The sequence below is a fragment of the Tsukamurella pseudospumae genome (assembly GCF_001575205.1).
GTDB lineage: Bacteria > Actinomycetota > Actinomycetes > Mycobacteriales > Mycobacteriaceae > Tsukamurella > Tsukamurella pseudospumae.
Genome location: NZ_LSRE01000050.1, coordinates 1 through 114137, shown reverse-complemented (window position 1 = coordinate 114137; position 114137 = coordinate 1). Strand labels below are relative to the sequence as shown.

109 protein-coding genes, 1 tRNA gene, 1 rRNA gene and 1 pseudogene (1 of these 112 running past the window's edge) are annotated in these 114137 nt (G+C 69.8%); 74 read left to right on the top strand and 38 right to left on the bottom strand.

Annotated elements, in window-relative coordinates; all coding sequences use genetic code 11:
* A protein-coding gene (locus AXK61_RS21380) for a TIGR03943 family putative permease subunit (RefSeq protein WP_068575120.1) crosses the window boundary here: on the bottom strand, positions 1-741 show its 5' portion. The gene continues 27 nt to the left of window position 1, outside the view; only the first 741 of its 768 coding nucleotides appear in the window; its start codon is at positions 739-741; its stop codon lies beyond the left edge, outside the window.
* A 1-nt stretch (position 742) separates the two neighbouring features.
* Complete coding sequence (locus AXK61_RS21375; RefSeq protein WP_068746969.1) at positions 743-1741, bottom strand: permease; 999 nt, start codon at positions 1739-1741, stop codon at positions 743-745.
* A 48-nt stretch (positions 1742-1789) separates the two neighbouring features.
* Here AXK61_RS21375 and dapE point away from each other — a divergent pair, with 48 nt between their 5' ends.
* The 8 genes from dapE to AXK61_RS21335 all read left to right on the top strand — a co-directional run bounded on the left by dapE (position 1790) and on the right by AXK61_RS21335 (position 8734).
* Positions 1790-2866: a succinyl-diaminopimelate desuccinylase gene (dapE, locus tag AXK61_RS21370; protein ID WP_068575122.1), complete on the top strand. Its 1077-nt coding sequence runs from the start codon at positions 1790-1792 to the stop codon at positions 2864-2866.
* Between the two features lie 10 nt (positions 2867-2876).
* A complete protein-coding gene (locus tag AXK61_RS21365) occupies positions 2877-3662 on the top strand; it encodes an LOG family protein (protein WP_068575123.1) in 786 nt (261 codons plus the stop codon).
* On the top strand, positions 3659-4207 hold the full coding sequence (locus AXK61_RS21360; protein WP_068575124.1) for an LOG family protein: 549 nt from the start codon (positions 3659-3661) through the stop codon (positions 4205-4207). The genes AXK61_RS21365 and AXK61_RS21360 overlap by 4 nt, the downstream gene beginning before the upstream one ends.
* A 10-nt stretch (positions 4208-4217) precedes the next feature.
* Entirely contained in the window at positions 4218-6029 is a 1812-nt protein-coding gene (locus tag AXK61_RS21355; RefSeq protein ID WP_068746968.1) for a long-chain-acyl-CoA synthetase, read from the top strand.
* 1 nt (position 6030) lies between these two features.
* On the top strand, positions 6031-6957 hold the full coding sequence (gene folP, locus AXK61_RS21350; RefSeq protein WP_068575125.1) for a dihydropteroate synthase: 927 nt from the start codon (positions 6031-6033) through the stop codon (positions 6955-6957).
* Positions 6954-7886: a glucosyl-3-phosphoglycerate synthase gene (locus AXK61_RS21345; protein WP_068575126.1), complete on the top strand. Its 933-nt coding sequence runs from the start codon at positions 6954-6956 to the stop codon at positions 7884-7886. Before folP ends, AXK61_RS21345 begins: the two co-directional genes overlap by 4 nt.
* A 69-nt stretch (positions 7887-7955) precedes the next feature.
* Positions 7956-8429: a hypothetical protein gene (locus tag AXK61_RS21340; RefSeq protein ID WP_068575127.1), complete on the top strand. Its 474-nt coding sequence runs from the start codon at positions 7956-7958 to the stop codon at positions 8427-8429.
* Positions 8426-8734, top strand: coding sequence for a winged helix-turn-helix domain-containing protein (locus AXK61_RS21335; RefSeq protein ID WP_068575128.1), 309 nt, complete (start codon positions 8426-8428; stop codon positions 8732-8734). The genes AXK61_RS21340 and AXK61_RS21335 overlap by 4 nt, the downstream gene beginning before the upstream one ends.
* Positions 8735-8802: 68 nt before the next feature.
* On the opposite strand, the gene AXK61_RS21330 is transcribed toward AXK61_RS21335, so the two are convergent.
* Positions 8803-9498: a MerR family transcriptional regulator gene (locus AXK61_RS21330; protein ID WP_068746967.1), complete on the bottom strand. Its 696-nt coding sequence runs from the start codon at positions 9496-9498 to the stop codon at positions 8803-8805.
* Between the two features lie 64 nt (positions 9499-9562).
* Here AXK61_RS21330 and AXK61_RS21325 point away from each other — a divergent pair, with 64 nt between their 5' ends.
* The 4 genes from AXK61_RS21325 (at position 9563) to AXK61_RS21310 (ending at position 12268) form a co-directional block, all read left to right on the top strand.
* The gene (locus AXK61_RS21325) at positions 9563-10735 is read left to right on the top strand and encodes an erythromycin esterase family protein (protein ID WP_068746966.1); all 1173 of its coding nucleotides are present in this window, start codon (positions 9563-9565) and stop codon (positions 10733-10735) included.
* A gap of 7 nt (positions 10736-10742) precedes the next feature.
* Positions 10743-11063, top strand: coding sequence for a DivIVA domain-containing protein (locus tag AXK61_RS21320; protein ID WP_068575131.1), 321 nt, complete (start codon positions 10743-10745; stop codon positions 11061-11063).
* A 111-nt stretch (positions 11064-11174) separates the two neighbouring features.
* Complete coding sequence (locus AXK61_RS21315; protein ID WP_068532479.1) at positions 11175-11342, top strand: DUF3117 domain-containing protein; 168 nt, start codon at positions 11175-11177, stop codon at positions 11340-11342.
* A 77-nt stretch (positions 11343-11419) separates the two neighbouring features.
* Positions 11420-12268 (top strand): putative RNA methyltransferase, encoded by an 849-nt coding sequence (locus AXK61_RS21310; protein WP_231855634.1) that lies wholly within the window; start codon positions 11420-11422, stop codon positions 12266-12268.
* A 46-nt stretch (positions 12269-12314) separates the two neighbouring features.
* Here the strand turns inward: AXK61_RS21310 and glgA are convergent, their stop codons facing one another.
* On the bottom strand, positions 12315-13496 hold the full coding sequence (gene glgA, locus AXK61_RS21305) for a glycogen synthase (protein WP_068575350.1): 1182 nt from the start codon (positions 13494-13496) through the stop codon (positions 12315-12317).
* 167 nt (positions 13497-13663) lie between these two features.
* Here glgA and glgC point away from each other — a divergent pair, with 167 nt between their 5' ends.
* The gene (gene glgC / locus AXK61_RS21300) at positions 13664-14881 is read left to right on the top strand and encodes a glucose-1-phosphate adenylyltransferase (RefSeq protein WP_068575132.1); all 1218 of its coding nucleotides are present in this window, start codon (positions 13664-13666) and stop codon (positions 14879-14881) included.
* Positions 14882-15024: 143 nt separating this feature from the next.
* A complete protein-coding gene (locus AXK61_RS21295) occupies positions 15025-15888 on the top strand; it encodes an SDR family NAD(P)-dependent oxidoreductase (RefSeq protein ID WP_068575133.1) in 864 nt (287 codons plus the stop codon).
* Position 15889: 1 nt separating this feature from the next.
* Here AXK61_RS21295 and AXK61_RS21290 read toward each other — a convergent pair whose 3' ends face one another.
* Both AXK61_RS21290 and AXK61_RS21285 read right to left on the bottom strand, forming a co-directional pair.
* A complete protein-coding gene (locus tag AXK61_RS21290; RefSeq protein ID WP_068746965.1) occupies positions 15890-16327 on the bottom strand; it encodes a hypothetical protein in 438 nt (145 codons plus the stop codon).
* A gap of 71 nt (positions 16328-16398) precedes the next feature.
* A complete protein-coding gene (locus AXK61_RS21285; protein WP_068575135.1) occupies positions 16399-17208 on the bottom strand; it encodes an alpha/beta fold hydrolase in 810 nt (269 codons plus the stop codon).
* Between the two features lie 251 nt (positions 17209-17459).
* Here AXK61_RS21285 and AXK61_RS21280 point away from each other — a divergent pair, with 251 nt between their 5' ends.
* Complete coding sequence (locus AXK61_RS21280) at positions 17460-17819, top strand: hypothetical protein (protein ID WP_082789492.1); 360 nt, start codon at positions 17460-17462, stop codon at positions 17817-17819.
* Between the two features lie 30 nt (positions 17820-17849).
* Here AXK61_RS21280 and AXK61_RS21275 read toward each other — a convergent pair whose 3' ends face one another.
* Genes AXK61_RS21275 through cofD form a run of 4 tightly spaced genes read right to left on the bottom strand, consistent with a single transcriptional unit; the run spans position 17850 to position 21550 of the window.
* Positions 17850-18551: a hypothetical protein gene (locus tag AXK61_RS21275; protein ID WP_068746964.1), complete on the bottom strand. Its 702-nt coding sequence runs from the start codon at positions 18549-18551 to the stop codon at positions 17850-17852.
* A gap of 5 nt (positions 18552-18556) precedes the next feature.
* On the bottom strand, positions 18557-19114 hold the full coding sequence (locus tag AXK61_RS21270) for an NUDIX hydrolase (RefSeq protein ID WP_068746963.1): 558 nt from the start codon (positions 19112-19114) through the stop codon (positions 18557-18559).
* Positions 19115-19118: 4 nt separating this feature from the next.
* Positions 19119-20507, bottom strand: a complete 1389-nt coding sequence (locus tag AXK61_RS21265; protein WP_068575137.1) for a coenzyme F420-0:L-glutamate ligase — start codon at positions 20505-20507, stop codon at positions 19119-19121.
* Complete coding sequence (gene cofD, locus AXK61_RS21260; RefSeq protein WP_068746962.1) at positions 20504-21550, bottom strand: 2-phospho-L-lactate transferase; 1047 nt, start codon at positions 21548-21550, stop codon at positions 20504-20506. Before cofD ends, AXK61_RS21265 begins: the two co-directional genes overlap by 4 nt.
* Positions 21551-21927: 377 nt before the next feature.
* On the opposite strand from cofD, the gene AXK61_RS21255 reads away from it, so the two are divergent.
* Positions 21928-22254, top strand: a complete 327-nt coding sequence (locus tag AXK61_RS21255; protein WP_068575139.1) for a WhiB family transcriptional regulator — start codon at positions 21928-21930, stop codon at positions 22252-22254.
* Between the two features lie 10 nt (positions 22255-22264).
* On the opposite strand, the gene AXK61_RS21250 is transcribed toward AXK61_RS21255, so the two are convergent.
* Positions 22265-22765 carry a metallopeptidase family protein gene (locus AXK61_RS21250; protein ID WP_068746961.1) on the bottom strand — a complete coding sequence of 167 codons (501 nt, stop codon included), beginning with the start codon at positions 22763-22765 and terminating at the stop codon, positions 22265-22267.
* A 102-nt stretch (positions 22766-22867) separates the two neighbouring features.
* Between AXK61_RS21250 and AXK61_RS21245 the strand changes: the two genes are divergently transcribed.
* From AXK61_RS21245 to manA, 4 genes are all read left to right on the top strand, one after another.
* A complete protein-coding gene (locus AXK61_RS21245; RefSeq protein ID WP_082789491.1) occupies positions 22868-23353 on the top strand; it encodes a DUF3499 domain-containing protein in 486 nt (161 codons plus the stop codon).
* Positions 23354-23483: 130 nt separating this feature from the next.
* Entirely contained in the window at positions 23484-24854 is a 1371-nt protein-coding gene (locus tag AXK61_RS21240; RefSeq protein ID WP_068746959.1) for a phosphomannomutase/phosphoglucomutase, read from the top strand.
* Positions 24855-24890: 36 nt separating this feature from the next.
* Complete coding sequence (locus AXK61_RS21235) at positions 24891-26024, top strand: hypothetical protein (protein ID WP_082789490.1); 1134 nt, start codon at positions 24891-24893, stop codon at positions 26022-26024.
* Entirely contained in the window at positions 26024-27265 is a 1242-nt protein-coding gene (gene manA / locus AXK61_RS21230; RefSeq protein WP_068575144.1) for a mannose-6-phosphate isomerase, class I, read from the top strand. Before AXK61_RS21235 ends, manA begins: the two co-directional genes overlap by 1 nt.
* A 7-nt stretch (positions 27266-27272) precedes the next feature.
* Here manA and AXK61_RS21225 read toward each other — a convergent pair whose 3' ends face one another.
* The gene (locus AXK61_RS21225; RefSeq protein ID WP_068575145.1) at positions 27273-27476 is read right to left on the bottom strand and encodes a hypothetical protein; all 204 of its coding nucleotides are present in this window, start codon (positions 27474-27476) and stop codon (positions 27273-27275) included.
* Positions 27477-27680: 204 nt separating this feature from the next.
* Here AXK61_RS21225 and AXK61_RS25935 point away from each other — a divergent pair, with 204 nt between their 5' ends.
* The 5 genes from AXK61_RS25935 to ahcY all read left to right on the top strand — a co-directional run bounded on the left by AXK61_RS25935 (position 27681) and on the right by ahcY (position 33973).
* Positions 27681-27809: a hypothetical protein gene (locus AXK61_RS25935; RefSeq protein ID WP_269451183.1), complete on the top strand. Its 129-nt coding sequence runs from the start codon at positions 27681-27683 to the stop codon at positions 27807-27809.
* A gap of 13 nt (positions 27810-27822) precedes the next feature.
* Positions 27823-29514: an ABC transporter ATP-binding protein gene (locus AXK61_RS21220; protein ID WP_068746958.1), complete on the top strand. Its 1692-nt coding sequence runs from the start codon at positions 27823-27825 to the stop codon at positions 29512-29514.
* Between the two features lie 69 nt (positions 29515-29583).
* Positions 29584-31080: an amino acid permease gene (locus AXK61_RS21215; RefSeq protein ID WP_068746957.1), complete on the top strand. Its 1497-nt coding sequence runs from the start codon at positions 29584-29586 to the stop codon at positions 31078-31080.
* 186 nt (positions 31081-31266) lie between these two features.
* Entirely contained in the window at positions 31267-32430 is a 1164-nt protein-coding gene (locus tag AXK61_RS21210) for an SMI1/KNR4 family protein (RefSeq protein ID WP_068746956.1), read from the top strand.
* A 76-nt stretch (positions 32431-32506) separates the two neighbouring features.
* Positions 32507-33973 (top strand): adenosylhomocysteinase, encoded by a 1467-nt coding sequence (gene ahcY / locus AXK61_RS21205; protein WP_231855633.1) that lies wholly within the window; start codon positions 32507-32509, stop codon positions 33971-33973.
* 42 nt (positions 33974-34015) lie between these two features.
* Here ahcY and AXK61_RS25195 read toward each other — a convergent pair whose 3' ends face one another.
* The 3 genes from AXK61_RS25195 to AXK61_RS21185 are packed head-to-tail and all read right to left on the bottom strand — an operon-like array spanning position 34016 to position 36562.
* Complete coding sequence (locus AXK61_RS25195; protein WP_139058123.1) at positions 34016-34756, bottom strand: nuclear transport factor 2 family protein; 741 nt, start codon at positions 34754-34756, stop codon at positions 34016-34018.
* On the bottom strand, positions 34743-35279 hold the full coding sequence (locus tag AXK61_RS21190) for a DUF1003 domain-containing protein (protein ID WP_068575151.1): 537 nt from the start codon (positions 35277-35279) through the stop codon (positions 34743-34745). Before AXK61_RS21190 ends, AXK61_RS25195 begins: the two co-directional genes overlap by 14 nt.
* Positions 35276-36562: a magnesium transporter MgtE N-terminal domain-containing protein gene (locus AXK61_RS21185; RefSeq protein WP_068575152.1), complete on the bottom strand. Its 1287-nt coding sequence runs from the start codon at positions 36560-36562 to the stop codon at positions 35276-35278. The genes AXK61_RS21190 and AXK61_RS21185 overlap by 4 nt, the downstream gene beginning before the upstream one ends.
* A gap of 51 nt (positions 36563-36613) precedes the next feature.
* Here AXK61_RS21185 and AXK61_RS21180 point away from each other — a divergent pair, with 51 nt between their 5' ends.
* From AXK61_RS21180 to AXK61_RS21130, 11 genes are all read left to right on the top strand, one after another.
* Positions 36614-37144, top strand: coding sequence for a YflT domain-containing protein (locus AXK61_RS21180; RefSeq protein WP_068575153.1), 531 nt, complete (start codon positions 36614-36616; stop codon positions 37142-37144).
* Between the two features lie 413 nt (positions 37145-37557).
* Entirely contained in the window at positions 37558-37998 is a 441-nt protein-coding gene (locus AXK61_RS21175) for a hypothetical protein (protein WP_068575154.1), read from the top strand.
* Complete coding sequence (locus AXK61_RS21170) at positions 37995-38291, top strand: transcriptional regulator (RefSeq protein ID WP_197466894.1); 297 nt, start codon at positions 37995-37997, stop codon at positions 38289-38291. Before AXK61_RS21175 ends, AXK61_RS21170 begins: the two co-directional genes overlap by 4 nt.
* A gap of 331 nt (positions 38292-38622) precedes the next feature.
* Positions 38623-39624, top strand: a complete 1002-nt coding sequence (locus AXK61_RS21165) for an AurF N-oxygenase family protein (protein WP_068575156.1) — start codon at positions 38623-38625, stop codon at positions 39622-39624.
* A 35-nt stretch (positions 39625-39659) separates the two neighbouring features.
* A complete protein-coding gene (locus AXK61_RS21160; RefSeq protein ID WP_068575157.1) occupies positions 39660-40400 on the top strand; it encodes a TetR/AcrR family transcriptional regulator in 741 nt (246 codons plus the stop codon).
* Between the two features lie 199 nt (positions 40401-40599).
* Complete coding sequence (locus AXK61_RS21155; protein WP_068575158.1) at positions 40600-41961, top strand: extracellular solute-binding protein; 1362 nt, start codon at positions 40600-40602, stop codon at positions 41959-41961.
* Complete coding sequence (locus AXK61_RS21150) at positions 41958-42899, top strand: carbohydrate ABC transporter permease (RefSeq protein WP_068575159.1); 942 nt, start codon at positions 41958-41960, stop codon at positions 42897-42899. Before AXK61_RS21155 ends, AXK61_RS21150 begins: the two co-directional genes overlap by 4 nt.
* A 10-nt stretch (positions 42900-42909) precedes the next feature.
* Positions 42910-43743 (top strand): carbohydrate ABC transporter permease, encoded by an 834-nt coding sequence (locus AXK61_RS21145; protein ID WP_068575160.1) that lies wholly within the window; start codon positions 42910-42912, stop codon positions 43741-43743.
* A gap of 28 nt (positions 43744-43771) precedes the next feature.
* Positions 43772-44950 carry an ABC transporter ATP-binding protein gene (locus AXK61_RS21140; RefSeq protein WP_068575161.1) on the top strand — a complete coding sequence of 393 codons (1179 nt, stop codon included), beginning with the start codon at positions 43772-43774 and terminating at the stop codon, positions 44948-44950.
* A gap of 27 nt (positions 44951-44977) precedes the next feature.
* Positions 44978-45661 (top strand): metallophosphoesterase family protein, encoded by a 684-nt coding sequence (locus tag AXK61_RS21135; RefSeq protein WP_068575162.1) that lies wholly within the window; start codon positions 44978-44980, stop codon positions 45659-45661.
* On the top strand, positions 45651-46517 hold the full coding sequence (locus AXK61_RS21130; RefSeq protein ID WP_068575163.1) for a ParB N-terminal domain-containing protein: 867 nt from the start codon (positions 45651-45653) through the stop codon (positions 46515-46517). Before AXK61_RS21135 ends, AXK61_RS21130 begins: the two co-directional genes overlap by 11 nt.
* Positions 46518-46571: 54 nt before the next feature.
* On the opposite strand, the gene AXK61_RS21125 is transcribed toward AXK61_RS21130, so the two are convergent.
* Positions 46572-48221, bottom strand: coding sequence for a glycoside hydrolase family 13 protein (locus tag AXK61_RS21125; RefSeq protein ID WP_068575164.1), 1650 nt, complete (start codon positions 48219-48221; stop codon positions 46572-46574).
* A gap of 129 nt (positions 48222-48350) precedes the next feature.
* On the opposite strand from AXK61_RS21125, the gene AXK61_RS21120 reads away from it, so the two are divergent.
* Both AXK61_RS21120 and AXK61_RS21115 read left to right on the top strand, forming a co-directional pair.
* A complete protein-coding gene (locus AXK61_RS21120) occupies positions 48351-49364 on the top strand; it encodes a LacI family DNA-binding transcriptional regulator (protein WP_231855650.1) in 1014 nt (337 codons plus the stop codon).
* Positions 49365-49375: 11 nt separating this feature from the next.
* On the top strand, positions 49376-49972 hold the full coding sequence (locus tag AXK61_RS21115; protein WP_068575166.1) for a suppressor of fused domain protein: 597 nt from the start codon (positions 49376-49378) through the stop codon (positions 49970-49972).
* Positions 49973-49999: 27 nt separating this feature from the next.
* On the opposite strand, the gene corA is transcribed toward AXK61_RS21115, so the two are convergent.
* Entirely contained in the window at positions 50000-51079 is a 1080-nt protein-coding gene (gene corA / locus AXK61_RS21110) for a magnesium/cobalt transporter CorA (protein ID WP_068746954.1), read from the bottom strand.
* Positions 51080-51168: 89 nt separating this feature from the next.
* Here corA and AXK61_RS21105 point away from each other — a divergent pair, with 89 nt between their 5' ends.
* Entirely contained in the window at positions 51169-52071 is a 903-nt protein-coding gene (locus tag AXK61_RS21105; protein ID WP_082789488.1) for a glycine betaine ABC transporter substrate-binding protein, read from the top strand.
* Here AXK61_RS21105 and AXK61_RS21100 read toward each other — a convergent pair whose 3' ends face one another.
* The gene (locus AXK61_RS21100; RefSeq protein WP_068746952.1) at positions 52072-52899 is read right to left on the bottom strand and encodes an SDR family NAD(P)-dependent oxidoreductase; all 828 of its coding nucleotides are present in this window, start codon (positions 52897-52899) and stop codon (positions 52072-52074) included.
* A 120-nt stretch (positions 52900-53019) separates the two neighbouring features.
* Between AXK61_RS21100 and AXK61_RS21095 the strand changes: the two genes are divergently transcribed.
* On the top strand, positions 53020-53673 hold the full coding sequence (locus AXK61_RS21095) for a TetR/AcrR family transcriptional regulator (protein WP_082789487.1): 654 nt from the start codon (positions 53020-53022) through the stop codon (positions 53671-53673).
* Positions 53674-54073: 400 nt separating this feature from the next.
* Here the strand turns inward: AXK61_RS21095 and AXK61_RS21090 are convergent, their stop codons facing one another.
* On the bottom strand, positions 54074-57805 hold the full coding sequence (locus AXK61_RS21090; protein WP_082778240.1) for a multifunctional oxoglutarate decarboxylase/oxoglutarate dehydrogenase thiamine pyrophosphate-binding subunit/dihydrolipoyllysine-residue succinyltransferase subunit: 3732 nt from the start codon (positions 57803-57805) through the stop codon (positions 54074-54076).
* Positions 57806-57919: 114 nt separating this feature from the next.
* Positions 57920-58684 carry a hypothetical protein gene (locus AXK61_RS21085; RefSeq protein WP_068575172.1) on the bottom strand — a complete coding sequence of 255 codons (765 nt, stop codon included), beginning with the start codon at positions 58682-58684 and terminating at the stop codon, positions 57920-57922.
* A 122-nt stretch (positions 58685-58806) separates the two neighbouring features.
* Between AXK61_RS21085 and AXK61_RS21080 the strand changes: the two genes are divergently transcribed.
* From AXK61_RS21080 to AXK61_RS21045, 8 genes and pseudogenes are all read left to right on the top strand, one after another.
* A complete protein-coding gene (locus AXK61_RS21080; RefSeq protein WP_068575352.1) occupies positions 58807-59235 on the top strand; it encodes an acyl-CoA thioesterase in 429 nt (142 codons plus the stop codon).
* A 10-nt stretch (positions 59236-59245) separates the two neighbouring features.
* Positions 59246-59869 carry a GNAT family N-acetyltransferase gene (locus tag AXK61_RS21075; RefSeq protein ID WP_068575173.1) on the top strand — a complete coding sequence of 208 codons (624 nt, stop codon included), beginning with the start codon at positions 59246-59248 and terminating at the stop codon, positions 59867-59869.
* A 10-nt stretch (positions 59870-59879) separates the two neighbouring features.
* Complete coding sequence (locus AXK61_RS21070) at positions 59880-62765, top strand: DEAD/DEAH box helicase (protein WP_068575174.1); 2886 nt, start codon at positions 59880-59882, stop codon at positions 62763-62765.
* Positions 62766-62791: 26 nt separating this feature from the next.
* The gene (locus tag AXK61_RS21065; RefSeq protein WP_156485781.1) at positions 62792-63586 is read left to right on the top strand and encodes a hypothetical protein; all 795 of its coding nucleotides are present in this window, start codon (positions 62792-62794) and stop codon (positions 63584-63586) included.
* A 58-nt stretch (positions 63587-63644) separates the two neighbouring features.
* Positions 63645-63797 (top strand): annotated as a pseudogene (locus AXK61_RS21060) (type II toxin-antitoxin system VapB family antitoxin); the annotation flags it as partial.
* A gap of 65 nt (positions 63798-63862) precedes the next feature.
* The gene (locus AXK61_RS21055; RefSeq protein WP_068575177.1) at positions 63863-64282 is read left to right on the top strand and encodes a PIN domain-containing protein; all 420 of its coding nucleotides are present in this window, start codon (positions 63863-63865) and stop codon (positions 64280-64282) included.
* A gap of 83 nt (positions 64283-64365) precedes the next feature.
* Positions 64366-65502, top strand: coding sequence for a metallophosphoesterase family protein (locus AXK61_RS21050; protein WP_068575178.1), 1137 nt, complete (start codon positions 64366-64368; stop codon positions 65500-65502).
* Positions 65499-68138, top strand: a complete 2640-nt coding sequence (locus AXK61_RS21045) for an AAA family ATPase (protein WP_068575179.1) — start codon at positions 65499-65501, stop codon at positions 68136-68138. The genes AXK61_RS21050 and AXK61_RS21045 overlap by 4 nt, the downstream gene beginning before the upstream one ends.
* Positions 68139-68215: 77 nt before the next feature.
* Here the strand turns inward: AXK61_RS21045 and AXK61_RS21040 are convergent, their stop codons facing one another.
* Both AXK61_RS21040 and AXK61_RS21035 read right to left on the bottom strand, forming a co-directional pair.
* Entirely contained in the window at positions 68216-69739 is a 1524-nt protein-coding gene (locus AXK61_RS21040) for an acyl-CoA synthetase (RefSeq protein WP_068575180.1), read from the bottom strand.
* Positions 69740-69865: 126 nt separating this feature from the next.
* Entirely contained in the window at positions 69866-70345 is a 480-nt protein-coding gene (locus tag AXK61_RS21035; protein WP_231855632.1) for an SRPBCC family protein, read from the bottom strand.
* 94 nt (positions 70346-70439) lie between these two features.
* Here AXK61_RS21035 and AXK61_RS21030 point away from each other — a divergent pair, with 94 nt between their 5' ends.
* Complete coding sequence (locus AXK61_RS21030) at positions 70440-72896, top strand: HAD-IC family P-type ATPase (RefSeq protein WP_068575353.1); 2457 nt, start codon at positions 70440-70442, stop codon at positions 72894-72896.
* A 37-nt stretch (positions 72897-72933) separates the two neighbouring features.
* Here AXK61_RS21030 and AXK61_RS21025 read toward each other — a convergent pair whose 3' ends face one another.
* Entirely contained in the window at positions 72934-73386 is a 453-nt protein-coding gene (locus AXK61_RS21025; RefSeq protein ID WP_068575182.1) for a hypothetical protein, read from the bottom strand.
* Between the two features lie 149 nt (positions 73387-73535).
* Between AXK61_RS21025 and AXK61_RS21020 the strand changes: the two genes are divergently transcribed.
* Positions 73536-74249 carry an O-methyltransferase gene (locus tag AXK61_RS21020; RefSeq protein ID WP_068575183.1) on the top strand — a complete coding sequence of 238 codons (714 nt, stop codon included), beginning with the start codon at positions 73536-73538 and terminating at the stop codon, positions 74247-74249.
* Between the two features lie 120 nt (positions 74250-74369).
* Here AXK61_RS21020 and AXK61_RS21015 read toward each other — a convergent pair whose 3' ends face one another.
* Positions 74370-76007: an FUSC family protein gene (locus AXK61_RS21015; protein ID WP_068575184.1), complete on the bottom strand. Its 1638-nt coding sequence runs from the start codon at positions 76005-76007 to the stop codon at positions 74370-74372.
* Between the two features lie 371 nt (positions 76008-76378).
* Complete coding sequence (locus tag AXK61_RS21005; protein ID WP_139058125.1) at positions 76379-77077, bottom strand: hypothetical protein; 699 nt, start codon at positions 77075-77077, stop codon at positions 76379-76381.
* A 53-nt stretch (positions 77078-77130) separates the two neighbouring features.
* On the opposite strand from AXK61_RS21005, the gene AXK61_RS21000 reads away from it, so the two are divergent.
* Positions 77131-77322: a hypothetical protein gene (locus tag AXK61_RS21000; protein WP_068575187.1), complete on the top strand. Its 192-nt coding sequence runs from the start codon at positions 77131-77133 to the stop codon at positions 77320-77322.
* 19 nt (positions 77323-77341) lie between these two features.
* On the opposite strand, the gene AXK61_RS20995 is transcribed toward AXK61_RS21000, so the two are convergent.
* Positions 77342-77414, bottom strand: a tRNA-Arg gene (locus tag AXK61_RS20995).
* A 76-nt stretch (positions 77415-77490) separates the two neighbouring features.
* On the opposite strand from AXK61_RS20995, the gene argS reads away from it, so the two are divergent.
* From argS to rho, 6 genes are all read left to right on the top strand, one after another.
* A complete protein-coding gene (gene argS, locus AXK61_RS20990; protein ID WP_068575188.1) occupies positions 77491-79143 on the top strand; it encodes an arginine--tRNA ligase in 1653 nt (550 codons plus the stop codon).
* Positions 79055-80515: a diaminopimelate decarboxylase gene (lysA, locus tag AXK61_RS20985; RefSeq protein WP_414930017.1), complete on the top strand. Its 1461-nt coding sequence runs from the start codon at positions 79055-79057 to the stop codon at positions 80513-80515. Before argS ends, lysA begins: the two co-directional genes overlap by 89 nt.
* Positions 80515-81852, top strand: coding sequence for a homoserine dehydrogenase (locus AXK61_RS20980; protein WP_068575190.1), 1338 nt, complete (start codon positions 80515-80517; stop codon positions 81850-81852). Before lysA ends, AXK61_RS20980 begins: the two co-directional genes overlap by 1 nt.
* On the top strand, positions 81845-82936 hold the full coding sequence (thrC, locus tag AXK61_RS20975; RefSeq protein WP_068575191.1) for a threonine synthase: 1092 nt from the start codon (positions 81845-81847) through the stop codon (positions 82934-82936). Before AXK61_RS20980 ends, thrC begins: the two co-directional genes overlap by 8 nt.
* A gap of 8 nt (positions 82937-82944) precedes the next feature.
* The gene (gene thrB, locus AXK61_RS20970; protein WP_068575192.1) at positions 82945-83955 is read left to right on the top strand and encodes a homoserine kinase; all 1011 of its coding nucleotides are present in this window, start codon (positions 82945-82947) and stop codon (positions 83953-83955) included.
* A 334-nt stretch (positions 83956-84289) separates the two neighbouring features.
* Positions 84290-86296 (top strand): transcription termination factor Rho, encoded by a 2007-nt coding sequence (gene rho / locus AXK61_RS20965; protein ID WP_068746950.1) that lies wholly within the window; start codon positions 84290-84292, stop codon positions 86294-86296.
* Positions 86297-86566: 270 nt separating this feature from the next.
* Here the strand turns inward: rho and AXK61_RS20960 are convergent, their stop codons facing one another.
* Positions 86567-88243: a serine/threonine-protein kinase gene (locus AXK61_RS20960; protein WP_156485780.1), complete on the bottom strand. Its 1677-nt coding sequence runs from the start codon at positions 88241-88243 to the stop codon at positions 86567-86569.
* Between the two features lie 294 nt (positions 88244-88537).
* On the opposite strand from AXK61_RS20960, the gene rpmE reads away from it, so the two are divergent.
* The 4 genes from rpmE (at position 88538) to AXK61_RS20940 (ending at position 91444) form a co-directional block, all read left to right on the top strand.
* On the top strand, positions 88538-88777 hold the full coding sequence (gene rpmE, locus AXK61_RS20955) for a 50S ribosomal protein L31 (protein ID WP_068575195.1): 240 nt from the start codon (positions 88538-88540) through the stop codon (positions 88775-88777).
* Positions 88778-88861: 84 nt separating this feature from the next.
* Complete coding sequence (gene prfA / locus AXK61_RS20950) at positions 88862-89950, top strand: peptide chain release factor 1 (RefSeq protein WP_068746948.1); 1089 nt, start codon at positions 88862-88864, stop codon at positions 89948-89950.
* A 7-nt stretch (positions 89951-89957) separates the two neighbouring features.
* Positions 89958-90797 (top strand): peptide chain release factor N(5)-glutamine methyltransferase, encoded by an 840-nt coding sequence (gene prmC, locus AXK61_RS20945; protein WP_068746947.1) that lies wholly within the window; start codon positions 89958-89960, stop codon positions 90795-90797.
* Positions 90794-91444 (top strand): L-threonylcarbamoyladenylate synthase, encoded by a 651-nt coding sequence (locus AXK61_RS20940; RefSeq protein WP_068575198.1) that lies wholly within the window; start codon positions 90794-90796, stop codon positions 91442-91444. Before prmC ends, AXK61_RS20940 begins: the two co-directional genes overlap by 4 nt.
* Positions 91445-91464: 20 nt before the next feature.
* Here AXK61_RS20940 and AXK61_RS20935 read toward each other — a convergent pair whose 3' ends face one another.
* The 10 genes from AXK61_RS20935 to AXK61_RS20890 all read right to left on the bottom strand — a co-directional run bounded on the left by AXK61_RS20935 (position 91465) and on the right by AXK61_RS20890 (position 101192).
* The gene (locus AXK61_RS20935) at positions 91465-92091 is read right to left on the bottom strand and encodes a hypothetical protein (protein ID WP_156485779.1); all 627 of its coding nucleotides are present in this window, start codon (positions 92089-92091) and stop codon (positions 91465-91467) included.
* A gap of 101 nt (positions 92092-92192) precedes the next feature.
* A complete protein-coding gene (locus tag AXK61_RS20930) occupies positions 92193-93089 on the bottom strand; it encodes a hypothetical protein (RefSeq protein WP_068746945.1) in 897 nt (298 codons plus the stop codon).
* Between the two features lie 73 nt (positions 93090-93162).
* Positions 93163-94125 (bottom strand): MlaD family protein, encoded by a 963-nt coding sequence (locus AXK61_RS20925; RefSeq protein ID WP_068746944.1) that lies wholly within the window; start codon positions 94123-94125, stop codon positions 93163-93165.
* Positions 94122-95135 carry an MlaD family protein gene (locus tag AXK61_RS20920; protein ID WP_175400102.1) on the bottom strand — a complete coding sequence of 338 codons (1014 nt, stop codon included), beginning with the start codon at positions 95133-95135 and terminating at the stop codon, positions 94122-94124. Before AXK61_RS20920 ends, AXK61_RS20925 begins: the two co-directional genes overlap by 4 nt.
* Positions 95136-95167: 32 nt before the next feature.
* On the bottom strand, positions 95168-96271 hold the full coding sequence (locus AXK61_RS20915; protein ID WP_068575203.1) for an MlaD family protein: 1104 nt from the start codon (positions 96269-96271) through the stop codon (positions 95168-95170).
* Positions 96271-97278 carry an MlaD family protein gene (locus AXK61_RS20910; protein WP_197466893.1) on the bottom strand — a complete coding sequence of 336 codons (1008 nt, stop codon included), beginning with the start codon at positions 97276-97278 and terminating at the stop codon, positions 96271-96273. The genes AXK61_RS20915 and AXK61_RS20910 overlap by 1 nt, the downstream gene beginning before the upstream one ends.
* Positions 97275-98300 (bottom strand): MCE family protein, encoded by a 1026-nt coding sequence (locus AXK61_RS20905; protein WP_175400103.1) that lies wholly within the window; start codon positions 98298-98300, stop codon positions 97275-97277. The genes AXK61_RS20910 and AXK61_RS20905 overlap by 4 nt, the downstream gene beginning before the upstream one ends.
* 14 nt (positions 98301-98314) lie before the next feature.
* Complete coding sequence (locus AXK61_RS20900; RefSeq protein ID WP_231855631.1) at positions 98315-99391, bottom strand: MlaD family protein; 1077 nt, start codon at positions 99389-99391, stop codon at positions 98315-98317.
* Between the two features lie 72 nt (positions 99392-99463).
* The gene (locus AXK61_RS20895) at positions 99464-100327 is read right to left on the bottom strand and encodes an ABC transporter permease (RefSeq protein ID WP_068575207.1); all 864 of its coding nucleotides are present in this window, start codon (positions 100325-100327) and stop codon (positions 99464-99466) included.
* 7 nt (positions 100328-100334) lie between these two features.
* A complete protein-coding gene (locus AXK61_RS20890) occupies positions 100335-101192 on the bottom strand; it encodes an MlaE family ABC transporter permease (RefSeq protein WP_068746942.1) in 858 nt (285 codons plus the stop codon).
* Between the two features lie 325 nt (positions 101193-101517).
* On the opposite strand from AXK61_RS20890, the gene AXK61_RS20885 reads away from it, so the two are divergent.
* From AXK61_RS20885 to AXK61_RS20835, 11 genes are all read left to right on the top strand, one after another.
* Positions 101518-102675, top strand: a complete 1158-nt coding sequence (locus AXK61_RS20885; protein WP_082789518.1) for a glycosyltransferase family 4 protein — start codon at positions 101518-101520, stop codon at positions 102673-102675.
* A gap of 207 nt (positions 102676-102882) precedes the next feature.
* The gene (locus tag AXK61_RS20880) at positions 102883-103299 is read left to right on the top strand and encodes a hypothetical protein (RefSeq protein ID WP_068746940.1); all 417 of its coding nucleotides are present in this window, start codon (positions 102883-102885) and stop codon (positions 103297-103299) included.
* On the top strand, positions 103296-104042 hold the full coding sequence (atpB, locus tag AXK61_RS20875) for a F0F1 ATP synthase subunit A (protein ID WP_068746939.1): 747 nt from the start codon (positions 103296-103298) through the stop codon (positions 104040-104042). The genes AXK61_RS20880 and atpB overlap by 4 nt, the downstream gene beginning before the upstream one ends.
* A 79-nt stretch (positions 104043-104121) precedes the next feature.
* On the top strand, positions 104122-104376 hold the full coding sequence (locus AXK61_RS20870) for a F0F1 ATP synthase subunit C (protein ID WP_068575212.1): 255 nt from the start codon (positions 104122-104124) through the stop codon (positions 104374-104376).
* 37 nt (positions 104377-104413) lie between these two features.
* Positions 104414-104935 carry a F0F1 ATP synthase subunit B gene (locus AXK61_RS20865; RefSeq protein ID WP_068746938.1) on the top strand — a complete coding sequence of 174 codons (522 nt, stop codon included), beginning with the start codon at positions 104414-104416 and terminating at the stop codon, positions 104933-104935.
* Entirely contained in the window at positions 104936-106282 is a 1347-nt protein-coding gene (locus AXK61_RS20860) for a F0F1 ATP synthase subunit B/delta (protein WP_068746937.1), read from the top strand.
* A gap of 45 nt (positions 106283-106327) precedes the next feature.
* Entirely contained in the window at positions 106328-107962 is a 1635-nt protein-coding gene (atpA, locus tag AXK61_RS20855; protein WP_068746936.1) for a F0F1 ATP synthase subunit alpha, read from the top strand.
* The gene (locus AXK61_RS20850) at positions 107955-108872 is read left to right on the top strand and encodes a F0F1 ATP synthase subunit gamma (RefSeq protein ID WP_068746935.1); all 918 of its coding nucleotides are present in this window, start codon (positions 107955-107957) and stop codon (positions 108870-108872) included. The genes atpA and AXK61_RS20850 overlap by 8 nt, the downstream gene beginning before the upstream one ends.
* An 18-nt stretch (positions 108873-108890) precedes the next feature.
* The gene (gene atpD, locus AXK61_RS20845) at positions 108891-110336 is read left to right on the top strand and encodes a F0F1 ATP synthase subunit beta (protein WP_068746934.1); all 1446 of its coding nucleotides are present in this window, start codon (positions 108891-108893) and stop codon (positions 110334-110336) included.
* 6 nt (positions 110337-110342) lie between these two features.
* Positions 110343-110726: a F0F1 ATP synthase subunit epsilon gene (locus tag AXK61_RS20840; protein ID WP_068746933.1), complete on the top strand. Its 384-nt coding sequence runs from the start codon at positions 110343-110345 to the stop codon at positions 110724-110726.
* A 92-nt stretch (positions 110727-110818) separates the two neighbouring features.
* On the top strand, positions 110819-111241 hold the full coding sequence (locus AXK61_RS20835; protein WP_068746932.1) for a DUF2550 domain-containing protein: 423 nt from the start codon (positions 110819-110821) through the stop codon (positions 111239-111241).
* Here the strand turns inward: AXK61_RS20835 and AXK61_RS20830 are convergent.
* Positions 111238-111810 carry a cob(I)yrinic acid a,c-diamide adenosyltransferase gene (locus AXK61_RS20830; protein WP_068747176.1) on the bottom strand — a complete coding sequence of 191 codons (573 nt, stop codon included), beginning with the start codon at positions 111808-111810 and terminating at the stop codon, positions 111238-111240. The genes AXK61_RS20835 and AXK61_RS20830 overlap by 4 nt on opposite strands.
* Positions 111811-111858: 48 nt before the next feature.
* Between AXK61_RS20830 and murA the strand changes: the two genes are divergently transcribed.
* Both murA and AXK61_RS20820 read left to right on the top strand, forming a co-directional pair.
* Positions 111859-113112 carry a UDP-N-acetylglucosamine 1-carboxyvinyltransferase gene (gene murA / locus AXK61_RS20825; RefSeq protein ID WP_068746931.1) on the top strand — a complete coding sequence of 418 codons (1254 nt, stop codon included), beginning with the start codon at positions 111859-111861 and terminating at the stop codon, positions 113110-113112.
* An 822-nt stretch (positions 113113-113934) separates the two neighbouring features.
* Positions 113935-114137: ribosomal RNA gene (locus tag AXK61_RS20820) — 16S ribosomal RNA — on the top strand; the annotation flags it as partial.

The window sequence follows — 114137 nt, the reverse complement described above, 5'->3', positions numbered from 1 at the left end:
CGGCACCGGGTGGTCGCTCACTAGACGCACGATCGGCCGGTAGTGGCGGGCACGGGTCGCGGTTCCGGGAACGAGCCGGACCACCGCCGTCACCCAACCGCCGTCCGGCGGCAGCGCAGGGGTTCCTGCGACCTCGATGTCGATCGGACGCGCGTCCGCGACGCAGCACCAGATCATGACCCGCGCGAGGAAGGGGCGCCCGTCGATGTGGGTGACGTAGGCCGTCATCGACACGTCCCGGTCGAGGGTTCCCGCCGTGTCCGACACGGCGCGGTTCTGGAAGTCGTTGAGAGCGATGTGCGGGGCGACTCCCGGAGGCAGCGGCGGATAGGCGCGCCCGGACTCGTCGGTCGTCGCAGCCACGACGACGGTGCGCTGCGCGGCCCCGGGATCGAGGGCCGGCGGCGCGCAGAACAGCAGGAGCAGTACCGGCACGAGCAGGACCCATCCGACGCGGCCGGAACCGTGCGCGTGCCCGTGAGCGTCGTCGTGGGGACGGTGCGCGACGGGCGTGAGCGTGCCGGCGAACCCGATGTCGTCCTCGAAGTCCTCGTCCGCACGCGCCTCGCCGATGTCGGCCGCCATCCCGCTGACGGCGAGGACCACGATCACCACGGCCGAGGCCGCCAGGAACCAGAACATCACCGGTCGCACGTAGTTGAGATAGGTACCGGTCGCGGTAGCGATCGCGACGGCGCTGCCGAACAGCAGCAGGAGTAGGTTCCGGGCGGGTCGGTTCATCTCACCGCCACCCGACGAACAGCGCGCCCGCTGCGGTGCCGCACCCGACGGCGACGACGAGACACAGGGGCGCGAACCGGGCGACGAACCGCCGGCCGAAGACGCCGGTCTGCATCGCCATGAGCTTCAGATCGACGGCGGGCCCGACGACGAGGAAGACCAGGCGCGGGAGCAGCGGCAGCGCGTTGAGCGACGCCGCGACGAAGGCGTCGGCCTCGCTGCACAGCGCCATGATCACGGCCAGAGCCGCCATGACCCCGATCGTGAGCACCATGTTCCCGGAGAGGTGGTCGATCCACGACGCGGGCACCAGCACGTGCAGCGCCGCCGCGAGCGCCGCACCCGCCGCGAGGTAGGCGGCCGACTCCACGAGGTCGTGCCGGGCCGTCTCGCCCGCGAGGGCCAGTTTCCCGCGCACGCCCGCAGGAAGCGCCCCGGCCAACGCGGCGTCCGGGGGCCGCCGGATCCACTCCGGCCTGCCGACCAGGAGCCAGAACCAGCCCACGATCAGCGCGGTCGTCAGCGATCCGGCGAGCCGCGCGGCGGCCATGATCGGCGCCTGCGGGAAGGCGACCGCCGTGGCGATGATCACCACGGGGTTCACGGCCGGGGCGGCGAGCAGGAAGGTGAGGGCGACCCCGTCGGGCACTCCGCGGTCGCGCAGCCGCCCCGCGACCGGGACCGCGGAGCACTCGCACCCGGGCAGCGCCGCGCTCGAGACCCCGGCGACCACGACGGCTGCGGCGCGTCGCCGCGGCAGCACCCGCCGCAGGGCGTCGGCCGAGACGAAACCGGCGATGGCGCCGCTCACCAGCACGCCGAGGACGAGGAACGGCGTGGCCTGGACGAAGATCCCGACGAACACCGTCGCCGCTGTGCGCAGTTCGGGGCGGGCGTCGATCCCCGCCGCGAGCGGTCGGGCCGCCACGATCGTCGCGCACACGACCACGACGAGCACCGTCACCGCGGGGAACGAACGCTTCGCGAGGAGTTCGGGCACGCGTCCAGTGTGCCGCGCGGGCGCCCGACGTGCCGATAGCCTGGGGGTGTGACTCTGGACATCGCATCGGACCCGATCGACCTCACCGCCGCGCTGGTGGACATCCCCAGCGTGAGCCACGACGAGGAGCGCATCGCGAACGAGGTGGAGGCGGCGCTGCGCGACCTCGGCCGGTTCGAGGTGCTCCGGGTGGGCAACAACGTGCTCGCGCGGACGAATCGTGGACTGCCGCAACGCGTGATGCTCGCCGGCCACGTCGACACGGTGCCGATCGCCGACAACGTGCCCAGCCGCCGCGAGGGCGGGATCCTGCACGGGTGCGGCACCGTCGACATGAAGAGCGGCGACGCGGTCTTCCTGCACCTGGCCGCCACGATGGCCGAGCCCGCCTACGACCTGACCCTCATCTTCTACGAGTGCGAGGAGATCGCCTCGCAGTTCAACGGACTCGGCCGGATCGAGCGCGAGCTCCCGGACTGGCTGGCCGCCGACGTCGCGATCCTCGGGGAGCCCTCCGGCGGGCTCATCGAGGCGGGCTGCCAGGGGACGATCCGCGTGCGGATCACCGCGAGCGGCGTGCGCGCGCACAGCGCCCGGTCGTGGCTGGGCGACAACGCGATCCACAAGCTCGGCCCGGTGCTGACCGCGCTCCAGGCGTACGAGGCGCGCACCGTCGACATCGACGGCTGCGAGTACCGCGAGGGCCTCTCCGCGGTCAAGATCGAGGGCGGCGTGGCCGGGAACGTGGTGCCCGACGAGGCCTTCATGGACGTCAACTTCCGGTTCGCGCCGGACCGCACCGTCGACGATGCGGTCGCGCACGTCCGCGAGGTCCTCGCCGGCCCGCTGGCCGACGGTGCCCTCGCCTTCGAGGTGACCGACGCGGCGCCCGGCGCGCTCCCGGGCCTGGGGGCGCCCGCTGCGGCGAAGCTCGTGGAGGCCGCCGGTGGCCGGTTCCGCGCCAAGTACGGGTGGACCGACGTCTCGCGGTTCGCGGCCCTGGGTATCCCCGCGGTGAATTTCGGCCCCGGCGACCCGAATTACGCCCACAAGCGCGACGAACAGGTCGAGACGGCGCAGATCACCGAGGTGGCCGCCGTGCTGCGGGCCTTCCTCGCCGGATAGCGTGTGCGTCATGGCAGCGGATAAGAACCCTCAGGATCTCTACCTGCGCTACCGCGGGCCCGTGCGCGTGCAGGGCGCGGCGGCCGGGGAGTCGTCGACCACCGACCAGCGGCTGCTCGCGAACGCGGACGATGCGGACTGGCTGCACCGCGACCCGTGGCGCGTCATGCGGATCCAGGCGGAGTTCGTCGAGGGCTTCGGTGCCCTCGCCGAGCTGCCGCCGGCGGTCACCGTGTTCGGTTCCGCTCGGATCAAAGAGGATTCGCCCGAGTACGCCACCGGGCGCGAGCTCGGTGCGGGCCTCGTGCGTGCGGGCTACGCGGTGATCACGGGCGGTGGCCCGGGCGCGATGGAGGCCGCGAACCGCGGCGCGAAGGACGCCGACGGGCTGTCGGTGGGCCTCGGGATCGAGTTGCCCTTCGAGCAGGGCCTCAACGACTGGGTCGATCTCGGCATCAACTTCCGCTACTTCTTCGTGCGCAAGACGATGTTCGTCAAGTACGCGCAGGCCTTCGTCTGCCTACCCGGCGGTTTCGGCACGCTCGACGAGCTGTTCGAGGCGCTGACGCTGGTGCAGACGCGCAAGGTGACCCGCTTCCCGATCGTGCTGCTCGGCTCCGCGTACTGGGGCGGGCTGGTGGATTGGATCCGCGGCACGCTCACCGAACAGGGAATGGTCTCGCCCGGCGACGCCGACCTGATCACGGTCACCGACTCGGTGGACGACGCGATCAAGATCATCGCGGACGCCGATGCCGCTCGCGAGATCGATCCGAGCGCGGTGGACCCGTCGTGACGGCGATCGCGGTGTTCTGCGCGTCTCGGCCCGTGCCCGAGGAGTACATCGCTCTCGCCACCGAGGTGGGCAGGGGCATCGCGGCGGGCGGCGACACCCTCGTCTGGGGCGGCGGCCACGTCTCCATGATGGGTGCGGTCGCGCAGGCCGCTCGTGACGGCGGTGCCCACACCCTGGGCGTGATCCCGCGGGCACTGGTCGACCGCGAGGTCGCGGACCACGGCGCCGACGAGCTCCTCGTGGTGGACACCATGCGCGAGCGCAAGCAGCTCATGGACGACAACGCCGAGGCCTTCCTGGTGCTCCCGGGCGGCGTGGGCACCCTCGAGGAGTTCTTCGAGGCGTGGACCGCGGGCTACCTGTCCATGCACGACAAGCCGGTGGTGGTGCTGGACCACGACGGCTTCTACGCGCCGCTGCTGGACTGGATCGTCGGCCTCAAGGCGCGGGGGTTCGTCGGTGACGCGGCTCTCGGCCGGCTGCAGCGGGCGACCGACGTCACGGCCGCCCTCGACGCGTGCCGTGGTACGGCGGCCCCACGGTAGGCTCGCCGCTGTGAGCTCTACGCATAAGAACACCACCGTCGGCATCGCGGACCTGGCCAGGGGCGTCGGCAAGCTGCTGCCCGACCTGCCCCTCCTGATCAAGGAGGGCCCGTCGATCCTGCTGCGCACGCAGAACAGCAAGGAGACGATCGGCACGGTGTTCCAGAAGCGGGCCGCGCAGCACCCGTCGCGCGACTTCCTCCGCTTCCACGGCGAGGGCATCAGTTACGGCGAGGCCAACGCCACCGTCAACACCTACGCGCGCGTGCTGCTCCAGCGCGGCGTGAAGGTGGGCGACGTGGTCGGCGTCGTCATGCACAACCACCCGCAGATGGTCCTGGTGATGCTGGCGATCGTCAAGGTGGGCGCCACTGCGGGCCTGGTGAACTACAACCAGCGCGGTGCCGTCCTCGCACACAGTCTCGGCATCCTCGAGACCGGCACCATCGTCACGGACGAGGAGGATCTCGAGGCCTTCGACTCGCTCGACGCCGCGGACCGCCCCGCCGACGGGGTGCTGCTCACGATCGACGAGCTGGCGGCGCAGGCCCGCGAGGTGCGGGCGCAGGACCCCCGCGCCACCGACAACCTCCCGGTGACCGCCGCGCTGCCGTCGAGCACCCGGGCCTTCTACGTGTTCACCTCGGGCACGACGGGCATGCCGAAGGCGTCGATCATGACGCATTACCGGTGGCTCAAGGGCATGTCCGGGTTCGGTGCGACGGCCGTCCGGATGCGCGGCGACGACGTCATGTACTGCCCGCTTCCGCTGTACCACAACAACGCTGCGCTGGTGGCGCTCGGCTCCGTGCTGGTCTCCGGCGCCACACTGGCCGTGGGGCGCAAGTTCTCCGCGTCGAAGTTCTGGGACGAGGCGAACGAGAACTCGGCCACGATGTTCATCTACATCGGCGAGATCTGCCGGTACCTGCTCAATCAGCCGCCCAGGCCGAGTGACAGGTCCAACACGATCCGCGTGGCGGCGGGCAACGGCATGCGGCCGGAGATCTGGCGGGAGTTCCAGGAGCGCTTCGGAATCGACCGGATCATGGAGTTCTACGCGGCCAGCGAGACGAACATCGCCTTCGTCAACGTCTTCGACATCGAGGGCACCGTCGGACTGTGCCCCCTGCCGCACGCGGTCGTCGAGTACGACCTGGACACCGCCGGGCCCCTGCGGGACTCGCGCGGACGGATGAAACAGGTCAAGCGCGGGCAGAACGGTCTGCTGCTCACCAGGATCACGAAGGCCGCGCCCTTCGACGGCTACACGGACGGCAGGGCGGGCGACGCCAAGCTGATCCGCGACGGCTTCAAGGACGGCGACGTCTGGTTCAACACCGGTGACGTCGTGACCAAGCAGGGCTTCGACCACATCGCCTTCGTCGACCGGCTCGGCGACACCTTCCGCTGGAAGGGCGAGAACGTGGCCACCACCGAGGTCGAGGGCGCGCTCGACGAGGCGGACCAGGTGGAGGGCTCGATCGTGTACGGCGTCGCGATCCCCGGCGCGGACGGCAAGGCCGGCATGGCCGCTGTGAAGCTCGCCGAGGGCCGGGATTTCGACGGTGCCGCCCTCGCCACGGTGCTGCGGAACGAGCTGCCCGCGTACGCGATCCCGCTGTACGCGCGGGTCGTGCCCAGCCTCGAGGTCACCTCCACGTTCAAGAGCCTCAAGGGCGAGCTGCGCAAGCAGGGCTTCGCGGACACGGGCGCCGACCCGCTCTACGTCCTCGTCGGCGGTGCGGACGGCTACGTCCCGGCCTACGACGGATACGCAGCGGACGTCGCGGCCGCCAAGGTCCCGGACCTGCGTTCCTAGGATGACCGCCCCCGGCGCGAATCCCGAGACACCCCCGGGTCGGCCTCCGGCCTCCCGCCCGCCGGTGCGCCCCACCCTGTGCGGCCGCCCGGTCCCGACGGACCGCGCCTTGGTGATGGCGATCATCAACCGCACGCCGGACTCGTTCTACGACCGCGGCAGCTACTTCGCCGTCGACGCCGCGCTGGAGCGGGTCGCCACGGCGGTCGCCGAGGGTGCCGACGTCGTGGACGTGGGGGGCGTGAAGGCCGGCCCCGGCCAGACCGTGGACGCCACCGAGGAGATCGCCCGCACCGTGCCCTTCATCGCTCAGGTGCGTGACCGGCATCCCGACCTGCTGATCAGTGTGGACACCTGGCGCGCCTCCGTCGCGGAGGCCGCGGTGGACGCGGGTGCCGATCTCATCAACGACACGTGGGCGGGCGCCGACCCGGACCTGCCGCGCGTCGCCGCCGCCACCGGTGCGGGCCTGGTGTGTTCCCACACGGGCGGCGCCGTGCCCCGGTCTCGTCCCTACCGCGTGCGGTACCCCGACGTGGTGGCGGACGTGCGCGAGAAGCTCACCGCTGCTGCGGAGGCGGCGTTCGCGGCCGGCGTCCGCGAGGATGGCATCGTCATCGACCCGACCCACGACTTCGGCAAGAACACCCACCACGGCCTCGCGCTGCTGCGCGACCTGGACGTGCTCGTGGACACCGGGTGGCCGGTGCTGATGGCCCTGTCCAACAAGGATTTCATCGGCGAGACGCTCGACGCGGGGCTGGAGGAGCGGGTCGCCGGGACCCTGGCGGCCACGGCCCTCGCCGCGCACGCGGGGGCGCGGATGTTCCGCGTGCACCAGGTGGCCGAGACACTGCGCGTGGTCCAGATGGTGGCGTCCATCGACGGCGCCCGTCCGCCCGCTCGCGTGGTCCGAGGGCTGGCGTGAGCGGCGAGGCGCCGCAGGCGCATTCGAGCGAGCGGTTCTTCGCCGAACCGGCGTGGACCGTCGAGGAGCTGGTGGCCGCCAAGCGGGGCCGGACGGTGTCCGTGGTGCTGCCCGCTCTCAATGAGGAGGCCACCGTCGGCGGCGTGGTGGCGACGATCGCGCCCCTGGTGGGCACCCTGGTGGACGAGCTGATCGTGCTGGACTCCGGGTCGACCGACGCCACGGCGGAGCGGGCTCGCGCCGCGGGGGCGACGGTGATCAGCCGGGAGGAGGCGGTTCCCGGGCTGCCGCCGGTGCCCGGCAAGGGCGAGGCGCTGTGGCGCGGGGTCGCCGCATCGTCGGGCGACCTGATCGCCTTCATCGACTCCGACCTCATCGAGCCGGATCCGCGGTACGTGCCGCGCCTGTTGGGGCCCATGCTGTTCCATCCCGAGGTGCACCTCGTCAAGGCCTACTACCGGCGGCCGCTGCGCGTGTTCAAACAGGGCGAGGATCCGACCGGCGGGGGCCGCGTCACCGAGCTGGTCGCGCGGCCCCTGCTGGCCGCGCTCCGGCCGCCGCTGCGCGCCGTGCTGCAGCCGCTCGGCGGCGAGTACGCGGGCACCCGTGCGTTCCTCGCTTCGGTGCCCTTCGCGCCCGGGTACGGCGTGGAGATCGGACTGCTGCTCGACGCGGAGGAGCGCTACGGGCTCGCCGGGATCGCACAGGTGAACCTCTCGGTCCGCAAGCACCGCAACCGCGACCTGCGCGACCTGGGCGTGATGAGCCGCCAGATCATGGGCACCGCGTTGCGGCGCTGCGGCATCGAGGACTCGGGTGCGGGCATCACGCAGTACCTGGTCGATCCCGGGCCCGACGACGCCTTCACCGAGGTCACGACGGATCTGTACCTGGAGGATCGCCCGCCCGTCGACTCGCTGGGAACGTGACCGAAACTACTTGACGATTCGGAAAGTACTTTCTAAGGTTGCGTCATCGACCGTGGAAGGGGATCCGTCATGACCGAGCAGTTCTCGAACCCGACGCCCGACGAGGCGCGCCGTGCGCTCGCCCACGCGGCGGGCGCCTCCGTCGCGACGTCCGCCGACCGTACGCGCCTCGAGCGCGGCCTCATCGCGATCGGCCTGGCGGTGGCGGCGCTGGTCCTGGCGCTGCGGCTCACCGTCGGGAATCTCGATGCGCCCGGCTGGATCCGGTTCGGCGGTTTCGGCGTGGTCATGGCCGTCTACGTGGTGGCGATCACCGTCGCGGTTCTCGCGATGCGGCGCGCGGCGGCGTCTCCTCGAGGCTTCACCCTCCGGTACAACCTCGGGCTCGGGCTCACGATGCTGCTCTACGCCGGCTACGTCGTCGCCCAGTCCGTCCGGGTCGACGATGCGGTGCCGTGGATGTGGACGGTGCTCGCAGCACTCGTGACGATGATCCCCGCCCTGCTTGCGGCACACTCGATCTCGCGGCTGGCGCTGCGGTGACTGCGACGGAGGGCGGCCACGCCCGGCACCGCCTCGACGAGGTGATCCACGCCCCGGTGCGGTTCTCCATCGTCGCGGCGCTCGCGAAGGTCGAGAACGCCGAGTTCGCGGCCGTCCGCGACGCCGTCGAGCTCTCGGACTCGGTGCTCTCCAAGCAGGCCGCGCAGCTCGAAGCCGCCGGCTACGTGAAGATCAAGAAGGGCTACGTGGGCAAGCGTCCCCGCACCTGGCTGTCGCTGACGGCACAGGGCCGCACCGCTTTCCAGTCCCACCTCGCCGCGCTGCGGGCGATCGCGGAGGGCTGAGCTCCGGGGGTTCAGCAGGATTCCGGTCGCGTTTACGCGGTCGATCGCCGCCTCGACATCGGCGGATGTCACGAGGGCAGCAGCGAATCCAGCGCCGCGGCACCGGAGACGAGGGCGTGGCCCCGTCGGGTCAGGGACGCCTGCCAGCCGTCCAGAGTCTCGCGCAAGGGCCCCACGCCGCCCGCGGAACGCACCTGCTCGGTGAGCTCGGCGATGCGCGCGAGGCCGAAGCCGCCGCGGCGGAGCTGCTCCGCCATCCGCGCGTCGCGGACGTCGGCGGGGGAGTAGATGCGGTAGCCCGTCCCCCGATCCCGCCGCGGTTCGACGATGCCCGCTCGCTCCCACGCGCGCAGGGTCGCGGGGACCACGCCGAGCAGCCGCGCCACGTCGCCGACGAACAGCGCGGAACCCGGATCGTCGTCGGGATCGTGCAGGCCGTCGAGCGCGGCGCGCACCCGCCGGAGGGTGTCGCGGTCGCCGGCCAGTTCGCCGTGCGCCTCGTCGAGCAGCGTGAAGGCGGCCTCGAGGTCGCCGCGGTGCACCGCGCGCAGGACCGACCCGGCCCGCGCATGCCCACATCCGGGGATCAGAGCCACGAACGCGCCCAGGGCCAGACGGTGCGTCGGCGTGTACTCCCGGTAGCCCGACGGGGTCCGCTCCGCGGGCGGCAGGATCCCCTGGTCCTCGTAGTTGCGGACCGCCTGAGCGGAGAGCCCGTGCGGGCGCGCGAGGTCGACGGGGCGAAGAACCGATTGAGGGTTCACGGCACCTCTTCCAGCTCAGTCGGTGACAAGTTTCAACTGAGCTTTCAACGATATCGTGAAAGGAATGGATCAGCACCCCGTAGACCTCGTCGCCCTCCTCGATGCCCTGCCCACTCCGGTCCGCCTCCTCGGCCTCGGCGAGCCGATGCACGGCTCGGAGGAGATCGCTCGTGCCCGCAACGCCGTCGTCGTCGATCTGGTGCTGCGCGGCGGCTTCCGGTCGATCGCGGTGGAGTCCGACTTCCACCGGGCGCCGCTGGTGAACGATTACCTGGCGGGCGCCGACCTCGATCCGGACACGGTGCTCGACGACGGATTCACGCACCCGTACGTCCACCGGCTCGCGGCGACCCGGGAACTGCTCGACCGCCTCCGCGAGATCAACCGGACACTGGACACCCCCGTGCGGTTCTACGGCTTCGACGGCCCGATGGAGATGGCGGCGGCCCCGAGCCCGCGGGAGCACCTGCTGCCGCTGAGGGCCGCGCTCGCTGACCACGCCGAGAACATCGTCGGGGAGGCGGATCTCGTCGACCTGCTCGGTGAGGACTCCCGCTGGACCGACGAGCGGGCGATGTACGAGGCGGACCGGGGCGTGGGGCGCACCGTCGGCGCTGAGAAGCTGCGTCTGCTGACCGACGACTTGTGCGCCGTTCTCGATGCGTGCGCGCCGGCCCTCGCGGAGGACGAGGCGTGGCGGCTGCAGTCCGACGCCCGCACCGCCGTCGGACTGCTGCGCTACCACGCGATCATGGCGACGGACACGCCCGACCGGTTCGGCCGGCTCAGTGCGCAGCGCGACGTGATGATGGGGCACAACCTGCTGGCGATCGCGGACCGGGAGGCCGCGCGGGGAGGCACCGTCGTGCTCTCGCACAACCTGCACCTGCAGCGCGGCGCGAGTGAGATGCGGATGGGCCCGCACCCGGTGCGCTGGTTCAGCGCGGGGGCACAGGCGGCGGCCCGGCTCGGCGATGCGTACCGGTTCGTGGCCACGGCGATCGGCGGTGCCCCGGCGCACGGCCTGGCAGTGCCGGAACCGGGCACCGTCGAGGGCGAGCTGTACCGCACCCAGGGCGCTCCGGCCGGCCTGTACGCCGGCGCCGAACTCGTGCGGCGCCTCGGCGACGCGACCGCGCGGCAGGACCGCGACGAGCGCGGGGCCTACTTCCCGCTGGAACCGGTGCGCCTGTCGGAGACCGACGGTGTGCTCTTCCTCCGCGAGGTTCGGGCATGATGGCCCCATGGTGATCGTGCTGTACGCCCTGGGACTGCTGGCCGTGGCCGCGGTCCTGTACGGCGTCGCCGCGCTCGTGTTCGGGCGCGGCGACGAGACTCCGCCGCTGGAGACCGGCGCCACGCCGACGGTGCTCCCCGCGGAAGACGTGGCGGGCGCCGATGTCCGCGCACTCCGATTCCAACAGGTGGTACGCGGGTACAAGCCCGCCGAGGTGGACTGGGCCCTCGAACGTCTCGCGCGCGAGATCGACGTCCTGCGGGCGCGTCTCGCAGCGGAGCCGGAGTCGCGAGCGGCCGTCCCGGAGGACTCCGAGGGACGCGAGTAGCAGGGCCGTCGCCCTAGTCCGCGCCGATCGCCGCAGCGCACAGGCTAGAATGTACTGCGGACCCGGTTCGGGCGTGCTCGGGGCGGGTGAAGGATCTGAAGGGAGCAACGGATGGCGGCGATGAAGCCACGTACGGGGGACGGCCCCTTGGAAGCGACCAAGGAGGGGCGCGGGATCGTGATGCGCGTACCTCTGGAGGGTGGTGGACGACTCGTGGTGGAGCTCACGCCGGACGAGGCTGCGGCTCTCGGCGAGGAGCTGCGCGGCGTCACGTCGTAATGTCGGTGGAACTGCTTTCTCCGTAGATCCCGCGCGGTGCGAACCGCGCGGGATCTCCGCTTTTTCGGGGGTGTTCGGTGGTGCAAGTCCCGCCCGGTCTGGCCGCGGTGCTGCCGGCGCTGGCCTGTCCGCACTGCGGCGGCGAGCTGGAGGCCGACGGCGGAACCCTGCTGTGCCCGCGCGGACACGGCTTCGACATCGCCCGCCAGGGCTACGTCTCGCTGCTCGCCGGTGACGCGAGCGGCCTCATCGCGGACGACGCCGACATGATCTCCGCCCGCGAGCGCTTCTTCGCCACCGGGCACTACGAGCAGTTCCACGCGGCGGTCGCAGCCGCGGCCGTCGACGCCCCGGCGGGCCCGGTCCTGGACTGCGGCGCGGGGGAGGGCGAGTACCTGGCCAGGGCGGTGGAGGCGCGCGGTGGCACCGGCATCGGCCTCGACCTGTCCAAGCCCGCTGCCCGGCGCACGGCCCGGCGCGGGCCGGGGATCGGCGCGGTGGTCGCCAACGGCTGGGCGCGCCTGCCCGTCGCCGACGGTGCCGTCGCCGTGGTCCTGTCGGTGTTCGCGCCGCGCAACGCCGCGGAGTTCGCACGGGTGCTCGCGCCCGGCGGGCGACTCGTCGTGCTCACCCCGGGCCCGAATCACCTACGGCAGCTGGTCGAGCCGCTCGGGATGATCTCCGTCGAGGAGGGCAAGGTCGCCAGGCTCGACGGTGCGCTGCACGACTTCGAACTGCTCTCCCGCGAGAAGCACGAGTGGATCATGGAGCTGACGGCCGCAGCCGCGACCGACCTGGTCGCGATGGGACCCAGCGCGCATCACGGTTCGCCGGGGGATCGCGCCGCGGCGATCGAGAGGCTCACCGCGTCCGGCGCCGCCGCCGTGACGGCATCGGGCACCGTCAGCGTCTACGGCCTGCGGTAGCGGGGCACCTGTCGGGCCTGGGGCACCGTCGGGCCCGGGAACCGCGCTAGGAGCGGGCCGCGAGTGCGTGCCGGTAGACGTCCAGGGTCTGCGCGGCGATGGACTCCCAGCTGAAGTCGGCGACCGCCCTGGCACGCCCCGCCGCACCGTACGCCGCCGCGCGAGCCGGATCCGCGCAGAGCGCGTTGACCGCGGAGGCGAGGTCCGCCTCGAAGGTGGCGGTGTCGGCCTCGTCGTAGTGCACCAGCGTGCCGGTCTCGCCGTCGACGACCACCTCGGGGATGCCGCCCACGTCCGAGGCGACGACGGCGGTGCCGCACGCCATGGCCTCGAGGTTGACGATGCCCAGCGGCTCGTACACGGACGGGCAGACGAACACCGAGGCGGCGCTGAGGATCTCACGCACCTTCGGGGTGGGCAGCATGTCCTGGACCCAGTGCACGCCGTCGCGCGACTCGGCGAGCGCGGCAACCGCATCGGCCGTCTCCGCAGCGATCTCCGGGGTGTCGGGGGCGCCGGCGCAGAGCACCAGCTGGACGTCCGGATCGAACCGGTGCGCGGCCGCGATCAGGTGCTTCACACCCTTCTGTCGCGTGATGCGGCCGACGAAGGCGACGATCGGCCGGTCGGGGTCGATGTGCCGCTCGACGAGCGGTGAGTCCTCGCCGAAAGTGGGAGCCGGATGCCAGACCTGCGAGTCGATCCCGTTGAGCACCACGTGGACCCGGCTCGGATCCAGATTCGGGTAGGCCTCCAGGACGTCCTTCGCCATGCCCCGGCTGACGGCGATCACCGCGTCGGCGTACTCGACCGCGTTGCGCTCGGACCAGCTGGAGAGGCGGTAGCCGCCGGCGAGCTGCTCGGCCTTCCACGGGCGGTGCGGCTCCAGCGAGTGCGCGGTGAGGATGTGCGGCACGCCGTAGAGCTGCCCGGCGACGTGCCCGGCGAGGCCCGTGTACCAGGTGTGGCTGTGCACGACCTCGGCCTCGGCGGCGAGGTTCGCCATGCGCAGCTGCGTGGAGAACATCTCAAGGGCGGTGTTGGCACCGGCCAGCGCGGGATCGGGGTCGGAGACGGTCACGTCGTCCATGTCGGGCCGGGGAACGCCCATGCAGTGCACGTCGACCTCGCACAGGTCGCGCAGCCGGCTGACGAGCTCCGTCACGTGCACGCCCGCCCCGCCGTAGACCTCCGGCGGGTACTCCCTCGTCATCATCGCTACGCGCATGGCGTCCACGCTAGAGCCTGCGGTGCCGGTCCGTGGGCGGTTCCGTGCAGCGCGGATGCTGCGGTTCGCCTGTGGTTGTCCGCCCGTACGTCTGTGCTTAGCAGTGCGTTCGGATGCACTGTCGCAGAACACTGCACGCGCGCCCGGATTGGGGTTAGCGTGGACCCGTGAGCAACCAGCCTCGTGTTTTGGGAATCGTCCTCGCCGGCGGCGAGGGCAAGCGCCTGTATCCGCTGACCGCGGACCGCGCGAAGCCCGCAGTGCCCTTCGGCGGCTCGTACCGCCTCATCGACTTCGTGCTGTCGAACCTGGTCAACGCCGGGTACCAGCGCCTGTGCGTGCTGACGCAGTACAAGTCGCACTCGCTGGATCGGCACATCAGCCAGACGTGGCGCATGTTCGGCTTCCGTGGCGAGTACATCACCCCGGTTCCCGCGCAGCAGCGCGTCGGCAAGCGGTGGTTCACCGGCAGTGCCGACGCGATCTACCAGTCGATGAACCTCATCACCGATGACGACCCGGACTACATCGTGGTCTTCGGTGCCGACCACGTGTACCGCATGGACCCGTCGCAGATGGTGCAGGCGCACATCGAATCCGGCGCCGGCGTCACGGTTGCGGGCATCCGTGTGCCGCGGGCCGAGGCGAAGGCCTTCGGCTGCATCGAATCCGACGACGCGGGGAAGATCACGCAGTTCCTCGAGAAGCCCGCGGATCCGCCCGGCACGCCCGACGATCCGGAGGTCACCTTCGCGTCGATGGGCAACTACGTGTTCAGTCGCAAGGCCCTCGTCGACGCGATCATCGCCGACGCGGAGAACCCGGACTCCGACCACGACATGGGTGGCGACATCATCCCCGCATTCGTGGCTCGTGGCGAGGCGGCGGTCTACGACTTCAGCGACAACAAGGTGCCCGGCGCCACCGAACGCGACGCGGGCTACTGGCGCGACGTCGGCACCATCGACGCCTTCTACGAGGCGCACATGGATCTGGTATCGGTGTACCCGATCTTCAACCTCTACAACCGGCAGTGGCCCATCCGTTGCGAGAACGACAACCTGCCCCCGGCGAAGTTCGCCCGCGGCGGGCTCGCGCAGGAGTCCATGGTCGGCGCCGGCAGCATCATCTCGGGTGCCACGGTGCGCAACTCCGTCATCGGCGCGAACGTCACCATCGGCGACGGTGCCACCGTCGAGGGGTCGGTGCTCATGCCGGGCGTGAAGATCGAGCCGGGCGCCGTGGTGCGGCGCGCGATCCTCGACAAGAACGTCGTGGTCGGTCGCGGCGAGATCCTGGGCGTGAACCTCGAGCGCGAGCGCGAGCGCTTCAACGTCTCCGCGGGCGGTGTGGTCACCGTCGGAAAGGGCCTCCGGATCGGCTGACGCCGCCGAAACCTTCACACGCAGCAGATATCTCCGCTCGCCCCGAGAATCCACGGGGCAAGCGGAGATATCTGCGGGGGCGGGGGAGTTCTGCTGGATCAGGGCTTGCGTTCGAGCGCGCTCGAAGTCCTACCGTTGCGGCCATGAACATGAGCAACGGATTGAACTGGCTGGTCACGGGCGCGTCGCAGGGATTCGGGCGGTGCCTCGCGGAGGACGCGCTGGGGCGCGGTGACTCGGTGACCGTGGTGGTCCGCGACGGGGCGAGTGTCGCCGACCTCGTCGCCGCGCACCCGCGGAGAGTGGACCTGATCGAGGCCGACCTGCGCGACGCCGACGCGGTCGACCGGGTGACGTCGATGATCGAGCGCACCTCGATCGATGTCCTGGTGAACAACGCGGGCCGCGCGATCGCCGGTGCCGCAGAGGAACTGTCGATGGAGCGGCTTCGGGAGCAACTCGAGCTGAACTTCTTCGCCGCCGCCGCGCTGACCAGGGCTGCGCTGCCGGGGATGCGGGAGCGCGGGACGGGCACCGTCGTGCAGATGAGCAGCCAGGGCGGGCGCCTGTCCTTCCCCGCGGTCGGCGCCTACTCGGCGAGCAAGTTCGCGCTGGAGGGCTGGTCCGAGGCACTCGCGGCCGAGGTCGCGGAGTTCGGGGTGCGGGTGCTCATCGTCGAGCCGTCGCGATTTCGCACCGGCTTCAACACCGGTCGTTCGTTGGCGGTGACGGCGCCGTCGGAGGTGTACGGGCGGACCGTAGGAGCCGTGCAGCGCGACCTGACCGGCTCGGACGGCGCGCAGGAGGGCGATCCGGCCCGGGCCGCGCGGATCATCGGTGACCTGGTCCGTTCGGACGACGTGCCCCTCCGGTTGCCGCTCGGCGCCGAGGCCGTCGAGCGGCTCACCGCCGCGTACGCGTCGGGCCTCGACGGCGTGCGCAGGTGGGCCGATCTCGCCCGGTCCGCCGACTTCCCCGGAGCGGACGGCGCGCCCCGACCGGTGTGAGCTAGTGGATGTGGATCAGTCCGACCAACTCGGCGAGGGCGAGCGCGACGATACCGATCGACAAGTACTGCATCGGAATCCAGAACACTGTGTGCTGATTGCGCATCGCGCGCTCAACCTCGACCTGCTCCGCGATGACCTGGCGTTCGGCCAGCTCATGAGCCTCCGCCGTCGAGCCGGGCTGATAGCCGGGCGTCGGCTGATAGTTGCCGGAGGCGATGTAGCCCGCAAGCTCCGCGGTGCGTTGCTGGGCGTACTTCGCCGCCCTGTCTCGCGGACGGACGATGTTGAGCCAGTAGCCCAGTGCTGCGCAGCCGCCGGCGGCGAGCAGCAACCCGCCGGCGATGCTGAAGTTCGTTCGGCCTAATCCGAACCCGACGAAGATCCCCACAGGAATGAGGAGAACGCCGAGAATGCCCCAACCGCGCCAGATGATCACTAAGGCATACTAGCATTGGGTAAGTTTGCTGAGAAGTATCGCTTATTTGGACTACGTGATCGTCGTCACAATCAGGCCGCGTCGTCGGCGCGGGCGAGGAGGCCGCCGGCTGAGCCGCGCAGGAGGATCTCGACGACCGCGTCGGCATCGTCGGACATGGGGACGTGACCGCTGCCCGGGAGCCAGACGTGCTCGGCCCGCGGAAGCCGCTGCCGCGCGCGCCGGCCCTGGTAGGGGAGCAGGACGCGGTCGCGGGTGCCCCACGCGACGGTGACGGGGATGTCGGCGGCGATGTCGTCCTCGAACGGGAACGCGCCGCCGATGATGTCGGCGAGCGTGTGTCGCGAGTCGACCATGTTCGTCAGATCGCCGAGCACGCGCTCCGGAGTGAGACGCTCGCCGTGCGTCATCAGTGAGGCCAGCATCAGGCGACGGCCGATTCCGCTCCGGGTGAGCAGCGGTGCCAGCGGTGCGGCGGCCCGGCCCGCGGCGATCAGCGCGATGAAGTGCGCGCGGATGAGGAGGAAGTCCTTGTCGTCGCGCCAGAAGCCGGCGGGCGAGAGCCCTGTCGCGCTGCTGACGATGCCGCTCGCCGCGGCCTCGAGCGCGATCCGTCCGCCCAGCGAGTTGCCGGCGATGTGCGGCCGTACGAGGTCCAGCTCGTCGAACAGGTCCACCAGGTGCTGATGCAGCGCCTCCTGGACCGTGCGGCCGGCGAGGTCCAGAGCGGGGGACTCGCCGTGGCCGGGGAGGTCGAACAGGATGACCTCGCGGTGCTCCGCGAGCCGCTCCGCCACCGGGTACCAGGCCTGCCGACGGTGCGCGATCCCGTGGACCAGCACCAGTGGCTCACCCGAGCCGAATCGTTCGTACGCCAACATCTCGTGCCACCTCGTCGTGGTCGGGGCGGGCGGGCCCGCAGGAGTCCGACGGTGCGCCGGACGATTGTTGGGAGCGTACGGATTGATAGAACAGCGCGCAATACCTCTCAGAAAAGTCGCTGGTGATGGTTCTCGACGCCGGTCGACACCCAGCGGATCCGTGACTCCGACCGAGCTGGACCGCTAGCTTGGACTCATACGGTGTGAGCTCGGAGGTGGGTATGAGTGCGGCGAATCCAACACTCGAGCCGATGGATGAACTGATCGGCCCGTTCTACGACATGGACGGGTTGGTCGAGTGGCTCGGTAGGACCAAGCAGGCCATCGGTGAGCAGACGAGAGACGGTCGGCTGATCGGGATGCAGGATGCGGCGGGTCGGTGGGTGTACCCCACGTGGCAGTTCGACGGAGCCGGAGCAGTTCACCCGCCCCTGATCGAGGTGTGGCAGCTGCTGCGTACGGAGGCGGACCCGTGGACAGCCGCGGAATGGATGTGCGTCCGGAATCCCGACACAGGTGGCCGGATCGCGGCAGACTGGCTCATCTCAGGAGAGGACCCTGAGCCGGTGATGTGCGCGGCCCGGGACGACGTGGGGCGGTGGTCGTGGTAGATCGCGATGCGGCCTCCGGGCGTGTGGCCGTCACGTCGTCGCGGGCCAGGCCCAGCGGATCGTCTCGAGCGCAGGGGAGCGTTCGACCGCCGCGATGAGCTCGGCGCTGCCGCTCACCTCGGTGCCCATGAGGTCGTAGTCCGTGTACACGAGCCAGGACCGATCGACCGGCCAGAAGTTCGACGGGGAGTAGTACCACCCCGGTTCGCCGTCGTCCGTGCGATCACCCGTCACCCGGCGTGCGACGCCGACGAGCTCGTCGAGCCGGCACCGCCAAACGACCACTGAGTAGTGGTCAGACGTCCCCCCGCCGAAGTACGCGAAGCATTCGGTCGCGCCACCGTCGGGCGACGCGGCGGCGAGCAGACCGACGAGGGTGACGAAGGAGTCGTGGTCGAGGGTGCCCTCCTCGGGAGCGATGAAGGTCGCGAAATCGCGGTGCTTCGCCCAATGGAACGACGGCGGGTACCGACATTCGAACGTGGCGGGGTCGTCGTAGCAATCCCGCCACAGTACGCGCTCCCAGCCGTACCCGGGATGCCGATTCGCTTCGTAGCCTGCGCCTGAGACGACGGGCGGGCCACCCTCGGGAACGTCGATCCGCTGGTACGCCGCATGCAGCACCCAGGTCGTGGACTCCCAGCCGGTGCGGTGGTAGCCGCACCAGCCGTTCTCCTCCTCGGCGCCGAGCCAGGCGAGCTCGTCGGGGGCGTCGAGGCGGCGGGGAGGCATCGTCGTCAATCCCGGGCGAGGGCGGCGCGCACCTGGTGGGCCACGGTGGTGCGCTCGGCGGACTCGGGGAGGGCGTCGACGGGCCACCAGCGCAGGTCGTTGGACTCCTCGCTGATCGCCAGCTCGGGCGTCCCGGCGCCCACGGCGAACGCGCGGAAGCGCAGGTCCAGGTGGCGCGTGGGCACACCGAGCGAGCAGCGGATCGGATGTGTGTGCAGCGTCAGGAGATCCGCGTCGAGGACGAGATCGGCGAGGCCCGACTCCTCGTGCCCCTCGCGGAGCGCGGCGGCGGGCACCGTCGAGTCCGAGTCCTCGCAGTGCCCGCCCAACTGCAACCACTCGCCGACCCGGGGGTGGTGCGTGAGCACCACGTGCGTGCGGTCCTGGTTGAGGATCACCACCGACGCGGTGATGTGGCCCGGCACGTTCGCGCGGGCGCACGCGTTCGGTTGCGCGTCGAGGAAGGCGAGCACGGTGTGCCGCAGGGCGTCGTCGGCGTCGGTGCGGGCGTCGAAGCGCGCGAGGAGGTCGACGGCGGAGGCGTGCAGGGACGCGAAAGACACTGGGCTACCTTTCGATCAGCATGTCGCCGGGCGGGAGCGGCGGCCGGGGCGCGGACAGCACGGACGGATCGGCCGGGTACCCGACGGCGATCGCGCCGGCCGGCCGGTAGTCCTCGGGCAGTGCGAGAACCGCACGCACGGTCTCGGCGGCGAAGATCGTCGAACCCACCCAACAGCTTCCGATCCCACGCACGGCGAGCGCGACGAGCAGCGACTGGACCGCGGCGCCGACGGCCACGGTGAACATCGTCTCCTCGGCGGCGGTGCGACGGGCGTCGGGGTAGGCGTGGGCACCGTCGGGAACCATGAACGGGAGGATGAGTTCCGGGGCGTCGTAGAGCAACTGGCCGCGCCGGACCCGCTTCGCGACGGACTCGTCCGTGCGTCCGTCGCCCGAGAGGTCCGCCGCCCATTGCTCCTTCATGGCGTCCAGGAGCGCCGTGCGGCGCTGCGGGTCGCGCACCCACACGAACCGCACGGGATGGGTGTGATGCGGCGCAGGGGCCGTCAGGGCCTCCGCAACGGCCTCTCGGACGTCGTCCTCGGGGACCGGCTCGGCGGCGAACGCCCGGACGGACCGCCGGACCAGGAGCGCCTGCCGTCGAGCGGCTTCCACGCCCGTGTGGAACAGGTCGTCCTCGCCGGGCCGGACCAGGCCGCGGGCGGTGGCGAGCGGTGAGCCCGCCGCCGGCGGCCGGACGGCGAAGCCCCGGACCACGGCCACGGGGACGCCGCCGAGCTTGCCCTTCACGAGATCCGCTGCGGCGGCGAGCTCGTCGGCGACCGCGATCTCCGTGACCACCAGGTCGTTGCCGTAGGCGTCCACCGCACCCGCGTAGCCGTGCAGCACCTCCACGCCCGCCGCGCCGATCGCGGCATCGGTCTGGCCGGTGCGCCACGCGCGGCCCATGGTGTCCGTGACGAGCACGGCGACGTCGACGCCGAGCCGCTCCCGCAGACCCGCGCGGGTCGCGGCGGCGCTGCCGTCCGGGTCCTCGGGGAGCAGGGCGACGGTGTCCGACGCGACGTTCGACGCGTCCACCCCGGACGCGGCCTGGACGATCCCCAGCCGGTTCTCGGTGATCCAGGTACGCCCCTTCGTGGCCAGCACCCGCACCGACTCCTCGGCGATCAGCCTGCGCCGGAACGCGTCCCGCTCGTCCGGGTCCGACGGCGCCGCCAGCACCCGACCCTCCGCCTTGGAGAAGACCTTCGAGGTGACCACCACGACATCGCCGTCCGCGAGCCACGGCGCGGCATCGGCGAGCAGGGCGGCGATGTCGTCGCCCTCGGTCACCTCCGGGACGCCGAAGACGGGCAGGATCTCCAACGACGGTGCGCCGTGGTCGCGCTCGGGTCGCGACGGTGCGTCACGCGCGGGCCGGGCGCTCACAGGCCCACCAGCTCGAGGCCGGCGTCGATCATGGCGGCGGTCGCCTGCGGCGAGCTCATGAGCAGCGGCACCGCGGCGACGGGAAGCCCGGGGATGTCGACGGCCGCGTCCGCCCCGTTGTCGTTCGAGACCAGCCAGCCGTCGAGGATGCCGTTGCCGCTGCGCGCACCGAAGTGCTCGCCGATCGCCTGCGCACTCGTCTCGATCCCGAGGACCTCCAGGCAGCGATCGGCCATGCCGCGCAACGGCGCTCCGCCGATCACGGGGGACACGCCCACCACCTTGGCCCGGGTCGTGCGCAGCGCGGCTCGGATGCCGCCCACCGACAGGATCGCGCCGATCGAGACGATCGGGTTCGAGGGGGCGAGGAAGACGACGTCGGCGTCCTCGATCGCGGCGATCGCGGTCCGTGACGCCTGCGCCTTGCCGGACCCCGTACCGTCGGCCCCGCCGACCTGCGCGAAGCCGAAGGTCTCGATGTCCGCGCGGTAGCGCACCCACCACTCCTGGAAATGGATGGCCTTCTTCGCGCCGTCGTCCGAAGCGGGGTCCGCGACCACGACGTGCGTCTCGTGCCGCCCGTCCGTGGCGGGCAACAGCCGCACGCCCGGCTGCCAGCGGTTGCACAGCGCGGCGGTGACCTCCGTGAGGGGATAGCCGGAGCTGAGCATCTGCGTGCGGATCAGGTGTGTGGCCAGGTCGCGATCGCCGAGGCCGAACCAATCGGGATCGGCCCCGTACTTCGCGAGTTCCTCTTTGGCGTGCCAGGTCTCGTTCCGGTGTCCCCAACCGCGCTCGGTGTCGATGCCGCCGCCGAGGGTGTACATGCACGTGTCCAGATCGGGGCAGATCCGCACGCCGTGCATCCACGCGTCGTCGCCCACGTTCACCACGGCCGTCACGGTGTTCTCACCGGTCCCGGCGGCACCGTCGGCAGGGGGTGCACCGTCCCGATCGGGAAAGGGCGTGACCCCGAACCGTTCCCGCGCGCCCTCGAGGAATCGCGCTCCGCCGACACCGCCCACCAGCACCGTCACCTTCACCTCATCGAGGGTAGTGGGCGCGGCGCGGGCGGGCTGCCGACGGGGTCGCGGGGGCCGTGCCGGCGGTCCGGTGAACGATGACCTCGGATGTTGGGAATCGGGGTGTTCGGGGTGGCATGATCGACTGCGCGGGGCGACTCGGTCGCCGAGCCGGTCACGGCTGCGAAGTGTGACACGGATTACATCTCAACCACGTGTCGAGGCCTGCATTCGGGGCGTCCAGGTGGTATTAGCTAATTTTCCGGTTCAGCTTGACGTGGCGGCTTTGCGCGTGTGTAATCACAACCGTGTCATTCAGTGCGGCGTGATCGCTCGCGGCGGGCACATCAAGAGAAACGACCATCGAACACCACGAAAGCAACGAGGGAGGCGGGCCGATGACGATCGACGCTCATCGTGAACCGTTCGGAAGCTTCTCCGGTGGGTCCAGCCGTGCGCACCTGAGCCTGGTGCCCACGGGTTTCGAGGAGCTCTACGAGGCCGTCGAGGATCAGTGGCAGGACCGCGCGCTGTGCTCGCAGACGGATCCCGAGGCGTTCTTCCCCGAGAAGGGCGGCTCCACCCGCGAGGCCAAGCGCATCTGCCTGGGCTGCGAGGTGCGCAACGAGTGCCTCGAGTACGCACTGTCCAAGGACGAGCGCTTCGGCATCTGGGGCGGCCTGTCCGAGCGTGAGCGCCGCAAGCTCAAGCGCGGCATCATCTGACCCTTCCGGGTCAGAGCGCGTCGGGGCCGGCGAGCAGAGTCTCCTCGGTCACACCGAGATATCCGCTGATCTGGTGAACCAGGATCGCGAGGATCTCCTCCAACAGATCGGCCTCCGATTTGGCCCGCCGTTGGAGCGGGCGTCGGAACACGATCAAACGTGCGCGCGTGCGACTGCCCCGCCGGTCGATGCCGGCGGGCACCATGCGTGCGAGCGGGATCGGCCCGTCGGCCTCCACCTCCTCGGGCCACGACACCGAATCCGGGTCGTGCGGCAGGATGCCGGGGACGTCGTCGACCGCGATGTCGAGATCCGCCAACCGATCGTGCCAGAGCCCGTCGATCTCGGCGAAAGCGTCGAGGACGACCTCGTCGAAGCCCTGTGACCGGCTGCGGTGCGCCGGGAGCCCGCGGGGCACCAGTGGGCCGCGCAGGCCGTGTCCACGCCGGTCCCTCGAGACCCGGCGGCGCAGCTGCGCGCCGCTGTCCGACGCCGCTCTCCTCGCTCTCATGATGCTCTCAGTGTAGGCCGAGGTCGCCGATCGACGCCGCCGAGCGCGGTCGTGCGGTGTGTCGGGAGCGCGCCGAACCGGCCACGGGTTAACCTTCCTACTGTGAACTCCGTCCGTCAGTGCTGCCGCCCCGGCTGCAGGAACCACGCCGTGGCGACGCTGACGTTCGACTACCGCCAGTCGATCGCCGTGTTGGGCCCCCTGGGAACCACCGCCGAGCCGCACGCGTGGGACCTCTGCGAGTTCCACGCCGGCCGGACCACAGCGCCCCGCGGCTGGGAGATGCTGCGCAACCTCCCCGCCTACAGTGCCGCCTCCGTCGGCAACACCGCCCTGGACGACGACCTGACCGCCCTGGCGGACACCGTGCACGAGCGCGCCGCCCGCGATCGCGGACGGATCGACCCGGCACCGTCGGACGGCCCGCTCCGGTCCCTCCCGCCGATCGGCGCGATGCGCCCCGTGCACGACGCGCCGCCCGCCCCGCGGGCGACCCCGTCGGCTCAGCCCAGTAGCGGTGGCCCCAAGCACGCGGCCCCGACCGGTCGCCGTGGCCACCTCCGGGTGCTGCCGGACCCCGTCGACTGAGAGTCGACCACCGCGCCGTCACGTCCCCCGCGCCGGATGCCGGCGCGCGGCCCGATTGCCGATAGGGTGGGGCGTCCGTTACGGGGGCCCGCAGGGTTTCCGCACGCCGTTTCACAGGAGGTCGTCGAGCGTGGTTCGAACGCTGGAGTCCGTGCAGGCCGTCATCAAGGCGTACGACGTCCGAGGCATCGTCGGTGAACAGATCGACGAGGCCTTCGTGCGCGACGTGGGTGCCGCGTTCGGCGCGCTGATCCGTGGCGAGGGTGCGACTGCCGCCGTGGTCGGCCACGACATGCGCGACTCGTCGCCGGCGCTGTCGGCCGCGTTCGCGGAGGGCCTCCTCGCCCAGGGCGTCGACGTCACCCTCATCGGCCTCGCCTCCACGGACGAGCTGTACTTCGCCTCGGGCCTCCTCGACCGGCCCGGCGCGATGTTCACCGCGTCGCACAACCCCGCGGCCTACAACGGCATCAAGCTGTGCCGCGCGGGCGCCAAGCCCGTGGGGCAGGAGACCGGGTTGCGCGTCATCACCGAGCAGGTCGCGAACGGCGTACCGTCGTACGACGGTGCCGCCGGCCGCCTCGCGGAGCGTGACGTGCTCGACGAGTACGGCGAGTACCTGCGGAAGCTGGTCGACCTGTCGGGCTCGCGACCGCTGCGCGTCGCCGTCGACGCCGGCAACGGGATGGGCGGGTTCACCGTGCCGTCCGTGCTGGGCCCCGTCGAGGCGCTCGACGTGCGCGCCCTGTTCTTCGAGCTGGACGGGAACTTCCCCAACCACGAGGCGAACCCGCTGGACCCGAAGAACCTCGTCGACCTGCAGCGGTTCGTGGTCGAGCAGGGTGCCGACATCGGCCTCGCCTTCGACGGTGACGCCGACCGCTGCTTCGTCGTCGACGAGAAGGGCGAGCCGGTCTCGCCGTCGGCCGTCACCGCGCTGGTCGCCGAGCGGGAGCTGGCCCGGCACCCCGGTTCGACGGTGATCCACAACCTGATCACGTCCAAGGCGGTGCCGGAGATCATCGTCGAGAACGGCGGCACGCCGGTCCGTACTCGTGTGGGCCACTCGTTCATCAAGGCGCAGATGGCGGAGACCGGTGCCGTGTTCGGCGGAGAGCACTCCGCGCACTACTACTTCCGCGACTTCTGGGGCGCCGACTCCGGGATGCTCGCGGCGATGCACGTCCTGGCCGCGCTCGGCGAGCAGAGCAAGCCGCTCTCGGAGCTGATGGGGGTCTACGACCGGTACGCCGCGTCGGGCGAGATCAACTCGACGGTGGCCGACCAGGCGGAGCGCACGCGCGCCGTACTCGATGCTTTCGCAGACGAAATCCAGAGCACCGATGAACTGGACGGCGTGACGGTACAGTTGGTTTCGGGCGCCTGGTTCAACCTTCGCGCCTCCAATACGGAGCCGCTGCTCCGGCTGAACGTCGAAGCCGCGACACCGGACGAGGTGCGCGCGCTGACCGAGCGGATCCTGGCGATCGTACGTGCCTGATCGCGCTTTCGCGCTGATGTGGGACGGGAGGAAGCCGTGACCGAGATCATCGGCGCCGGAAGCGGACCGAGCGGGCCGCAGGTCACCGATCTCGACGATCCGGCGGGTCTGATCGCGGCCGACGTGGGCGGCCATCTTCGAGCCGCGGCCCTGGCGGGCGCGCAGGCGCGCGCCGTGGCCGCCGCCGTCGACGAGGGGGCCCTGGAGCAACTCGACGGCATCGCTCCGCGCGCCGTCGTCGTGGTCTGCGGGGCCGGCCCGGCCGCCGCGGCCGCCGGATTCGTCGAGGCGCTGACCGCCGGCCGGTTCGACGTGCCGCTCGTGCGCTCGACGGAGCTGCCGCCCTGGGTGGGCGCACTCGACGTGGTCGTCGTCTGCGGTTTCGACGCGGGCGACCTGGTGCTGGCGCGGGCGATCGCCGTGGCCTCGCGCCGCGGCGCGACCGTCGTCGTCGCGGTTCCGCTCGAGGGGCCGGTCGCCGAGGCGGCGGCGGGGCGCACCGTCGACCTGTCGCCGCGCCTGCGCGTGCCGGAGCGCTTCGGCTTCATCGGCGTCGCCGCCGCCCTGCTCGCGGTGCTCGGCCGGATCGCCGGTACCGACAGGGCGGCCGCGCCCGGCGAGGGCTTCCTGTTCGCACTCGCCGAGGCGCTCGACGACGAAGCACTGCGCGGCGCGCCCGATCGGGACGTCGAATCCAACCCGGCGAAGCGGCTCGCGGCCCGGATGGCGGGCCGTCGGGTCGCACTGACGGCGGACACGGCAGCGGGACTCGCGGTGGCCGAACACGCGGCCTCCCAGGCGCTGACCCTGGGCGGCCAGGTGGTCGCCGCCGTCGGCCTCGCCGACGTCGAGCTGGCCGTGCCGGAGCTGGCCGCGGCACCGCGGGGCGGCGCGTTGAGCGGGTCGGACGCACTGTTCCACGACCCGTTCCTGGACGGTCCGGCCGCGCAGACTCCGCTGCGGGTCCTGGTGCTCACCACCGAGGAGCGTGCACCCCTGGTGCAGGCCCGGCTCCGAGCCCTGCCCGATGTGGAGCCGCTGCCGGTGGACGAGGGGGCGCGGCGTGCGCCCGACGCGGCGGGTCCGCGCGCCGATGCGCAGGAGCTGCTGGCGCTCGCGGTACGGTTCGATCTCGCGTCGGTCTACCGGCGCCTGACCGGGGAGGCGTGATGGAGCGGATCGAGGGCGTCATCCGCCCCTACGCATGGGGCTCGCGCACCGTCCTGGCGACGATGCAGGGCCGGTCCGTTCCGTCGAACCACCCCGAGGCGGAGCTGTGGTTCGGGGCGCACCCCGCGGACCCGGCCAAGCTGTACGACGGTGCCGACGACGCGCCCGACGGCGATCTGCTGTCCGCGATCGGTGCCGACCTGACCGGACAGCTCGGGTCCGTGTGCCGTGGCGAGTTCGGGGACCGGCTGCCCTACCTGGTGAAGGTCCTCGCCGCGGACGAGCCGCTCTCGCTCCAGGCGCACCCGTCGCGGGAGCAGGCCGAGGAGGGCTTCGCCCGGGAGAACGCCGCGGGCATTCCGCTGGACGCACCTGAGCGCAACTACCGCGACGCCGCGCACAAGCCCGAGGTCGTCATCGCGCTCAGCCGGTTCGAGGCGCTGGCCGGCTTCCGGGACCCGGCGGTCACCGTCGAACTGCTGCGCGTGCTGGCCGTCCCGGAGCTGGACAGCTACCTGGGCCTGCTCGCGGGGCAGCCGGACTCGCAGGGCCTGCGCGCCCTGGTGACCACCTGGATCACGCTGCCGCAGCCCGCCCTCGCGGTGCTGGTGCCCGCGGTGCTCGCCGGATGCGTGCGCTACCTGGAGAGCGGCGCGACCGCGTTCAAGGGCGAGGCGAAACTCGCACTGACGCTGGGGGAGCGGTACCCCGACGATGCCGGCGTCCTGGCCGCACTGCTGCTCAACCGGATCGTGCTGGAGCCGGGGCAGGCGCTGTACCTCGCGGCCGGGAACCTGCACGCGTACATCAACGGCGCCGCCGTCGAGGTGATGGCGAACTCGGACAACGTGCTGCGCGGCGGACTCACGCCCAAGCACGTCGACGTGCCGGAACTGCTGCGCGTGCTGGACTTCACGCCCCGCGCACCGTCGGATCTGGCACCGCGCACCTCGACCGTGGGGCCCGAGGTGATCTTCTCGACACCCGCGCCCGAGTTCCGGGTCTCGCGGGTGCGGCTCGACGGGACGGCCTTGAAGCGCGCCGCGTCGGTGGAGCTGGACGCACGCGGCCCGCAGCTGCTGGTCGTCACGTCGGGGACGGTGACGGTGCGCAGTGCGGGCCGGGCGATCGATGTTCCGGCGGGCAGCGGCCTGTGGATGGCCGCGTCCGATCCGGGCGTCGTGGTCAGTGCGCACTCACCGGCGGCGGAGTTCTTCCGGACGCTGGTGGGCGGGCACTGAGAACGGGCTAGACGCCGCCGAGGTTCTCGTAGAAGGTCTCGGGGATGTCGAAGGTCTGCATGTTCGACACCGCGACGGCCTCCGGCTGGGCCTTGCTGAGCACGGCGAGCGGCTTGCCGTCGCGCGTGAGCAGCACATCGTCTCCACCCTCGACGATGCTGAGGAGCTGAGCGACGGTCTGGTCCGTGGTATGCGCGAAAGTCTTGGTCATAGGGCCGACGGTAAGCGTTACTCGTCGGTACGCCAACAGTTTTCGACTACCAACGAGTAACACTCGTCGGTAACTTTCGTCGGTGGCATGCGCATTGTCAAGCGTTTACCAGGTTCACGGCAGAGTGCGTCCAGGCCGAAACGCCAGAGTGGTCCTTGCACAACGGAAACAGGCCGCGAGGCCGCGACGCAAGGAGATGAACACATGGCAGCACCGGGACAGGGCAACGGTCAGGGACAGCGACCGGGAGCGCCGAAGCCGCAGCAGCCGCAGCGTCGTCGGGTGCGCCGCTGGAACGCGCAGGCGCGCCGCTGGGACTGGGTCTGGCAGTGACCCGAGGAAGCCGATGACGTCCACGAGCCTCCTTCGGCTGCTGTGGACCTTCACGCCGGGCCACCGACGATCCCTCGTCGGTGGCCTGGCCGCGTTGGTCGCAGCGGCGCTCGTCGAGGTGGCGGCGGTGCTGGTCATGGCCGATGTCCTCACCGCGGTCCTCGAGTCGGACTCGCTCTCGTCCGCCGCCCGCGGCGTCGCCGCTTGGGTGGCGGTCACACTGCTCGGCGCGCTCCTCACGTACGCCGGAACGCTCGCGACCTGTCGCGCCGCCGAGGGCACCGTCCTCGCCCTGCGCGACGAGGTGTTCGGGCGGCTGTTGGACCTGCCGCTCGACGACGTGCACCGGCTCTCCACGGGAGACGTCGTGGTCCGGCTCACCGAGGACGTGGTGGTGCTCGAGACCGCGCTGTCGGTGTCCGTGGTCCAGGCGGTGGTCGCGCTCCTGACGACGGGTGGCCTGATCGCCGTGGCGTGCTGGCTGAGCTGGCAGCTGACGCTGGTCGCGCTGGTCGCCGTGCCGGTACTCATGGGTCTGTCCCGCGCGTTCCGCGGCGCGCAGGAACGCGCGACCGAGCGTGAGCGCGCAGCGCATTCGGGGCTCGGGACCGCGATCGGCGAGATCGCGGGCACCGTCGAGCACGTGCGCCTGCACACGATGGAGCGGGCCGAACGCGCCGAGGTCCATCGCCGCGGCGCCGCACTGTTCGCCGCCCGCATGCGGGAGGCGAACGTGCACGCCGCGTTCGGCGGGGTGCTCGGCTCGGCACAGGCCCTGACGCTGATCGCCGTCTCGGTGGCCGGGGTGGTCCTCGTCCGCACGGGCGACCTCACCTACGGCGCGCTGATCGCTCTCACCGGTTACCTCGGCTACCTGTACCCCCGCGTCCAGGACATCGCCGAGAGCCGGCTCGCGCTGGTGGGCGCCAGGATCAGCGCGGACCGCCTGGTCGAGATCGCGGGGCCGTTGGCGGCGCCTGCGCGAGTCCTGTCGGTCGACGGTGCGCGGGTCCCGGACGGCCGGTCCGACGATGCCGGCACCCGGCTCGTCCGTCCGGCGGTACCGGTGCGCATGACCGGCGTCCGGGTGCGGCGGGGCGACTTCGTCCTCGACTGCCCCGAGTTCATCGCCGAGCCCGGAACCGTGACCGCCCTCGTCGGCCCGTCCGGGGCGGGGAAGTCGACGATCGGGTCCGCATTGGCGGGCACGGTGGACGTCGAGGGCACCGTCGAACTCGGGGACCGCGCGGGCCGGGGCGGCGCGGCACTGCGCGAATTCGTGACGCTGGTGCCGCAGCACGCGGTGATCCGGACGGGGACGCTCGCGTCCAACGTCGGCTACGGCAGCGGGGCGGATCCGTGTGTCGCGGGGGACCTCGCGGGCGCCGACGAGTTCGTGCGCCGGCTGCCCGACGGCTACGCGACCCCGACCAGCTCGGGCGGCCCGGAACTCTCGGGCGGGCAGCGCCGGCGGATCGCGCTGGCGCGGGGGTTCGCGCGGCAGACCCCGGTGCTGATCCTCGACGAGCCGAGTACCGGCCTGGACCGGGCGAACACCGAGCGGCTGGCGCGGGTCCTGCGATCGATCGCCGTGCATCGCACCGTCATCGTGATCACCCACGATCCGGTGCTGCGCGACGCCGCCGACCGGTGCTACCGAGTGGTCGAGGGGAAGGTGGCGCTCGCAGTGGGTGCAGACGCCTGAAATGCCCCGCGGTGGTGGCCCTGTGGTGTTTGATGAATCGTCACACACAGACGAACACAGGAGCATCGGATGGCAAACCCACTGTTGCGTACGAAATCGGTGGAGCAGTCCATCGCCGACACCGAAGTGGTCGGTACCCGGCTGAAGAAGCAGCTGACCGCATGGGATCTCACGATCTTCGGCGTCGCCGTCGTCGTGGGCGCCGGCATCTTCACGATCGGTGCCTCGACCGCCGGTGACTACTCGGGCCCGGCGGTCACGGTCTCGTTCATCATCGCCGCGATCGCCTGTGGTCTGGCCGCCCTCTGCTACGCGGAGTTCGCGTCGACGGTGCCCGTCGCCGGCTCGGCGTACACCTTCTCCTACGCCACGTTCGGCGAATTCGTCGCCTGGATCATCGGTTGGGACCTGGTGCTGGAGTTCTCCATCGCCGCCGCGGCCGTGGCCAGCGGATGGTCGAGCTACCTCGGCACCGTCTTCGGGACCGGGCCCGCAGCGTTCGAGATCGGCAGCTTCAAGGTCGACTGGGGCGCCATGCTCATCGTCGCCGTCCTCACGGGCCTGCTCACCTTCGGCGCGAAGGTCTCCTCGCGCGTCTCAGCCGTCATCACCGCGATCAAGGTCGCCGTCGTGATTCTCGTGATCGTGGTCGGTGCGTTCTACATCAAGGGCTCGAACTACAGCCCGTTCATCCCCGAGTCCGTCCCGGGGAAGAGCGAGGGGGTGAGCTGGACGTCCACGCTGTTCCAGGCCATCGCCGGCAGCAGCTCGTCCTACGGCTGGTACGGCGTGCTCGCCGGCGCCGGCATCGTGTTCTTCGCGTTCATCGGCTTCGACATCGTCGCCACCTCCGCGGAGGAGACGGTGAATCCGCAGCGCGACGTGCCCCGCGGCATCATGGGCTCGCTCGCGGTCGTCACCGTGCTCTACATCGCCGTCACCGTGGTCGTGACCGGCATGGCCAGCTACAAGGACCTCGCGACCAGCGCGGGAGACGGTTCCGGGAAGAACCTGGCGTACGCGTTCAAGCTCAACGGTGTCGACTGGGCCGCCACGATCATCTCCATCGGCGCTCTCGCCGGCCTGACCACCGTGGTCATGGTGTTGCTCATGGGCCAGAACCGCGTGCTCTTCGCGATGGCCCGCGACGGCCTGCTGCCCCGTCAGCTCGCCAAGACCTCCGACCGGGGTGTGCCGGTGCGGATCTCGGTGGGTGTCGGCGTGGTCGTCGCGATCTTCGCCGGGCTGATTCCGCTGAGCGAGCTCGCCGAACTGATCAACATCGGCACGCTGTTCGCCTTCGTGCTGGTGTCGGTGGGTGTGGTCGTCCTACGGAAGAAGCGCCCGGACCTCAAGCGCGGCTTCCGCGCGCCGCTGGTGCCGTTGGTCCCGATCCTCTCGGTGGTCGCCTGCGGGTGGCTGATGCTCAACCTGTCGCTCGAGACCTGGTTCCGGTTCCTGTGCTGGATGCTGCTCGGCGTGGTCGTGTACTTCCTCTACTCGATGAACCACTCGCTGGTCGGTAAGCGGGCGCGTGGCGAGGTCATCGAGTCGCTCGCCGACTGATCATCTCCTCTCGGACCGGGGTCGACGCTTCGTGCGTCGGCCCCGGTTCCGTGTTCGTGGACGTTCACGCCCGTGCGGGTGCGCGGCGCGGGGCATGGGCTCGAACGAGCGAATGCCGGGGTGACTCGGCAGGCACTCTCTCCGATTCCGTCCATCTTGGACAGGGGCGGCGTAGGATTTAGAATCGTGAACACCGACGTGGGGGTAGCACGCTGGCGGGAGCTGATCGACGCGTTCGTGGTACAGCAGGAACGGCTCGTCCGGATCCATCCGGACCTGTACGAGATGACCCGGCCGAATCCCGGTGCGACGGAGGAGCAGCTGCTGGCCGCGGAGGAGCGGCTCGGCCACCCGATACCTAACCAGTACCGCGAGTTCCTCACCGTGGCGAACGGCTGGAAGGACTGGAGTCAGAGCAACACACTGCTGTCCTGTGACGAGATCGGAGCGGGGGTCCTCAGCGCGGACGAGTTCTCTGTGATGATCGCTGGCGATCCGCGAGAATGGCACGGTTACGACGAGTGGACCCAAATCACCAGGGCGCAGGATTCGTACTGGACCGCCTATCTGTTGATGCGGGACAGTCAGGGCGAGCCGGCCGGGTCGGTACACCTCTGGCCAGGGGACGCGATCACCGGCTCGTTCGAGAACTATCTCGTAGACGAGTTGGCGACGTTGACGGAGTGGCTCGACCGTGAGGAGCTCGGTCCGTGGGGGCGAGTATGGGGCGGCGACTCAACTCCGCCGACGATGCAGGCTATCGTCGCGAAGTATGCCGAGTTGAGGCGAGAAATCGAGGCGATGGCAGTGGACGGCACCATCGCGGGTCAGCCGAATCCGCCCGCTACACAGGAGTCGATCGACGCCCTCGAGAGCCGGCTGGGGCATCCACTCCATCCGGAGCACGCCGAGCTGCTGCTGACCGCCGACGGGTGGCCCGGGATTCCGTACCTCCTCAGCACACATGAAATCATCGACGGCTCGCGCTGGCGTGCGTCGCTCGTTGAGCGCGACAACCGAGATCGACAGGCGCTTAGCGAGAAGGAAAGAGCGTTCGCGCAGTTCGGCGTATCCGTGCCGCCGGCTCCGGACCGTCCCTCCGCTGGTGAAGTGGCGGCGGCGAGTGGTGTGACTCCCTTCGCGGCGTGGGGGCCGTGCGCAATCGGCGTGGACCCCGTCGACGGATTCGTCCGGTGGCTACCGTTCGACAGCAAGTACGGCGACGATCCGAGTGACATCACAACACGATCAGCCGGAACGGTGAGGGCCTACCTGTTGGATGAGATCGATCAGCTGAACACCCGTGTCGAAGGGTTGCGCTCCGTTCGCGGAGGACCCTCGGACACCTGACCCGCCACGCCGCGCAATGCGACTGCAAACGAGGTCGCCGACGTGCGAATGCACAGGTCGCGATAGCCTGGAGCGCGTGACTTCTACGTTGACCGCCGATACGGCGAACGGAATCGATTTCAAGGTCGCGGACCTCTCGCTCGCCGAGTCCGGCCGCAAGCAGCTGAGCCTGGCGGAGCACGAGATGCCCGGCCTGATGGCGCTGCGTCGCGAGTACGCCGACGTGCAGCCGCTCAAGGGTGCGAGGATCTCGGGCTCGCTGCACATGACGGTGCAGACCGCGGTGCTCATCGAGACCCTCGTCGACCTCGGCGCCGAGGTGCGGTGGGCGTCCTGCAACATCTTCTCCACCCAGGACGAGGCGGCCGCGGCCGTTGTCGTGGGGCCGCACGGCACCGTCGAAGCCCCGCAGGGCGTACCGGTGTTCGCGTGGAAGGGCGAGACCCTCGAAGAGTACTGGTGGGCCGCCGAGCAGATGCTGACCTGGCCGGGTGAGCCCGCCAACATGATCCTCGACGACGGCGGCGACGCCACGATGCTCGTGCTTCGCGGCGCGCAGTTCGAGGCCGCCGGCGTGGTTCCGCCCACCGACGAGGACGCCGACAGCGCCGAGTACCAGGTGTTCCTGGCCCTGCTGCGCGCGTCGCTGGCCGAGGACGCGACCAAGTGGTCGACGATCGCGGAGTCGGTCAAGGGTGTCACCGAGGAGACGACCACCGGCGTGCTGCGTCTGTACCAGTTCGCCGCCGCCGGCGAGCTGGCGTTCCCGGCGATCAACGTCAACGACTCGGTCACCAAGAGCAAGTTCGACAACAAGTACGGCACCCGCCACAGCCTCATCGACGGCATCAACCGCGGCACCGACGTGCTGATCGGCGGCAAGAAGGTCCTGATCACCGGCTACGGCGACGTGGGCAAGGGCTGCGCCGAGTCGCTGGCCGGCCAGGGCGCGCGCGTCCAGGTCACCGAGATCGACCCGATCAACGCGCTGCAGGCACTCATGGACGGCTACGACGTGGTCACCGTCGAGGACGCGATCGGCGACGCCGACATCGTCATCACCTCCACGGGCAACAAGGACATCATCCTGCTCGAGCACATGAAGCAGATGAAGGACCACGCGATCCTCGGCAACATCGGCCACTTCGACAACGAGATCGACATGGCCGGCCTCGAGAAGTCGGGCGCCGTGCGGCTGAACATCAAGCCGCAGGTCGACCAGTGGACCTTCGGCGACACCGGCAAGTCGATCGTCGTGCTGTCCGAGGGGCGCCTGCTGAACCTGGGCAACGCGACGGGCCACCCGTCGTTCGTCATGTCCAACAGCTTCAGCAACCAGGTGATCGCGCAGATCGAGCTGTGGACCAAGCCCGACGAGTACGACAACGAGGTCTACCGCCTCCCGAAGCACCTCGACGAGAAGGTCGCGCGGATCCACGTCGAGGCCCTGGGCGGCAACCTCACCAAGCTCACCAAGGAGCAGGCCGAGTACATCGGCGTCGACGTCGAGGGCCCGTACAAGCCCGAGCACTACCGCTACTGAGCGGCACCGTCGCGACCGTAGCCGATCGGCACCGTCGGACAGCTAACGCACGCTCGACGAACTGACGCACACCTTCCACCCTCCGGACTCCTTCCGGAGGGTGGCGGTGTCTGTGATGGTCTGCGCGACGATCGACGCCGAGCCGATCGGCACCGTGGTCTCCTCGGCGGTCGCGGTGCCCGCGTCGGCGTCGATGCGCACCTGTCCGACGGTCACCTTCCAGCGTCCGCTCGGCCCGAGCGTCGAGTCGATCTCGGCGGCGAAGGTCTGCGCGGTGAACTGCTGCTGCAGCAGGAGTGCGTCGGCGGAACAGCGAGTTCCGATGAGCGCCGCCAGGTCCCGGTTGTTGAGTGCCGTCGTCTCGGCGGCGACGACATCGCGGATCTGCTGCTCGTCGTCGCTGCCGCGGTTCGCGAGGATGTACCACGTGGCGCCGATGATGATCGCGATGATCAGCGCCGTCGCGCCCATCACGATCGCCACGGACCGGTCGCGCCGCGGAGGTCCCGACGGTGCGGCCGGCCAGGTCGGCGCGGACGGCACGGGCGCGGACGGCGGGGTCGGCACGGGCGCGGACGCTACCGTCGGAAGGGGTGGGGACGGCAGCGGATTCGGGACCACTCCAGTGACCGCGCGCCCCGTCACGAAGGGCGTACCCGCCGACGAGACGGGCCCGCCCGGGGCGAACTGCTGCGGCGGCCGCGGCGGCGCGATCCCGAGCCGACGGTAGGTCTCCGCAGGCAGGACGGGGTGCAGGAGCTCGCGGGGATCAGTCGGGCGCATCGGTGCGCTCCTCGGAGACCGTCGGCGCGTGGCTGCGATGTTCGAGAGTCTGCAGCAGCGCGGTCAGCGCGTCCAGCTTCTCGTGCACCTCGTCGAGTTCGCGGCGCATGTAATCGCGACTCGCGGCCTCGCCGACGGCCAGGCGCACCGACGCCAGCTCGCGCGCGAGGAACTCGGTGTCGGCCTTGGTCTGCGCGGCGCGGGAACGGTCCTCGTCGAGCGAGACGCGGTCCCGACTCTCCTGCCGGTTCTGCGCGAGCAGGATGAGCGGCGCCGCGTACGCGGCCTGCGTGGAGAAGGCCAGGTTGAGCAGGATGAACGGGTACGGGTCGAAGCGCAGCGCGATCCAGCTGATGTTGATGATCACCCAGACGATCACGATCACCGTCTGGATGGCCAGGTAGCGGCCGGTGCCCAGGAACCGCGCCACCCGCTCGGCGCCCTGGCCGATCATGTCATCGCCCAGGTTCAGGTGGAAACTGCGGCCGAGCCGCGGCGTATCGAGCCGGGAGCGGTCCTTCATCCGGTGACCTCCACGGTGTTGTCGTCGTCCTCGTCGCGCCAGTCGTCGGGCAGGAGGTGGTCGAGCACGTCGTCGACCGATACGGCGCCCAGCAGGTGGTTCTCGGCGTCGATCACCGGTCCGGTGACCAGGTTGTACGCCGCGAAGTACCGGGTAACGGCGCCGAGCGGATCGTCTGGACCGAGCCGCGGCAGGTCGGTGTCGACGATGCCGCCCACCAGATCCGCGGGCGGCTCGCGCAGGAGTTGCTGCAGGTGCACCGCGCCGAGGTAGCGGCCCGTCGGGGTCGCGGTCGGGGGCCGGACGACGAACACCATGCTGGCCAGCGCGGGGGTGATGTCCTGGTTGCGCGCCCTGGCCAGGGCCTCGGCCACGGTGGTCGACGGGGTGACCACGATCGGCTCGGGCGTCATCATGCCGCCCGCGGTGTACGGCGAGAAGGTGAGCAGTCGACGGACCGTTCCCGAGTCCTCCGGGTCCATCACGGCCAACAGCTCCTCGCGCTGGCTGTCGGGGAGCTCGCCGAGGAGGTCGGCGGCGTCGTCGGGGTCCATGGCCTCGAGGACGTCGGCGGCGCGGGCCTTGGACAGGTGCGCGATCACCTCGGCCTGGTCGTCGTCGCCGAGTTCCTGGAGCACGTCCGCGAGCCGCTCGTCGTCGAACGCCGCCGCGAGGGCCAGACGCCGCTGGGTGGGCAGCTCGCGCAGGGCCTGCGCGACGTCGGTGGCGCGCATGTCCTCGAACACGGTCAGCGCCTCGGCGATGTCGTGATCGGCACCCGTGAGCGCGGTGGTGGTGAAGCCGGAGACGTGGGGGAGGTCGACCACCTGGACGCCACCCCGTCGGCTCCACCCCGTCGCGCGGATCTTGACGGCCAGGCGGTGCACCACCCAGTCCCGGGTGCGGGTCTGCTCGATCCCCACGTCCACGACGGAGGCGTCGGCACCGTCGTACTGCTCCCCGGGCTCCTCGATCCGGACCTTGGTCCCCAGGAGCTGTCCGAGGGCGAGGGCCTCACCGGGCCGGATGTGCAGGCGGCGCAGGCTCACCGAGCCGGTGTTGAGCGTGATGGCGGCCGGTTCGACGCTGGTCACGCGCAGCATCGGAACGAAGATGCGGCGGCGGTTGGCCAGTTCGACGGCGAGGCCGAGGACTCGTGGAGCCTTCCGATCCGCGCGCAGGCCGATCACCGCGTCACGGACGCGGCCGACCGACTCCCCGTCCGGACCCACGACGGGCAGGCCGGACAGTCGAGCGACGAATACTCTGGAGACAGCCGACATGGTGTTCAGGGTAGTTTCGTTCTACGTATCGCATGTGAGGGAGGGCGTCGAATGTCGCAACCGTTACCCGGTCCCGGGTCGCAGAATCGCCCCGGAGGGCCCGCCGGGCAGCCCTTCCGCGGGCTGCCGACGCCGCCGAAGGGCTGGCCGATCGGTTCGTTCGCCACGTACGCAGAGGCGCAGCGCGCCGTCGACTACCTCTCCGACCAGGAGTTCCCGGTCCAGAACGTCACGATCGTGGGCGTGGACCTCATGCAGGTCGAGCGGATCACGGGGCGCCTGACCTGGGGGCGGGTGCTCAGCGCGGGTGCCGCGTCCGGCGCGTGGCTGGGCCTTTTCCTCGGTCTGCTGGTAGGTCTGTTCGTGGGTGGCGGTGCGAACGTGCTGCCCACCGTGATCGCCGGCATCGTCGGTGGTGTGGTTTTCGGCCTGATCAGCGCGGCGGTGCCGTACTGGGCCTCGCGGGGCACGCGCGACTTCTCGTCGACGATGCAGCTGGTCGCCGGCCGGTACGACGTGCTGTGTGATCCCCAGGTCGCCGAGCAGGCGCGCGACATGCTGGCTCGGTTGAACATTCAGTAGGGGCTTTCTCGCCACGCCGCTGGGGAGTTTCGACGGTGAGCTGTGAGCGACCCTGTCGTGAGGGGTTGCGTTCGAGGTCGGCGCGGGATGTGGTGCTCGCGAAAGCTATGCGTCCGGTGCATACCCTCATCTGCGCAGGTAGCAGGCATCTTTCTGAGTTCGGTTATGCGTTTCTTGCATGGCGCGGCGATGATCGCGGACGCCAGAAGGCATCGGCGCGGCGGGCGGGTCGTCTGGAGACGAATCGCCGCGGGCTCGGCTTGCCCGGGCGCCTGTGACTCCTGCTATCGGTTTTCATTCTTCATAACGCTGCAGCGCTATGAAGAATGAGGACTGATCTGTGGACCGCGGTCCGGTGGCTTGGCCGGCAGTGATCGTTGCCGCGATGGAAACGGTCGGATATCGTTGCCGGTATGGAAACGAACTCCGACGCGGCGCGTTCTCTGGCTGATGTCGATGCGGTGGCGCGCAAGTTCCGCCGCATCGCCTCGCCGTGGTGGGTGTCGGTTGCGTGGGCCGTGAACTTCGGGGTGTTCTGGTCGATCGCCTACGGAGGGACGAACGGCTGGCGAGACATCGTGATCGCCCTTGGTGTGTTCGGGATCGGTACGGCGGTTCTGTTCGGCGAGGCGAAGGTGCGCGGAGCACGGTCCACCACGTATGAACGGGGGAGTTGGGCGAGCGGCGTGAGCTTCTGGTCCATGATGGCAGGACTGTTCACGGTGCAGGTCGTGTCCATCTTCTTGGAATCCGGTACGTGGACGACGTATGTGGTGCTCGCCGGATTGTCGGCGGTCGTATATCTGCTCGGCCAATTGCTGGCGCGGTACATCGCCGTGCGCTCCGAGCGTTGACCGGCGGTAGGTACGGGCCGCCGGCGTTCAACGATCTGATCCACCCGCGGCAACGGCTGATGATCTGCGCGGCGCTGGATCAGGCGCGCGACATGCGGTTCGACGTGCTCGCGAAGGCGCTGGACATGAGTGCGCCCACGTTGAGCAAGCATCTGGCGAAGCTGGAGGAGGCGCAGTACGTCGCTACCCGTCGGGACTCGGCGGACTCGCGGCGGCAGTGGGTGGAACTGACGATCACGGGGCGGTCGGCCTTCGCGCGACACGTCGCAGCCCTGCGTGAGCTCACGACCTGACCTGCGGCGCAGCAGGTCGCTCCGCTCCCCGCAGATATCCCCGGGCGCCCCGTGTATCCGCGCGGGGAGCGGAGGAATCTGCTGTGTCCGGTGATTTCTGGTGCGCGCCGGGTTGAGCGCGCCCGAAAGTCCACCGCCGGGACCACGGCCACGCGAAACACGTGTCCCCGCGGCTGTTCGCGCCCTCCGGACTCGACACGCCGGGGTGGGCGGCGCACCGTCGGACCTGGGGGAACGGGAGGGACGCGCAAGAGTCTCCCGAACCTGTTTACCGAGACGCGAAGTCCTGCTAAATTGCGAGAAGGTGATAGTTATCATAAGGAGGACTCTCATGGCTGACATCCAGGGGCGCGTGCGGCGGGACCCGTTCGACCAGGGCTACCTCGATGTCCTGGAGGATCTGTCCGACGGTTCCGTGCATCGCCGGTTCGACCCGTACCTCGACATCGACTGGGACTCGCCCGAGCTGGCGCTGGACCCGAACGATCCGCGCTGGGTGCTGCCGGCGACGCTCGATTCGCTCGGCGCCACGCAGTGGTACCGCGACCTGCCGTTGGAGAAGCGGATCGAGATCGGGAAGTGGCGGATGGCCAACACGATCAAGGTTGGCGCGGCCTTCGAATCCATCCTGATCCGCGGGATGATGCAGTACATCATGAAGCTCCCGAACAAGTCTCCGGAGTTCCGCTACTGCCTCCACGAGATGACGGAGGAGTGCAACCACATCCAGATGTTCCAGGAACTGGTGAACCGCATCGACGTGGACGTGCCCGGCATGCGCAAGCGGTTCCGCCGGGCGTCGCCGATGATCGGCGTGCTGGGGGGCTACGCGCACGTCATCCTCTTCATGGGCATCCTGGGCGGCGAGGAGCCGATCGACCACTACCAGAAGGCGATCATGCGCCACGGCGGCCAGGTCCCGCCGCTGGTGTTGCGCACCATGGAGATCCACGTCGCCGAGGAGGCGCGGCACATCTCCTTCGCGCACGAGTTCCTGCACGCTCACCTGCAGGGGATGACGAAGCGGCAGAAGCGGATCTGCGCGTTCGCGTTCCCGCTGGCCATGCGCTGGCTGGTCGGCGAGATCTTCACCCCGCCCAAGGAGTTCTTCGAGCGCTTCGAGGTGCCGCGCGAGGTCAAGCGCGAGGCCTTCTGGCGCGGGCCCGCGGCGCGTGCGCTGCTGAACGACTACTTCGCCGAGATGCGTGCGCTCGCCGACGATCTGGGGCTCATGACCCCGTTCGGCAAGCTCATGTGGAAGGTGCTCAAGATCGACGGTCACAAGGCCCGCTATCGCGGCGAGCCGACCCGCAGGGCGCAGGCCGCGGCCTGACGGAGGTTCTCGCCCGGGGCGTAGCATCACGAGCCATGACCTCGGCGGGACGGCCGGACTCCGGCTATCGACTGCGGTGGCGCGAGCACAATTCGCAGCGCCGCGATCTGATCCTGCGGGCCGCAGCCGAACTGGTGGAGGAGTCCGCGCCGGGTGCCCCGATCTCGGTGCGGCACATCGCGGAGCGGGCCGGGCTCGTGAAATCCGTGGTGTACCGCCAGTTCAAGAGCAAGGACGACCTGGTGCGCGGCCTGCGCGGCTATGTCGTGGAATCCTTCGCCGTCGAGCTGGAGGCCGACCTCGACGTCTCGGCCGGCACGCTCCGCGGGATCCTGCGCCGCGCCATCACCAGCGCCGCCGTCTGGATGGAGGACAACCCGCGCCTCGTCGACCTCCTGCGGTCCGGTCCGTCCGACACGGATCCCGACGCCCCCGACGCCGTCGCCGAGCTCCGCCATCGCGTGGTGACCCGGGCGCACGAGACCGTCGACGGCGTCGCCGCCGTCACCGGCCTCGACCCCGCGCCCTTCGCCCGCATCCCGTTCGTGCTGTTCACGATGGTGGAGGCGACGCTCACCAGCTGGGTCCGCGGCGAGGAGGCGATCCGCGGCAGCTCGCGCGCCGAGGTGGTCGAATCGCTCACGGACATCACGTGGTTCGTGCTCGACGGTGCCGCCCGCGGCATGGGCGTGACGGTCGATCCGGATGCCGAGTTCGCCACGGTCCTCACGACCCTCGTGCCCGACGGTGCCGCGCGCACCGTCGAGCCCACCTGACGGTCGTGCCCGCCGAAGGGCGGGCAGGTCCGCGGATGCCGTCCGCATCTGGCACGATTATCCCGAATGTGGGTCAAGTCACCGGCGGAGTCGACTAGTTTTTCGAAGCGACGCAACCGGTCGGTAGCGGGGATAGGAGCGGCGCGTGACGGGCAGAACGAGTCGAACGCGTAGGAGCCGGGCCACCCGGCTCGGCGCGATGGGATTGACGTCCGCGCTGGGCGCCACCCTCCTCGCGGGGTGCGGCACCGGAGGGTCCGGCACCGAGATCAGCGTCTACGTCGGCGCGGACAGCGCCGCGACCGTGCAGCGCGTGGCGGCGAAGTGCTCGACGTCCGACTACAAGGTGGTCGGCTACGCCCTCCCCAAGTCCGCCGACGACGCGCGGCTGCAGCTGGCGCGCCGCATCACCGGTGGCGACAAGTCGCTCGACGTGATGGCGCTCGACGTGACGTGGACCGCGGAGTTCGCGCAGGCAGGCTGGGCGGAGAAGGTGCCGGCCGAGGTGGCGGCGCGCACCGAGAAGCGGGTCCTGGCGGGGCCGCTGAAGACGGCGAAGTTCAACGACGAACTCTACGGCGTTCCGGGGTGGACCAACACGCAGCTGCTCTGGTACCGCAAGGACCTGGTCTCCCAGCTGACGGGTAAGCCCGTCACCTCGCCGCCCAAGTTCACCTGGGCGCAGATGCTCGAGCTCACCGGGCAGTCGCTCGCCAAGGGCGGCCCCGCGCAGATCGGCGTCACCGCGGCGCAGTACGAGGGCCTGACGGTGTGGTTCAACTCGCTCCTCGAAACGGCCGGCGGCAAGGTGGTCGATGAGACCGGCAAGAAGGTCGTGCTCGGCGAGGGCAAGAACCGCGAGGCCGCGCTGACGGCACTCAAGACGATGAAGGCCGTGGCGACCGCGCCCGGGCGGGATCCGAGCTTCACGCAGACGATGGAGACGGAGATCCGGCTGAGCATGGAGCGCGGCAACGCGTTGTTCGAGGTGAACTGGCCCTTCGTGCTCTCGGCGATGCAGCAGAACGCGGCCGCCGGAACCGTGCCCTTCCTCAAGGACATGACCAAGTTCGCCGACGTGGTGAAGAAGCCGACGAACGACCAGCTCAAGCAGATGAACGCGGTGATCCAGAAGAAGTTCGACTTCACCACCTTCCCGCGCATCGCGCCCGGCGTGCCGGCCCGCCCGACGATCGGTGGCGCGAACTACGCCGTCTCGCCGACGTCGGTGAAGAAGGAACAGGCGTGGAAGGCCATCGAGTGCCTGACCAACGACGAAGCGGAGAAGGCGTACGGACTCGACGCGGGCACGCCGCCCGTGCTGCCGTCGCTCTACGACGACCCGGAGTACCTGGCCGTGTACCCGATGGCGAAGCTGATCCGGGACCAGTTGCAGGAGAACACCTCCTCGGTGCGGCCGGTGACGCCGGTGTACCAGGCCATGTCGACCCTGCTGCAGGCCAAGCTCAGCCCCGTCGGCACGTGGGACCCGGACACCCTCGTCGACGAGTTGGTGGACGCCGCCAATAAGGCGATCGATCAGAAGGGGCTGGTCCCGTGACCGCTGCGACGACGAGTGGGGGCGCTGCGCCCGCTCCCGCGAAGAAGAAGGCCGTCCTGTCCCAGGGGCAGCGCGAGGAGCGCAGGCTGGGCCTGTACCTGATTGCGCCCGCCGCCCTTGTGATGCTGCTCGTGACGGCCTATCCGATCGTGTACGCGTTCTGGCTCAGCCTGCACAAGTCGTCGCTCGCGGCGCCGGGGCAGGACGAGTTCATCGGCTTCGGCAACTACGGCACGGTGCTGCAGGATTCGTACTGGTGGCAGGCGCTGGGCGTGACGGCGTTCATCACCGTGATCTCGGTGATCATCGAGTTCGTGCTGGGTCTCGCGATCGCGCTGGTGATGCACCGGACCATCGTCGGGCGGGGCATCGTGCGCACCGTCGTCCTCATCCCGTACGGCATCGTGACGGTGGCGGCATCGTTCTCCTGGTTCTACGCCTGGACGCCCGGCACCGGCTACCTCGCCAACCTGCTGCCCGACGGCAGTGCGCCGCTGACGCAGCAGATCCCGTCGCTGTTCATCATCATCCTGGCGGAGGTGTGGAAGACCACCCCGTTCATGGCGCTGCTGCTGCTCTCGGGCCTGGCTCTGGTGCCGGACGACCTGATCAAGGCCGCCGCGATGGACGGCGCCGGTCCGTGGACGCGCCTGACCAAGATCATCATCCCGCTGATGAAGCCCGCGATCCTCGTGGCGCTGCTGTTCCGCACGCTGGACGCGTTCCGAATCTTCGACAACATCTACGTGCTCACCAAGGGCGCCAACGGGACCGGGTCGGTGTCGATCCTCGGTTACGACAACCTGTTCAAGGCGTTCAACCTGGGTGTCGGCTCCGCCATCTCGGTGTTGATCTTCCTGTGCGTGGCGATCATCGCGTTCATCTTCGTCAAGGCGTTCGGCACCGCGGTGCCGGGAGCCGACCAGGACCAGAGGTAGGGGCCGGGGCATGGCATCGAATACCGCAGGGCGCAAGGTCGCCTGGAGTGTCATCGACGTCTTCGTCGTGTGTTACGCACTGATCCCGGTGTTGTGGATCGTCTCGCTCTCCCTCAAGTCCCCGGCGACGGTGACCGACGGCAGCTTCATCCCCAAGGCCCTCACGATGGACAACTACACGGCGATCTTCGAGGGCAGCGGCTTCATCCGCCCGCTGATCAACTCCATCGGTGTCGCGCTGATCTCCACGGTGATCGCGGTGATCATCGGCATGTTCGCCGCGTACGCCGTGGCGCGCTTGAACTTCCCGGGCAAGAAGCTGTTCATCGGGGCGGCGCTGCTCATCGCGATGTTCCCGCAGATCTCGCTGATCACGCCGCTGTTCAACATCGAGCGGGCCGTCGGCCTCTTCGACACGTGGCCCGGCCTGATCCTGCCGAACGTGACCTTCGCGCTCCCGCTGTGCGTCTACACGCTGTCCGCCTTCTTCCGCGAGATCCCCTGGGAGCTGGAGAAGGCCGCGAAGATGGACGGCGCCACGCCGGCGCAGGCCTTCCGTCAGGTGATCGCGCCGCTGGCCGTGCCGGGCGTGGTGACCGCGGCGATCCTGGTGTTCATCGCCGCGTGGAACGACCTGCTGTTCGGCGTCTCGCTGACGGCCACGGAGCGGTCGATCACGGCACCGGTCGCGATCGTGAACTTCACGGGCAGTTCGCAGTTCGAGGAGCCCACCGGGTCCATCGCCGCCGCGGCGGTCATCATCACCATCCCCATCATCATCTTCGTCCTGATCTTCCAACGACGGATCGTCGCCGGGCTCACGTCCGGTGCGGTCAAGGGCTGACGCCGGAAAGTACTCGAGGAGCAATCACATGGCCGACATCGTCCTGGACCACGTCAAGAAGACCTACCCCGACGGCTCCACCGCCGTCAGCGACATCAACCTGCAGATCGCCGACGGGGAGTTCCTCATCCTGGTGGGCCCGTCGGGCTGCGGGAAGTCCACCACGCTCAACATGATCGCCGGTCTGGAGGACATCTCCTCCGGGGAGCTGCGGATCGCCGGAGAGCGGGTCAACGAGAAGGCGCCCAAGGACCGCGACATCGCGATGGTGTTTCAGTCCTACGCCCTCTACCCGCACATGACGGTGCGCGAGAACATCGCGTTCCCGCTCAAGCTGGCCAAGCTGAGCAAGGACGAGATCAACGCCAAGGTCGAGGACGCCGCGCGCACCCTGGACCTCACCCAGCACCTCGACCGCCGCCCCTCGCAGCTCTCGGGCGGCCAGCGCCAGCGCGTCGCGATGGGCCGCGCGATCGTCCGCAGCCCCAAGGCCTTCCTCATGGACGAGCCCCTGTCGAACCTCGACGCCAAGCTGCGCGTGCAGATGCGCACCGAGGTGTCCCGGCTGCAGAAGCGCCTGGGCACCACGATGGTCTACGTCACGCACGACCAGACGGAGGCCATGACGCTCGGCGACCGCGTCGTCGTGCTCAAGAGCGGCGACGTCCAGCAGGTCGGCGCTCCGCAGGAGCTCTACGACCGCCCGAACAACCTGTTCGTCGCCGGTTTCATCGGCTCGCCCGCGATGAACTTCGTGCCCGGCCGACTCACCTCGGTGGGCATCCAGACCGCGCTCGGCGAGATCCTGCTGCTCGACGCGCCGCGCCTGGCCGAGCGTGCCGCGGCAGCCGGGAACCGTACCGGCGACGTGGTGGTCGGCATCCGTCCCGAGCACTTCGAGGACGCTCGCCTGCTCGACCCGAACCAGCGTGTGGGCGGCCTGACCTTCACCGCGAAGGTCGACGTCCTCGAGTCGATGGGTTCCGACAAGTTCGTGCACTTCGCCGTCCCCGCGGGCGCCGGCCGCACCGATGCCCTCGCCGACCTCGACGCCGCGCAGCAGCAGCCGCTCGCGGGTGTGGACGAGGTCGTCGCGCGACTGTCGGCGGACTCGACGGCCGCCCGCGGCGCCGAGGTGGACCTGTTCTACGACCCCACGAAGATCGCGGTGTTCGACGCCGCGACCGGACTGAACCTGGCCCAGTAGCAACCGGGCGCCGGAAGAGCCGTCGCCGTGCGGGTGCTCGCCGTCAGCGACGAGGAGGTGCCGGGCCTGGCCCTGGCATCGTCGACCCTGCGCCCGGACCTGATCCTGGGCGCGGGCGACCTGTCGGGCGAGTACCTCGAGGGGCTCATGGACCGGTACGGCGTGCCGTGCGTGTTCGTCCCCGGCAACCACGATCCCGACTACGCGGGGTACCGCAGCACCCGCGGCGGGTACGTGCGCGGGGGCATGCCCTCCGAGCCTCCGGGGCCGCGCGGGGGCGTCAACGCGGACGGCCGGGTCGTCAGGGTGGGCGGTCTGACGGTGGCCGGTCTCGGCGGGTCGATCCGCTACCGGTCCGGTCCGAATCAGTGGACGCAGGCGCAGGCCACGCGCCGTGCCTGGCGGGTGCGGCTCGCGGCGCGGCGGCGTACCGTCGACCTCGTGCTCGCGCATTCGCCCGCGCTCGGCGTGGGGGACGGTGACGACGGGCCGCACCGCGGTCTCGCCGCGCTGGGCGCGCTGGTGGCGGGGATCCGCCCGCAGGCGTTCGTGCACGGGCACGTGCACCCGTTCGGCGCGCCGGGGCCGGATCGCGAGATCGACGGTGTGCCGGTGCTCAACACCGTCGGGTACACCTACTTCGACATCACTCCCGGACGCCCGGCGGGCGCCGAGGGCCTCGACATCCTGGAGCGGCGACGTGGCGCGTGACACCGGTTTCCCCGACGAGGACGCCCGGACGGACTTCGAGCGGTCCCGGCGGCGTGCGAACGTCGCGCGGCTGGCGGCCTGGGTCCGGGGCCAACCGGATGACGTCACCGAGGTGCTCCCGTACGACGAGGTGGTCGCGGCGCTGGGACTCGTCTCGGAGCGGAATCTCGGGCTGCAGGTGGTCCCGGTCGCGCAGATCGTCGGCAGCGTGGACCGCACCCGGGACTTCGATCGCTACTTCCGGCCGCGCTCGCCGGCCCTGCGGGCACGCTGGCAGCGACTGGCTGCGGCGCAGCGGCGCGGCGAGTCGATGCCGCCGATCGAGGTGAAGAAGGTCGGCGACCTGTACTTCGTGGTCGACGGGCACCACCGCGTGTCCATTGCCTTCGCACGGGGTTTCGCGACGATCGACGCCTATGTCACGGAGGTGATCACGCGGATCGGCGCCGGCGGTATCGCGGTCCGCTCGGACCTGCTGATGAAGGACCACCGGCGGCTGTTCCTGGACCGGGTGCCGGTGTCCGGGGAGGCGCGGGAGCGCATCGCGTTCGCCAACGCCTGGGACTACTCGCGGCTCGCGGAATCGGTGGAGGCGTGGGGATTCCGGCTCGGCCAGGAGCTGGAGGAGTTCCTCCCCCGGGAGGAGGTCGCGCGCCGCTGGTACGAGGAGGAGTTCACGCCGGTCGTCGCGATGGCGCGCGACGCGGGGATCATGGCGTCGTCGAGCGATGCCGAGGTGTACCTGTTCGTGGCGTGCGAGCGGTACCGGTTGGTGCGCAAGCACGTCTGGAGTCCGGAGATCATCGACGAGGTGTCGGAGCGGCACCGGCCCTGGCAGCCGGGCAGGTTCTTCTAGGCCGGACGGTGCGGGGCCGGCATCGCACACTCCGGCCCCGCACGGTTCGGTCGATCAGCGCATCCACACCGTCGCGTTGCCGGGCAGTCGACCATCCGCGGAATCCGTACTCGCGAGCAGGATCTCGCCCTCGGGGAGGTCCACCGGCTCGGAGCCGAAGTTGGTGAACGAGCGCCAGCCGCCGGGCCGCTCGAAGGCCAGCACCGACGCGGATGGGTGCTCGATCCACGTCAACGTCTCCGCGGTCTGCAGCTCGCCGCGCAGTGCCAGCGCCCGGCGGTAGAGGTTCAGCGTCGACGCGGCATCGTCGGCCTCGACGGCCACCGCGTAGTCCGCGAACCATGCGGGCTGCGGCAGGTGCGCACCGTCGGACCCGAATCCGAAGGACGACCCGGTACCGGACCACGGGAGCGGGACGCGGCAGCCGTCGCGGCCGACCTCCTTGCCCTCGGTGCGGAAGAAGGTGGGGTCCTGGCGCGACTGCGCGGGGATGTCGCCGACCTCGTGCAGGCCCAGCTCCTCGCCCTGGTAGAGGTAGGTGGAGCCGGGGAGGGCCAGCAGGAGCATCGTCGCCGCCCGGGCGCGGGCCTCGCCCACCGCCGTGTCGACCTCGTCGTGCGCGCCGCCGGCGAGCGTCCACGCCGCCGCGTGGTGCCCGAGGCCCGCGGGCAGGCCGTAGCGGGTGGCGTGCCGGGTCACGTCGTGGTTCGACAGCACCCAGGTGCTCGACGAGCCGGTCTCGGCGGAGCGCTCGAGGTTCTCCTCGATGATCTCGCGGAACTGCGAGGCCTCGAACTCGGAGACGAGCAGGTCGAAGTTGAACGCCTGCCCGAGCCCTTCGGCGCTCGCGTAGGGCGCGAGCCTGGTCTTGTGCACCCACGCCTCGGCGACAGCCGTGCGGGGCGGGGTGTACTCGTCGAAGACCTTGCGCCAGGCGCGGTAGATCTCGTGCACCTCGTCGCGATCCGAGAACGGGTGATCCGGGTTGAGCGTGAGCTCGCCCAGCCCCACCACGGCGAAGGGGGCGAAGGGCTCGCTCAGGTCTTTGCGCAGGTAGTGGGCGACGTCGATGCGGAATCCGTCCACGCCGCGGTCCGACCAGAAGCGCAGCGTGTGCTCGAAGTCCGCGCGCACGTCGTCGCGCTCCCAGTTCAGGTCGGGCTGCTCGCGGGCGAACATGTGCAGGTACCACTGGCCGGGCGTCCCGTCGGGTTCGTCGACCCGGTGCCAGGCGGGGCCGCCGAAGTGCGACTGCCAGTCGTTCGGCGGCTCGTCGCCGTTCTCGCCCTTGCCCTCGAAGAAGTGGTAGCGGTCGCGCTCGTCGGAGCCGCGGCCCGCGGCGAGCGCGGCCTGGAACCACTCGTGCTGATCGGAGGTGTGGTTGGGCACGATGTCGACGATCAGTTTGATGCCGGCCGCGTGCAGTGCGGCGCTCATGGCGTCGAAGTCGTCGAGCGTGCCGAGGCGCGGGTCCACGTTCCGGTAGTCGGCCACGTCGTACCCGCCGTCCGCCAGCTCGGACGGGTAGAACGGGCTCAGCCACACCGCGTCGACCCCCAGGTCGCGCAGGTAGGGCACGCGCGAGGTGATGCCGGGAAGGTCGCCGATCCCGTCGCCGTCGGAGTCGGAGAAGCTGCGCGGATAGATCTGGTACACCACCGCCTGGCGCCACCAATCGGCCGTTCCGAGGTCCTTGAGAACCACAACACTCCCTTCGAAGGCATCTGCATTCCGACGATCGTCGACGCGCGTCGATGACGCTGGATCCAGCGTAACCGATCCGTAGGATCAGGAGCGTTGCTTTCGCCGACGAGGAGGTGCAGGGTGGCGACGATGGCCGAGGTCGCGCGGCTCGCGGGGGTGTCGCGGAGCACCGTCTCCTACGTCCTCAGCGGCACGCGTCCGATCTCCGCGGAGACGCGGGATCGCGTCTACGCCGCGATGGCCTCCCTGGACTACGCGCCCAACGCCCTCGCGCAGGCGCTCGCCGGCCGGCGGACCGGATTGCTGGGACTGTTGCTGACCACCGACGCGCTCGGTCAGGGGCTCGACACCGCGGGCTACCTCACGGCCGCGGCCGACGAGGCCCGGGCGCTCGGCTCGCACCTGATGCTCCTGCCGGGCCCGGCGGACGACGCGGATTCGGTGCGCGAGACCGCGCGCCAGGGACTGGTCGACGGGTTCGTGGTGATGGAGGTGTACAACCGCGACGCGCGCGTGGACTACCTGCGCGAGGCGGGCGTCCCGTTCGTCCTCGTCGGCAGGACCGACGACAACACCGCGACGGCGTTCTGCGACGCGGACTTCGACGCCGCGGCGGAGGAGGCCTTCGCCCATCTCGGGGGCCTCGGGCACCGCGACGTCGCGGTGCTGGTCCGGGAGATCCCCGACGGGGCGCACGCCCCCGGCGTGGACGTCCGGTCGCGGGCCGCCGTCGACGGTGCCGTCGCGCGGCACGGTGTCCGGGCGCACGTGCTCGCCGTGCCGTCGACCTTCGCCGCCGGGTGGGACGCCTTCGCCGGCCTGGCCGACGGCCCGGTCACCGCCGTCGTCGTGTGCAACGAACCCGCGGGCCTGGGGCTGATCTCCGCGGCGGCAGCTGGGGGAGTGACCGTCCCGCACGACCTCTCCGTGCTGTCGTTGTTCTCCGGCACCGAGACCGGCGAGCTCACGCGGCCCCGCCTCACCAGCGTCGGACCCGACCCCGGAGCGATGGCCCGGCGCGCGGTCCAGTTCCTCGTCCGTCGCGTGGCCGGCGAGTCGGCCGCGGATCTGCAGGCCCTCAGCGGGCCGATGTTCCTCGACCGCGGCAGCACCGGGCGGGTCGTCGGCCGGTCGGGCTCGTAGGATGGACCCCCGTGAGTTCCGTCGTCGATGCCGCCCGTGAGCACCTCGCTGCGCACTACGAGAAGCGCGGCTTCGCGCCGCCCGCATCGGCGTCGGTGACCTTCCTCGGCCTCGAGCCGATGACGGTGCAGCGCTGGGTGGGCGACCGCGTGGTGGCTTTCGCCAGCGTCGGATGCTCGCGGCACGCGATGACGGACCCGAACGCGCTGGTCACCGTCGACGACGGACCGCGCGCCGAGGTGGTGCTGGAGCTCCGGCCCGCCACCGACGGGCCGGGCGCCGCGCTCGACGGCGTGCACCGTTCGCTCGCGATCCTCGCCGCGACGCCGGCCGTCGAGGGCCTCGTGCTCGCGCCCGACGCGCTCGTCGACCTCGGTGCGCCGCTGTGGGCGGGGGCGTCGTTCACGGCGGTCCTGCTGGGGGAGTCGACGGTGCCGGACCTGCACCGCGAGGACGGCGAACCCGTCCGGTTCCTGCGCGCCGACCCGATCACCGCGAACGAGGCGGCCTGGGTGCGGCTCAAGGGCGCAGAGGCGCTGCGTGAGGCGTGGGCCGAGGCGGGCATCGACCCCGCCGATCCGGGCCGACCCGCGGCCCGCGCGGTGTAGCTCATGAACACGGATCGACGCGTCGGCCTACAGCCACTTGATCTTCCGGAAGGTGATGAACAGGACGATACACGCGACGATCATGATCGCGACGACCGCGTAGTACGAGTAGTGCCAATGCAGTTCGGGCATGTTGTCGAAGTTCATGCCGTAGATGCCCGCGATCATGGTGGGCACCGCGACGAGGCCGATGATCGCCGACATCTTGCGCATGTCCTCGTTCTGCTGCATCCCGATCTTGGCGACGGCCGCGTCGATGAGCGAGCTGAGCACGTCGTTGTAGGTCTCCACGTGGTCGGCGACCATCGACTGGTGATCGAGCACGTCCGAGAAGTAGCGCTGGATCTCGCCGGGGATGAGATCGGTGAAGTCGCAGGTCAGCCGCTTGATCGCATGGGAGAGCGGGTGGATGCCGCGACGCAGCTCGACGATGTCGCGCTTGAGCTGATAGATCTCGTCGACCTTGGTGCGTGAGCGGGCCCGGAAGACCTCCTCCTCGACGCGGTCTATGTCGTCCTCGAGCAGGTCGGACACGGCGACGTAGGTATCGACGACGTGGTCGGCCACGGCGTGCATCACCGCCGACGGCCCGAGCTTGAGCAGGTCGGGATTGCCCTCGAGGTTGCGCCGGACCCGGCGCAGGCTGCCGTGGTCTCCGTGCCGGACGGTGATCACGTGGTCCGGTCCGACGAGCACCATGACCTCGCCGGTCTCGACGATGCGGGCCATCGGGTCGGTGCGGTCGTGGCCCACGTAGTTCACCGTCTTGAGGATGAGGAACAGCGTGTCGTCGAACCGGTCGACCTTCGGCCGGTTGTGCGTGACCAGCGTGTCCTCGACGGTCAGCGGGTGCAGCCCGAAGACTCGGGCCACCTCGTCCATCTGGTGCTGGTCGGGATCGAGCAGCCCGACCCACACGTAGCCCTCTCCGCGGCGCCGCACCTCCTCGATGGCCTCGACGTACCCGAACCGGCCGGGCAGACGCTCACCGTCGACGTAGACGCCGCAGTCGACGACGGCACGCGCCACGGGCACGCGGGGGACGTCGACCTCGGGGACCTCACGGCGGGTCGCACCAGGCCGGGGCATGGACGGCATGGAGGGCATGCAGAAGATGGTAGTCGGGCGGTACGACGATCCCCGGCGCGCGGGCGGGCCGGTGTCCGGCTCGCGCGGCGGCCGGGTAGAAAGTAGGCGTGAGATGTCGCAAGGTCGGTGCCGCGGTCGTGACCCTCGTCGCGCTCGGCGTCGCGGGCTGCTCGGACGCGGGAGACCTGTCCGATCTCGGGCCACGGACCGCGCCGGGCACCGTCACCGTCGGGTCGTCCGACGGTGCCGCCTCCCGCATCGGGGCCCTCCTCTACGCCAACGCGCTGCGCGCCGCGGGGACTCCCGTGCAGACGGAACTGGGGCTCGGGCCCGGCGACGCCGCGGTGGCGGCCGTCGAGCGGGGCGACATCACGATCGCGCCCGCACTGACCGGCGAGCTCTGGGAGCGCTACCGCCCCGGCGTCGCGCAACCGACGAAGGCGAAGGAATCGGAGTCCGAGAATCCGCGGGAGCAGTGGGACGCGCAGTTCGTGGCCCTGAGCGCGGTGCTGCCCGAGGGGCTGGGTCTGGGCGACCCGACGCTCGCGCTCGATCAGCCCATGCTCTTCGTGTCGAAGGACGCCCCGGCAGCCACGCTGCGCGGGTGCGAGGGGCTGTCGGGGACAGTCGCGATCCCGTCGGGGTCACCGTCGGACCTGAAGGCGCGCTACGGCTGCCCGACGGGGCCGGTCGTCGTCGTGCCAGACGAGGTCGCCGCCGCGCGCGCCGTGACCGAGGGGCGGGCGTCCATCGCGCAGCTCGGGACGCTCTCGCCGTCGGCCCGGGACCTCACGCAGGTCGCGGACCCCGACGGTGCCGTCCCCTCCCGCGCCGTCGTGCCGCTGGTGCGCCGCGACGGTCTGACGGTGGCCCAGACGAAGCGGTTGTCCGCCATCGCCGGCGAGCTCACCACCGCCGACCTCGCGCAGATGGTCGCGAAGGTCGAGTCGGGGGAGCGGACCGCCGAGCAGGCCGCCGACGACTGGGCCAAGGAGCACCCGCTCCACTGATCACATGCGCTTGTTGAGCTGCTTGTCGACGAAGGCGTTGACGCGCTCGTAGGCCGAGCCACCGGCGCGGACCAGCACGTCGATGATCTTGGCGTCCATGCCCACGAGCACGCGGCCGCGGTTGCGCTTGACGCCGTTGAGGATCGTGCGCGCGGCATCGGAGGCCTCGGTGCGGGCCAGGTACTTGTCGAAGAGCTCGGCGGTGCCGGCCTGATCCTTGCCCTCGGCGACGGTGGCGTTGCGCGCGATGGCGGTCTTGATGCCGCCCGGGTGCACGCAGGACACGCCGACGTTGTGGCCGCTGGAGAGCATCTCGATCCGCAGCGCCTCGGTGAAGCCGCGGACGCCGAACTTCGAGGCGTTGTAGGCGCTCTGGCCACCGACGGCGAGCAGGCCGAACAGCGAGCTGGTGTTGACGATGTGCGCGTCACCCGAGGCGATCAACGCGGGCAGGAACGCCTTGGTGCCGTTGACGACGCCCCAGAAGTTGATGTCCATGACGCGGTCGTAGTCCTTGAACGACGTCGTCTCGATCGGCTCGTGGTGCGCGATGCCGGCGTTGTTGAAGAGCAGGTTGACGGTGCCGTAGTGCTCGACGACCTCGTCGGCGTAGGCGAGCAGCTGCTCGCGCTCGCCCACGTTGACGACCTTGGTGTGCACCTCGGCGCCCAGGGCGCGGGCCTTCTCGGCGGTGGCGTCGAGGCCGGTGGGGTCGTAGTCGCAGAGCGAGAGCTTCGCGCCCTCCTCGGCCAGCTGGAGGGCCAGCTCGCGGCCCATGCCGGAGGCGGCGCCGGTGATGACGGCGACCTTGCCGCGGAAACTCTTCATGATGTGATCCTCACGCTCTGCAGGCTGAACTGCTCGGATGCGCCGCTGTGCGGCGTTCTTACTCGACAGTAGGGTTGGGAACCGGCGTCTGTCAACGACCTATTGAGTATGATTCAGTAGGTGACCAGAAAGTCCGTCGCCGCAGCGGTGGGGCGCAAGCGCACCCGGCTCAGCCCCCAGGCCCGGCGCCAGCAGTTCATCGACCTGGGCCTACTCAGCCTCAAACAGCAGGCGCTCGAGCAGGTGTCCATCGAGGACATCGCGAGCCAGGCGGGGGTGTCGGCCGGCCTGCTGTTCCACTACTTCGACTCGAAGCTCGACTTCCAGGTCGCGCTCGTCGAGGAACAGGCCCGGATCGTCGGCGAGATCGCCACCCCGGAGCGGGAGCCCGAGGACCTCGCCGAGGTGATGCCGATCCTGAGTGCCACGCTGGGCACCTACGTCGATCACATCATGGAGAACCGGCAGTCCCTGCTCCCCATGCTCGCGGGCGTGAGCTGGTCGGAGCCCCGGATCCGCACGGCCGTCAAGACCGTCCGGGAGCAGATCGTCCGGCACTTCGTGGACCAGGCCGGCAACATCGGCGTCCAGCCCTCGCCGCAGTTCGTCCTCGCCGTGCACGGCTGGATCGCCGTGGTCGAGGAGACCCTCGTGCAGTGGCTCGACGAGAACGCCGGCTTCGCCGCGATGACCCGCGACGAGGTGGTGGACCATCTCGCCACGATGTTCGTGGGGATGGCGGGGGCGGTCGGGCTCGATCTCACTGTGGGGTAGGTCCGACGGTGCGCCGTGGTCCGGGCGGGGGCGGCGGGGCCGGGGCGTGGCCGGGCGGGGGCATGGCCGGGGCATGGCCGAGACGGGTGGCGGCACCGCCGCTCGCTTAAACCTCACTCTCTCGCCTAACGGCTCGCTCGCTCCGATGCGCTCGACGGCGGTGCCGCCACCCGTCCCTGCTTTGGTGCTGTGCCCGACTTCTCCCTGCGGTTCCGTTCCCGCCGTTCGACCGGCCCTCGGATTCTGACCGGTTCGGACACGCTGTCCGGAGCGGACGCGATCCGAGAGTCGATTGCTGGACGACGGTGCCGGGTGCGGCCGCCGCCGCTGTGCCGTGCCGACAACGAGCAGGGCCGGTCCTCCCGAAGGAGAACCGGCCCTGGATGGTGACCGAGTCGATCTAGACGAGGAAGGCCTCGTCGATGATCTGGGCCTGCTCGACCGCGTGAACCTTCGACGAGCCCGAGCACGGCGCCGACATGGCGCGCCGCGAGACGCGCTTGATGCCGATCAGGCGACCGTCGAGCTCCGGGAGGGCGAGGCCGAAGAACGGCCACGCGCCCTGGTTCGCGGGCTCCTCCTGGACCCACCGGATGTCGGTGGCGTTCGGGTACTTGTCCAGCGTCGCGGGCAGGCGCCGCGAGGGCAGCGGGTACAGCTGCTCCATGCGGATGATCGCCACATCGTCGCGGCCGTCCTTCTTCCGACGCGCCTCCAGCTCCCAGTAGAGCTTGCCGGAGACCATCAGCAGCTTGGTGACCTTGCTGCGGTCGCCGCCGTCGATCTCGAAGGCCGGGTCGTCGATGACCGAGCGGAACTTGCCCGTCGTGAAGTCCTCGACGGGGCTCACGGCGGCCTTGTTGCGCAGCATCGACTTCGGCGTCGCGACCACCATCGGGCGGCGCACGCCGTCGAGGGCGTGGCGACGCAGGAGGTGGAAGTACGACGCCGGGGTCGACGGCATCGCGACCGTCATCGAGCCCTCGGCGCACAGCTGCAGGAAGCGCTCGATGCGGGCCGACGTGTGGTCCGGTCCCTGGCCCTCGTGGCCGTGGGGGAGCAGCAGCGTGACGCCGGAGGTCTGGCCCCACTTCGCCTCACCCGAGCTGATGAACTCGTCGATGATCGACTGCGCGCCGTTGACGAAGTCGCCGAACTGCGCCTCCCAGCACACCAGCGCCGACTCGTCGGCGACGGAGTAGCCGTACTCGAAGCCCAGGCCCGCGTACTCGGTGAGCGCCGAGTCGTAGACCATGAACCGACCGGGGGACGGCGTACCGTCGGGACCCAGGTTGTCCAGCGGGGTGTACTCCGCGCCGGTCTGGCGATCGATGAGCACCGCGTGACGCTGCGTGAACGTGCCGCGGCGGCTGTCCTGGCCGGCCAGGCGGACCGTGCGGCCCTCCTCGAGCAGCGTGCCGAAGGCGAGCAGCTCGCCGAAGGCCCAGTCGATGCCGCCCTCGCGGGACATCTCGAAGCGGCGCTTGACCACGGGGGCCACGCGCGGGTGCACGGTGAAGCCCTCGGGGACGTTGGCGTACGCGTCGCCCACGCGCTGGATCTGCTCCAGCGGCACCGCGGTCACGAGCGAGCTCGGCAGCGGCTGGTCGGCGATGATCGACGGCGCGGGCTCAGCCTGGAACTTCTCGAGCTCCTTGACCTCGTTGAACACCCGCTCCAGCTGGCCCTGGTAGTCGCGCAGCGCGTCCTCGGCCTCCTTGGTCGAGATGTCGCCACGACCGATGAGGGCCTCGGTGTAGGACTTGCGGACACCGCGCTTGGTGTCGATCACGTCGTACATGCCGGGCTGGGTCATCGACGGGTCGTCGCCCTCGTTGTGGCCGCGGCGGCGGTAGCAGACGAGGTCGATGACGACGTCCTTGTCGAACTTCTCGCGGAAGTCGACCGCCAGCTTCGCGACCCACACGCACGCCTCGGGATCGTCGCCGTTGACGTGGAAGATCGGCGCGCCGATCATCTTCGCCACGTCGGTGCAGTACTGCGAGCTGCGCGAGTGCTCCGGCGAGGTGGTGAAGCCCACCTGGTTGTTCACGACGATGTGGATGGTGCCGCCGTTGGAGAAGCCGGGCAGCTTCGCCATGTTCAGCGTCTCCGCCACGACGCCCTGGCCCGCGAAGGCTGCGTCGCCGTGCAGCATCAGCGGCATGATCGGGTGCTCGCCCTCGGGCGGGTTCGCCATGTCCTGCTTGGCGTGCACGATGCCCTCGAGCACCGGGTCGACCGCTTCGAGGTGCGACGGGTTGGCGACCAGCGAGACGGTGATCTCGTTCTCGCCGAACATCTGGTAGTACTTGCCCTCGGCTCCGAGGTGGTACTTCACATCGCCCGAGCCGTGCGCCTGCGACGGGTTCAGGTTGCCCTCGAACTCGGTGAAGATCTTGCTGTAGGGCTTGCCGACGATGTTCGCCAGCACGTTCAGCCGGCCGCGGTGCGGCATGCCGATGACGACCTCGTCGAGCTCGTGCTCGGCGGCCTGGTCCAGCACCGCGTCCATCATCGGGATGACCGACTCGGCGCCCTCGAGCGAGAAGCGCTTCTGGCCGACGTACTTGGTCTGCAGGAATGTCTCGAAGGCCTCGGCCGCGTTGAGCTTGCTGAGGATGTACTTCTGCTCGGCGACGGTGGGCTTGATGTCCTTCGTCTCGACGCGCTCCTGCAGCCACTTCTGCTGCTCGGGCTCGAGGATGTGCGTGTATTCGATGCCCACGTGCCGGCAGTAGGCGTCGCGTAGCACGGAGAGCACCTTGCGCAGCTTGAGCCGCTCGGCGCCGTGGAAGCCGCCGACGTTGAACGTGCGGTCGAGATCCCACAGGGTGAGCTCGTAGGTGAGCACGTTCAGGTCGGGGTGCGACTCGAGGCTGTCGTTGTTGTAGCGCAGCGGGTCGACGTCGGCCATGAGGTGGCCGCGCGCCCGGTACGCCGCGATGAGGGCGAGGACCCGCGCGTCCTTGTCGATGCCGTGGGCGGGGATGTCCTGCCGCCAGCGGATCGGCTCGTAGGGCACGTGCATCGTGCGGAAGATGTCGTCCCAGAAGTCATCGCTCAGCGTGAGCTCGTGGACGTACCGCAGGAAGTCGCCGGACTCGGCGCCCTGGATGATGCGGTGGTCGTAGGTCGAGGTCAGCGTGGTGAGCTTGCCGACCGCGAGCTCGGCGATCTTCTCGTCGCTCGCGCCCTGGAACTCGGCCGGGTACTCCATCGCACCGACACCGATGATCGCGCCCTGACCCACCATGAGGCGGGGCACCGAGTGCACGGTGCCGATGCCGCCGGGGTTGGTCAGCGAGATGGTGACGCCCGCGAAGTCCTCGGCACCGAGCTTGCCCTGGCGGGCGCGGCGGACGATGTCCTCGTACGCGGCCACGAACTGGCCGAAGTCCATCGCCTCGGCGCCCTTGACGCCCGCGACCACGAGGCTGCGGCTGCCGTTCTTGCCGACCAGGTCGATCGCGATGCCCAGGTTGACGTGGGGCGGCGTGACGGCGTTGGGCTTACCGTCGATCTCGGCGAAGTGCCGGTTCATGTTGGGGAAGGCCTTGACGCCCTGCACCAGGGCGTAGCCCAGGATGTGGGTGAAGCTGATCTTGCCGCCGCGGGTGCGCGCGAGGTGGTTGTTGATCACCACGCGGTTGTCGAACATGACCTTGACCGGCATCGAGCGCACCGACGTGGCCGTCGGTACCTCGCGGCTGGCGTTCATGTTCTTGACCACGGCGTTCGCCGCGCCGCGGAGCACGGTGCGCTCCTCCTCGGCGGGGAACTCGGTCTGCGCGGGGGCCTTGGGCGCCGGGGCGGGCTTGGCGGGGGACGACGGTGCCGGCGTGACCGGAGCGGCGGGCGCCGGGGTCAGCGTGGTGTCGGTGGTCTTCGCCTGCTTCGGCGCGGGGGTGGCGGCCGGTTGTGCCACGGGCTGGGTGGCGGGCGCCGCGGCCGCGGTGGGGGCTGCGGCGCTCGGGGACGCCTCGTTGTTCGACGCCGCACCCGGCGTGTAGTTCGAGAGGAATTCGTGCCAGCTCGGGTCGACCGACTTGGGGTCGGCCTTGAACCGCTCGTACATCTCCTCGACCAGCCACTCGTTTTGGCCGAAATCCGATACAGAACTGCTGCTCACGGCAGGTCCTCGCCTCGATTCATCATCGTCGTCTTGGGCGCGCGCCGCACTGGATCGCAGACGGCGCAAGTCCGCTCGGTTCAGGGTAGTCCACCACTGTGAAGGCGGGACGGGTTACTCCGGTAACGCGGTCCCGGTCACATTCGTCGCCGTCCCCTCGATCACCCGCAGGTGTGGCGTGGGCCACGCGGTGGGGACCGGTCCGAAGGCCGCGCGGGCGTTCTTGATCACGCCCTTGCCGAGCACCCGGTTACCGCCCGCTCCGACGACGAGGCCGATGCCCGCGGGCAGGAGCTTGCCGAGCATGAAGGGTGCCTTCTTCGCCATGAAGCGGCGCGTGAACATCTTCATCAGCTGCTTGTTCAGGTTGCCCAGGCCGGGGAGCGCGGGGTTCTTCTTGAGGTTGAGCAGGGTCGCGTTCTTGGCCCCGACGGTGGCGCGGAGCGCTCCGAGCCCGGCATCGCCGAGCACCGCGGTGAGCACCAGCGCCCTGCGCAGCTCCCGGTCGTCGATCGGGATCCCGTAGACCTCCGCGACCGCGAGCGCGTACAGCGCGGACGCCTCCATGAACACGACGGTCTCCGCGCCGACGGCGCCGAGCGCGGCGACGGTGCCGACGCCGGGCACCGCGGCCGTGGCGCCGACCGCCCCGCCGCTGCCGGTCACCGCCAGCAGGTACCGCTTCTCGAGGCGGTCGATGATCTGTGCCGGGGAGTCGTCGGGGTTGTCGGCCCGCAGGCCCGCCACGTACTTGGCCACCGCCGGACCCTGCAGCCGGGCCGCACGGTCGACGACGGAGCCCACGACGCCGCCACCGTCGTGCTGCACGGCGGGAAGGCGGGGCTGCTCGGGAGAGATGGGGGCGGGCTTGTTCGCCATGATGACCTCCGTGGGACGCGAGCCGGTTGTGGAACCTTGCACCCCATCTAACCCCCGACGGCCCCCGGAAAGTTCCCACCGGTGGGCCTGCCGGACCGGTGGGCGGCGTACCGTCGGGCGGCATGCCGACGATCGATGAGCAGCCCTACACCCTGGTGGTTCCCACGCGGTGGAAGGACAACGACGTGTACGGGCACGTCAACAACGTCGAGTACTACAGCTTCTTCGACACGGTCATCAACACGTACCTGATCCGCGAGGGCGGTCTCGACATCCATCACGGGCCCGTGATCGGCCTCTGTGTGGAATCTCACTGCCGCTACGACGCCCCGCTCGCCTTCCCGGAGCCCGTCACCGCCGGCCTGGCCGTGACGAAGCTGGGCCGGTCCAGCGTCCGGTACGCGGTCACGCTGTTCGGGGCCGACGGTGCCCCCGCCGCGGAGGGGTGGTTCGTGCACGTCTTCGTCGACCGCGAGACCCGGCGTCCCGCGGGCGCCCCGGACGGCCTGCGCGCGGCGCTCGAACGGCTGCTTGTCACCCCCGCCGCGTAGCCTGCGACGCATGACCTTCCTCTCGCCCCTGGAACCCGTCACGCTGGCGGGCCACCTGGTCACGCTCGCGCCGCTCTCGCACGACCAGTACGACGGGCTGGTCGAGGCCCTCGAGGACGGCCAGCTGTGGGACCGCTGGTACACCTCCGTTCCCTCGCCCGACGGACTGCGTGCGGAGATCGACCGCCGGCTCGGGCTGCAGGAGAAGGGCGAGATGATCCCCTTCACGGCCATCGACGCGGCCGGCCGGGTGCTCGGGATGACCACCTACTACGACATCGATCCCGCGGTTCCGCGCATGGAGATCGGCTTCACCTGGAACCGTGCGTCGGCCCACGGCACGGGCACGAACGCGGAGTCCAAGCTGCTGCTGCTCGAGCACGCCTTCGACGTGCTGGGCTGCGAGTGCATCGGGCTGCGCACCCAGTGGGTCAACACCCAGTCGCGCGAGGCGATCGCCCGCCTCGGGGCGAAGCAGGACGGGGTGCTGCGCAGCTACCGCCGGTACCGCAACGGCGCGCTGCAGGACGCGGTGCTGTTCTCGATCCTGCGTCACGAGTGGCCCTCGGTCCGCGCGCACCTGCGGCACCGTCTGCGCCACCGGCACGAGGCGTACCGGGCGACTCCGGAGTAGGCCGACGTCCATGCCCAGACCGCAACCGACGGCACACGGACTGTGGCGCCCCGGCCTGGGCCTCGCGCTGTGGTTCACCGACGAGGTCGGCGAACCCACCGCCGAGCCCGACCCGGCGGCGCTCCCCGCGCCGATCGCCGAGATCCTCGGTGACCGGAGGCCCCGGCGCACCGTCGCGCTGACGGGGCCGAGCGGGCGTCTCGTGGCACCCGCCCTCACTCTCGGGCCCACCCGCGCCCTGGACCTGCTGGACCGGCTCGAGCCGTCCGACGGTGCCGGTGACCTGCGGTTCCTGCGCTGGGTCGCGCGGTCGGTCGAGCGCTTCGTCGCGGCGGGTGCGGTGAGTCCCGCGCTGCGCAGCGACGACGGCGACTGGACCGTGCGGTGGGCGCCGATCGAGTCGGTGCAGTGGCGCACCTGGGTGCAGACCGCCGCGGCCGCGATGCCGCCGGTGCTGCGCCGCACCGGCGACCTTGCCGCCGTCCTCGACATGGGCGCGGAGCTCGCCGATGGCTATGCGCGCCGGCGCCTCGGCGAGGGCCCGTGGTCCTGGGTCGCCGCCCCCGCGCTGCGCGCCCTGGTCGACGGTGCGCCCCTCCCGCCCGCCGCCGTCGCCGATGCGGGGGCCGCTGCGGCGTGGACCGAGTGGTCGGGCAGCGTCCGGTCGGCGGAGACGCTGTTGGTGCTGCGTCTGGTCGAGCCCGACGGCCGCGCACCGGGGGAGAACCCACTCGACCCGCGATCCACGCCGTCCGACACGCCGTGGCGGCTCGAGGTCTGCCGCCGCGTCCCCGGCGCCGCGCCGGTCCGGGCGGATCCGGCACGGATGAGCCCCGTCGACCTGGACGACCTGGCGGGCGAGCTGGCCCGGGCCCTGGCGGTGTATCCGCCGCTCAAGCGGGCCCGGCAGGACGGGACCTCGCTGGACTTCCTGCTCACCACCACCGAGGCCGAATCGCTGTTCCTGGAGGGCGCTCCGGGGTTGACCAAAGCCGGGTACGAGGTGCTGCTGCCGGCGTCGATCGCGACGGTGCGGCCCGCGCTGCGCCTCGTCGGGCGGGAGCAGCCGGGGCGCACGGCGCTCACCGTGCAGGCCGGGCTCGCCGAGATCAAGGACTTCGCGTGGCAGCTCGCGGTGGGCGACGTGGTGCTCACCGCGAGTGAACTCGCGGGCCTGGCGAACGCCGCGTCGGGGCTGGTCGAGGTGCGCGGCAAGTGGGTCCGCGCGGACCGTCGCACCCTGGCGCAGGCCGCGCGGTTCGTGGCCGAGCAGCGGTCGGCGGCGGAGTCCGGCACGGATCTGCAGGACCTCCTGGGCATGATCGCCGACCCGGCCGCGCTGCCCGCCCCGCTGGCCGCCGTCGACGGGCTCGGCTGGCTCGACTCGGTGTACCGGGGCGGCACCATCGCGCCCGCCGTCGTGGAGGCCCCGTCGACGCTCAAGGCGCAGCTGAGGCCCTACCAGCTCCGGGGGCTCGAATGGCTGGTGAGCCTGTGGCGCGCCGGCATCGGCGCGGTCCTCGCCGACGACATGGGTCTGGGCAAGACGATCCAGGTGCTCGCGCTGCTGTGCCACGAGCGGCTCGACTCGCCCGACGATGACGGGGTGCGCCCGACGCTGCTGGTCTGCCCCATGTCGGTGGTCGGAAACTGGGTCGCGGAGGCCCAGCGCTTCACCCCCGATCTGCGGATTCACGTGCACCACGGCAGCGATAGGCCCACCGGCGAGGAGTTCGGGCGGATCGCGCGGGAGTCCGACGTGGTCCTGACGACCTTCGCCCTCGCCGCCCGCGACCGGGAGCTGCTCGCCGGGCACCACTGGGCGCGCATCGTGGTGGACGAGGCGCAGCACGTGAAGAACGCCAACACCGCCGCCGCCAAGGCGCTGCGGTCGATCCCTGCGGGGCACCGGGTGGCGCTCACCGGCACGCCGGTGGAGAACCGTCTGGAGGACCTGCGGGCGGTGATCGACCTGGTCAACCCGGGTCTGCTGGGCTCGGCGCGCACCTTCCGGAACCGGTTCGCGATGCCCATCGAGCGGGAGCAGGACCGCGCCGCGGTGCGCCGGTTGAACACGCTGACCTCGCCGTTCATCCTGCGGCGCGAGAAGACCGACCCGAACATCGCCCCGGAGCTGCCGGAGAAGGCCGAGTTCACGGTCCGCGCGTCGCTCACGCCGGAGCAGGCGGGGCTGTACCAGGCGGTGCTCAACGAGCTGGTGCGGGAGCTGCGCGAGTCGAAGGGCATGGGCAGGCGGGGCCTGGTCCTGGCCTCGCTGACCCGGCTCAAGCAGATCTGCAACCACCCGGCGCATTACCTCGGCGACGGTTCGCCGCTGCTGCGCCGCGGGCAGCACCGCTCCGGCAAGCTGGAACTGCTCGCGGACGTCCTGGAGACCATCGCGGCCGAGGGGGAGCGCGCCCTCGTCTTCACCCAGTACGCCGAATTCGCCCGGATGCTGCAGCCCTGGCTCACGGGCCTGCTCGGCGCGGAGGTCCCGGTGCTCGACGGTGCCGTGCCCCGGCGTGACCGGGACGCGATGGTGGCCCGGTTCCAGTCCGGTGATGGCCCTCCGGCACTGGTGGCGACGGTGCAGTCGGGCGGAACGGGGCTCAATCTCACGGCGGCGAATCATGTGGTGCACGTGGACCGCTGGTGGAACCCCGCGGTGGAGAACCAGGCCACCGACCGGGCCTTCCGCATCGGCCAGACCCGCGCCGTGCAGGTCCGCAAGTTCGTCTGCGCGGGCACGCTCGAGGAGCGGATCGACGGCGTGATCGCCGCGAAGAAGGAGCTCTCGTCCATGACGGTGCAGGTCGGCGAGGCGTGGCTGACGGAACTCAACAACGACGAGCTGTACGAGTTGATCGCCCTGCGCGACGAGGCGGTGACGTAGATGGCGCGCACGGCCAGGGAGAGGCGGTGATCGGCGTGGCCCGCAAGGCTAGGGATTCTGCGCGGCCGATGGGCGGAACGTGGTTCTCGCGCAGGCTGATCCAGCAGCGCGAGGAGGTCACGGAGCGGCGCAAGGTCCAGTACGCGCGTCGCCTGTACTCCGAGCACCAGGTGTACGCGATGGCCGTGGTGCCGGGGTCGGTCACCGCGACGGTCCAGGGCAGCCAGCTCGATCCCTTCGCTGTCGCGCTCTCGCGGGTGCCGGGCGACGCGGCCGCGGTGGTCTCGCTGCTGGTGGGGCAGGGCGCGTCCGGCGAGCTGCTGGGGGTCACTCGCGGGGAGTTGGGCCGCGCGTTGGGGGAGTTGGTGCTGCCCGAGTCGGCGTCCGATGTGGTCGTCGAGTGCGCGTGCCCCGATGAGTCGGGTGCCTGCGTGCACGCACTCGCGCTGACCTACGAGTTCTGCGCCGCCGCGGACACCGATCCCTCGCTGGTCCTGGACTTCGCGGGGGTGCCCCTGGCCGGTCTGCTCGCGCGGGTGTCCACCGATTCCGCGCCGGGGCCGGGCGGTGCGGCATCGTCGGGCGACGGTGCCCGGGACGCCTGGGATCCCGGGGCTTGGGACGCGGGTCCGGCGGCCTTCTACGGCGACGGCCTCGACCTCCCGCCGTTGCCCGAGCCCGCGCCGATCGACGCGATGACGCTGCTCGACCCGGCGCTGCTGCGCATGGCCCTGCGCCGCACCGGCACCAAACCCGCCGACGTGGCGGAGGCCTCCGACGAGCTGGCCGAGCTCTACGACCGCCTCCGCGACCCGCGGTGACCTGCGAAATGTTGATGATGTTGGTAGTCTATGTACAGATCCCACAAGGAGGGGGTACATGGCAGTCACTCAGATCGATCTTGACGACGAAGCTCTCGACGGTGTGATGCGCGTCGCCGGCGTGCGGACCAAGAAGGAAGCGGTCAATCTGGCGTTACGCGAGTACCTCGCGCAGCACCGAAGGGTCGAGGCGTTCGCGCGGTTACGTGAGCAGGCGAAGGGCTGGGACTACGAGGGCTGGCGCGCTCTCCGTGAGGAAGAGAAGTCGGGCCGCGCGTGATCCGCTACCTCGTCGATTCGTCGGCGATATGGCGGATCACCCGTGATGACGCTCTCGCAGATCGGTGGTTCGGGATGCTGACCGCGGGGGCGGTGGGTTCGTGTGCGCCGCAGCGAGCCGAGTTCCGGAGGTCGGCCCGGAATTCGGTTGAGTACGACCAGATCAATGAATTGTTCTTCGAGATGTACCCCGACGTGCCCGTGCCCAAGGCGGTCTGGTCCTGGATTGAGTCTGCGCAGCATCGACTCGTCGGGGTAGGAGCGGTGCGGGCGCTGTCGACGGTGGATCTGCTCATCTGCGCGACTGCGGCAGCCCGCGGCCTGGTCATCCTGCACGACGACGCCGACTTCGAGCTCGCCGAGTGGAACCTGCCGGATGTGCGAGCGCAGCGTGTCGTGAGCCCGGCGGGGGACTGAGGATCGGGGGCGGGCCGCGTCGGTGGCGGAACTTGTCGGTGGGGGTCACTACCCTGAGAGGACACGACTTCAGGGGGTGAGAGATGCGGTTCCTGCACACGGCCGATTGGCAGCTGGGGATGACGCGGCACTTCCTCGACGCGGATGCGCAGGCCCGGTTCACCGATGCCCGGTTGGACGCGATCTCCCGGCTCGGGGCGGTCGCGGCGGAGCAGGAGGCGGAGTTCGTCGTCGTGTGCGGTGACGTCTTCGAGGACAACCGCCTCGCGCCCGCCGTCATCGCCCGCAGCCTGGACCGGATCGCCGGCATCGGCTGCCCGGTCTACCTGCTGCCCGGTAACCACGATCCGCTCGACGCGGCGTCGATCTACACCTCCGAGGTGTTCGCGCGGCACCGTCCGGCCAACGTGATCGTGCTGGACGCGCCGGGCGTGCACGAGGTGCGCCCGGGCGTCGAACTGCTCGCGGCGCCGTGGTTCTCCAAGCACCCGGCGGGGGATCCGCTCACGGAGGCGGTCGCCGCGGTCGCGCCGCCCGCCGCGGGCGTGATCCGCATCGCCGTCGGCCACGGCGGCACGCTCCCGGTCGGCGCGCAGGATCAGCGGCTCATCGACGTGGCCGCGCTGTCCGGCCGAATCGCCGCGGGAGAGCTGCGGTACGTGGCGCTGGGGGATCGGCACTCGGTCACCGAAGTGGCGCAGGACATCTGGTACTCCGGCGCCCCCGAGGTCACCAACTTCGACCACAAGGAGACGGGGTCCGGCTCGGTCCTCGTCGTGGACGTCCCGGAGTCGGGCGGCGCGACGGTGACCCCGGTCCGGGTCGGCACGTGGCGCTTCGCGTCGCGGGAGTTCCCGCTGTCCTCGGAGCGCGACGTCGCCGCGGCTGTCGGCTCCTTGTCTGCGTTGCCGGACAAGGACCGCACCGTGGTCAAGGTGGGGTTCACGGGCACCGTCGGGCTGTCGGCGAAGGCCGAGCTGGATGCGGAGATCGAGGCCCTGCGGGCGAGGTTCGCCGCGGTCGAGCTGTGGGAGCGCAAGACGGATCTCGCGGTGCTGCCGGGGGAATCGGAGCTGGAGTCGCTCGAGCTCACGGGCCCGGCCGCCGATGCGGCGGAGGAGCTGCTGGGCGTCGCTCGCAGCGGCGGTGACCGCGCGGCCGATGCCTCGGGCGCGCTCGCCCTGCTCTACCGCCTCACCCGCCAGGAGGTCGGCGCATGAGGCTGCACCGCCTGGCCATCAAGGACTTCCGCGGCGTCGCGGAGCGGGAGATCTCCTTCGCCGATACGGGCGTCACGCTCCTGCACGGCCCCAACGAGGCCGGCAAGTCCTCGATGGTCGAGGCGTTGCAGCTCCTGCTCGACGTCAAGGCCACCTCGAAGTCGCAGCGCGTGGAGGCCGTGTGCCCCGCTCATCGCGACGCGGGGCCGTTCGTCGAGGCGGAGCTCACCGTCGGGCCGTACCGGTTCGTCTACGCCAAGCAGTACCACCGGCGCCCCGGCACCGTGCTGACGGTGCTCGAGCCGGCGCCGCAGCAACTCACGGGCGGCAGCGCGGAGTCCTGGGTGGCGGAGCAGATGCGCACGTACGTCGACGGCGACCTGCTCAAAGCGCTGACGGTGCTGCAGGGCCCCGGCCCGGGCCAGCCCTCGCTGCGCGACAGCGCCGCGTTCGCGAAGGCGCTCGACGCGGCGTCCGGCGGCGCGGGAGACGATGAGCCGGGCGCCGAGCGCCTGGCCGAGGCCGTCGCCGCCGAGCGGGCGCGCTACTTCACGCCCACCGGCCGCCCCACCAACGAGCTGTCGGCCGCGCGCGCCCGGGAGGCCGCGGCGCGTGCGGCCCTCGATGCCGCCCGGGCCGCGCTGCTCGAGGTCGACCGGGTCGCGGACCAGCACGTCCTCGCCTCCGCACGTCTGTCCGCCCTGGTGGACCGACGGTCCGCCGCCGCCGCGGCGCTGCAGGCGGTCGGCGCCGATCAGGAGCGGATCACCCGCCTGCAGTCGCAGGTCGCCCAGTCCCGCGCCGTGCTCGAATCCGCCACGCTGCGGGAGCAGCACGCGGGTGAGGCCGCGAATCGCCGCCGCCGGCTCGTGGAGCAGCAGGCCCTCGCCACGGAGCGTGCTGCGCAGGTGCGCGTGCTGCGCGACCGGGCGCTCGCGGACCGCGAGGTCCTCACCGCCGAGGCGTCGTGGTTGGAGACCACGGTGCACGAACTGTCGGCGGTCGCCGCGGACCGGCGGGAGCGGAAGGCGCAGGCGCAGTACGCCGTCGACTACGCCAGGGAATCCGTGGGCTACCAGCGGCTCGGCAAGCGGATCGAGCAGGCGCAGCTGCTGGGCAAGGACGTCGAGGATGCGCGGAACCGGCTGGCGCTGAACCCGATCGACCGCCGCGCCCTGCAGACCATCGCCGTCGCGGAGCAGCGCCACGAGAAGGCGCAGGCCCGGTTCTCCGCGCTCGCGGCCACGCTGCAGCTGGAGCGGTTGGGATTCTCCGATGTCCTCGTGGACGGCCGGAACATCGGCGAGGAGCCGGTGGAGGTCGTCGCCGGCAACGGCATGGTCATCGAGGTGCCCGGCGCGGTCCGGATCGAGGTGGTCCAGCGCGGCGAGAGCGCCGACGCGGCGGCGGAGGTCAAGGCGGCGCACGGCGCTCTGCTGGCGGCGTGCCGCGACGCCGGCGCCGCGAGCGTCGAGGAGGCCCGGGAGCTGCACGAGCTGCGCGAGGCGATCGAGATCGAGCTGCAGGAGGCGCGGATCGCGCTGGCGCACGCCCTCGGCGAGCACACCCTCGACGAGCTGCGGCGGCTCGCGGAGGAGTCGGCCGAGCGGATCGTCGCGCTGGAGGCGGCGGTCGATCCGGAGCTGCTCGCCGTGGATCCCGAGTGTGCCAAGGCCAACCTCATGGAGGCCACGCAGGCCGAGGTGTCCTCGCGGGGCGAGGAGAAGCAGACCCGCGAGCAGTTGGGGCAGAAGCACCAGGAGCTGCACCGCGCCACGACCGATGCGCAGGTCGCGGCGGATCGGCTGCAGCACTTCGACAGCCGGGCCTCCGAGCTGACGGCCGAGTTGGAACGGGCGCGCGCCGAGGCGGCCGACGATGCGCTGGGTATCGCCGCGGATGCCGCCGTCGCGGCCCGGGAGTCGGCTGCGACGGAGGCCGCCGCGCATGATCGTGCTGCCCAGGAGGCCGATGTCGCGGGCTTCGCCGCCCGGCTCGGCGCGGCTCGCGCGCAGGCCGAGCAGGCGCAGGCGGCGGAGGCTGCGGCCCGCGACGAGCTGTCCGCGCTGAACGGCCAGCTGCAGCTGTTCCAGGCCGACGGCCGTCGCGACCGGCTCGACGCGGCCGCGGCCGAGCACGTCCACGCCGAGCGGGCCCTCACCTCGGTCGAGGAGCGTGCGCGGGCGGCGGCGCTGCTGCACGACACGCTCACCGCGCACCGCGACGCCCGCCGCGCCCGGGTGCAGGCGCCGTATCAGCGGGCGCTCGAGGGCCTGGGCCGCACCGTCTTCGGTGATCCGCTCACCATCACCGTCGGCGACGACCTCACGATCGCCTCGCGCACCGTGGACGGGGTCACAGTGCCCTTCGAGTCCCTGTCGGGCGGTGCACAGGAGCAGCTCGGCGTGCTCAGCAGGCTGGCGTGCGCCCGTCTGGTCGACGGTGCCGACGGCGCCCCCGTCATCTTCGACGACGCCCTCGGCCACAGCGACCCGACCCGCCTCGGCGCGATGGCCGACGCCCTCGTCGAGGCCGGCCGCGGCGCCCAGGTGATCGTCTTCAGTTGCGTCCCCGGCCGGTTCGACGCCCTCCGCGGCCGCGACGGCGTCACCGAAGTGGCACTCGGGGGCGCCTGATCGTTGACCGGATCGCGTCGGCGATCGGGCATGCACACCGCGAACCGACAGAATCACTGCCGACACTGCGGCTGCGATCAGACCTGTTCGCGCAGCTTGAACTTGAGCACCTTGCCCGCGGGATTGCGGGGTAGGGCGTCCACGACGTGCAGGGCCAGGGGCAGCTTGTACGGCGCGAGGGAGTCCTTGGCGAACTCGCGGACCTCCTCGAGCGTCAGCGTGGCCTCGGGCTTGAGAGCGACGACCGCGACGACCGCTTCGCCCCACTTCTCATGCGGCGCACCGATGATCGCGACCTCGGCGATCGACGGGTGCCGGTAGAGCACGGATTCGACCTCGGCGGGGTAGACGTTCTCGCCGCCGGAGATCACCATGTCCTTCACGCGGTCCACGACGGTGACGTAGCCGTCCGCGTCCTGCTCGCCGACATCGCCCGTGTGGAACCAGCCGTCGGCGTCGATCGCGGCGCTGGTCGCCGCCGGGTTCTGCCAGTAGCCCGGCGTCACCTGCGGCCCGCGCACGCAGACCTCGCCGCGCTCGCCGTCGGGGACGGGCGCACCGTCGGGCCCGAGGAGCGCGACCTCGGAGAGGGGAAGGATGTGGTGGCCGGCAGCGCCGATCTTGCGGGCGGTGTCGTAGACGTCCATGACCAGGGCGAGCGGCGCGGTCTCGGTGAGCCCGTAGCCCTGGCAGAACGGGATGTTCCGGCCGTTGTACAGCGCGATGAGCGGCTCCGGGACGGGCGCACCGCCGCAGATGAACTGGCGGACGGTGCTGAGGTCGGTCGTCTCGAAGCTCGGCACCTGGCTCATGAACAGGAACATCGCGGGGACGCCGAACATGCTGGTGACGCGATGCTTCTCGATGAGGGCGAGTGCCGCGGTGGGGTCGAAGGCGGGCAGAATCACGAGCTGCCCGCCCTTCTGCAGGGTGATCAGGGTGGTCACGTTCAGGCCGCCGATGTGGAAGAGCGGAGCCGCTACGAGGCTGATGTCCGCCGACACGGTGTCCAGGCTCAGCAGCGCGTTCATGTTGTTCCAGAACATGTTCCCGTGCGTGAGCATCGCGCCCTTGGGACGCCCCGTGGTGCCGGAGGTGTACATGATCAGCGCGAGATCGTCCTCCCCGGGCGACTGCGGCTCGGCGATGGGCGCGCGCCCCGCGAGCAACCCGTCGAGCTGCTCCCAGCCCTCCACGGCCTCGAGCGCGATCGCCCGCGTCAGCCCGGACGACGCCCGGACCGGCTCCACGACCGCCGCGCGGTCGGCGTCGGCGATCAGCGTGTGGACGCCCGCGTCCGTGAGGATGTACTCCAGCTCAGCTGAGGTGAGGCGGAAGTTCAGCGGCACGAACACCGCGCCCGCGCGGGACGCGGCGAACATCGTGGTGAGGAAGTCGGGGTGGTTGAAGCCCACGTAGCCGACGCGATCGCCGGTCCCGACGCCTCCCGCCACGAGCTCCGCCGCCAGCCGGTCGACGCGGTCGGCGAACTCCCGGTAGCTCCACGTCGCGTCGCCGTAGGTGATCGCGGGGCGGTCCCCGCTCACCGCGGCGCGCCGCGCGATCCAGGATCCGAGGTCGACAGCGGGACGTGCGGGCATGGTGCCTCCTTGCGGGCGGGGACGACGGCGTTGTACGCACGTGCATCGTGACCGGCCCCGCGCAGGCCCGGGGGCGATTCGCCGGATTCTCAGGTCCGACGGTGCGCCGCCCGCCGGCGGGCAGCGCTATCGGTTCTCGGCGCGGGACTTCAGGGCGGAGAGGCCCTTCTCGAAGTCCTTGCCGGCGAACTTGTCCATCGGCACGATCCTGCCGATGAGCGAGAACAGCCCGGTGGTCACGCCGGTCATGGTCCAGGTGACGCGCACACCGTCGCCCGTGGGGACGATGTCGAAGCGCACGTGGTTGTTCGCGGCCATCGGTTTGCGGAACTCGAGGTCGACGTCCACGGACCGCCCGGGCTCCGTCGCCGAGATGGACATCCGGCCCTCGCCCGCCTTGCGGTTCCCGCGCCACTCGTACGCGGCGCCCGGGCCCTCGGGCGGGCCGCTGTACTCGCGGTGCAGCTGGGGGTCGAGGCCCTCCCAGGGTGACCAGTGCCGCCACTCGTGGAAATCGTCGATGAGGCCGAAGACGGTGTCGGCGGGCGCGGCGATCTCGATGGATCGGGCCACGGTGAAGGCGGTCATGGCGGTCATGGCGGTCATGGCGGTCAGCGTACGACCTCGACGCCGCCCGAGCGCGGCGAGCGAGCGTGGCGAGCGAGCGCCGACCGGCGAAGCCGTCATTACACTCGCGTGCATGACTGCTGCACCCGACACGACATCCGGCCTTCCCGCGTCGGGCCTCACCGCCGCGCAGGTCGCCGAGCGGGTGCGCGACGGCCGGGTCAACGCCCTGCCGAACCGGTCGGGCCGGAGCGCGTGGGACATCGTCCGCGCCAACGTGTTCACCCGCATCAACGCCATGCTCGGTGTGCTGTTCCTGCTGGTGCTGTTCACGGGCTCGCTGATCAACGGGCTGTTCGGCCTGCTCATCGTGTTCAACTCCGGCATCGGCATCATCCAGGAGCTGCGCGCGAAGAAGACCCTGGACTCGCTGGCCATCGTCGGGCAGGCCCACCCGGTGGTGCGGCGCGACGGTGCCGCCATCGAGGTCGCGCAGTCCGAGGTCGTGCTCGACGACGTGATCGAGATCGGCCCCGGCGACCAGATCGTCGTCGACGGCGAAACGATCGAGTTCGAGGCCCTCGAGGTCGACGAGTCGTTGCTCACGGGCGAGGCGGACCCCGTCGACAAGCAATTCGGCGACGAGATCTTCTCCGGCAGCTTCGTGGTCTCGGGCTCGGGCGCCTACCGGGCGACGAAGGTCGGCGCCGACGCCTACGCCGCGCAGCTCGCGGACGAGGCCAGCAAGTTCACCCTCGTCAACTCCGAGCTCCGGTCGGGCATCGACAAGATCCTGCAGGTGATCACCTGGCTGCTGATCCCGGCCGGCATCCTCACCGTGTTCAACCAGCTGGTCATCTCCAAGCAGGAGCTCAACCAGGCGATCCTCGGCATGGTCGCGGCCCTGGTGCCGATGGTCCCCGAGGGCCTCGTCCTCATGACCTCGATCGCGTTCGCGGTGGGCGTCGTGCGCCTCGGCCAGCGCAAGTGCCTGGTGCAGGAGCTGCCCGCGATCGAGGGCTTGGCCCGCGTCAACGTGGTCTGCGCCGACAAGACCGGCACCCTCACCGAGAACGGCATGCGCCTCTCGGAGCTCGACGTCCTCGACGGCGACCGCGCCGACATCGAGCGCGCCCTCGCCGCGATCGCCCACCTGGACCCCCGCCCGAACGCCAGCGTCCAGGCGATCGGCGAGGCGTACCCGGACGCGCCGGGCTGGCGCGCCGCCGCCGTCGCGCCCTTCAGCTCCGCCAAGAAGTGGTCCGGCATTTCCCTCGCGGACGGCGATGCGCCGCAGGGCAACTGGATCCTCGGTGCCGCGGACGTCCTCCTCGATCCGGAGTCCGACGGTGCCCGCCGCGCCACGGAGCTCGGGTCGACGGGGCTGCGGGTGCTGCTGGTGGCCTCGACCGATGTGCCCGTGGATACGGAGGTGGACGGGCTCGAAGCGCCGGGGAACCTGGTGCCCCGTGCGCTGATCGCGCTGGAGCAGCGGGTGCGGCCCGATGCGCAGGGCACGATCGACTACTTCGACTCGCAGGGTGTGGCCGTCAAGGTGATCTCCGGCGACAACGCGGTCTCCGTCGGTGCGGTGGCGCACTCGCTGGGGCTCGGTTCGGCGGACTCGTCCGTGGATGCCCGGAAGTTGCCCGCAGACAACGACGAGCTGGCGCAGGTGGTCACCGATAACGTGACCTTCGGCCGGGTGCGCCCCGACCAGAAGCGGGCCATGGTCACGGCGCTGCAGTCCCGCGGCGACACCGTTGCAATGACCGGCGACGGCGTCAACGACGTGCTCGCGCTCAAGGACGCCGACATCGGCGTCGCGATGGGTTCCGGTAGTTCCGCCGCGCGGTCGGTCGCGCAGATCGTGCTGCTGGACAACAAGTTCGCCACCCTCCCGTACGTCGTCGGGGAGGGGCGCCGGGTGATCGGCAACATCGAGCGCGTCGCGAACCTGTTCCTCACCAAGACCGTGTACGCGGTGTTGCTCGCGTGGCTCGTGGGCCTGGCGGGCCTGGGCGCCAAGATCTTCGGCTTCGCGCCCATCTCGTACCCGTTCCAGCCGATCCACGTGACGATCGCCGCGTGGTTCACCATCGGTATCCCCGCCTTCGTGATGTCCTTGGCGCCCAACAACGAGCGCGCCCAGACCGGCTTCGTCTCCCGCGTACTGAAGTTGGCGGCACCGTCGGGCATCGCGGTCGGCCTGGCGACCTTCCTGTGCTACCTCGTGGTGAACCCGGGCGGCTCCGGGGCCTCGATCGGTGCGAAGGCCGCCACGCTGAGCCCGGAGCAGATCAAGGCGTCGACGGCGGCGCTGATCACGCTGCTCGTCGGGTCGTTGTGGGTGCTGGGGATCGTGGCGCGGCCGTACACGTGGTGGAAGGTGCTGCTCGTCGGCGTGTCCGTGGCCTTCTACGTGGTGCTGTTCTCGATCCCGCTGGCACAGGAGAAGTTCTTCCTCGACATCAGCGACCCCGAGATGGTGGGCATCGGCTTCGCCTTCGGCGGGGTGGCGATCGTGCTGGTCGAGGTGCTCCGTCGGCTCGCGCCGCGGATCTTCCACAGCTACGCGAAGAAGCGCTGAACGGTTCGGTTCCTCGGGTCCGGACCATGCAGGGCTGTCATCGCGCGGGCAGCGGCGTTCCCCACCAGTGGATGTCGTTCTCGTCCCCGACGAGGTGATCGCGGACGGTCCCGAGGGGTTCGCCGATGCAGAACGCAGCGGCGTCTCGGCCGACGGTGGCCGGATCGTCGGGGGAGCCGTACAGCGGTGAGATCGTCGCCTCCGTGGCGAAGCCCAGTGTGAGGGGCACGCTCCACCAGCGGTACACGACGTAGAACAATTCACCCCGGGAACCCGCGTCGATCACGCCGACGGACCACTCCTCGGTGATCCGGCCGTCCCGGAGCGCTTGGAGGCATGCGAGCAGCGCCGTCTCCGCAGGTGTACCCGGAGCGCGGTAGCTCTCGATCAGCGCGCGGTGGTGCGTGGTGAACCTGCGTTGCGTCTCCGAGTACACGGCGGCGGCTTCGGCGTCGCCGAAGAAGTCCTCGTCGTGATCGCCCCGGATCACTGCGGCACCCCGTCGTCCCGTACGCGCAGCGTCGTACCGCCGGGACTCCTTCCGGTGCTATCGGCATTCACATGTTCATGATCACACGATCACTGCGGCCTGGTCGTTGACGGGTTGTTAGGTAGACCTAATTTCGATACGGTCGGAACATGGACAAGCTCGCACCGTCGCCGCTGGATCCGCTCGCCGCCGCCGTGGCCGACCGGCTGCACGCGCAGAGCAAGAAGCAGCTCGTCGCGAACGTGCCGGCGATCGCGGGGCGCATGGCGGTCTCGCTGCTGCGGGATCGGACCGCGGACTTCACCCAGGGCGAGGAGGGGAAGCGGTTCGTCGCCGACAAGCTCGTCGCGATCGCACCGGCGAAGGCGGCGCTGATCCACATGCTGTGCCGCTCGATCGGTGCGACGCGGATCGTGGAGGCGGGCACGTCCTTCGGGGTGTCGACGATCTACCTGGCAGCCGCGGTCCGTGACAACCTCGCCGAGCGCGATGACGGCGGTGAAGGGCTCGTCATCGGTACCGAGCACGAGCCGGCGAAGGTGCAGCGCGCACTGCGGAATCTGCGCGAGGCCGGCGTCGAGGAGTTCGTCGAGATCCGCGAGGGCGACCTGCGCGAGACCCTCGTCGATCTGACCGGGCCGATCGACTTCATGCTCGTCGACATCTGGGTGCCGATGGCGCTGCCCGCGCTGCGTCTCGTGACGCCGCACCTCCGACCCGGCGCTCTCGTGGTGTGCGACAACGTGGTCGGGGCTGCAAAGGAGTACCGCGAGTACCTCGAGTTCGTTCGCGACCCCGACGGCCCGTTCACCTCCGTCACCGTGCCAGGCAACGGCGGCATGGAGATCTCCAGGAAACGATAGCGGCGCTACTCCCGGGGACCGCTGAAATGTCGCTCCCTGCGGCGGGGCCCCGGCGTGCCGCGGGGTCGGCGCCGCAGGGAGCGACATCTCAGCGCCCGTGCCCGCTACCGGGCACCGCGACTACTCGAAACGTCGACGCAGGGAGCTCGTGTCACCGAGGGGCAGCTCGGGCGGGGTGGTCCAGAACGCGGAGGCGAGGTCGTAGCCGTCGTGGACCAGGGCCGCTCGGTCGGGCCACCGTTCCGCGGTCCACGCGGGTTCGTTGTGCATCGAGTCGATGCCCGCGCGCACGCCGCCCTCCAGCTCGAAGTGCAGATCCCGTGCAGCTGCTCGGGCCTCCGCAGCGCCGACGGGCATCGCGGTCGCGACGTCGATGAGGTGCAGCGCTGCGTCCCGGACTCGCCGTTCGGTCCAGGCGAACGTCCGACGGTGGGCGTTCGGCGCTAGTAGGTACATCACCACGAGCGCCACGATCACGCCGACGACGGTCTCGAGCAGGCGATCCCGCATCACCGGACCCGCAGAACCGGTGACGGCGCCGGCGCCGCTCGCCATCAGCGCGACGGGCGTGATCACGACGACCGCGGCGGCGTAGTTCCGGACGATGAGCATCTCAATACTGAACTGCAGCACGCCGATCACCGCGATGAGCGCGTACCCCTGCGGCGACAGCGCGTGCAGGCCCGCGAACAGCATCAGGCCGACGGCGGTCCCCAGGAACCGGTGCAGTGCCCGCACGGTTCCTCGGACGCGGTCGAACCCGGTCTGCAACACCACGAGTGCGCCGATCGCCGCCCAGTGCGGTCGATCGAAACCGAGTGCGATGCTCACCGCGCCCGCTGCGACGCAGGCGATCCCGACGCGAGTGGCGGTGATCGTCGCGTGCGAGCAGCGGTTCAGTGAACGGCGCAGCCGGTGCCCGACCGCCGGTCGCAGCCGCGACGTGGTGATCTGCCGCGTGGGATCGACCTCGGCGTCGGGGGAGTCGTCCGAGTCGGCGGCGAAGCGGCGATTGGCCTCCCGCAACGCGATCAGCAGGTCCGCGTCGGCGGGGCGGGATGCCGAGCGGGCGTCGTCGAGAGTGGTCCAGGCGGCGAGGAGTGCGGCGCCCGCGGCGTGCCGTTGCTCCGCGGATCGCGGACCGTCCGGCGCGAGAAGGCCGTTCACGGCACCGATCGCGCGGCCGACCGCCTCGCGCTGCGGGCGGGACGAGTCGACGGTGGCGCCCGCCATGGACACGACGACCGCCGAGACGGCGCCGCATGCGGCCGCGAACACGAGCATCCCGGGTGATGCGCCCGACTCCACCGCGATCAGCCCGCCGGAGCCGACGAGGGCGAAGAACAGCGCGCCGGGCGGCCCGAGGCGCAGCGCGTCGACGACGTACACGGCGAGCACCGCGGGCGCCGCGACCAGGAGCACCGCGCCGATCTTGAGCGCCGTCCCGCCCGCCGGCACCGCGGCGCCGATCAGCGCGCCGATGACGACCGCGAGCAGCAACGCCGCACCCGCCGTGGCGACCACCTGCGCCCGGATCCGGTACGGCCGTCCCTCGCCGTAGAGCACAGCGAACGCCCCGAAGGTCACGAACAGTGCCGCGTGCGCCTGTCCCGCCGCGACCATCGCGGCGCCCGGGATCACGACCGCCGCCGCGGCCCGCAGCCCCGCCTGCCATCGCCAGACGGGCGCACCGTCGGCGAAGACGAGCGAGCGCACGCGCGCGACGCGGGGCAGGGGATCGGGAACCGGTTCGCTCACCTACCCATTCCACCACCGAGGTGTCGCCCCGTCAGGAGACCCCGGTCGGAGGACCACCCTCCACCGGCCGGATCCGGGTGCCGGATGTCCGATAGGTCCTGTCGTACTCCGCATTCCAGCGCGCCCAGTCCAGGTAGGGGGTTGCACCGAGTTTGCGCCGGTACCGGCGGTACTGCCCCCGTGCGGTGCGGAGCGAGTTGCGGGACTCGCGCGCAGCGCGCCGAGCCTCGTACCGCGCGTCCCACTCCTGTCGCTCCGTGAGCGGGCGCGGTGGGTCCTCGAAGATCTGTCGGTTCAGCACGTGCGGTCCACGCGATGGGGGTGGTTCATTGCGAGTGTCCGGCTGCCGGCTGCGGTACTCATCGACGTCGTCACAGCAGCCTGACGCCGTCGAATCCCGGCATGGCCGCGAAGGTTCGTATCAGCTCGGCGATCGGGACCGCGAGCGATCCGGTGCCCGCTGAGATCCCGACGAGGCGCCCCTTGGTGCTGAAGACGGATGCGCCCGAACGTCCGAACGGCGAGGAGAATCCGTCGAGCAGAAGGAGTCCGCGTGCATCGATCGATACGCGGAATGTCTCGCCGGTGTTGTGGACACCCACGTCGTCACCGGACCGGACCACGGCGGGCGGGCTCATCAACATGAAGCCGGCGCCGTCGTCGAGGCGCACCGCCACCGCCGACCAGGCACCGTCCTTCCCCGTGACGGTGGCTGCGACGGTTCCGAGCGTGTCCTCCTTGTGATCCACGTCCTGGATCCGGGTTCCGACCGGCGCCGCGCAGTCCTTGCCCACGACGGCGTAGCGGACCTGATCAGCGCCATTTCCTCGCGCGAGGATGGCGCCGAGCTGGCACATCGCCGCTGAACCCGCGGGCTGGACGATCATTCCGTAGGTCGCCGTCGTGAGGCGGGTGAGGCCAGGAGGGAGCGAGGCGGCGGGAGAGGATGACGGCGGCGACGGCAGCAGCGTCGGCCCGTACGTCACCGGCCCCTCGTCGCCGGCCGCACATCCCGAGGCCGCAGCGATGGCTACGAGCCCGGCTGCCAGCCATCGCGGCGCGGTATTCATGATGGGAAAGATAACATCATTATTGGTGCTGACTGCTGTTATCGTTCCCGAGCATGACCGATCTGCACGCGCTGGCGCTGGCCAGATCCATCCGATCCGCGGCCTGGATCGTCGGCACCTGCATGATTCTGCTGGGGCTGATGATCTGGCAACCGTGGGCGGACGTGAAGGAGAAGGACGTCACGCGAGGTAACGGCGGCTACACATCGAAATGCTTGGTGTACAAGGACACATTCGCTTGCTGATATGAGGCAGAAGAGAGAGTGCCCCCGGCAGGATTCGAACCTGCGGCCTTTCGCTCCGGAGGCGAACGCTCTATCCCCTGAGCTACGGGGGCGCAGGGCGTAGCAAGGTTAGCGCATAGGGCGGGCCCGGCGGAAACCGGGCGGTCAGGCGCCCCCTAGGATGGTCTGGTGACTCCCGCTGACCTTTCGGAACTCCTGCATGCCACCGCGACGACCGTGCTCACCGAGCGCGGCCTCGACGCCTCCGTGCTGCCCGAACGCGTTCTCGTCGAGCGGCCGCGCAACCCCGAGCACGGCGACTACGCGACCAACCTCGCGATGCAGGTCGCCAAGAAGGCGGGCGTGAACCCGCGCGACCTCGCGACCTGGCTCGCCGAGGCGCTCGGTGCCGCCGACGGCGTCGACGAGGCCACCGTCGCCGGACCCGGCTTCCTCAACATCCGCCTCGCCGCGGACGCGCAGAACCAGCTGATCGCGACCGTCCTCGAGCAGGCCGGTGTGTTCGGGCACGGGACCGCGCTCGACGGTGCGCTGATCAACCTCGAGTTCGTCTCCGCCAACCCGACGGGGCCCGTCCACCTGGGCGGCGCGCGCTGGGCCGCGGTCGGCGACAGCCTCGGTCGCGTCCTCGAGAATCAGGGCGCCGAGGTCACCCGCGAGTACTACTTCAACGACCACGGCGCGCAGATCGACCGGTTCGCGCGCTCGCTGGACGCCGCCGCCCTGGGCCAGCCCACCCCCGAGGACGGCTACGCCGGCGACTACATCGACGACATCGCGGCCACCGTCGTCAAGGGCCACGAGGGCATCCTCGAGCTCCCGGAGGCCGACCGGGTCGAGGCCTTCCGGGCCGACGGTGTCGAGCTCATGTTCGAGCACATCAAGCGGACCCTGCACGAGTTCGGCACCGACTTCGCCGTGTTCACCCATGAGGACGAGATGTTCACCTCGGGCCTGGTGGAGAGCAGCGTCCAGCAGCTCAAGGACAACGGCAACCTGTACGAGAAGGACGGCGCCTGGTGGCTCAAGGCCACCGACTACGGCGACGACAAGGATCGCGTCGTCATCAAGTCCGACGGCAACGCCGCCTACATCGCGGGCGACATCGCCTACATCAAGCACAAGTTCGATCGCGGTTTCAACCTCGCGATCTACATGCTGGGCGCCGACCACCACGGCTACATCGGTCGACTCAAGGCGGCCGCCGCGGCGCTGGGCTACGACCCGGCGCAGATCGAGGTCCTCATCGGGCAGCTGGTCAACCTCGTCAAGGACGGCAAGCCCGTCCGGATGAGCAAGCGGGCCGGCACCGTCATCACCCTGGACGACCTCGTCGAGGCCGTGGGCGTCGACGCCGCGCGCTACTCGCTGGTGCGCAGCTCGGTGGACACCTCCATCGATCTCGACCTCGACCTCCTCGCGCAGGCGAGCAACGAGAATCCGGTCTACTACGTGCAGTACGCCCACGCCCGCCTCTCGGCGATCGCGCGGTCGGCCCAGGAGCTCGGCATCGAGCCCTCGACGGAGCACCTCGGACTCCTCGACCACGCGCGCGAGGGCGACCTCGTGCGCACCCTCGGGGAGTTCCCCGCCGTGGCCGCAGGCGCCGCGAATCTCCGTGAGCCGCACCGCATCGCTCGCTACCTCGAGGAACTGGCGGGGGCCTACCACCGGTTCTACGGCGAGTGCCGCGTGCTACCGATGGGCGACGAGCAGCCGACCGATCTGCATCGTGCCCGCGTGGCGCTGTGCGCCGCCACCCGCCAGGTGCTCGCCAACGGCCTGGCCCTCGTGGGCGTCTCGGCCCCGGACCGGATGTGAGGACGTCGTGAGCGAACTGGATCGGGCCGTCTGGCCCGCGCACGCCCGGAGGGAGGCCGACGGTGCCGTCTCCGTCGCCGGCGTGTCCGCCACCGAGCTCGCCGCCGACTTCGGAACGCCGCTGCTGGTGATCGACGAGGACGACTTCCGGGCGCGGTGCCGCGGTATGCGGGAGGCCTTCGGCGAGGACGCCGCGGTGCACTACGCGTCGAAGGCGTTCCTGTCCCTCGAGATCGCGCGCTGGGTGCGCGATGAGGGCCTGAACCTGGACGTGTGCAGCGGCGGCGAGCTGGCAGTGGCCCTGCGCGCGGGCTTCCCCGCAGAGCGGATCGCGCTGCACGGCAACAACAAGTCCGCCGCCGAGCTGGGCATCGCGGTGGAGTCCCGTATCGGCCACGTCGTCATCGACTCGCTGTCCGAGATCGCGCGCCTCGATGCGATCGCGGGGGAGCGGAAGGTCGTGCAGGAGGTGCTGATCCGGCTCACCCCCGGTGTCGAGGCGCACACGCACGAGTTCATCTCCACCGCGCACGAGGACCAGAAGTTCGGCTTCTCGCTGGCCGCGACCAGCGGAGCGGACTCGCCTGCGATGCAGGCCGTCACGGCCGTGTTCGAGGCGCCGAACCTGCGCCTCGTGGGCCTGCACAGCCACATCGGCTCGCAGATCTTCGACGTCAACGGCTTCGAGATCGCCGCGCGCCGCGTGCTCGAGCTGCTGCGCGACGTGGTCGCCCGCTTCGGCGCGGAGAAGACCGCGCAGCTGAGCACCATCGACCTCGGTGGCGGCCTGGGCATCTCGTACACCGCGCACGACGACCCGCCGCCGCTGGCGGACCTCGCGGCCAAGCTACGACACATCGTCGAGACCGAGTCGGTCGCGCTGGGACTGAAGACCCCGCACATCGCGGTCGAGCCCGGCCGTGCGATCGCCGGGCCTCCCGGCATCACGCTCTACGAGGTCGGCACGATCAAGGACGTCGCGGTGGATGCCGAGGACGTGGCGGCGCAGGGCTTCCGCCGCTACGTCTCCGTCGACGGCGGCATGTCCGACAACATCCGCACCGCCCTGTACGGCGCGGAGTACACCGCCGTGGTCGCGAGCCGGGATCCGCAGGGTGAGCCCGTGCGGTCGCGGATCGTCGGCAAGCACTGCGAGACCGGCGACATCGTGGTCCGCGACACGCTCACTCCCGGCGATCTGGCGGAGGGCGACCTCATGGCCGTCGCCGCCACGGGGGCGTACTGCTATTCGATGTCCAGCCGCTACAACATGCAGCCGCGACCGGCTGTCGTGGCGGTGAAAGACGGCGCGGCGCGGTTGATCCTGCGCCGGGAGACCGTGGACGACCTGGTGAGCCTGGAGGTGCTCTGATGACTGAAAACACTGATCAGGCCAAGGAACTGGGCGTCGCCCTGCTCGGCATGGGCACGGTGGGCACCGAGGTGGCGCGCATCCTCGTGGAGAACGCGGACGATCTCGCGGCACGCGTCGGCGCGAACCTCGTGATCCGCGGGATCGCGGTGCGCGACACCGGCAAGGACCGCGGCCTCAAGGAACTCGGCCTGAAGAAGAGCCTGCTCACCGACGACGCGGAGGCCCTCGTCGGCCGTGACGACGTCGACATCGTGGTCGAGGTGATGGGCGGCATCGAGCCCACCCGCACGCTGATGCTCAGCGCGTTCAAGGCCGGCAAGTCCGTGGTCACCGCCAACAAGGCGCTGCTCGCGGAGTACACCGGCCAGCTCGCCGACGCCGCCAACAAGGCCCGCGCCGACCTCTACTTCGAAGCCGCGGTGGCCGGCGCGATCCCGGTGATCCGCCCGCTGCAGCAGTCCCTGGCCGGTGACTCGGTGGAGCTCGTGGCCGGAATCGTCAACGGCACCACCAACTTCATCCTCTCCAACATGGCGGAGAAGGGCGAGGCGTACGAGACGGTGCTCGCCGAGGCCGGCCGCCTGGGCTACGCCGAGGCCGACCCGACCGCCGACGTCGAGGGCTACGACGCCGCGTCCAAGGCCGCGATCCTCGCCTCCATCGCGTTCCACACCCGCGTCAAGGCCGACGACGTGTACCGCGAGGGCATCACGGGCGTCACCGCGGCCGACATCGAGGCGGCGAAGGCCTTCGACTGCACCATCAAGCTGCTCGCGATCTGCGAGAAGTTCACCGACAAGAAGGGCTCCCAGCGGGTCTCGGCCCGCGTGTACCCGGCCCTGGTGCCCCTCAAGCATCCGCTCGCGAGCGTCGACGGGGCCTACAACGCCGTCTTCGTGGAGGCCGAGAACGCGGGCCGCCTGATGTTCTACGGCGCCGGAGCGGGCGGCGCCCCGACCGCCTCCGCGGTGATGGGCGACCTCGTCGCCGCTGCCCGCAACAAGGTCGTCTCCGGCCGCGGACCGCGCGACTCGGCCTACGCCAAGCTGCCCATCGCGCCGATCGGCGAGGTGCTCACCCGCTACTACGTGGCGATGGAGGTCGCGGACCGGCCGGGTGTGCTCAGCGCGGTCGCCAACGAGTTCACTGCGCGGGACGTGTCCATCAGCACCGTCCGTCAGCAGGCCGACACCCCCGAGCGCGGCGCGCGTCTGGTGATCCTCACGCACCAGGCGCCGGACGCGGCCCTGTCGGCCACCGTCGAAGCCCTGAAGAACCTGGACGTGGTGACCGCCGTGTCCTCCGTGCTCCGTGTGGAGGGAACCAATGACTAGCACCCCCGTGCACCAGCCCTGGCCCGGCCTGATCCAGGCGTACCGGAACCGTCTGCCCGTGTGCGACACGTGGGAGCCGGGCTGGGAGCCCGTCACCCTGCGCGAGGGAGCGACCCCGCTGCTGCCCGCGCGGGCGCTCTCGGAGCTCACCGGCTGCGAGGTGTACCTCAAGGTGGAGGGCCTGAACCCCACCGGCTCGTTCAAGGACCGCGGCATGACGATGGCCGTGACCGAGGCGAAGGCCACCGGCAAGAAGGGCGTGCTGTGCGCGTCCACCGGCAACACCTCGGCGTCGGCCGCCGCGTACGCCGCGATCGCCGGCCTCGAATGCGCCGTCCTCGTGCCCGCGGGGAAGATCGCGATGGGCAAGCTCGCCCAGGCCGTCATGTACGGCGCGCGGATCATCGAGGTCGACGGCAACTTCGACGACTGCCTCGAGCTGGCGCGCAAGACCACCGCCACGTTCGACACCATCTCCCTGGTGAATTCGGTCAACCCGGTGCGCATCGAGGGGCAGAAGACCGCAGCCTTCGAGATCGTCGACGCGCTCGGCAAGGCCCCCGACGTGCACGCGCTGCCCGTGGGCAACGCCGGCAACATCACCGCGTACTGGCGCGGCTACCGCGAATACCACGCCGACGGCATCATCGGCAGCCTGCCGCGCATGCTCGGCGTGCAGGCCGCGGGCGCCGCGCCGCTGGTCAACGGGGCCCCGGTCAAGGATCCCGAGACCATCGCGACCGCGATCCGCATCGGCAGCCCGGCGTCCTGGAACCAGGCCGTCGCCGCCAAGGACGAGTCGAACGGCGAGTTCCGCGCCGCCACCGACGAGAAGCTGCTCGAGGCGTACCGTCTGGTCGCCAAGACGGAGGGCGTCTTCGTCGAGCCCGCGTCCGCCGCATCCGTGGCGGGCCTGCTCGCCGCCAGCGCGGACGGCTGGATCGAGAAGGGCTCGACCGTGGTCTGCACCGTGACGGGCAACGGCCTCAAGGACCCCGACACCGCGCTGAGCAGCCTGCCCGAGATCGCCCGCGTGGGCATCGACCCCGTCGCCGTGGCCGCCGCCATGGGTCTGACGGAGTAAGCGCGGCCGTGTCACCCGCTTCGAACGCCCCGCTCGTGCTCCCGGTCGGCCTCAAGGCCACCGTGACGGTCCCCGCGTCCAGTGCCAACCTCGGCCCGGGGTTCGACACCCTCGGCCTGGCGCTGGGGCTCTACGACGACGTCACCGTCGAGACCGTCGACCCCGAGGTCGACGGCGACCTGACGATCACGATCACGGGGGAGGGCGCCGATGAGGTGCCCACCGACGACCGTCACCTCGTGGTGGTCGCGCTCCGCCGCACCCTGGGATACCTCGGTGTCTCCGCCGCGGGGCTGCGCCTGACCTGCGTGAACCGGATTCCGCATTCGCGCGGACTGGGCTCTTCGGCCGCCGCCGCCGTCGCCGGGATCGCGGCCGCCGCGGCGCTGGCGACCGACGCCGACGCGCCCCGCGCCCTCACCACCGACGAGATGGTGCAGCTCGCCTCCGAGTTCGAAGGGCACCCCGACAACGCCTCCGCCTGCGTCCTCGGCGGCGGCGTCGTCTCCTGGACGGTGCCGGCGATCCCGGTGCCCGACGTGGCCGGCTACCGCGATCACGCCGCGGCGAGTGCGGCACCGTCGGCCCCCGTGCACTACGGGGCCCGACGGATGGACGTGCACCCCGACATCCGGGCGTACGTGTTCGTGCCGGACGTGCAGTCCTCGACCTCGGTCACCCGGGGTCTCCTGCCGCGGCTGGTGCCGCACGCCGACGCCGCGTTCAACGCCTCCCGCGCCGCGCTCATGGTGCTCGCGCTGACCGAGCACCCCGACCTGCTGCTCGACGCCTCCGACGACCGGCTGCACCAGCGGTACCGCGCGGCGTCGATGAAGGAGTCGGCGGGACTCGTCGAGCGGCTGCGCGCCGCCGGCGTCGCCGCGGCCGTCTCCGGAGCGGGCCCGACGGTGCTCGCGCTGACCCCGCAGGTCCTGCCCACGAGGCTGTCGGACGCAGCGACGGAGGCGGGCTTCACCGTCCACGAACTCGCGATCGCCGACGGGGTGTCCAGGTCCTGACCGGGACTCGCCGGGAACCAGTGATTGCCGGGCGTTGACAGGGCGGCTATCATGGCAGACGTGTCCGACGAATGCGCGGACGCTGTTTCGGCACCTTGCCACCTCATGTCTGACGACCAGTCCCGGACGTGTTGGCGCGCCGGTACCCGCTCCAGGCCGAGAGACACCATCCCCGCCCCACATCGCGGTTCCGGCAGCCGAAGCGCAGACAAGCACCTTCAGATGACGTGCGTCGCCCCGCGGAAAACGCCTGTGTACCAACGCAGGTGGGCCCGGCGAAGCACGGTAGGCCCCCTCCGACGCACAGCGCGGGCGGGGAAGTGAAAGGAACTCCGTGACTGAAACGGACGTGACCACCAGCCCGGAGGCGGGCACCGCCACGGTCAGCTCCGCGCGCGCCGACGAGCGGCGCCGCTCCGGCCTGAACGGCATGGTGCTGGCCGAGCTCCGCGGCATCGCGAGCGAGCTGGGGATCAAGGGCATCTCCGGCCTGCGCAAGGGAGATCTGATCGCCGCCATCACGGCCCAGCAGGGCGGCGGGGCCGCACCGGCCAAGTCCGCGGCGAAGACCACCAAGGCCGCGTCGAAGGCCGACGCCCCGAAGGCCGACGCTCCCAAGACCGACGCCCCGAAGGCCGACGCGCCCAAGGCCGAGACGCCGAAGAACGACACCCCGAAGGCCGAGACGCCGAAGAACGACGCCCCCAAGGCGGACGCCGACAAGGCGGAGGCGCCCCAGGCGGACCGGGCACCGTCGGACGCCCCGAAGAAGGACGCGCCCCAGGGCGATGCCCCGAAGAACGACGGGGAGCAGGGCCAGCAGCGCGAGGGCGGCCAGCGCCGCGAGCGCAACCAGCGCCGCAACCAGAACCAGGACGGCGAGAACCGCCAGCAGGGTGACCGTCAGCAGGGCGAGAACCGCCAGGACCGCCAGCAGGGCGACCGGCAGCAGGGCGAGAACCGCCAGCGGAACCAGGGCAACAACCAGGGTGGCCAGGGCAACAACCAGGGCAACCGGAACCAGAACAACGGCCCGGAGGACGACGGCGACGGGACCGGGCGCCGTGGGCGCCGCTTCCGCGAGCGTCGCCGCGGTCGTGACCGGGGCCAGAACGACGGTGAGCCGCAGGTCAGCGAGGACGACGTCCTGCAGCCCGTGGCCGGCATCCTGGACGTGCTCGACAACTACGCCTTCGTGCGCACGTCCGGCTACATCGCCGGGCCGAACGACGTCTACGTGTCGATGAACATGATCCGCCGCAACGGCCTGCGCCGCGGCGATGCGATCACCGGCGCCGTGAAGATGCCCCGCGAGGGCGAGAGCAACAACAACGACGGCGGCGGCAACCAGGGTGGCGGCGGCGGTGGCCGCGGTAACCAGAACAACCGGCAGAAGTTCAACCCGCTGGTGCGCCTGGACAGCGTCAACGGTCAGGACGTCGATTCGGCGAAGAACCGGCCCGAGTTCAACAAGCTCACGCCGCTCTACCCGAACCAGCGGTTGCGCCTCGAGACCGCGCAGAACATCCTCACCACCCGCGTCATCGATCTGATCATGCCCATCGGCAAGGGCCAGCGCGCGCTGATCTCAGCCCCGCCGAAGGCCGGTAAGACCACGGTGCTGCAGGACATCGCGAACGCGATCGCCACCAACAACCCCGAGTGCTACCTCATGGTCGTGCTGGTGGACGAGCGTCCCGAAGAGGTCACCGACATGCAGCGCAGCGTGCGCGGCGAGGTCATCAGCTCCACCTTCGACCGGCCCCCGTCAGACCACACCTCGGTCGCCGAGCTCGCCATCGAGCGCGCCAAGCGCCTCGTCGAGGGCGGCAAGGACGTGGTCGTGCTGCTCGACTCGATCACCCGCCTCGGTCGCGCCTACAACAACTCGAGCCCCGCGTCGGGCCGCATCCTCTCGGGCGGTATCGATTCGACGGCCCTGTACCCGCCGAAGCGGTTCCTCGGCGCGGCGCGCAACATCGAGAACGGCGGCTCGCTGACGATCATCGCCACCGCGCTGGTCGAGACCGGTTCCACCGGCGACACCGTGATCTTCGAGGAGTTCAAGGGCACCGGCAACGCCGAGCTCAAGCTCGATCGCAAGATCTCGGAGCGGCGCGTCTTCCCGGCCGTCGACGTCGCGGCGTCGAACACCCGTAAGGACGAGCTCATCATGGCCCCCGACGAGGCGGCCGTGGTCAACAAGCTGCGCCGGCTGCTCGCCGCGCTCGACGGCCAGCAGGCCATCGACCTGTTGATCAGCCAGCTCAAGAAGACGCAGAACAACATCGAGTTCCTCATGACGGTGCAGAAGAACAGCGGCTTCGCCGACAACGACTGATCGCCCGCCCGTCAGGACGCGAACGGCGCCCCACTCCGCTGGAGTGGGGCGCCGTCGTGCGTTCAGGGGAGCCGGCACGGCCACCGATGCACCTTCCCGCGGGGAGTTCTCACAAACACCCGGGTTGCAACCCGATGATCGGCGAGAAACACCCGCGGGAACGGAGACGACGCGTCGGAAACCCACTGTGGAGCCGGCAACACCCGCGCGAGCGCCGCCGCACTGCGGGAGCGGCGGCACCGTCGGGCGGGCCGACGGTGCCCGGGCATCCTATTGGGGCAGGTAGGGCGTGATCGCGGTGGCGATCTCCGTACCGCGGCTGCAGTCCCGGTTGCCGACCTTCTGCAGGCCCACGTACAGCACGCCGTTGGTCAGGGACTTGTAGGCGGTCACGCAGTAGTCGGGCGTGCTCGTGTTGATGCTCGGCACGGTGAACGTGCGCCACTTGGTGGTGCCGGGCACCGTGACCGGCGTGCCGGACTCCCACGCGTTCGAGTCGGTGAAGGTCGCGAACCGCACGTCGGCGTTGCTCGCCTTCGAGTCCGAGCCCTTGCACGCGAACTTCACGCCGGTGGCGGAGCGCTGACCGGGATCGTCGACGAGCGCGCTGATGCCCAGCGTCGAGATCGTGGCCGCGGGCAGGCGGCACGGATCGATGTAGCCGTTGCGGAGCGTGGAGGTGTTGTTCACGGGCACGGGCGTCGTGGTCGAGACCGGGGCGGCGCTGCTCGAACTGCTCGTCGGCGCTGCCACCGCGGAGTCGTCGGACCCCGAGAGGCGCAGCGCCAGCACCGAGATCCCGGCCACCGCCACGACCGCGACCGCCGCCACCGCACCGATGAGGACGCCGCGCTTGGGACCGGAACCGGCCTGCTGCCGCCCCTGCGCGGCCGGCCCGACGGGCGCTCCCTGCCAGGTGCCCTGCGCGCCGGGGATCGGGCCGGACGGCCGCTGGAAGGGCTGCGACGGTGCGCCCTGGAAGAGCTGGGCCGTCTGCGGGGGCGTCGGGGGACGGAGCGCGGGGCCCGGCGGGGGCGTCGGCACCCGGTGCGGGTTCGACGGTGCCTGCCCCTGCGCGTAGGTGCCGGATGCGGCGGCGCGCAGCGCGTGCGCGAACTCGCGGCACGTGGCGAACCGTTGCTGCGGCTGCTTCGCCATCGCGCGGGCGATCACGGCATCGATGGCGTGCGGCAGGTCCGGTCGCAGCCGCGAGGGCACGGGCGGCGGCGCCATGAGGTGGTCGCGGATCACGGCGGTGCCGCTGCTGACGCCGTAGGGCTTGGCGCCCGTGAGCAGCTGCACCGTCGTCCCGGCCAGGCTGTACTCGTCGCTGCGGCCGTCCACCGGATCGCCGGCGAGCTGCTCGGGGGAGGCGTAGTCGAGGGTGCCGACGACCATCCCCACCTGTGTCAGGTCGCTGTGCTCCTGCTGCTGCCGCGCGATGCCGAAGTCGCCCAGCATGATCCGCGGCGTCGCGCCGGTCGTGTCGATCATGATGTTGCCCGGCTTGACGTCCCGGTGCAGCAGCCCGGCGTCGTGCGCGTAGTCCAGCGCCGCCGCGACCCCGTCGACGATCGTGAGGACCTGGTCGACGGGGAGGCCGCGCGGATTGCTCGCGAGGAGCCCCGACGCGTCCTGCCCGGGAACCAGCTTCATCGACATCCACAGCCGGCCCTCGTCGTTGCCGCGGTCGTAGACGGGCACGATGTTCGGATGGTCGAGACCGGCGGCCATGTCGGCCTCGCGCTCGAAGCGCGCGCGGTAGACCGGATCGTCGGAGAAGGCGGCGGGCAGCACCTTGAGGGCGTCCACGCGCGGCAGCCGCGGGTGCCGGGCCGCGTACACCGCGCCCATTCCGCCCGCGCCCAGTAGGCGCTCGACGACGTACCCGCCGATCACTGTCCCGGGGGGCTCGGTGCCCGCCGATCCACTACCTGACTCGCTCACGTCTTGTACTCCCGCTCCGTGACTGTCCGGTCCGCTACGTTCTCGGCACCGGCGTGGATTCCTGCTGGAAGCTAACACCGGCCGACTTGCGGCGTGCCAGTCAACCACCAAAGAGGGACCGTCGAGTCGCGCCGCGCGGGCGCCGGCCGCTGACCGGCCTCCCGGATCCGTCCGGGAATTTCTCGACGGCCAGGGCGTTCTGGCATACTGGAACGTCGGTATGGGTTCCGGTTCACGGTCCTGGCGCAGCCAGGGTCGACCCGGCGACCACTGAACTGAGAAGGAACGGCAAACATGAAGCAGGGTATTCACCCCGAGTACGTGGCCACCACCGTCGTCTGCGGTTGCGGCAACACGTTCGAGACGCACAGCACCAAGGCCGACGGCCGGATCAACGTCGAGGTCTGCTCGCAGTGCCACCCGTTCTACACGGGCAAGCAGAAGATCCTCGACACCGGCGGCCGCGTCGCCCGGTTCGAGAAGCGCTACGGCAAGCGCGCGGGCAAGGCCACCGAGGCTGCCGCCTCCGAGTAGTCGCCCCACCGACGCCCGTCCTGCCCCGCAGGCCGGGCGTCGGCGCGTTTCACGGCCCGTTCACCCCTCACGGAAAGTCCACTCATGAGCGCCTCGTCCCCCTCCGCCATCGACGACATCCTCGCCGAGTACTCCGGTCTCGAGCAGCAGATGTCCGACCCGGCGCTGCACAACGACGCCGGGGCGGCGCGCAGGGTGGGCAAGCGGTTCGCGGAGCTCGCGCCGATCATGGCCACCCACCGCAAGCTGGAGGCGGCCCGCGAGGACCGCGTCGCCGCGCAGGAGCTGGCCGCCGACGACGCGTCCTTCGCCGACGAGGTCACCGCGCTGACCGAGCAGATCGACGTCCTCGAGCAGCAGCTCACCGACCTGCTCGCCCCGCGCGACCCGCACGACTCCGACGACGTGGTGCTCGAGGTCAAGTCCGGCGAGGGCGGCGAGGAGTCGGCCCTGTTCGCCGGCGACCTGGCCCGCATGTACCTCCGCTACGCCGAGCGTCGCGGCTGGAAGGTCGAGACCCTCGGCGCCACCTACTCCGACCTCGGCGGCTTCAAGGACGCCACCTTCGCGATCAAATCGAGAGGTCCCGGCGCCGACGGCTCGATCGACGGCGTCTGGGCCCGGATGAAGTTCGAGGGCGGCGTGCACCGCGTGCAGCGCGTCCCCGCCACCGAGAGCCAGGGCCGCATCCACACCTCGGCCGCCGGGGTGCTCGTCTACCCCGAGCCCGACGAGGTCGAGGAGGTGCAGATCGACGAGGGCGACCTGCGCATCGACGTCTACCGGTCCTCCGGCAAGGGCGGCCAGGGCGTCAACACCACCGACTCGGCCGTGCGCATCACCCACCTGCCCACGAACATCGTCGTGACCTGCCAGAACGAGCGCTCGCAGCTCCAGAACAAGGCCCGCGCCATGCAGGTGCTCGCCGCGCGCCTGCAGGCACTCAAGGAGGAGGAGGCCGAGGCCGCCGCGTCCGACTCCCGGGCCGCACAGATCCGCACCGTCGACCGGTCCGAGCGGATCCGGACCTACAACTTCCCGGAGAACCGGATCGCGGACCACCGCATCGGCTACAAGTCGCACAACCTCGACCAGGTCCTCGACGGCGAACTCGACGGGCTGCTCGACGCCCTGCAGGTCGCCGACCGGCAGGCCCGCCTCGAGGCCGAGTAGGTCCCCCGTGAGCAGGCCCACCCGACTCGCCGCGGTCGCGACGGCTCGCCTCGCGGAGGCCGGCGTACCGTCCGCCCGGGTCGACGCGGAGATCCTGCTCGCCGAGGCCCTCGGCATCGACCGGGGCCGCATCCCGGTGGCCGACGACGCGACCGCCGCGCAGGAGGCCGCGTACGAGGCCCTCATCGCCCGCAGGGCGGCGCGGGAGCCGCTCCAGCACATCCTGGGCCGCGCGTACTTCGGTCCGCTCACGCTGGCCGTGGGGCCCGGAGTCTTCGTCCCGCGCCCCGAGACCGAACTGCTGGCCGTCCGGGCGGCGCGGCAGGCGCGCCGCGGAGCCGGCATCGTCGACCTCTGCGCCGGGTCCGGCGCCCTGGGGCTGTACCTCGCGGCGACGGTGCCCGACTCCCGCGTCGTGCTCGTCGAACGCGACCCCGCCGCCCTGGCCTACCTCCGGCGCAACGCCGCGGGAACGGGCGCGACGGTGCTCGCCTCCGACGTCCGCGACCCGGGACTTCCGGCGCGCCTGACCGAGCTTCTCGGCACCGTGAATCTGGTCGTGAGCAACCCGCCCTACGTTCCCGACGGCGCGCCGCTCGACGTGGAGGCCGCGGCCGACCCCGCTCTCGCGCTGTTCTCCGGTCCCGACGGCCTCGACCTCATTCGCGATCTCACACCGCTCGCCGCCCGTCTGCTGGCGGGCGGGGGAGAGGTCGGGATCGAGCACGACGACACCAACGGCGCCGGAACCGCGGAGCTGCTGCGCCGGGCGGGCTTCTCCGACGTCGAGGAGCACCGGGACCTCGCGGGGAGGCCGCGCTACGTCACTGGCAGGATGGACGCGTGAGCATCGCGTACGACTGCACCGATCCCGACTCCCGCGCCGCGGGCATCAGCGCGGCCCGCGCCGCGCTGAAGGGGGGCCGCCTCGTCGTCATGCCGACGGACACCCTCTACGGCATCGGCTGCGACGCCTTCGACAGCCGCGCCGTGGCCGATGTGCTCGCCGCGAAGCACCGCGGGCCCGACATGCCCATCGGCGTGCTCGTCGGCTCCTGGAACACCATCGACGGGCTCGTGAGCCGCGTCAGCGACCAGGCGCGCGAGCTGACCCGCGCGTTCTGGCCCGGAGCCGTCTCGCTCGTCGTCGAACAGGCGCCCAGCCTCGCCTGGGACCTCGGCGACACCCGCGGCACCGTCATGCTGCGGATGCCGCTGCACCCCGTCGCGATCGAACTCCTCCGCGAGGTCGGGCCGATGGCCGTGTCCAGCGCGAACGTCTCCGGCAGGCCGCCCGCGGCCACCATGAACGAGGCGCGGGACCAGCTCGGCGACTCGGTCGAGGTCTACCTCGACGGCGGCCCGTCCGAGCACGCCGTCGCGTCCAGCATCGTCGACCTGTCCGGCCCGCAGCCGCGGGTCCTGCGCGAGGGCGCGGTCACGAAGGCCCGGATCGCCGAGGTCCTCGGCGTCACCGTCGAATCCCTGGGCTGACGGGGATCAGCTGACGGGGATCAGTTGCCCGGGTTGATCCCGCCGACGTCGGTGATCTGCCAGTCCTTCGCCGAGTCGACCGTGACGGTGTAGGTAGTGATGACCTCACGACCGGCCGTGGCCTGGACGTTCGTGGACGAGACCTTCACGTAGGTGTTGACCTTGTAGACCGAGCCGGACCGCGCGTTCACGATCGAGTCCTGCACCGTGCCCTTGGACACCCACTGCAGCGGCTGCAGCAGCTGGTTCATGGTGCCGGCGGTGGCCTCGAGCTTCGTCTTGAGCTCGGGCGAGACGCCCTTGGTGAGCGCGGTGCGCCACGGGCCCAGGTCGCGGTAGTCGAATGTCGAGGCACCGGCGGCGTAGTCGGCGGCGATCTTCTGCGCGCGGGCCTCGTCGGCGGCGGTCTGCTTGAGGGCGTCCAGTTCGGTGGCGGCTACGCGCTGCTTCTCGGCCGCCGTGTCCGCGCGGCCCTCCGCACCCGACCAGAGGACGGCGAAGGTCACCGTCGACACCACGAGTGCGACTGCCAGGACCGACGCGACCACCAGCCCGACGACGAGCGCGGTGGAGCGGCGCGGTGGGGGAGTGGGGTTCCCGTACCCGGCGGGGACGAAGCCTGGCGGCGGGGGCTGTGGCTGGTTCACGATCAGATAGTCGCACATGCTCACCGACGACGCCTTCCGGCAACGACAAAGCGCCGAGGCCCGGGAGGGGCCTCGGCGCTTCGCCGGGGAACGTCGGTCCGTCAGTTGCCGGGTGCCGGCGTCGCCGCGGGTGCCGCACCGGGCGTGGTCGGGGTTCCCGGAGTGGGGTCCGCCGACTCGGCCGCGGCACTGGCGGGCACACCACCGCCCACGCCGCCCACATCGGTGACCTGCCAGTCCTTGCTCTTGTCCAGCGTCACGTTGTAGACGGTGATCACCTCTCGGCCGCTCGCCGCCTGGACGTTGGTGGCCTCGACCTTGACGTACGCGCTGACCTTGTAGACCGGTCCGGACTCCGAGTTGACCACCGCGTCCAGGACGGTGCCCTTGGACACCCACTGCAGCGGCTGCAACAGCTGGTTCATCGCACCGACGGTGGCCTCGAGCTTGGTCTTGAGCTCCGGGGAGACGCCCTTGGTGAGGGCGGTGCGCCAGGGTCCGAGATCGTGGAAGTCGAAGGTCGACGCGCCCGCGGCGTAGTCCGAGGCCACCTTCTCGGCCTGCGCCCTGTCCGCCGCGGCGGTCTTGAGGTCGTTGAGCTCGCCGCGCTTGCTGTTCCAGAGCAGGCCGAACACGATCGTGCCGGCGAGCAGCGCGATCACCACGACGGTGGCCACCACAGTCATGACCGTCGCACCGGCGGCGAGGCCTGCGCCCTGCCGTGCCGCGGCGGCGCGAGGAGCGGGACGGCTCCGGCGCACCGGGGCGGTTTCCGCCTCGTCGTCGTCCTCATCCACCGGGGAAGCGGGGCGCTTCTTGACAGCCGAGCCGACGACGTCCGCCTTCTTGGCGGTGGAGACCGTCTCGGTGGGCGCGTCGGCCTCGTCCTCCGCTGCGGTGGCCGCGTCCACGGCCTCCGCAGCGGCGTCCTGCACGATCTCCTCGGTCGTCGCGGCCTCGTCGCCGAGGTTCTTGTCGTCCGGGTTGGAATCAGTCACTTGTCGCGTTGCCAATCGTGTCGTGGTTCGTCTCGGCCGCCGGGGCGGCCATTGCGGGCGGTCGGGCCGGTCGCTACTTCCGCGGCGGGATGACCACCGTGAGGTTCGCTGCACTGTCTGAACCGACAGTGTTCAACGCCTGCGAGAGTAGCGCGGCCATGTCGATCTGCGGCAGGACGTCGGTCAGGGCCTGCACCACCGGAACCAGCGGTTCCGTGATCGGGCCCAGGTTCGCGAGCAGCTTGCTGGTGTTCGGAGCGATCTTGAACAGGTTCGGATTCACCGTCTGGGCCAGCATGTTCGGGCCGTCGATGCCCTTCATGAGGGTGTCGAGTGCCTTGAGCACACCAATGTCCTTCATGACGAAGGTCCGAGTCGACGGGCCGAACTCGTCGATCGCGCCGGGGAGCCAGCTCATGTCGGATTGGTAGTTCTGGGTGTTCTCGAACATCCGGCGGAGGTTCGGCATCCGCGACGTGATCGTGGCCGCCAGGAGGTCGCCTGCCTGAGACAGGTTCGGCAGCGATGCCTGCGTGTTGCTGGTCGCATCGGAGAGCGTCTCGGTGATGCCGCCGAGATCGGTCGAGTTGATGCTCGTGGTCAGCTGGGAGATCAACTTGAACGTCTCCGGTAGCGATAGCGGCTGCTTGACCTTGGCGATGTCGATCGTCGACCCATCGGCAAGGTACGGACCCGAGAGAGTGTCCGGCCGGAAGTCCACGTAGGGCTCACCGACGGCCGACAGCTGCTCGATCCGAAGCTTGGTGTCCGCGGGGATCTTGTACTTGCTGTCATACCGGAACTTCACCACGACCTTGCCGTCGGCGCGGCCGATGGACTCGATGTCGCCGATCTTGACGCCGCGCACCAGCACGGAGGAGCCGGGCAGCAATTGGTTGGCGTCATCGAGCTTCATCGTGACCGAGCGGTAGTCCGTCAGGGGACGCCACTGCACCACGGAGAAGGCGAGATATGCGGTACCCAGCACCATGACCACTGCGAAGGTCAGGAGGCTGAAGAAGGTGCTCTTTTTCACGGAACTGCTCCCACCATCCGGAGGTTGTTGACCGCCTGCCGGGCGGCCTCGGCGGTGGGCACGTTCCCGTTGGTGCCCAGCTCCTTGACATTGACCTTGGCGCCGCTGCTCAGGAACGGCAGGATCTTGTTCTTGAGCAGATCCTCGAGGTTCGCCAGGTTGGCCTGGCGCCCGTTCATATTGGGCCAGCCGGGGAACATCAGCGGCTTGATTACGGTCGCCACCACCGCAGTCGCCGAGTCGAGCAGCGGCGCGGTGAAGACAAGCGGCGACAGCGTGTCCGACAGGCGGCTGAGCACCTTGATCGCACCGGTCGTCAGGTTGAGGGCATCCGGGAGCCAATCATCCTGGGGCTTCAACAGGGCCACCAGGACATCGTCGTTCGAGTTGACGGTGTTCACCAGATTGCCGACCGACGTGATCGCCTGGCTGACGTTGTCGCTCTGCTTGCCGAGGTCGACGACTGTCTGCGAGACCGTCTTCACGAGGCCGGACAGCTTCTGCGGGTCGGCCGGCAGGTTGTTGTTGATCCGGCTGAACGTGTCCTGGAGTTGCATCAGGCTTCCGCTGCCCAGGAAGTTCGCCAGGTCGCTGAGGATGTCCTCGATCTGCGTCGGCGGCTTGGTCTGGGTGGTGGGTAGCGTATCGCCACCCTTGAGCGGCGTGCCGGGCTTGCCGGGCGAGGTCTTGAGGGCCACGTAGGTGTCACCGAGGATCGTGTCCTGCTGCAGGGTCGCGGTCACCGTGTTGGGAACCTTGACGCCGTCGAGGATCTTGATGTCGACGACGGCCTTGTTGTCCTCGAGCGTGACTTTGTCGAGCCGGCCGGACACGACGCCGTCGAAGACGACCCGCGCGCGGTCCGGGAGGTTCAGCACGTTCGTGAAGTCGAGATGCACGATGTAACCCGAGCCGCCGCCCGGCTGCCCCGGTGCGGGGATCGCCGAGGGGTTGATCAGGGATGTCGAGCACCCCGCGAGCGTGACGGTCGCCGCGATCGCAACGCCCATCTTCATTGATCGTGTGGTGAATGGCTTGCGCATCAGTAGGCCGCTCCCGTCGCGCGCAGGACCGTGGAGATGAGCTCCACGTTGACGTGGCCCGCGTCGGCGACCTTGCACTGGCCCGGTGCGAACCGGTTCAGGTTGTTGCAGGTCTGGGCGGGGTTGTTGGACGGCACCAGCGCTGACGGCGGCCGGTACGTGATCTTGGTGGCGAGGGTCTTCTTGTCGACGCTGACCTGGAAGGCGTGGATCAGCGGTGGCAGGATGTTGAGCAGGTCACCGAACTGCTTGGAGGTCGCCGCGAGCAGGGTCGTCGCGGGCACCGTCACCTCGAGCAGGGGAGCGATGAAGGCACCGTACTTGTCGAGCACCTTGGCCAGCACCTGAACCAGCGGGACCAGCTTCGGGAAGGCGTTGATTCCGACGTCCATCAGCGGCTCGCCGACGTTCTTGATGCGGAAGGCGTACTTGGTCAGGAAGTCCCGCATCTCGCCCCAGTTCTGCACCAGGCCGTCCGAAGCCGGCGCGAACGCGTCGAGGATGGCCGCGACGTCACCCATGCCGGGGCCGGGGTTGCGCATGAGCTCTCCGAGCTTGTTGGTCAGCTCCGAGATCTGCGGGCCGGTGCCCGCAGTGGCCTTGTTCAGCGCGGGGATGGACGCCATCGCCCTGCGGAACTCGTCGTCGCCCCCCGCGGTCGTCAGGTCGTCCACGACCTTGGACACCGCCTGCAGTGACTCCGTGATCGACAGCGGGGTCTTGGTGTTGGTGATGCACTTGCTCGGCTGCCAGGTGGGGCCGCCCTTGTAGGTCTCAAGGAGCTCGAGGCGACGCTGGGCGACCAGCGAATCCGCGATCGCAACGAGACCCACATTGGTGGGCAACTTGCGGTCGGACGGAAGATCGAAGTCGATCCGGGTCGTAGCACCGTTCGGAGTGATCTTGGTGATCTCACCGACCGGATAGCCGAACTGGGCGACCTTGCTACCGTTGTACAGGCCCACGGCGTTGTCGAGCTCGGCGCAGTACGCCGTTGTCTTCTCGGTCAGGCCCTTGAAGGCGACGCCGCCCAAGACCAGCGCCACGGCCACGAGGACCACGAACGCGGACATGGCGCCGCGCGAAGCGAGGAACTTACGCATCAGCAGGTCACCCCCGGAGACGGAATGCAGACATTGGTGGCGAGGAAGGTCTTCTCGGACTGGTTGAGCTGGATCGTGCCGTCCGGCGCGATCGTCTTCTGCAGCCCGGCAAGCATTTCCTTGGCGTTGGCGATCGCCGGCTCGATCTGCTTGACGACGTCTTTGGCCTTGGCGACCAGGGCGTCGAACCGGCTGGCCAGCGGATCGATGTTATTGAGGTACACGTTCAGCACCGGTTCTAGGCGGGAAGTGAGCTCGGTGAGCCCGGAGAGGTAGGTCTTGAAGCCGGACAGGTTCACTTCGGCCGCCGAGAAGAACGTCGCCATGTTCCGCATCAGCGAGAGCAGGAGGTCACCGTTCTTATTGACAGTCGTCGAGTACTCGCCCATCACCTTCACGAAGTCGCCGGCCTGATCCTGCTGGCGCAGAATGTTGTCGAACATCCGGTTGAAGGTACCGACCGTGTTCCGGATCGACTCGGGCTGACTCTCAAGTGCATCGTTGAGTTGGCTCATCGATTGTCGAATGGGGGTCGACGTGATCTTGTCGATCTTCGGTGTCGCCTGCTGGAAGGTCTCGAGGAGGCTGTACGGCATGTTCACGCGCTCCGGCGGGATCGGCTTATCACCGAGATCCGTGGTGCCCATCGGGGTCAGCGCCATGTAGTAGCCGCCGACCGTCGTGAGCATCTTCATCGAGACCGTGGTCGCATCGCCGAGGAAGATGTCGTTGTCGACGCGGAACTTCACCCGCACGCGGTCGTCGAGCAGTTTGACGTCGGACACCGATCCGACGCTGATGCCGGCGACGCGGACGTCTACGCCCGTCCGCACTGCCTGCGCTTCTGTGAAGTCGGCCGAGTACTCCTTGGTGCCCGGTTGGAAGATGAACAGGTAACCGCAGATCGTCAGGACGATCACGCCGATCAAGGCGCCCACGATGCCCCAGTTCAACTGATAGCGACGGTCCTGGGCCGCCGTCGGCATCGGACGGTTGAACAAACTCACTTTTGATTGCATACCGTCACCTTCTGGCCTGCGACGAACAGGTTCATCATGCCGGGCAGCTTGGCCTGGCCGTTCGAACAAGTAAGGGAAACTGCACCGTTTGCTTGCGGCTTGGTGCCCTCATTGAGGAGCTGGACGATGCCGGGGAGCGTCGCAAGTGCGTTGACCAGTTGCTCTGCGATCGGCATCGCGTTGGCGACGATCGCGTCGAGCGGCGGGTTCTCGTTCTGCGTCAATCCCAATGCTGCAAGCAGCGCATTGACGCGGCTCACGACTCCCGACGTGTTGTCCGACCAGTCGCGCAGCGAATCCACGTTGCTCGCCAGGGTTCGGGCGAACAGGTCGAGCTGCTGCAACACCTTGGTCAACCCGGGGGAAGCACCGCCGATGGACTGAGACACGGATCCCAGGTTCGTGATCAGCTGAGTGAGTACCTTCTGCCGATCGTTGGAGACCGCCATCAGTTTGTCGAGCGACCCCAGCAGCGGACCGAGACCCTGTCCGTTGCCCTGGATGACGCCGAGCACCGACTGGGTCAAGTGGTTGATGTCATCGGCGTTCAGTGTCGACAGCACCGGCTTCAGGCCGACGAACACGGTGGTGATGTCGAACGACGCCTGGGTGTGCTTCTCGTCGATGGTCGCGCCCGGCTTGACATTCGATCCCGTGCTCTTCGGGTTCTGTTGCACCTCGAGAAAGCGCGAGCCCGTGAGGTTCTGGTACCTGATCGCGAGCGTGTCATCCACGCGCACCTTGCGATTGTCCTGCAGGGTGAACGAGACAGCCGCGTTCGAGATGCGGTGATCGGACGACTGCGCGACCTCGATGTCCGTAACTTTGCCGACCTGTACGCCGAGCATGCGGACGTCGTCGCCGACCTTGAGTCCTGAGACGTCCTTGAACTTGGCGTGATACGTCTCCAGGTTGCCCCCGGGCGGGCGCGTGAGCGCCTGCATCACCATTACCAGCATCAAGATCATGATCACGGCGAACACCGCGATCTTCACAATGGTCCTGGACATTGCTTTCATCGTGACTAGCTCCCTGGCTTCGGGGTCGGGGTGCTCGACGGAGCCGGCTTCGCGGACGACGGTGCTCCGCTCGGCGTGGCCGGCTTGTCGCCCGGTTTCGGCGGGATGTACTGGAAGGTCGGTGCGGGCGGCAGCATCGCGCCGATGGCGGGGTAGTCGACCGACAAACGCAGGTTCAGCACAGGGCCGTTCGGGGTGTTCGGCATGGCCTTGCGCACGTTGTCCATGAGCTGGCCGAGCTGGATGCCGACGCCGGTGGCGCTCCCGTTGGGGAAGGACGTCAGGATCGGCTGCATGAGGTTCACCAGCATCGGCGTCGCGGTCTTGAGTCCGCCGAGCGCCTGAGGCGACAGGATCTTCTGCAGGGCCGCCGTGAGGCTGTTCTTCTCGTCGGTGATCGCATTCATCGTTGCATTGCCGCGGTTGACCCAGCCCTTGTCGTGCACGTTCCCGTAGTCGTACAGCGACTTGATCGCCGGGATCACCGCGGTGACCGCACTATCGGCGTTCTGGATCGACTGCGTGATGGTCGGGAAGGTCTGCGCGGTAGACAGCTTCTGGGTGTCCTGGACCGCCTGGGCGACGCTGCCGAGTGCGGTGAACAGCGGCAGCATGGCCTTCGACGAGGCGTCGAAGTTGAGCAGGATCTGACTCATGTGCGGTCGCAATGCGTCCCGGTTGACGTCACCGATCGTGGCAATCATGTTGGACACGGTGTTGTCGGTGATCGCCTTGGTCGGCGTGATCTGCGCGCCTTCACGCAGCGCTCCGCCCCCGTCGTGCGGGGTCAGGATGACCTCGGTGATACCGAACAGGTTGCCGGCCGAGTATGCGGCCTCCAGGTTGTTGGTCAGGGATGCGGCCTCGGCCTTGGTCAGCGTGACCGTGACGCCCTGCTGGCCGTTACCCAGCGCAGACACGCCGGTGACATGGCCCACCTGGACACCCTGGATTCGAACCGGCGCGCCGTCTTTGACGCCGGCGGCAACCGCCGCCGATCGAAGAGTGAACGAGAACTCGTCCTTCGGCAGAAGCGATTTGATCAGCCACCCGACGAGGACCAGCACGAGGATTACCGCCACGACGATCAATCCTCGGCGCCGAAGCACCGATCGATCGATCGACATACCGGGTACGGAGACGACTCCCATTTCTTACCCCTTGAAGTAGACGGGAGCGGTGATGCCCCACAGCACGATCGTCATGATGAGATTCAGCGCGACGACAGCCACGAGACTGGCGCGGATGGCACGCCCCGAGGCGGTGCCCACACCCTCAGGGCCACCGGAGGCGAAGAAGCCCTGGTAGCAGTGGATGATGATGACCGCGGTGAGGAAGACCGCCACCTTGATCACGGAGAACGTGATGTCAGAGGCACTGACGAATTGATTGAAGTAGTGGTCGTACGTGCCGGACGGCATGCCGTAGACGGACTTGACTACCCACGCGCAGGACGCCCAGGACAGGATCAGTGTGATGAGGTACACCGGGACCACGGCGATGAGCCCGGCGATCACACGCGTCGTCACGACGAAGGAGACGGAGCGCAGGCCGAGGGACTCGAGCGCGTCGATCTCCTCGTTGATGCGCATGGCGCCGATCTCGGCCGTCATACGGCAGCCGGCCTGCGCTGCGAAGCCGACGCCCGCGAGCATCGGGGCGAACTCGCGGGTGTTGGCGAAACTCGCGATGACGGCTGTGAGCGGACCCATACCCAGCATGTTGAGGATCGCGAATCCCTGCACGGCGACGATGCCGCCGACCGTGATACCGAGCACCGCGAGAACCGGGGCGGTACCGCCGCCGACCACGAGAGCGCCACGGCCCCAGGTGATGTCGGTGAGGATGAACATGATCTGGGAGCGGTAGTGCTTGATCGCGTGGGGAATCGTCCGGATGACCTCGGCGATGAACGACATCACGTGGCCGATTGTGTCGAAGACACTCCACGCGGAGCCGGAGGTTCCGAACAGGTTGAAGAACCAGCGTGTGCCCCGCGGGCGGTAAACGGTTGCCATGTCTCTCCTAGCCAACCTGCATGGGGAAGAACATCGTCGCGATCTGCGTGATCAGCAGGTTCAGAGCGAAGATGACGACGAACGAGAGGACGACGGTCGCGTTCACGGCGTCGGCGACACCACGGGAACCGCCGCGGGCCTCAAGGCCTCGCTGGCAGCCGACCAACGCGATGACCGTGCCGAAGATGAACGACTTGAAGATGGAGATCCACACGTCGACGGGGTGCGCGAAGGACCCGAAGGACAGCCAGTACGCACCGGGCGTCACACCCTGTGCGCCGACGGCCACGAGGTAGCCGGCCACGGTGCCGACGGTGATCACGAGAATGCTCAGCAAGGGCGCGACGATCCACGCGGCTAGCATGCGGGGCACCACCAGGCGGTTGATGGGGTTGATTCCCATCACTCGCATCGCGTCCGTCTCCTCGCGGATGGTGCGGGCGCCAAGATCGGCGGCGATGGCGGATGCACCGGCGCCGGCGAGCAGCAGGCCGGTCGCGATCGGGGCGCCCTGGGAGATCACCGCGATGCCGCCGGCCGCGCCTTGGAGGGAATCGGCACCGAGCTGCGCGATGATGTTGCCGACCTGGATCGCGATGACGATGCCGAACGGGATGGCGATCAGGATGCCAGGGAAGGTAGTGACACCGATCATGTACCAGACCTGATTCAGCGTCTCCTTCCACTGGAGCTTCCCGCGGACGGTGTCGGTGACCATCGCCACCAGGGTCATGATCAGCATTCGAACGTTCCGACCGATGGTGCGGAACGAGTCCACCACGGTACCGGAGAAGTTCTTGCTGATGATCGACCAATAGGTTGGCCGCTTGGCGCTTCCTGCACCTTGCACAACGGATTCCGTCACCGTGAACGTCTCCTCTCGACTGTGGCCACGCTGTGACCCACATACTGCGTTCTCAGGTGTATGACCGAGGACACTATAACGGTCCGACGAGTGATGTGCGTCATTGGCTTGCTTCGCGACCGCAGTGTGAGCGACTCGTCAGTAACATTCCGATCGAGGGGTGGCGATCATCCATCGTCTCAGGTCAGAACGTGTTCCGCCGAGATGAATTCGCAACGACGAGCCGGGGGGATCGGCGCGCGACGGGGGTGCGAGTAGATTCGCACGCGTGCACATCGAGGCGTCGGGCGGGGCGGTCATCGGGGCCGGGTCTGCCGGGGTCCCGATGCGAGAATTGCTGGTAGTGGGACTGACAGCTGCGGTTGTCACATTCTTTGCCACATCGCTGGTCAGGGTCGTGGCCACTCGGTTCGGCGCCGTCGCAGTGCCCCGCGCGCGCGACGTCCACGTCGTCCCCACTCCCCGCCTCGGCGGGGTCGGCATCTACACCGGGATGCTCGCCGGGATCTTCCTGGCGGCCCAGCTGCCTGCGCTGACCCGGGGCTTCGCCTACTCCAAGGACGCCGTCGCGGTCCTCGTCGCCGGAGCGGTGATCGTGGTGGTCGGCATCATCGACGACAGATGGGGCGTCGACGCGCTGACCAAGCTGGTGGGCCAGATCTTCGCCGCGGCACTTCTGGTGGTGCTGGGGGTGGCCTGGAACGTCGTCTACGTCCCGGGGGTCAACACGACAGTGGTCCTCGACCAGCTGCAAGCCGGGCTCCTGACCGTGGTGGTCGCGGTGGCGACCGTCAACGCCATGAACTTCATCGACGGGCTCGACGGACTGCTGGCCGGTGTCGCGGCGCTGGCGGCGCTGGCCATCCTCATCTTCTCCGTCGGGCTGATGTTCGATTCGGGCGGCGATGCGCCGTCCTACCCGCCCGCACTCATCTCCGCGGCGCTGTTCGGCGCCTGCGTCGGCTTCCTGCCGCACAACTTCCAGCCGGCCCGCATCTTCATGGGGGATTCGGGGTCGATGCTGCTCGGGCTGACGCTGGCGGCGGCGTCCACCTCCGCGTCGGGCCGGATCTCGCAGAACGCGTACGGCAGCACGGACATCTTCGCGCTGCTGCTCCCGTTGTTGCTCGCCATCGCGGTGATGTTCGTGCCGATGCTGGACCTGTTGCTCGCGGTGGTTCGGCGTACCCGCGCCGGGGTCCATCCCTTCACGGCCGACAAGATGCATCTGCATCACCGGCTGCTGGGTCTCGGCCACAGTCAGCGTCGTGTGGTCGTGGTCATCTACCTGTGGGTCGGTGTGCTGGGCCTGAGTGCCGCGGCCTCGACGATGCTGCGGCCGGCGCTGATCGCGCCGCTGTTCGGAGCGGGCCTACTGTGTGCGCTCGTGTTCACCGTGGTGCCGCGGATCCTGCCGCGCCTGCGGGAGCGTTACTCCGAAAGCGCGAGGTCACGTGCTTCGTCGAACAATCGAACCCGGTAACGCAGAACGCCCGTCCTGTTGTACTATCGTGTGTAGTTGATAGGCGGGATACAGGCGGAGCCCCGATGTGGGGAGCGCCCCTACTTCTTGGTAGAGTCTCAGCTAATCACAAAGAATCCGTGATGTGACCCACGCTACGGATTCGGCAGACGCCGCCCGGTCGCCGCGAACCCGTCGCAGGTGCGACCCCGACCCTGAGGAGGGGCCATGACGACGCCAGCCCCTGAGGTCGACGGTGCCGCCGCGCGAGGCGTTGTGACGTTCACCAACCCGTTCGTGATCCTCGCGGGTATCTCCGTCGTCGTGGCCGGTATCGCCGCGTCCTTCGGTCAGGTGTGGTTCGCCGCGTGGTTCTTCGTGGGCGGCCTGCTGGCCCTGCTCAACGCCAAGCTGGTCGTCATCAAGGTCGCGAACGCGACCGCCGAGGACGAGCCGCGCAAGACTCCCGTCGCCGTGAACTCGGTGGTCCGGCTCGCCGTGGTCTCCGTGATCGCGCTCGCGACGGCCTACTTCTTCCAGTCCATCGGCGGCCTGGGCATGATCTTCGGACTCGCGGTCGGACAGATCGTGCTCGTCCTCAACACCGTGATCCCTGTTCTGAAAGGACTACGTCAGCAGTCATGAGCACGAATCTCCTCGCCGAGGGCGCCATCTCGCCCGGACATCACCGCCAGGCCGAGTGGCTCGGGATGACCTTCAACACGGACACCATCTTGTCCACTGTCATCGCCGCGCTCGTCGTGATCGCTCTCGCATTCGTGCTCAAGGCCAAGGTCACCTCGACCGGTGTGCCGTCGGGCGTGCAGTTGTTCTGGGAGACGATCACGATCCAGATGCGCCAGCAGATCGAGTCGTCGATCGGCATGCGCGTCGCACCCTTCGTGCTGCCGCTGGCGGTCACGCTGTTCGTCTACATCCTCGTCGCCAACTGGCTCGCGGTGCTGCCGGTGCAGTACGGCAAGGGGGAGGGCTCGGGTGAGCTCTTCGCCCCCGCCGCCTCGGACATCAACTTCGTGCTCGCGCTCGTGGCCGTGGTCTTCGTCTGGATCCACGCCGCCGGCGTCAAGAAGCGCGGCATCATCGGCCACCCGGTCGCACTGGTGAAGGGTCACGCCATCGGCCTCGCCCCGATCAACATCATCGAGGAGATCGCGAAGCCGGTCTCGCTCACCCTCCGTCTCTTCGGCAACCTGTTCGCGGGCACCGTCATGGTGGCGCTCATCGCGCTCTTCCCGGCGTACATCCTGTGGCTGCCGAACGCGATCTGGAAGTCCTTCGACCTGTTCGTCGGTCTGATCCAGGCCTTCATCTTCTCGCTCCTGACCATCCTGTACTTCTCGCAGGCCATGGAGACGGAAGAGCACTAGAAACCTCGCCCGGCCGGCCCGGCCGACGCGACCACAGACCCTGGTAGGCGTACTACCAGAAACGAAAGGGAAAGTAACAATGGCAGCAGATCCGCAGATCGTTCAGGGTGCGCTCATCGGCGGCGGCCTGATCATGGGTGGCGGCGCCATCGGCGCCGGTGTCGGCGACGGCCTGGCCGGCGCTCAGCTGATCGCGGGCATCGCCCGCCAGCCCGAGGCGCAGGGTCGCCTCTTCACCCCGTTCTTCATCACCGTCGGCCTGGTCGAGGCCGCGTACTTCATCAACCTCGCGTTCATGGCTCTGTTCGTGTTCGCGACCCCGGGCGCGTCCTAAGCCCTGACCGCCCTCGCTAGAAACGGGAACTGACGTCATGCAGCTCGCTGAGGCTGAAAAGCAGAGTAACTTCCTCGTCCCCAACGGCACCTTTTTCGTCGAGCTCATCATCTTCTTGGTGGTGCTCGGGATCATCTGGTTCTTCGTCGTCCCGTCCATCACCAAGGTGCTGGACGAACGCGAGGCCATGATCGATCAGACGGTCAAGGACCAGCGGGGCGCCGCCAAGGGATTCTCCGACGCCGAGTCGGAGTACAACGACGGTGTCCGCACCGCACGTGCCGAGGCCGGTTCCATTCGCGACGACGCCCGGGCCACCGGTCGCGCCGCGATGGAGGAGCAGAAGCAGCGAGCGACCGCCGACGCGGAGGCTCTCACTCGGCAGGAGACCGAGCAACTGCGCGGCGAAGGCGAAGCCTCGGCCGCAGCGGCGCGAGGCGATCTCGCGCCGCTGTCGGCGACACTCGCCAGCCGGGTGCTGGGCTTCGACGTGACGCAGGACCCGAAGCTGAAGGCTGAACTCGACCAGATCAACCGCGACTCGGTGGTGAAGAACTAAATGGAAATCTTTATCGGACAGTTCGTCGGCTTCCTCCTGGTCCTGTTCATCTTGTGGAAGTGGGTCGTCCCCGTCGTCCGCAAGGCGATGCAGCAGCGTCAGGAGACGGTGCGCCTCGAGCTCGAGGCCTCCGCGGCCGCGCGCACGAAGCTCGCCGAGGCCGGCGCGGCGGGGGAGCGGGCGCGTGAGGACGCGGCCCGCGAGGGGAGCCGCATCCGCGACGAGGCCCGTGGCGACGCGGACGCGATCCGCGACGAGCTGCGCTCGCAGACCGAGCGCGAGGTCGTGCGCATCGGCGAGCACGGCGCGGGACAGACGGCGCTCAACCGCAGCAACCTGATCCGCGGCCTCCGTGCGGGGCTGGGCACCGAGGCGGTCGACGCCGCGGCGAAGCTCGTGCGGGGTCACCTGGCCGACCCGGCCAACCAGAGCGCGTCCGTCGACCGTTCGCTCGACGAGCTCGAGCAGATGTCGCAGGGCGCCGACGAGACGCGGATCACCGAGGTCGACCGGATCGGATCGCGCTCGATGCGCGCCTCGAGCCGGGACTCGGTCCGGGCCCTGTCCGCCGGTTTCGACCAGCGCACCGCGTCGGTCGACGAGGCGGCACTGGCCCGTACGGCGGAGGACCTCGCGGACGTCGTGGGCGTCATCAACGATCAGCCCACGCTGCGCAAGCACCTCGCCGAGTCCTCGGACGCGCCGGAGAGCAAGCGTGCCCTGGTCGCGAACCTGTTCGGCGGCAAGATCTCCGACGATGCCGTGGCGTTCGTCCAGGATGCGGCCGCCAGTAAGTGGTCGGCTCCGGCGGACTTCGCCACCGCGGTCGAGCGGCAGGCCCGCGTCGCGATCCTGCTCGGCGCCGAGCGCGCCGGCAAGCTCGACGAGACCGAGGACGAGCTGTTCCGTGCCGGTCGGATCCTCGAGGCGGAGCCGAAGCTCACGGCGATGCTCTCCGACACTCGCGTCCCGGCCTCCGGCCGAGTCGCGCTGCTGGACAAGGTCTTCGGGGACAAGGTGAATGAGTTCACCGCGGCTCTGCTCCGCCAGACGGTGCGCCTCATCCGCAGCGGCCGCGTCGACGCGGGCGTCGCTTCGATCGCGGATCTGGCCGCCGCACGTCGCGGCGAGTCGGTCGCGATCGTCGAGTCGGCCGTCGCCCTGACGGACGCGCAGCAGACCCGCGCCGCGGACCTGCTGGCCCGCATCTACCAGCGCAAGATCACGGTGCAGACCGAGGTCGCGCCCGAGCTCCTGGGCGGACTGCGCATCACCGTCGGCAACGAGGTCATCGACGGTGACATCGCCTCCCGCCTCGACCGGGCCGCAGACCAGCTGCCCCGCTAATCACACACACTTCCACCCGAACCACACAGAGGGAAACGAGTACTCATGGCTGAGTTGACGATCTCAACCGACGACGTCAAGGGCGCGATCGAACAGTACGTCTCGACGTTCGAGGCCGACGCCTCCCGCGAGGAGATCGGCACCGTCTCCGATACCGCCGACGGCATCGCCCACGTCGCGGGCCTGCCCGGCGCGATGGCGAACGAGCTGCTCGAGTTCCCCGGTGGGGTGCTCGGCGTGGCCCTGAACCTCGACGAGGACGAGATCGGCGCCGTCATCCTCGGTAACTACGAGGAGCTCCAGGAGGGCCAGCAGGTCCGCCGCACCGGCGACGTGCTGTCCGTGCCCGTCGGCGACAAGTTCCTCGGCCGCGTCGTGAACCCGCTCGGCCACCCGATCGACGGCCTGGGCGACATCGAGGCCGAGGAGCAGCGCGTCCTCGAGCTGCAGGCCGCGACGGTGCTCGAGCGCCAGCCCGTCGAGGAGTCGCTCGCCACCGGCATCAAGGCCATCGACGCCATGACCGCCATCGGCCGCGGCCAGCGTCAGCTGGTCATCGGTGACCGCAAGACCGGTAAGACCGCGGTCTGCGTCGACACCATCCTCAATCAGAAGGCGAACTGGGAGTCGGGCGATCCGACCAAGCAGGTCCGCTGCATCTACGTCGCCATCGGCCAGAAGGGCTCGACGATCGCCGGCGTGAAGTCCGCGCTCGACGAGGCCGGTGCCATGGAGTACACCACCATCGTCGCGGCCCCCGCGTCCGACTCGGCCGGCTTCAAGTGGCTCGCCCCCTACACCGGCTCGGCCATCGGCCAGCACTGGATGTACCAGGGCAAGCACGTTCTCATCGTGTTCGACGACCTGTCGAAGCAGGCCGAGGCCTACCGCGCCATCTCGCTGCTGCTGCGTCGCCCGCCGGGCCGCGAGGCGTACCCCGGCGACGTCTTCTACCTGCACTCCCGCCTGCTGGAGCGCTCGGCCAAGCTGTCCGACGCGCTCGGCGGCGGCTCGATGACCGCGCTGCCGATCATCGAGACCAAGGCCAACGACGTCTCGGCCTTCATCCCGACCAACGTCATCTCGATCACCGACGGCCAGGTCTTCCTCGAGTCCGACCTGTTCAACAAGGGCGTCCGCCCCGCGATCAACGTCGGCACCTCGGTGTCCCGCGTCGGTGGTGCGGCGCAGACCAAGGGCCTCAAGAAGGTCTCGGGCTCGCTGCGTCTGGAGCTCGCGCAGTTCCGTGAGCTGGAGGCCTTCTCGGCCTTCGCCTCGGACCTCGACGATGCGTCGAAGGCACAGCTGGCGCGCGGCGCCCGCTGGGTCGAGCTGCTCAAGCAGGACCAGTACAGCCCGTCGTCGGTCGAGGACGAGATCGTCTCGATCTACCTCTGCGGCGAGGGCCACTACGACTCGGTGCCCGTTGAGGACGTACGCCGCTTCGACGGTGAGCTGCTGAGTCACCTGCACCACGCGGCGGCCGGTGTCTACGAGTCGATCGCCGGCGGCAAGGTCCTCGAGAAGGACCAGGCCGCTGCCCTCGTCGCGGAGACCAACCGCTTCAAGGAGAGCTTCCTGGCCTCCGACGGCTCGCGGGTCGTCAACGAGGCCGAGGCCGGCGCGCTGCCCGCCGAGGACGTGGAGCAGGAGACGATCAAGGTCAAGCGCAATGGCTAGTATCCGAGAGCTGCGCTCGCGGATCCGGTCTGTCAACTCGACCAAGAAGATCACGAAGGCGCAGGAACTGATCGCGACCTCGCGGATCTCCAAGGCGCAGGCCCGGGTCGCGGCCGCCAAGCCGTACGCGGAGGAGATGACCTCCGTGCTCTCCGAGCTCGCGGGCAAGTCGGGTTCACTGGACCATCCGCTGCTCACCGAGCGCGAGAATCCGAAGCGCGCGGCGATCCTCGTCGTGTCCTCGGACCGCGGCATGTGCGGTGGCTACAACTCCAACGTGCTGCGCGAGACCCGTGAGCTGATCCAGCTGCTCAAGAGCGAGGGCAAGGAGCCCGTCCTCTACGTCATGGGCCAGAAGGGCGTGGACTACTTCCGCTTCCGAGGCCAGGACGTCGCGGGCTCGTGGACCGGGTTCTCCCAGCAGCCCCACCACTCGGACGCCACCGCGGCGACCGAGACCCTGGTGACGCTGTTCGAGGCCGGGTCGCAGGAGTACGTCACCGTCGACGGTGCCGAGACGCACGGCGTGGACGAGCTGCACATCGTGTACACCCGGTTCGTCTCGATGCTCTCCCAGAGCCCCGAGGTGCGTCGCATGGCCCCGCTGGTGGTCGAGGAGACGGACGAGGCCCCGTCGGACGCCCCGGACCGCAACTTCACCTTCGAGCCGGGTGCCGACACGCTGCTGTCGGCGCTGCTCCCGAAGTACGTCGCCACCCGCGTCTTCGCGGCGCTGCTCGACTCGGCGGCATCGGAGAACGCGGCCCGTCGTACGGCCATGAAGGCGGCCACCGACAACGCCAACGATCTGGCCGTCTCGCTCTCGCGTGAGGCGAACCAGCTCCGCCAGGCGCAGATCACCTCGGAAATCAGTGAAATCGTCGGTGGCGCTGCCGCCCTCGCAAACTAAGAAACGGGAAAAGAAAGAATGACTACAGCTACCCAGCCCGCGTCGGCGGGCACCGCTGCGGCCACCGGTCGCGTGACGCGGGTCATCGGCCCCGTCGTCGACATCGAGTTCCCGCGCGGCTCCGTCCCCGACCTGTTCAACGCCCTGCACGCGGAGATCACGCTCCCGTCCGTGGCGAAGACGCTGACCCTCGAGGTCGCGCAGCACCTCGGTGACAACCTCGTGCGCGCCATCTCGATGCAGCCCACCGACGGCCTCGTCCGCGGCACCGACGTGACCGATTCGGGCTTCCCGATCCGTGTCCCCGTCGGCGATGTCGTCAAGGGCCACGTGTTCAACGCCCTGGGCGACTGCTTGGACACCCCCGGCCTCGGCCGCGACGGCGAGCAGTGGGGCATCCACCGCAAGCCCCCGGCCTTCGATCAGCTCGAGGGTAAGACCGAGATCCTGGAGACGGGCATCAAGGTCATCGACCTGCTGACCCCGTACGTCAAGGGCGGCAAGATCGGCCTGTTCGGCGGCGCCGGCGTCGGCAAGACCGTCCTCATCCAGGAGATGATCACCCGTATCGCGCGCGAGTTCTCGGGCACCTCGGTGTTCGCGGGCGTCGGCGAGCGTACCCGTGAGGGCACCGACCTCCACCTCGAGATGGAGGAGATGGGCGTGCTGCAGGACACCGCCTTGGTGTTCGGCCAGATGGACGAGCCGCCGGGCACGCGCATGCGCGTCGCCCTCTCGGCCCTGACCATGGCCGAGTACTTCCGCGATGTCCAGCACCAGGACGTGCTGCTGTTCATCGACAACATCTTCCGCTTCACGCAGGCGGGCTCCGAGGTCTCGACCCTGCTGGGTCGTATGCCCTCCGCCGTGGGTTACCAGCCCACCCTGGCCGACGAGATGGGCGAGCTCCAGGAGCGCATCACCTCGACCAAGGGCCGGTCGATCACCTCGCTGCAGGCCATCTACGTGCCCGCGGACGACTACACCGACCCGGCGCCGGCCACCACCTTCGCGCACCTCGATGCGACCACCGAGCTCTCGCGTCCGATCTCGCAGCTGGGTATCTACCCCGCCGTGGACCCGCTGACCTCGACCTCGCGCATCCTCGAGGCGTCGATCGTGGGCGACGAGCACTTCCGCGTCGCCAACGAGGTCAAGCGCATCCTGCAGAAGTACAAGGAGCTGCAGGACATCATCGCCATCCTCGGTATGGACGAGCTCTCCGAGGAGGACAAGGTCACGGTGCAGCGCGCTCGCCGTCTCCAGAAGTTCCTCGGCCAGAACTTCATCGTCGCCGAGAAGTTCACGGGTGAGAAGGGCTCCGTCGTGCCGCTGGCCGACACCATCGAGGCCTTCGACCGCGTGTGCAAGGGCGAGTTCGATCACCTGCCCGAGCAGGCGTTCAACTCCTGCGGTGGTCTCGACGACGTCGAGGCGGCCGCGAAGAAGATCGCCGGGAAGTAGTTTCGAGTGGCTGACACGGCGTTTCAGGTAGAGGTCGTCTCCGTCGAGGAGCGGCTGTGGTCGGGCGATGCGACCTTCGTCATCGCCCAGACCACGGAGGGTGAGCTGGGTGTCCTGGCGCACCACGAGCCGCTGTTCGGCCAGCTCATCTCCGGTGGCGCCGTCGCCATCGACACGGTGAGCGGCGAGCGGCTCTCCGCGGCCATCCGCGGCGGGTTCCTGTCGGTGACCGGCGAGAAGGTGACGGTACTCGCCGACGGGGCCGAGTGGGCCTCGTCGCTGGTCGAGTCCGATGTCCGGCGCGCACTCGAGAGTGCCGCGGACGGCTCGGACGAGCAGGCGGTCGCGCAGGGGCGACTGCGCGCGATCGAGTTCCTCGCGAACAAGTAGGCTGGAAGAAGCAGCGTGAAAGCCGGTGGCCCGGTGAAACGGGCCACCGGCTTTCTGCTATTCGTACACGAGACGGGTGAGGGAGGGGCGCGATGGCGGGCGTGGTGTTCGGCGTGACCGTGGCGGTCCTCGTCCTGCTTCTGGTCGGCGCCGTCGTGGTGCTGCGCCTGTACAGCCTGCGCGTGGCCGGCGTCCCGATCATCCTGCGATACCTACCCGCCGAGGACGAGCACGGGTGGCGGCACGGGACGCTCCGGTACGACGACCACGAATTGCGGTACTACCGCCTGTCGAGCGTGCGGCTCGGCCCCAGCTGGACGCTGCCGCGCAGCGGAACCGAGATCGTCGGCCGCCGCGCGCCGCACGGCACCGAGCTCGACGTGATCGATACCGACATGGTGATCGTGCACGCCGTCACGCCCGACGGGGAGACGGAGCTCGCCTTCGCGCGTGACGGCCTGACGGCGTTCCAGTCCTGGCTCGAGTCCAGGCCCAGCCCGCGCCGGCAGCGCTAGCGGTCGCCTCCCGGCACCCACAGCACGTCACCGCCCGGGTTCGCGACCCGGGACAGTATGAACAGCAGATCCGAGAGCCGGTTGAGGTACTTCGCCGGAAGCACCGACACGGAGTCTTCGTGCTCGGCGACCGCGTCCCACGCCGCACGCTCGGCCCGCCGGACGACGGTGCGCGCGACGTGCAGGTACGCGGCCAGGGGAGTGCCTCCCGGCAGGATGAACGAGTCGAGCTTGGGCAGGTCGGCGTTGTACTCGTCGCACCACGCCTCGAGTCGCTCGATGTAGTCACCGGTGACGCGCAGCGGCGGGTACTCGGGATCGGCGACGATCGGGTTCGACAGGTCGGCGCCGACGTCGAAGAGTTCGTTCTGGATCCGGACCAGCACGTCCCGCAGCTCCGGTTCGGGATTCCCGACGGTGACCGCCACCCCCAGCGCGGCATTGGCCTCGTCGCAGTCGGCGTAGGCGCGTAGGCGCGAGTCGGACTTGGGGACCCTGGAGAAGTCGCCGAGCCCGGTGGTCCCGTCGTCGCCGGTGCGAGTGTAGATGCGCGTGAGGTGGACAGCCATGGTCACAGGCTGTCACAGGGTGCGGTGCCGTGCCATAGGCTGACCCGTGTGGGTGAGAAGTTTCTGGTGCACGGTGGAGCCCGATTGACGGGCGAGGTCACCGTGGGTGGCGCGAAGAACAGCGTCCTGAAGTTGATGGCGGCCACGTTGCTCGCCGAGGGCACCTCGGTGCTCACGAACTGCCCCGAGATCCTGGACGTGCCGCTGATGGCGGACGTGCTCCGGGGTCTCGGCGCCGAGGTGGAGCTCGAGGGGGACACGGCGCGCATCACGACGCCGGCGGTGCTGAACCACCGTGCGGACTTCGACGCGGTCAAGCAGTTCCGCGCGTCGGTGTGCGTGCTCGGCCCGTTGATGGCGCGCGAGCACCGGGCCGTCGTGGCTCTCCCGGGGGGAGACGCGATCGGATCGCGCCCTCTGGACATGCATCAGTCCGGGCTGCGCGCGCTCGGCGCGACCAGCTCGATCGAGCACGGCTGTGTGGTCGCGCAGGCGGATTCGCTGACCGGGGCGGAGATCACGCTCGAGTTCCCGTCGGTGGGCGCGACCGAGAACATCCTCATGGCCGCGGTCCTGGCGACGGGGCTGACCGTGATCAGCAACGTGGCGCGGGAGCCCGAGATCGTCGACCTGTGCTCGATGCTCGTCCAGATGGGCGCGGACATCGAGGGGATCGGCACCGACACCCTGATGGTTCGTGGGGTGGAGAAGCTCCATCCCACGGAGCACCGGGTGATCGGCGATCGGATCGTCGCGGCCACATGGGGTTTCGCCGCCGTGATGACGCGCGGTGACATCACCGTCAACGGCATCGCGCCGGACACGCTCGGAGTCGTCCTGCAGAAGCTGCAGGACGCTGGGGCGACGGTGACCGAACGCGCGGACGGGTTCCGGATCGCGTCGCCGGAGCGTCCGCACGCCGTGAACGTGGCGACCCTGCCCTTCCCGGGGTTCCCGACGGATCTGCAGCCGATGGCCATCGGGATGGCCTGCGTCGCGGACGGCACGTCGATGATCACGGAGAACGTCTTCGAGGCGCGGTTCCGATTCGTCGAGGAGATGGTGCGCCTGGGTGCGGATGCCCGGACGGACGGGCATCACGCGGTGATCCGGGGAGTGGAGCAGCTCTCGAGTGCGCCGGTGTGGTCGACCGACATCCGCGCCGGCGTGGGCCTGGTCCTGGCCGGCCTCTGCGCCGACGGGGTGACCGAAGTGCACGACGTCTTCCACATCGACCGCGGCTACCCGAACTTCGTCGGCAACGTGACGGCGCTCGGCGGGCGGATCGAACGCGTTTCCTGACCGCGGATCGGTGGGACCACCTGCCGATTTGTGTTCGGAGTTCGACGTGTGTAACTTATATCGAGTCAGCAGCGCCCAGGCGCCGCCCGGCAAGGCCCACAGCAGTCCAATGAATCTGGATCTCGACGTGCCGCCGGAAGTTCGGAAACCGGGAAGATTCGCAAGGATCATCGCGCTGACCGCCACGGAAGAGAAACCTTCTCCTCGAACTCGCTGTGCGAGATCGTGTGGTTCCTCCATGTGGTGAGCGGTTCGGAATGCCGAAACGCGGCCCGCGAGAGCGAGTTGCGAACGAAATTCCGACCTGCTAGGCTAGAACGGTTGCTCTGAGCAGCCAGCCCCACGAAAGCAAGCCACTTTCGAGCGCCCAGCGCGGTCGAGAGGGCTCTGGCGTGGGACTGAGCGGTTCGAAGTGCTTCCGAGGGTGGCTCGCGAGAGCGAGTTGCACACGGAAATCCGATCTGCTAAGCTTGAACGGTTGCTCCGAGCGGGCCGGCCAGGGTTTTTGACTGGGTGGTTTGGAGAGAGTAGCATGGACTGCCTGCGAAGGTGCGGTTCACACGATAGGCACGGGCTTCGGTTTGTGTGGTGTGGGCGGCCGCGTTTGGCGTGTTCTTTGAGAACTCAACAGTGTGTCGATGAAATTGTCAGTGCCAAAATTTTTTGGCACGCATGGACAATCAAATTTTTGGTTGTTTGTGTTGTGGCTTTTCTCGTTTATTTCTTTGCGAGATGTATTTCTGGAATCATTGATTTTTGTCAGTGGTTTCGTTTTGTTCAGGATTTCCTGGATTATGCTGAAACCTTGTGTTTCTAGTGTTTTTTATGGAGAGTTTGATCCTGGCTCAGGACGAACGCTGGCGGCGTGCTTAACACATGCAAGTCGAACGGTAAGGCCCTTCGGGGTACACGAGTGGCGAACGGGTGAGTAACACGTGGGTGACCTGCCCTGTACTTCGGGATAAGCCTGGGAAACTGGGTCTAATACCGGATATGACCTTTCCCTGCATGGGGTTTGGTGGAAA

What these genes read in the sequence shown, in the direction of transcription:
- AXK61_RS20915 (WP_068575203.1), bottom strand. Translation starts at nt 96,271, where the DNA reads ATGCGTAAGTTCCTCGCTTCGCGCGGCGCCATGTCCGCGTTCGTGGTC.
- AXK61_RS21280 (WP_082789492.1), top strand. Translation starts at nt 17,460, where the DNA reads ATGGATGAACTGATCGGCCCGTTCTACGACATGGACGGGTTGGTCGAG.
- AXK61_RS21145 (WP_068575160.1), top strand. Translation starts at nt 42,910, where the DNA reads ATGGCATCGAATACCGCAGGGCGCAAGGTCGCCTGGAGTGTCATCGAC.
- AXK61_RS21070 (WP_068575174.1), top strand. Translation starts at nt 59,880, where the DNA reads ATGCCCAGACCGCAACCGACGGCACACGGACTGTGGCGCCCCGGCCTG.
- thrC (WP_068575191.1), top strand. Translation starts at nt 81,845, where the DNA reads ATGACTAGCACCCCCGTGCACCAGCCCTGGCCCGGCCTGATCCAGGCG.
- AXK61_RS21220 (WP_068746958.1), top strand. Translation starts at nt 27,823, where the DNA reads ATGACGTCCACGAGCCTCCTTCGGCTGCTGTGGACCTTCACGCCGGGC.
- AXK61_RS21365 (WP_068575123.1), top strand. Translation starts at nt 2,877, where the DNA reads ATGGCAGCGGATAAGAACCCTCAGGATCTCTACCTGCGCTACCGCGGG.
- AXK61_RS21005 (WP_139058125.1), bottom strand. Translation starts at nt 77,077, where the DNA reads ATGAATACCGCGCCGCGATGGCTGGCAGCCGGGCTCGTAGCCATCGCT.
- AXK61_RS21275 (WP_068746964.1), bottom strand. Translation starts at nt 18,551, where the DNA reads ATGCCTCCCCGCCGCCTCGACGCCCCCGACGAGCTCGCCTGGCTCGGC.
- AXK61_RS21050 (WP_068575178.1), top strand. Translation starts at nt 64,366, where the DNA reads ATGCGGTTCCTGCACACGGCCGATTGGCAGCTGGGGATGACGCGGCAC.
- AXK61_RS20880 (WP_068746940.1), top strand. Translation starts at nt 102,883, where the DNA reads ATGACGACGCCAGCCCCTGAGGTCGACGGTGCCGCCGCGCGAGGCGTT.
- AXK61_RS21035 (WP_231855632.1), bottom strand. Translation starts at nt 70,345, where the DNA reads ATGACCGCCATGACCGCCATGACCGCCTTCACCGTGGCCCGATCCATC.
- AXK61_RS21250 (WP_068746961.1), bottom strand. Translation starts at nt 22,765, where the DNA reads ATGAGAGCGAGGAGAGCGGCGTCGGACAGCGGCGCGCAGCTGCGCCGC.
- atpB (WP_068746939.1), top strand. Translation starts at nt 103,296, where the DNA reads ATGAGCACGAATCTCCTCGCCGAGGGCGCCATCTCGCCCGGACATCAC.
- AXK61_RS21100 (WP_068746952.1), bottom strand. Translation starts at nt 52,899, where the DNA reads ATGAAGAGTTTCCGCGGCAAGGTCGCCGTCATCACCGGCGCCGCCTCC.
- AXK61_RS21255 (WP_068575139.1), top strand. Translation starts at nt 21,928, where the DNA reads ATGACGATCGACGCTCATCGTGAACCGTTCGGAAGCTTCTCCGGTGGG.
- atpA (WP_068746936.1), top strand. Translation starts at nt 106,328, where the DNA reads ATGGCTGAGTTGACGATCTCAACCGACGACGTCAAGGGCGCGATCGAA.
- AXK61_RS21225 (WP_068575145.1), bottom strand. Translation starts at nt 27,476, where the DNA reads ATGACCAAGACTTTCGCGCATACCACGGACCAGACCGTCGCTCAGCTC.
- manA (WP_068575144.1), top strand. Translation starts at nt 26,024, where the DNA reads ATGGAGCGGATCGAGGGCGTCATCCGCCCCTACGCATGGGGCTCGCGC.
- AXK61_RS20885 (WP_082789518.1), top strand. Translation starts at nt 101,518, where the DNA reads ATGCGAGAATTGCTGGTAGTGGGACTGACAGCTGCGGTTGTCACATTC.
- AXK61_RS20835 (WP_068746932.1), top strand. Translation starts at nt 110,819, where the DNA reads ATGGCGGGCGTGGTGTTCGGCGTGACCGTGGCGGTCCTCGTCCTGCTT.
- AXK61_RS21215 (WP_068746957.1), top strand. Translation starts at nt 29,584, where the DNA reads ATGGCAAACCCACTGTTGCGTACGAAATCGGTGGAGCAGTCCATCGCC.
- AXK61_RS20920 (WP_175400102.1), bottom strand. Translation starts at nt 95,135, where the DNA reads ATGGGCGTTGCGATCGCGGCGACCGTCACGCTCGCGGGGTGCTCGACA.
- AXK61_RS21185 (WP_068575152.1), bottom strand. Translation starts at nt 36,562, where the DNA reads ATGTCGGCTGTCTCCAGAGTATTCGTCGCTCGACTGTCCGGCCTGCCC.
- AXK61_RS21295 (WP_068575133.1), top strand. Translation starts at nt 15,025, where the DNA reads ATGAACATGAGCAACGGATTGAACTGGCTGGTCACGGGCGCGTCGCAG.
- AXK61_RS21085 (WP_068575172.1), bottom strand. Translation starts at nt 58,684, where the DNA reads ATGGCGAACAAGCCCGCCCCCATCTCTCCCGAGCAGCCCCGCCTTCCC.
- AXK61_RS20895 (WP_068575207.1), bottom strand. Translation starts at nt 100,327, where the DNA reads ATGGCAACCGTTTACCGCCCGCGGGGCACACGCTGGTTCTTCAACCTG.
- AXK61_RS21320 (WP_068575131.1), top strand. Translation starts at nt 10,743, where the DNA reads ATGGTGATCGTGCTGTACGCCCTGGGACTGCTGGCCGTGGCCGCGGTC.
- AXK61_RS21080 (WP_068575352.1), top strand. Translation starts at nt 58,807, where the DNA reads ATGCCGACGATCGATGAGCAGCCCTACACCCTGGTGGTTCCCACGCGG.
- AXK61_RS21075 (WP_068575173.1), top strand. Translation starts at nt 59,246, where the DNA reads ATGACCTTCCTCTCGCCCCTGGAACCCGTCACGCTGGCGGGCCACCTG.
- AXK61_RS21325 (WP_068746966.1), top strand. Translation starts at nt 9,563, where the DNA reads ATGGATCAGCACCCCGTAGACCTCGTCGCCCTCCTCGATGCCCTGCCC.
- AXK61_RS21340 (WP_068575127.1), top strand. Translation starts at nt 7,956, where the DNA reads ATGACCGAGCAGTTCTCGAACCCGACGCCCGACGAGGCGCGCCGTGCG.
- prfA (WP_068746948.1), top strand. Translation starts at nt 88,862, where the DNA reads ATGAGCGCCTCGTCCCCCTCCGCCATCGACGACATCCTCGCCGAGTAC.
- AXK61_RS21045 (WP_068575179.1), top strand. Translation starts at nt 65,499, where the DNA reads ATGAGGCTGCACCGCCTGGCCATCAAGGACTTCCGCGGCGTCGCGGAG.
- AXK61_RS25195 (WP_139058123.1), bottom strand. Translation starts at nt 34,756, where the DNA reads ATGCGCCCGACTGATCCCCGCGAGCTCCTGCACCCCGTCCTGCCTGCG.
- corA (WP_068746954.1), bottom strand. Translation starts at nt 51,079, where the DNA reads ATGCCCTCCATGCCGTCCATGCCCCGGCCTGGTGCGACCCGCCGTGAG.
- AXK61_RS20830 (WP_068747176.1), bottom strand. Translation starts at nt 111,810, where the DNA reads ATGGCTGTCCACCTCACGCGCATCTACACTCGCACCGGCGACGACGGG.
- AXK61_RS20870 (WP_068575212.1), top strand. Translation starts at nt 104,122, where the DNA reads ATGGCAGCAGATCCGCAGATCGTTCAGGGTGCGCTCATCGGCGGCGGC.
- AXK61_RS25935 (WP_269451183.1), top strand. Translation starts at nt 27,681, where the DNA reads ATGGCAGCACCGGGACAGGGCAACGGTCAGGGACAGCGACCGGGAGCG.
- AXK61_RS20905 (WP_175400103.1), bottom strand. Translation starts at nt 98,300, where the DNA reads ATGTCCAGGACCATTGTGAAGATCGCGGTGTTCGCCGTGATCATGATC.
- AXK61_RS20860 (WP_068746937.1), top strand. Translation starts at nt 104,936, where the DNA reads ATGGAAATCTTTATCGGACAGTTCGTCGGCTTCCTCCTGGTCCTGTTC.
- AXK61_RS20865 (WP_068746938.1), top strand. Translation starts at nt 104,414, where the DNA reads ATGCAGCTCGCTGAGGCTGAAAAGCAGAGTAACTTCCTCGTCCCCAAC.
- AXK61_RS21040 (WP_068575180.1), bottom strand. Translation starts at nt 69,739, where the DNA reads ATGCCCGCACGTCCCGCTGTCGACCTCGGATCCTGGATCGCGCGGCGC.
- AXK61_RS21160 (WP_068575157.1), top strand. Translation starts at nt 39,660, where the DNA reads ATGACCTCGGCGGGACGGCCGGACTCCGGCTATCGACTGCGGTGGCGC.
- AXK61_RS21190 (WP_068575151.1), bottom strand. Translation starts at nt 35,279, where the DNA reads ATGAAGGACCGCTCCCGGCTCGATACGCCGCGGCTCGGCCGCAGTTTC.
- rpmE (WP_068575195.1), top strand. Translation starts at nt 88,538, where the DNA reads ATGAAGCAGGGTATTCACCCCGAGTACGTGGCCACCACCGTCGTCTGC.
- AXK61_RS21030 (WP_068575353.1), top strand. Translation starts at nt 70,440, where the DNA reads ATGACTGCTGCACCCGACACGACATCCGGCCTTCCCGCGTCGGGCCTC.
- AXK61_RS21285 (WP_068575135.1), bottom strand. Translation starts at nt 17,208, where the DNA reads ATGTTGGCGTACGAACGATTCGGCTCGGGTGAGCCACTGGTGCTGGTC.
- AXK61_RS21175 (WP_068575154.1), top strand. Translation starts at nt 37,558, where the DNA reads ATGGAAACGAACTCCGACGCGGCGCGTTCTCTGGCTGATGTCGATGCG.
- AXK61_RS21180 (WP_068575153.1), top strand. Translation starts at nt 36,614, where the DNA reads ATGTCGCAACCGTTACCCGGTCCCGGGTCGCAGAATCGCCCCGGAGGG.
- folP (WP_068575125.1), top strand. Translation starts at nt 6,031, where the DNA reads ATGACCGCCCCCGGCGCGAATCCCGAGACACCCCCGGGTCGGCCTCCG.
- AXK61_RS21140 (WP_068575161.1), top strand. Translation starts at nt 43,772, where the DNA reads ATGGCCGACATCGTCCTGGACCACGTCAAGAAGACCTACCCCGACGGC.
- AXK61_RS20850 (WP_068746935.1), top strand. Translation starts at nt 107,955, where the DNA reads ATGGCTAGTATCCGAGAGCTGCGCTCGCGGATCCGGTCTGTCAACTCG.
- AXK61_RS21315 (WP_068532479.1), top strand. Translation starts at nt 11,175, where the DNA reads ATGGCGGCGATGAAGCCACGTACGGGGGACGGCCCCTTGGAAGCGACC.
- AXK61_RS21165 (WP_068575156.1), top strand. Translation starts at nt 38,623, where the DNA reads ATGGCTGACATCCAGGGGCGCGTGCGGCGGGACCCGTTCGACCAGGGC.
- AXK61_RS21020 (WP_068575183.1), top strand. Translation starts at nt 73,536, where the DNA reads ATGGACAAGCTCGCACCGTCGCCGCTGGATCCGCTCGCCGCCGCCGTG.
- AXK61_RS21155 (WP_068575158.1), top strand. Translation starts at nt 40,600, where the DNA reads ATGGGATTGACGTCCGCGCTGGGCGCCACCCTCCTCGCGGGGTGCGGC.
- AXK61_RS21120 (WP_231855650.1), top strand. Translation starts at nt 48,351, where the DNA reads ATGGCCGAGGTCGCGCGGCTCGCGGGGGTGTCGCGGAGCACCGTCTCC.
- atpD (WP_068746934.1), top strand. Translation starts at nt 108,891, where the DNA reads ATGACTACAGCTACCCAGCCCGCGTCGGCGGGCACCGCTGCGGCCACC.
- AXK61_RS20980 (WP_068575190.1), top strand. Translation starts at nt 80,515, where the DNA reads ATGACTGAAAACACTGATCAGGCCAAGGAACTGGGCGTCGCCCTGCTC.
- AXK61_RS21000 (WP_068575187.1), top strand. Translation starts at nt 77,131, where the DNA reads ATGACCGATCTGCACGCGCTGGCGCTGGCCAGATCCATCCGATCCGCG.
- glgA (WP_068575350.1), bottom strand. Translation starts at nt 13,496, where the DNA reads ATGCGCGTAGCGATGATGACGAGGGAGTACCCGCCGGAGGTCTACGGC.